94 protein-coding genes, 3 tRNA genes and 1 rRNA gene (1 of these 98 running past the window's edge) are annotated in these 115,343 nt (G+C 42.7%); 48 read left to right on the top strand and 50 right to left on the bottom strand.

Translation table 11 applies throughout. The annotated features are described in order from the left end of the window. The 5 genes from I595_RS09720 to I595_RS09700 all read left to right on the top strand — a co-directional run. Positions 1–761, top strand: partial view of a TonB-dependent receptor gene (locus I595_RS09720; RefSeq protein WP_054559234.1) — the 3' end only. The gene continues 1,663 nt to the left of window position 1, outside the view; 761 of the gene's 2,424 nt are visible here — the last part of the coding sequence; its start codon lies off the left edge, out of view; its stop codon occupies positions 759–761. Further along, positions 761–2,041 (top strand): PepSY-associated TM helix domain-containing protein, encoded by a 1,281-nt coding sequence (locus tag I595_RS09715; RefSeq protein WP_054559233.1) that lies wholly within the window; start codon positions 761–763, stop codon positions 2,039–2,041. The genes I595_RS09720 and I595_RS09715 overlap by 1 nt, the downstream gene beginning before the upstream one ends. A gap of 150 nt (positions 2,042–2,191) precedes the next feature. Beyond that, positions 2,192–3,664, top strand: a complete 1,473-nt coding sequence (guaB, locus tag I595_RS09710; RefSeq protein WP_054559232.1) for an IMP dehydrogenase — start codon at positions 2,192–2,194, stop codon at positions 3,662–3,664. A 365-nt stretch (positions 3,665–4,029) separates the two neighbouring features. Further along, positions 4,030–4,917 (top strand): ABC transporter ATP-binding protein, encoded by an 888-nt coding sequence (locus tag I595_RS09705; protein ID WP_054559442.1) that lies wholly within the window; start codon positions 4,030–4,032, stop codon positions 4,915–4,917. Positions 4,918–4,942: 25 nt separating this feature from the next. Continuing rightward, positions 4,943–8,581, top strand: a complete 3,639-nt coding sequence (locus I595_RS09700; RefSeq protein ID WP_054559231.1) for an ABC transporter permease/M1 family aminopeptidase — start codon at positions 4,943–4,945, stop codon at positions 8,579–8,581. 76 nt (positions 8,582–8,657) lie between these two features. On the opposite strand, the gene I595_RS09695 is transcribed toward I595_RS09700, so the two are convergent. After that, positions 8,658–9,167 carry a thioredoxin family protein gene (locus tag I595_RS09695; protein WP_054559230.1) on the bottom strand — a complete coding sequence of 170 codons (510 nt, stop codon included), beginning with the start codon at positions 9,165–9,167 and terminating at the stop codon, positions 8,658–8,660. A gap of 59 nt (positions 9,168–9,226) precedes the next feature. Beyond that, positions 9,227–10,468, bottom strand: coding sequence for a diaminopimelate decarboxylase (lysA, locus tag I595_RS09690; RefSeq protein WP_054559229.1), 1,242 nt, complete (start codon positions 10,466–10,468; stop codon positions 9,227–9,229). 155 nt (positions 10,469–10,623) lie between these two features. Between lysA and I595_RS09685 the strand changes: the two genes are divergently transcribed. The 5 genes from I595_RS09685 (at position 10,624) to I595_RS09665 (ending at position 14,259) form a co-directional block, all read left to right on the top strand. Continuing rightward, positions 10,624–11,265, top strand: a complete 642-nt coding sequence (locus tag I595_RS09685; RefSeq protein WP_054559228.1) for an LON peptidase substrate-binding domain-containing protein — start codon at positions 10,624–10,626, stop codon at positions 11,263–11,265. Between the two features lie 103 nt (positions 11,266–11,368). Next, positions 11,369–12,562: an ADP-forming succinate--CoA ligase subunit beta gene (gene sucC, locus I595_RS09680; protein ID WP_054559227.1), complete on the top strand. Its 1,194-nt coding sequence runs from the start codon at positions 11,369–11,371 to the stop codon at positions 12,560–12,562. A gap of 257 nt (positions 12,563–12,819) precedes the next feature. Then, on the top strand, positions 12,820–13,155 hold the full coding sequence (locus I595_RS09675) for a hypothetical protein (protein ID WP_054559226.1): 336 nt from the start codon (positions 12,820–12,822) through the stop codon (positions 13,153–13,155). A gap of 162 nt (positions 13,156–13,317) precedes the next feature. Then, on the top strand, positions 13,318–13,719 hold the full coding sequence (locus I595_RS09670) for a hypothetical protein (RefSeq protein ID WP_054559441.1): 402 nt from the start codon (positions 13,318–13,320) through the stop codon (positions 13,717–13,719). 111 nt (positions 13,720–13,830) lie between these two features. After that, the gene (locus tag I595_RS09665) at positions 13,831–14,259 is read left to right on the top strand and encodes an Hsp20/alpha crystallin family protein (protein WP_054559225.1); all 429 of its coding nucleotides are present in this window, start codon (positions 13,831–13,833) and stop codon (positions 14,257–14,259) included. A 122-nt stretch (positions 14,260–14,381) separates the two neighbouring features. On the opposite strand, the gene uvrB is transcribed toward I595_RS09665, so the two are convergent. The 6 genes from uvrB to I595_RS09635 all read right to left on the bottom strand — a co-directional run bounded on the left by uvrB (position 14,382) and on the right by I595_RS09635 (position 36,154). Then, positions 14,382–16,370 (bottom strand): excinuclease ABC subunit UvrB, encoded by a 1,989-nt coding sequence (uvrB, locus tag I595_RS09660; RefSeq protein ID WP_054559224.1) that lies wholly within the window; start codon positions 16,368–16,370, stop codon positions 14,382–14,384. A gap of 43 nt (positions 16,371–16,413) precedes the next feature. Beyond that, positions 16,414–18,147 (bottom strand): T9SS type B sorting domain-containing protein, encoded by a 1,734-nt coding sequence (locus tag I595_RS09655; RefSeq protein ID WP_054559223.1) that lies wholly within the window; start codon positions 18,145–18,147, stop codon positions 16,414–16,416. Positions 18,148–18,176: 29 nt separating this feature from the next. After that, positions 18,177–19,010, bottom strand: a complete 834-nt coding sequence (locus I595_RS09650; protein ID WP_054559222.1) for an ABC transporter permease — start codon at positions 19,008–19,010, stop codon at positions 18,177–18,179. A 6-nt stretch (positions 19,011–19,016) separates the two neighbouring features. Further along, positions 19,017–19,913, bottom strand: a complete 897-nt coding sequence (locus tag I595_RS09645; RefSeq protein WP_054559221.1) for an ABC transporter ATP-binding protein — start codon at positions 19,911–19,913, stop codon at positions 19,017–19,019. A gap of 258 nt (positions 19,914–20,171) precedes the next feature. Further along, positions 20,172–23,381, bottom strand: coding sequence for a DUF11 domain-containing protein (locus tag I595_RS17145; RefSeq protein WP_083467563.1), 3,210 nt, complete (start codon positions 23,379–23,381; stop codon positions 20,172–20,174). Between the two features lie 215 nt (positions 23,382–23,596). Next, positions 23,597–36,154 (bottom strand): T9SS type B sorting domain-containing protein, encoded by a 12,558-nt coding sequence (locus tag I595_RS09635; protein WP_054559220.1) that lies wholly within the window; start codon positions 36,152–36,154, stop codon positions 23,597–23,599. A 255-nt stretch (positions 36,155–36,409) separates the two neighbouring features. Between I595_RS09635 and I595_RS09630 the strand changes: the two genes are divergently transcribed. Beyond that, positions 36,410–37,492 carry a hypothetical protein gene (locus tag I595_RS09630; protein ID WP_054559219.1) on the top strand — a complete coding sequence of 361 codons (1,083 nt, stop codon included), beginning with the start codon at positions 36,410–36,412 and terminating at the stop codon, positions 37,490–37,492. Positions 37,493–37,551: 59 nt separating this feature from the next. On the opposite strand, the gene I595_RS09625 is transcribed toward I595_RS09630, so the two are convergent. From I595_RS09625 to I595_RS09575, 11 genes are all read right to left on the bottom strand, one after another. Beyond that, the gene (locus tag I595_RS09625) at positions 37,552–38,610 is read right to left on the bottom strand and encodes a nucleoid-associated protein (protein WP_054559218.1); all 1,059 of its coding nucleotides are present in this window, start codon (positions 38,608–38,610) and stop codon (positions 37,552–37,554) included. 68 nt (positions 38,611–38,678) lie between these two features. Continuing rightward, on the bottom strand, positions 38,679–39,173 hold the full coding sequence (locus tag I595_RS09620; RefSeq protein ID WP_054559217.1) for an IS1096 element passenger TnpR family protein: 495 nt from the start codon (positions 39,171–39,173) through the stop codon (positions 38,679–38,681). 25 nt (positions 39,174–39,198) lie between these two features. Beyond that, complete coding sequence (locus I595_RS09615) at positions 39,199–40,233, bottom strand: COX15/CtaA family protein (protein ID WP_054559216.1); 1,035 nt, start codon at positions 40,231–40,233, stop codon at positions 39,199–39,201. Then, on the bottom strand, positions 40,230–41,651 hold the full coding sequence (locus I595_RS09610) for a CCA tRNA nucleotidyltransferase (RefSeq protein WP_054559215.1): 1,422 nt from the start codon (positions 41,649–41,651) through the stop codon (positions 40,230–40,232). The genes I595_RS09615 and I595_RS09610 overlap by 4 nt, the downstream gene beginning before the upstream one ends. Before the next feature lie 15 nt (positions 41,652–41,666). Continuing rightward, a complete protein-coding gene (locus I595_RS09605; protein ID WP_054559214.1) occupies positions 41,667–42,230 on the bottom strand; it encodes an L-threonylcarbamoyladenylate synthase in 564 nt (187 codons plus the stop codon). Continuing rightward, complete coding sequence (locus I595_RS09600) at positions 42,230–43,006, bottom strand: glycosyltransferase family 2 protein (RefSeq protein ID WP_054559213.1); 777 nt, start codon at positions 43,004–43,006, stop codon at positions 42,230–42,232. Before I595_RS09600 ends, I595_RS09605 begins: the two co-directional genes overlap by 1 nt. Next, positions 42,999–44,069 (bottom strand): glycosyltransferase, encoded by a 1,071-nt coding sequence (locus tag I595_RS09595; protein WP_054559212.1) that lies wholly within the window; start codon positions 44,067–44,069, stop codon positions 42,999–43,001. The genes I595_RS09600 and I595_RS09595 overlap by 8 nt, the downstream gene beginning before the upstream one ends. Continuing rightward, complete coding sequence (locus I595_RS09590) at positions 44,069–45,181, bottom strand: glycosyltransferase family 4 protein (protein ID WP_054559440.1); 1,113 nt, start codon at positions 45,179–45,181, stop codon at positions 44,069–44,071. The genes I595_RS09595 and I595_RS09590 overlap by 1 nt, the downstream gene beginning before the upstream one ends. A gap of 168 nt (positions 45,182–45,349) precedes the next feature. Then, a complete protein-coding gene (locus I595_RS09585; RefSeq protein ID WP_054559211.1) occupies positions 45,350–46,399 on the bottom strand; it encodes a hypothetical protein in 1,050 nt (349 codons plus the stop codon). 294 nt (positions 46,400–46,693) lie between these two features. Further along, on the bottom strand, positions 46,694–47,527 hold the full coding sequence (locus I595_RS09580) for a glycosyltransferase family 2 protein (RefSeq protein ID WP_083467562.1): 834 nt from the start codon (positions 47,525–47,527) through the stop codon (positions 46,694–46,696). Between the two features lie 72 nt (positions 47,528–47,599). Beyond that, on the bottom strand, positions 47,600–48,415 hold the full coding sequence (locus tag I595_RS09575; protein ID WP_054559210.1) for a 2,3,4,5-tetrahydropyridine-2,6-dicarboxylate N-succinyltransferase: 816 nt from the start codon (positions 48,413–48,415) through the stop codon (positions 47,600–47,602). A gap of 100 nt (positions 48,416–48,515) precedes the next feature. Between I595_RS09575 and ruvX the strand changes: the two genes are divergently transcribed. From ruvX to I595_RS09550, 5 genes are all read left to right on the top strand, one after another. Beyond that, positions 48,516–48,926: a Holliday junction resolvase RuvX gene (gene ruvX, locus I595_RS09570; RefSeq protein ID WP_054559209.1), complete on the top strand. Its 411-nt coding sequence runs from the start codon at positions 48,516–48,518 to the stop codon at positions 48,924–48,926. A gap of 1 nt (position 48,927) precedes the next feature. Continuing rightward, positions 48,928–49,614 carry a DUF1919 domain-containing protein gene (locus I595_RS09565; RefSeq protein ID WP_054559208.1) on the top strand — a complete coding sequence of 229 codons (687 nt, stop codon included), beginning with the start codon at positions 48,928–48,930 and terminating at the stop codon, positions 49,612–49,614. 6 nt (positions 49,615–49,620) lie between these two features. Continuing rightward, positions 49,621–50,211, top strand: a complete 591-nt coding sequence (gene def / locus I595_RS09560) for a peptide deformylase (protein WP_054559207.1) — start codon at positions 49,621–49,623, stop codon at positions 50,209–50,211. Between the two features lie 53 nt (positions 50,212–50,264). Further along, a complete protein-coding gene (locus I595_RS09555) occupies positions 50,265–50,720 on the top strand; it encodes a DUF5606 family protein (protein ID WP_054559206.1) in 456 nt (151 codons plus the stop codon). Between the two features lie 97 nt (positions 50,721–50,817). Further along, positions 50,818–54,210: an amidohydrolase family protein gene (locus tag I595_RS09550; RefSeq protein WP_054559205.1), complete on the top strand. Its 3,393-nt coding sequence runs from the start codon at positions 50,818–50,820 to the stop codon at positions 54,208–54,210. Positions 54,211–54,582: 372 nt separating this feature from the next. Here the strand turns inward: I595_RS09550 and I595_RS09545 are convergent, their stop codons facing one another. From I595_RS09545 to I595_RS09530, 4 genes are all read right to left on the bottom strand, one after another. Further along, positions 54,583–56,190: a family 20 glycosylhydrolase gene (locus tag I595_RS09545; protein WP_245628262.1), complete on the bottom strand. Its 1,608-nt coding sequence runs from the start codon at positions 56,188–56,190 to the stop codon at positions 54,583–54,585. A gap of 85 nt (positions 56,191–56,275) precedes the next feature. Next, on the bottom strand, positions 56,276–56,917 hold the full coding sequence (locus I595_RS09540) for a GDSL-type esterase/lipase family protein (protein ID WP_054559204.1): 642 nt from the start codon (positions 56,915–56,917) through the stop codon (positions 56,276–56,278). Further along, positions 56,914–57,795 (bottom strand): alpha/beta hydrolase, encoded by an 882-nt coding sequence (locus tag I595_RS09535; protein WP_054559438.1) that lies wholly within the window; start codon positions 57,793–57,795, stop codon positions 56,914–56,916. The genes I595_RS09540 and I595_RS09535 overlap by 4 nt, the downstream gene beginning before the upstream one ends. Before the next feature lies 1 nt (position 57,796). Next, the gene (locus I595_RS09530) at positions 57,797–59,281 is read right to left on the bottom strand and encodes a sodium:solute symporter (RefSeq protein ID WP_054559203.1); all 1,485 of its coding nucleotides are present in this window, start codon (positions 59,279–59,281) and stop codon (positions 57,797–57,799) included. 79 nt (positions 59,282–59,360) lie between these two features. Here I595_RS09530 and recR point away from each other — a divergent pair, with 79 nt between their 5' ends. The 13 genes from recR (at position 59,361) to I595_RS09470 (ending at position 70,015) form a co-directional block, all read left to right on the top strand. Continuing rightward, positions 59,361–59,981, top strand: coding sequence for a recombination mediator RecR (gene recR / locus I595_RS09525; protein ID WP_054559202.1), 621 nt, complete (start codon positions 59,361–59,363; stop codon positions 59,979–59,981). An 82-nt stretch (positions 59,982–60,063) separates the two neighbouring features. Next, a complete protein-coding gene (locus I595_RS09520; protein WP_054559201.1) occupies positions 60,064–61,452 on the top strand; it encodes a dihydrolipoamide acetyltransferase family protein in 1,389 nt (462 codons plus the stop codon). A gap of 174 nt (positions 61,453–61,626) precedes the next feature. After that, positions 61,627–62,403, top strand: a complete 777-nt coding sequence (locus I595_RS09515; RefSeq protein WP_054559200.1) for a 3'-5' exonuclease — start codon at positions 61,627–61,629, stop codon at positions 62,401–62,403. Continuing rightward, the gene (locus I595_RS09510; RefSeq protein ID WP_054559199.1) at positions 62,400–63,311 is read left to right on the top strand and encodes a carboxypeptidase-like regulatory domain-containing protein; all 912 of its coding nucleotides are present in this window, start codon (positions 62,400–62,402) and stop codon (positions 63,309–63,311) included. Before I595_RS09515 ends, I595_RS09510 begins: the two co-directional genes overlap by 4 nt. Positions 63,312–63,332: 21 nt before the next feature. Continuing rightward, a complete protein-coding gene (locus I595_RS09505) occupies positions 63,333–63,944 on the top strand; it encodes a fumarylacetoacetate hydrolase family protein (RefSeq protein ID WP_054559198.1) in 612 nt (203 codons plus the stop codon). Continuing rightward, a complete protein-coding gene (locus I595_RS09500) occupies positions 63,944–64,282 on the top strand; it encodes an Hpt domain-containing protein (RefSeq protein WP_054559197.1) in 339 nt (112 codons plus the stop codon). The genes I595_RS09505 and I595_RS09500 overlap by 1 nt, the downstream gene beginning before the upstream one ends. A gap of 63 nt (positions 64,283–64,345) precedes the next feature. Beyond that, complete coding sequence (locus I595_RS09495) at positions 64,346–65,593, top strand: competence/damage-inducible protein A (RefSeq protein ID WP_054559196.1); 1,248 nt, start codon at positions 64,346–64,348, stop codon at positions 65,591–65,593. Positions 65,594–65,665: 72 nt separating this feature from the next. Continuing rightward, positions 65,666–65,902 (top strand): 50S ribosomal protein L28, encoded by a 237-nt coding sequence (gene rpmB, locus I595_RS09490; RefSeq protein ID WP_054559195.1) that lies wholly within the window; start codon positions 65,666–65,668, stop codon positions 65,900–65,902. Positions 65,903–65,917: 15 nt separating this feature from the next. Next, complete coding sequence (gene rpmG / locus I595_RS09485) at positions 65,918–66,100, top strand: 50S ribosomal protein L33 (RefSeq protein ID WP_054559194.1); 183 nt, start codon at positions 65,918–65,920, stop codon at positions 66,098–66,100. A 32-nt stretch (positions 66,101–66,132) separates the two neighbouring features. Then, a complete protein-coding gene (locus I595_RS17140; RefSeq protein WP_083467561.1) occupies positions 66,133–66,285 on the top strand; it encodes a DUF4295 domain-containing protein in 153 nt (50 codons plus the stop codon). Positions 66,286–66,388: 103 nt separating this feature from the next. Next, complete coding sequence (gene ftsY / locus I595_RS09480) at positions 66,389–67,345, top strand: signal recognition particle-docking protein FtsY (RefSeq protein WP_054559193.1); 957 nt, start codon at positions 66,389–66,391, stop codon at positions 67,343–67,345. A 5-nt stretch (positions 67,346–67,350) separates the two neighbouring features. After that, positions 67,351–68,217, top strand: coding sequence for a DUF2911 domain-containing protein (locus I595_RS09475; RefSeq protein WP_054559192.1), 867 nt, complete (start codon positions 67,351–67,353; stop codon positions 68,215–68,217). 73 nt (positions 68,218–68,290) lie between these two features. After that, positions 68,291–70,015 carry an amidase family protein gene (locus I595_RS09470; protein ID WP_083467560.1) on the top strand — a complete coding sequence of 575 codons (1,725 nt, stop codon included), beginning with the start codon at positions 68,291–68,293 and terminating at the stop codon, positions 70,013–70,015. Here the strand turns inward: I595_RS09470 and I595_RS09465 are convergent. Continuing rightward, positions 70,008–71,099 (bottom strand): serine hydrolase domain-containing protein, encoded by a 1,092-nt coding sequence (locus I595_RS09465; protein WP_054559191.1) that lies wholly within the window; start codon positions 71,097–71,099, stop codon positions 70,008–70,010. The two genes, I595_RS09470 and I595_RS09465, sit on opposite strands and share 8 nt — an antisense overlap. A gap of 9 nt (positions 71,100–71,108) precedes the next feature. After that, positions 71,109–72,239 carry a serine hydrolase domain-containing protein gene (locus tag I595_RS09460; RefSeq protein WP_083467559.1) on the bottom strand — a complete coding sequence of 377 codons (1,131 nt, stop codon included), beginning with the start codon at positions 72,237–72,239 and terminating at the stop codon, positions 71,109–71,111. Positions 72,240–72,361: 122 nt separating this feature from the next. Between I595_RS09460 and rimO the strand changes: the two genes are divergently transcribed. Next, complete coding sequence (gene rimO, locus I595_RS09455; protein WP_054559436.1) at positions 72,362–73,669, top strand: 30S ribosomal protein S12 methylthiotransferase RimO; 1,308 nt, start codon at positions 72,362–72,364, stop codon at positions 73,667–73,669. Between the two features lie 75 nt (positions 73,670–73,744). Here the strand turns inward: rimO and aqpZ are convergent, their stop codons facing one another. Further along, a complete protein-coding gene (gene aqpZ / locus I595_RS09450) occupies positions 73,745–74,443 on the bottom strand; it encodes an aquaporin Z (protein WP_054559189.1) in 699 nt (232 codons plus the stop codon). Positions 74,444–74,605: 162 nt separating this feature from the next. On the opposite strand from aqpZ, the gene I595_RS09445 reads away from it, so the two are divergent. Both I595_RS09445 and I595_RS09440 read left to right on the top strand, forming a co-directional pair. After that, positions 74,606–75,088 carry a DoxX family protein gene (locus I595_RS09445; RefSeq protein WP_054559188.1) on the top strand — a complete coding sequence of 161 codons (483 nt, stop codon included), beginning with the start codon at positions 74,606–74,608 and terminating at the stop codon, positions 75,086–75,088. Beyond that, entirely contained in the window at positions 75,085–76,701 is a 1,617-nt protein-coding gene (locus tag I595_RS09440) for a Gfo/Idh/MocA family protein (RefSeq protein ID WP_054559187.1), read from the top strand. Before I595_RS09445 ends, I595_RS09440 begins: the two co-directional genes overlap by 4 nt. Positions 76,702–76,759: 58 nt before the next feature. Here I595_RS09440 and I595_RS09435 read toward each other — a convergent pair whose 3' ends face one another. After that, the gene (locus I595_RS09435; protein ID WP_245628261.1) at positions 76,760–77,830 is read right to left on the bottom strand and encodes a serine hydrolase; all 1,071 of its coding nucleotides are present in this window, start codon (positions 77,828–77,830) and stop codon (positions 76,760–76,762) included. A 132-nt stretch (positions 77,831–77,962) separates the two neighbouring features. After that, the gene (locus tag I595_RS09430; protein WP_054559435.1) at positions 77,963–78,205 is read right to left on the bottom strand and encodes a hypothetical protein; all 243 of its coding nucleotides are present in this window, start codon (positions 78,203–78,205) and stop codon (positions 77,963–77,965) included. Positions 78,206–78,352: 147 nt separating this feature from the next. Between I595_RS09430 and I595_RS09425 the strand changes: the two genes are divergently transcribed. The 6 genes from I595_RS09425 (at position 78,353) to I595_RS09400 (ending at position 85,512) form a co-directional block, all read left to right on the top strand. Further along, positions 78,353–79,231, top strand: a complete 879-nt coding sequence (locus tag I595_RS09425; protein WP_054559185.1) for a hypothetical protein — start codon at positions 78,353–78,355, stop codon at positions 79,229–79,231. Next, entirely contained in the window at positions 79,218–80,645 is a 1,428-nt protein-coding gene (locus I595_RS09420; RefSeq protein ID WP_054559184.1) for a peptidylprolyl isomerase, read from the top strand. Before I595_RS09425 ends, I595_RS09420 begins: the two co-directional genes overlap by 14 nt. 1 nt (position 80,646) lies before the next feature. Further along, positions 80,647–81,600, top strand: a complete 954-nt coding sequence (locus tag I595_RS09415) for an AAA family ATPase (protein WP_054559183.1) — start codon at positions 80,647–80,649, stop codon at positions 81,598–81,600. A gap of 235 nt (positions 81,601–81,835) precedes the next feature. Next, positions 81,836–84,106 (top strand): aconitate hydratase, encoded by a 2,271-nt coding sequence (locus I595_RS09410; RefSeq protein ID WP_054559182.1) that lies wholly within the window; start codon positions 81,836–81,838, stop codon positions 84,104–84,106. Positions 84,107–84,246: 140 nt separating this feature from the next. Next, on the top strand, positions 84,247–84,810 hold the full coding sequence (locus I595_RS09405; RefSeq protein ID WP_054559181.1) for a TlpA family protein disulfide reductase: 564 nt from the start codon (positions 84,247–84,249) through the stop codon (positions 84,808–84,810). A gap of 3 nt (positions 84,811–84,813) precedes the next feature. Beyond that, the gene (locus I595_RS09400) at positions 84,814–85,512 is read left to right on the top strand and encodes a hypothetical protein (protein WP_054559180.1); all 699 of its coding nucleotides are present in this window, start codon (positions 84,814–84,816) and stop codon (positions 85,510–85,512) included. On the opposite strand, the gene I595_RS09395 is transcribed toward I595_RS09400, so the two are convergent. The 12 genes from I595_RS09395 to I595_RS09340 all read right to left on the bottom strand — a co-directional run bounded on the left by I595_RS09395 (position 85,509) and on the right by I595_RS09340 (position 95,652). After that, a complete protein-coding gene (locus I595_RS09395; protein ID WP_054559179.1) occupies positions 85,509–86,144 on the bottom strand; it encodes a carotenoid biosynthesis protein in 636 nt (211 codons plus the stop codon). The two genes, I595_RS09400 and I595_RS09395, sit on opposite strands and share 4 nt — an antisense overlap. Before the next feature lie 5 nt (positions 86,145–86,149). Beyond that, the gene (gene crtD, locus I595_RS09390; RefSeq protein ID WP_054559178.1) at positions 86,150–87,619 is read right to left on the bottom strand and encodes a 1-hydroxycarotenoid 3,4-desaturase CrtD; all 1,470 of its coding nucleotides are present in this window, start codon (positions 87,617–87,619) and stop codon (positions 86,150–86,152) included. After that, positions 87,619–88,068 carry a sterol desaturase family protein gene (locus tag I595_RS09385; RefSeq protein WP_054559177.1) on the bottom strand — a complete coding sequence of 150 codons (450 nt, stop codon included), beginning with the start codon at positions 88,066–88,068 and terminating at the stop codon, positions 87,619–87,621. The genes crtD and I595_RS09385 overlap by 1 nt, the downstream gene beginning before the upstream one ends. Before the next feature lie 4 nt (positions 88,069–88,072). Then, on the bottom strand, positions 88,073–88,912 hold the full coding sequence (locus tag I595_RS09380) for a phytoene/squalene synthase family protein (protein WP_054559176.1): 840 nt from the start codon (positions 88,910–88,912) through the stop codon (positions 88,073–88,075). A gap of 1 nt (position 88,913) precedes the next feature. Continuing rightward, entirely contained in the window at positions 88,914–90,371 is a 1,458-nt protein-coding gene (locus I595_RS09375; protein WP_054559175.1) for a phytoene desaturase family protein, read from the bottom strand. A gap of 14 nt (positions 90,372–90,385) precedes the next feature. Further along, positions 90,386–91,288, bottom strand: a complete 903-nt coding sequence (locus I595_RS09370; protein WP_054559174.1) for a MerR family transcriptional regulator — start codon at positions 91,286–91,288, stop codon at positions 90,386–90,388. A 136-nt stretch (positions 91,289–91,424) separates the two neighbouring features. Then, a tRNA-Leu gene (locus tag I595_RS09365) sits at positions 91,425–91,511 on the bottom strand. Between the two features lie 144 nt (positions 91,512–91,655). After that, on the bottom strand, positions 91,656–92,276 hold the full coding sequence (locus tag I595_RS09360) for an SIMPL domain-containing protein (protein ID WP_054559173.1): 621 nt from the start codon (positions 92,274–92,276) through the stop codon (positions 91,656–91,658). A gap of 21 nt (positions 92,277–92,297) precedes the next feature. After that, positions 92,298–92,723, bottom strand: coding sequence for a hypothetical protein (locus I595_RS09355; RefSeq protein WP_054559172.1), 426 nt, complete (start codon positions 92,721–92,723; stop codon positions 92,298–92,300). A gap of 130 nt (positions 92,724–92,853) precedes the next feature. Beyond that, positions 92,854–93,504, bottom strand: coding sequence for a response regulator transcription factor (locus I595_RS09350; RefSeq protein WP_054559171.1), 651 nt, complete (start codon positions 93,502–93,504; stop codon positions 92,854–92,856). Next, a complete protein-coding gene (locus tag I595_RS09345) occupies positions 93,501–95,381 on the bottom strand; it encodes a tetratricopeptide repeat-containing sensor histidine kinase (protein WP_172675932.1) in 1,881 nt (626 codons plus the stop codon). Before I595_RS09345 ends, I595_RS09350 begins: the two co-directional genes overlap by 4 nt. 198 nt (positions 95,382–95,579) lie before the next feature. Beyond that, positions 95,580–95,652: transfer RNA gene (locus tag I595_RS09340), tRNA-Lys, on the bottom strand. A gap of 107 nt (positions 95,653–95,759) precedes the next feature. On the opposite strand from I595_RS09340, the gene I595_RS09335 reads away from it, so the two are divergent. Then, positions 95,760–96,287, top strand: a complete 528-nt coding sequence (locus I595_RS09335) for a shikimate kinase (protein WP_245628260.1) — start codon at positions 95,760–95,762, stop codon at positions 96,285–96,287. On the opposite strand, the gene I595_RS09330 is transcribed toward I595_RS09335, so the two are convergent. Next, complete coding sequence (locus I595_RS09330) at positions 96,279–96,776, bottom strand: phosphoribosyltransferase family protein (RefSeq protein WP_054559169.1); 498 nt, start codon at positions 96,774–96,776, stop codon at positions 96,279–96,281. The genes I595_RS09335 and I595_RS09330 overlap by 9 nt on opposite strands. Before the next feature lie 223 nt (positions 96,777–96,999). Then, positions 97,000–97,380, bottom strand: coding sequence for an RNA-binding S4 domain-containing protein (locus I595_RS09325; protein ID WP_054559168.1), 381 nt, complete (start codon positions 97,378–97,380; stop codon positions 97,000–97,002). 81 nt (positions 97,381–97,461) lie between these two features. On the opposite strand from I595_RS09325, the gene I595_RS09320 reads away from it, so the two are divergent. Further along, the gene (locus I595_RS09320) at positions 97,462–98,406 is read left to right on the top strand and encodes an FKBP-type peptidyl-prolyl cis-trans isomerase (protein ID WP_054559167.1); all 945 of its coding nucleotides are present in this window, start codon (positions 97,462–97,464) and stop codon (positions 98,404–98,406) included. 29 nt (positions 98,407–98,435) lie between these two features. Here the strand turns inward: I595_RS09320 and I595_RS09315 are convergent, their stop codons facing one another. The 3 genes from I595_RS09315 to I595_RS09305 all read right to left on the bottom strand — a co-directional run bounded on the left by I595_RS09315 (position 98,436) and on the right by I595_RS09305 (position 100,960). Beyond that, on the bottom strand, positions 98,436–99,020 hold the full coding sequence (locus tag I595_RS09315; RefSeq protein WP_054559166.1) for an outer membrane beta-barrel protein: 585 nt from the start codon (positions 99,018–99,020) through the stop codon (positions 98,436–98,438). Between the two features lie 57 nt (positions 99,021–99,077). Then, positions 99,078–100,031, bottom strand: a complete 954-nt coding sequence (locus I595_RS09310; RefSeq protein WP_054559165.1) for a transketolase family protein — start codon at positions 100,029–100,031, stop codon at positions 99,078–99,080. 83 nt (positions 100,032–100,114) lie between these two features. After that, the gene (locus I595_RS09305; RefSeq protein ID WP_054559164.1) at positions 100,115–100,960 is read right to left on the bottom strand and encodes a transketolase; all 846 of its coding nucleotides are present in this window, start codon (positions 100,958–100,960) and stop codon (positions 100,115–100,117) included. A gap of 487 nt (positions 100,961–101,447) precedes the next feature. Between I595_RS09305 and tgt the strand changes: the two genes are divergently transcribed. The 5 genes from tgt to I595_RS09280 all read left to right on the top strand — a co-directional run bounded on the left by tgt (position 101,448) and on the right by I595_RS09280 (position 108,108). Next, positions 101,448–102,578 carry a tRNA guanosine(34) transglycosylase Tgt gene (tgt, locus tag I595_RS09300; protein WP_054559163.1) on the top strand — a complete coding sequence of 377 codons (1,131 nt, stop codon included), beginning with the start codon at positions 101,448–101,450 and terminating at the stop codon, positions 102,576–102,578. Further along, positions 102,578–103,660 carry an LptF/LptG family permease gene (locus tag I595_RS09295; protein WP_054559162.1) on the top strand — a complete coding sequence of 361 codons (1,083 nt, stop codon included), beginning with the start codon at positions 102,578–102,580 and terminating at the stop codon, positions 103,658–103,660. The genes tgt and I595_RS09295 overlap by 1 nt, the downstream gene beginning before the upstream one ends. A 517-nt stretch (positions 103,661–104,177) precedes the next feature. Then, complete coding sequence (locus I595_RS09290) at positions 104,178–105,131, top strand: acetyl-CoA carboxylase carboxyltransferase subunit alpha (RefSeq protein ID WP_054559161.1); 954 nt, start codon at positions 104,178–104,180, stop codon at positions 105,129–105,131. A 168-nt stretch (positions 105,132–105,299) separates the two neighbouring features. Next, positions 105,300–106,841, top strand: coding sequence for a replicative DNA helicase (gene dnaB, locus I595_RS09285; protein ID WP_054559160.1), 1,542 nt, complete (start codon positions 105,300–105,302; stop codon positions 106,839–106,841). Further along, complete coding sequence (locus I595_RS09280) at positions 106,828–108,108, top strand: asparagine synthetase B (protein ID WP_083467557.1); 1,281 nt, start codon at positions 106,828–106,830, stop codon at positions 108,106–108,108. Before dnaB ends, I595_RS09280 begins: the two co-directional genes overlap by 14 nt. Positions 108,109–108,130: 22 nt before the next feature. On the opposite strand, the gene I595_RS09275 is transcribed toward I595_RS09280, so the two are convergent. Beyond that, positions 108,131–108,928 carry an HAD family hydrolase gene (locus I595_RS09275; protein ID WP_054559158.1) on the bottom strand — a complete coding sequence of 266 codons (798 nt, stop codon included), beginning with the start codon at positions 108,926–108,928 and terminating at the stop codon, positions 108,131–108,133. Between the two features lie 89 nt (positions 108,929–109,017). On the opposite strand from I595_RS09275, the gene I595_RS09270 reads away from it, so the two are divergent. Beyond that, on the top strand, positions 109,018–109,440 hold the full coding sequence (locus I595_RS09270) for a secondary thiamine-phosphate synthase enzyme YjbQ (RefSeq protein ID WP_054559157.1): 423 nt from the start codon (positions 109,018–109,020) through the stop codon (positions 109,438–109,440). Between the two features lie 120 nt (positions 109,441–109,560). Here I595_RS09270 and rplT read toward each other — a convergent pair whose 3' ends face one another. The 4 genes from rplT to thrS form a co-directional block, all read right to left on the bottom strand. Further along, positions 109,561–109,905: a 50S ribosomal protein L20 gene (gene rplT, locus I595_RS09265; protein ID WP_054559156.1), complete on the bottom strand. Its 345-nt coding sequence runs from the start codon at positions 109,903–109,905 to the stop codon at positions 109,561–109,563. 124 nt (positions 109,906–110,029) lie between these two features. Further along, on the bottom strand, positions 110,030–110,227 hold the full coding sequence (gene rpmI / locus I595_RS17135) for a 50S ribosomal protein L35 (RefSeq protein ID WP_083467556.1): 198 nt from the start codon (positions 110,225–110,227) through the stop codon (positions 110,030–110,032). A gap of 43 nt (positions 110,228–110,270) precedes the next feature. After that, complete coding sequence (infC, locus tag I595_RS09260; RefSeq protein WP_083467555.1) at positions 110,271–110,828, bottom strand: translation initiation factor IF-3; 558 nt, start codon at positions 110,826–110,828, stop codon at positions 110,271–110,273. 30 nt (positions 110,829–110,858) lie between these two features. Continuing rightward, positions 110,859–112,799: a threonine--tRNA ligase gene (thrS, locus tag I595_RS09255; RefSeq protein ID WP_054559154.1), complete on the bottom strand. Its 1,941-nt coding sequence runs from the start codon at positions 112,797–112,799 to the stop codon at positions 110,859–110,861. A 453-nt stretch (positions 112,800–113,252) separates the two neighbouring features. Between thrS and I595_RS09250 the strand changes: the two genes are divergently transcribed. Continuing rightward, positions 113,253–114,776 (top strand): 16S ribosomal RNA (locus tag I595_RS09250). 191 nt (positions 114,777–114,967) lie between these two features. Further along, positions 114,968–115,041: transfer RNA gene (locus I595_RS09245), tRNA-Ile, on the top strand. Positions 115,042–115,343 lie beyond the last annotated feature (302 nt).

Below are 115,343 nucleotides of genomic sequence, written 5' to 3'. Positions count from 1 at the left end.
AGCTAAATTTTGAACAGGCCGATGAGCAAGAGGTAAGACAATCTGCATTCCTGCCAAGATTTGGTTTCGTATACAGTTTAAACCAGAGTACCAATGTATACGCAACTTATACTGAAAGTTTTCAACCTCAAAATCCGGTGGATATAACGGGCAATATCAATAATACATTTGACCCTCAATTGGGCACCATGTTTGAAGTAGGTGCAAAAAGTACCTTTTTCAATGATAGATTGGCGGTAAACCTAGCAGCCTATGAGATAAAAAATCAAAATATATTGTATGAAGATCAAACAACCGGGCTTTTGGTGCAACGCGGGGCAGAAGAAGCTAAGGGTATTGAGGTAGACGTAAATGGCAAGATTGGGAGAAATTTTAATATTTCAGCCAATTATGCGTATAACGTGGCAACTATAACCAACAGTGATGATATTACAGAAATTGGTCGTAGAAAGGAGAATGCACCTTTAAATTCTGGTGGTTTTTTTGCTAATTATAAATTTGATCAAGGTTTCTTTAGGGATTTAAACATAAATCTTGGCTCCAACTTTGTTTCTTCCAGAAATACTTTTGAAAAGGATTTAGTCTTGCCAGAATATATGGTTTGGGATGCAGGTCTCGCTTACAAAATAAATAAAGTGAAAATTGCGCTGACTTTTAATAATATCTTTAATAAAACCCATTGGGTTGGCGGATATAGTTATGTAAGGTTGTTTCCGGGCGCTCCAAGGAATTATTTGTTAAGTGTGGGATATACGTTTTAATGAAAGTCAAAAAGAGAATATTCTTTGATATTCACAGTTGGATAGGTGTGAAGTTGAGCATACTATTTTTTATAGTATGCTTTTCTGGTACACTGGCTACCTTGAGCCATGAGATGGATTGGTTGTTCAACCCTGATATCAGGGCAACATCTCAAGAACAATTTGCATCCAGAAATTTGATTATGCAAAATTTTCAATCTGCTTTTCCCAATGGCAGAATGACTTTCTGGATGAGAACTGAAGAACCCTATTTATGTGACATCTTGTATAAGGAGGAGAATGGAAAAAGGAGTTACGTATTTGCAAACCCCTATACCGGAGAAATACAAGGGGAAGCCTTTTTAACTTTTCAGCGCTTTTTTAGAGACCTACACTACTTTTTGTTCATACCATTTCAAATTGGACATTTCACCGTTCTTTTATTTGCGTTTTTACTGTTTACTTCACTTATTACCGCCTTGGTATTTTATAAAAAATGGTGGAAGAAATTATTTCAATTACAAGTAGGCAAGGGTAGCTTATTCTTTTTTAGAAGTTTACACCGTTTGGTAGGTTTATGGTCTATTCCCTTCACTCTTTTATTTTCCATAACAGGTATTTGGTACTTTTTAGAACGTGCCAATATTGCTGAGGTTGCAACCCGATCCAATCCGCCAGTTCCAAAAATTCAATTAAATGGTGCTTTAGTAGCAACATACAATACCAACACTATCGATTATGATCGTGTAGCGGCACTTGCCGAGGAAGCTATTCCAAGCTTAAAAGCAGGTGATATAGTCCCGAGTAGGGGTGAAAGTGGCCCAATCTACATCACGGGCCATAGTAATGTTCCTTTGGTAAGGCAAAGGGCCAACAGGGTATATATACATCCGGAAAGTTATGAGGTAATTGATGTACAAAAAGCATCTGATATCCCCGCCGTAATGTATTTAAATGACATTGCCGATCCACTACATTTTGGTAATTGGGGCGGTTTGCCCACAAAAATTCTATGGTTTTTATTTGGCCTTGCTATTTCCTCATTGGTTTTATCGGGTATCTGGATAACAGCGAAAAAAAAAGCCTTGAAAAGAAAGAAAAATAAAAAGAAGTTAATGGGCTCTTGGTATTGGATGAACTGGTTAATTTATTCAGTAATGATTCTATTTATGTACTACATTATTATAGAAAATTATCATGCTAGCCATACAGCTATAATTGCTGTAACCGCAGGGTGGACATCATTTATTGCTATGGCCTATTATCTTTTTGTATATAAATTAAAAAAGGCCATAAGTTAAATAGGCTGTTATGGACTATATTATTTGTAGCGCCTTATATATTGTGGTCTGGGTGTAGGTTATTGGCGTCCTGATTTTGATGAAAAAACCCATCATGCATTGACCACCGTAAAAAACACTACCTTTGCACGCAATTAATCCGTAATTGCTATGCAGGCTCACCTAAATAAAATAGTTGGCGAAGGTCTTACTTATGACGATGTACTTTTAGTCCCGGCTTTTTCAGAAGTATTGCCCAGGGAGGTCAATATCCAATCTAAATTTACCAGAAATATCACTATTAACGTTCCTATCATATCCGCTGCCATGGATACGGTAACGGAATCCAGAATGGCCATTGCCATGGCCCAGGAAGGGGGTATCGGGGTGCTGCACAAAAATATGACGATTGAAGATCAGGCCATGAAGGTGAGGCGTGTGAAGCGGGCAGAAAGCGGAATGATTTTAGACCCTGTGACCTTACCGCTAGACAGTTTGGTGAAAGACGCCAAGGCCAGTATGAAAGAACATAGCATAGGCGGTATCCCTATAGTGGACAAGGCCGGAAAGCTAATAGGTATCGTCACCAATAGGGATTTGCGTTTCGAAAAAAATAACGAAAGACCCATTGCGGAGGTCATGACCTCCGAAAATTTGGTCACTGCAAAAGCGGGAACAACCCTTGGGGAGGCAGAAGATATTTTACAAGAGCACAAAATAGAAAAACTCCCTGTGGTAGATGACCACCAAAAGTTGGTAGGATTGATCACATTCCGGGATATTACCAAACTGACCCAAAAACCAATCGCTAACAAAGACCAATACGGTAGGCTTCGCGTTGCGGCTGCGTTGGGGGTTACCGCAGATGCCGTAGACAGGGCAGCAGCCTTGGTTAAGGCAGGTGTGGATGCAGTGGTCATTGATACCGCCCATGGGCACACCAAAGGGGTGGTCATGGTATTAAAAGAGGTTAAGAAACATTTTCCGGACCTTGAGGTCATTGTAGGAAACATCGCTACTGGCGAAGCTGCAAAATATCTGGTAAATGCCGGTGCAGATGCCGTTAAGGTGGGTATCGGCCCAGGTTCTATATGCACAACCCGTGTGGTGGCAGGAGTAGGTTTTCCCCAATTCTCGGCGGTTTTAGAAGTGGCCGCGGCCATTAAAGGTTCCGGGGTTCCCGTCATAGCAGATGGGGGAATCAGATATACGGGGGATATCCCTAAGGCCATAGCCGCCGGTGCGGATACCGTGATGTTGGGCTCACTATTGGCAGGCACCAAAGAAAGTCCGGGCGAAACCATTATTTATGAAGGCCGAAAGTTTAAAAGTTACCGCGGGATGGGTTCGGTAGAGGCCATGAAGCAAGGCTCCAAAGACCGGTATTTCCAAGATGTGGAAGATGATATCAAAAAATTGGTTCCGGAAGGTATCGTGGGGCGTGTTCCCTATAAAGGGGACCTTTTTGAGAGCATCCATCAATTTGTTGGTGGGCTCAGGGCCGGTATGGGCTACTGCGGAGCCAAGGACATCGAAACCCTAAAACAAACCGGTCGCTTTGTAAAGATTACCGCTAGTGGTATCAATGAAAGCCATCCTCATGACGTGACCATTACCAAAGAGAGCCCTAATTACAGTAGGTAAGGCGGAGGTGCCTTAAGGTGGTTTAATACGACTGATAAACAACCAAGTCCGTTTTAAAAAAGCCAGATTAGGATAAAGTACGCATACATCGGACTAAACTAGCGTTCTATTTGGTGGTTTTATCATCAACGGTGTACAAAATACCCTAGCGCTATTGCCCTTTCCCTAGGTCATGTTTCCTGTATCAATCTAACCATTTGAAAATAAAGTATTTCCATACCAAATTGCTGTTTGATATCTCAAATTTTTTGAATACATTCAGGCGATTTTGAATGGCTTAAAGCAATCCTGCCCATTTTATTGGTGGTATCGTGTCGTTCTTGCCTGTTCAAACTCCAAAAATCACAACAACTAAACCACATCAAATGCAACTACACATTCAGGATTTAAGTAAAACCTACTCCAACGGGGTACAGGCTTTAAAGGGAGTGAATTTAACCATACCTAGCGGCATGTTTGGCCTTTTGGGGCCAAACGGTGCCGGTAAATCTTCTTTAATGAGAACCTTGGCCACTTTGCAAGAGGCGGATGAAGGCACTGTGACCTTAGGGGAAATAGACGTGCTCAAGGACAAGGAAAAAGTTAGGCAAATTCTTGGCTACTTGCCGCAAGAGTTTGGGGTATACCCTAAGGTGAGCTCCTACACCATGTTGGATCATATTGCTTCTTTAAAAGGAATTTCCAGCAAGGGCGAGCGCAAGGATTTGGTAGAATCCCTTTTGACCAAAACCAATCTGTGGCACGTTAGGAACAAAAGCCTTGGGACCTATTCTGGAGGTATGAAACAACGTTTTGGTATTGCCCAAGCATTGATTGGGGAACCCCAATTGATTATAGTTGATGAGCCCACTGCTGGCTTGGACCCGGCCGAAAGGGTGCGCTTTCATAATTTGTTAAGTGAAATAGGTGAGAATACCATCGTCATCCTTTCCACCCATATTGTAGAGGATATTTCAAACCTCTGTAATAACATGGCCATCATTTGTTTGGGCGAAGTGGTGGCCAAGGGTAATCCCGCTGAATTGACACAGGCCGTAAAAGGCCGTATTTGGAAGAAGTCTGTACAAAAACAAGAGCTTCCATCCTATCAGGCAGACCTACAGGTAATATCTACCCATTTAAAGGCAGGTAAAACCGTGATACATGTGTTAAGTGATGAACGACCTGACGCCACTTTTGAGGCTAGCGTTGCCAATTTAGAAGACGTTTATTTTGCTGAGATTACTTCGCGAATGGAAACCATTTCTGCATAGTTCAACCCATAAAAATCCAGCAATTATGTTTAAGGAAATTTTTCTTTTCGAAATCAAATACCGTTTAAAAAGACCCGCCACCTGGGCCTACTTTGGAATCTTATTTTTGTTTGGGCTGTTCGTAGCCATTGGTGATAATGGGCCCGCATCGGAAAAGGTATTTGTAAATGCGCCTGTTGCCATTGCAACGACCCTTGGTACCATCAGTATTTTCGCTATTATGATTGCAAGTGCCATCATGGGCGTACCTGTATATCGTGATATTGAGCATAAAACGGACAACTACTTTTTTTCCTTTCCCATCTCGGAAAAGGGATACTTGTTAGGACGTTTTTTTGGGAGTATGACCACCCTCTTTTTAGTAAGTTCAGGCCTGCACCTTGGACTTATCATCGGGGCGTTCATAGGTCCCTATGCGGGTTATGTGGAGGCAGATCGGTATACTTCCCTGAACTTATGGCATTACTTACAGCCTACACTCATTATCTATTGGACCAATCTGTTTTTTGCCGGCACCATCTTTTTTGCCTTGGTAAGCCTTACCAAACGAGTAATGTTGGCGTATGCTGGTGGGGCACTTTTGTTCATTACGTATTTGGTCACTCTTACCCTTACCCAGGATATAGACAATAAAACCATTACCAGCCTGTTGGACCCCTTTGGTTTTACCAGTTTAAATAATTTAATAGAGTACTGGACCCCAGAGGAACAGAATACCCAATTGATACCTTTTGAAGGGCTTTTGTTCTGGAACAGAATCATGTGGATTGGTATCAGCATAGCCCTGTTTATTTTCACCTTGTTTAGATTCAATTTTCAGTCCTTTCTTAGTAAAAATCTAAAATCAGGAAAGAAACTAATTAAAGATACGGTGAGGGGTGGCGCGGCTCTTACCAAAATACCTAAGGTGCAAAAGGTGTTTGGTAGCGCCCAAAATTTAAAATTGTTGTTCAAGCTTACTTGGATGGAATTCAAGAATATAATCGGTGATAATTTCTTTAAGGCCATACTGATTGCGGCGGTAGCGTTCTTATTTTTTGACGGGTATTTTGGAGCCCCAATTTACGGCACACCTTCCTTGCCCTTAACGTATTACATGTTAGAGGTTAAAGACTTTACCTATATTATTTTGGTCTTTGTGCTCATTGTATTTATGACCGGTGAGGTAATGCACAGGGAAAGGGGCGTGAAATACGACCAGATTTTTGGCTCTTTGCCCATACCCAATCGTATCGTTTACGGCTCAAAATTTTTGGCCTTGGTACTCATCAGTTTTATTTTGGTGAACATGATTTTGGTTAGCGGGGTACTTAATCAAGTGCTCCAAGGGTATTTCAATTTTGAGTTTGGTATGTACTTCAAAGAACTATACCTGTTTGAATTTCCCAAGTACATCAGTTTTGTAATGCTGGCATTCTTTGTGCATGCCGTGGTCACCAAAAAGTTTTTGGGCCATGTAATTGCCATTGCTATTTGGGTGCTTTTGTTTGGTATCAATTCGTTGGCAGAGATTGATAATAACATGTATTTCTATAGTTATGCACCGGGCTATACCATTTCGGATATGAACGGTTTTGGCCACTTTACCAAGGCGCTGCTATGGTTTAAAACCTATTGGCTGGCCTGCGGTGGGCTGCTTACAGTATTAGGCTATTTGTTTTGGAAACGAGGCACGGATTCTGGTGTCAAAGCTAGGCTTCAGGTCGCCAAAAGCAGATTAAACTGGCAAACTATGGGTCTCATGGGTACTTGTCTTATAGCCTTTATCGCTATTGGGGTATTTATTTGGACTAATATCAAGACCATTAATAAGTACGTAACGGATGACGAGGCTACCCTAGCGCGGGCCAACTATGAAAAAGAGTTGATAGCATATGATAAAATAGCGCAGCCCAAAGTAGTAGCTATTGATTTAAAGGCTGATTTGGCTCCCGAAGAACGAAAGGCGCGAATCAAATCGGTTTTTACCATGACCAATAAGACCGATGAGGTTATTGAAAGCTTACATTTAAACTGGGGAGCGGAAGGGCTGTTAAAAAAAGAGGTGAACCAATTTACCGTTCAGGGAAGCGAACCAGTACTCAAAAAGGAATACGGGGATTATGGATATAAGATCTATAATTTTAGCACACCTATGCAGCCAGGTGATACCCTGACCATGGTATTGGATGTTTCTGCCTATTACAACGGTTTTCCCAATGAAGGTTCCGGTTCTTCACTGGTATATAACGGAACTTTTCTAAATGATGGTTTTTTTCCATCCTTTGGTTATAATGCTAGCGGCGAACTCTCTAGCGATCAAGACCGTAAGAAATATGAGCTTCCGGTCAAAGACTACCAATTACCGGAACAGACAGACGATTGGGGTACCAGTAACCTCTTGTTTAATGATGATGCCGATTACATTACCTTTAAAGGTACCGTAAGCACCGCTGGGGACCAGATAGCGGTGTTACCAGGTTACTTAACCAAAGAATGGAAGGAGAATGGAAGAAGTTATTTCACTTACGAGATGGAAGGTGAGATGGATTTCTTTTATAATATTTCCTCAGCTAGGTACCAGGTGCACCGGGAAACTTGGAAGGGTAAAAACGGCAATGCGGTGGCCATAGAGATTTTTCATCATCCAAGCCATACCTATAATATAGATAGGTTTGTGAACGGGGTCAAGAAATCCATGGATTACTTTACGGAGAATTACGGGCCTTATCAGTACCGTCAGATTCGTATCCTGGAATTTCCACGATATTCCACATTTGCCCAGTCGTTTCCGAATACGGTGCCTTTTGCAGAAAGTTTTGGTTGGGTTGGGGATTTTAGTGACCCCAATGACCTGGACTATCTGTTCACGGTGACCGCCCATGAGGTGGCCCACCAGTGGTGGGGGCACCAGATAACACCCTCGGCAACGCGGGGGGCCAACCAGATATCGGAGACCATGGCAGAGTACTCTTCTTTAATGGTGATGAAAAAAGAATATGGCGTAGATGCGATGCAACGATTTTTAAAGGAGGAACTGGATAGGTATTTGAGCAGTCGCGCTTTTGAGAGCAAATTCGAAAAGACCCTATTGGATAATGATACACAGTCCTATGTTTGGTATCGTAAGGGAGGCCTCGTGTTATATGCGCTGCAAGATTTGGTGGGCGAAGATTCCTTAAACCAGCAATTTAAAGCCTATGTAAAAGAAGCCGCTTTTAGACCCAAAGCACCTTTTACTACCACCCATGAGTGGTATGAATATTTAAAACGGGCGACTCCCGATAGCTTACAGTATTATTTAAAGGACAGTTTTGAAAAAATTACCTTGTACTCCAATAAAGCTAAGGACGCCACCTTTAAGGAAAATGCCGATGGTACCTTTGAAGTAAGTTTTGATGTGGAAAGTGCTAAAAATTATTATGACGGTCTTGGCAAAACCTTGGATAGTCCGGAGCGTCCAAACCTCTTGGAAATAGGGATATTCCAGACCGATACAGTCAACAACAAAGGGCTCACCGTTAAACGTCCCCTGCTATTGAAAAAGCTGTGGGTACAACCGGGGGAGACCAGGTATTCCTTTCAGGTAGATAAGCGTCCTGCCAAAGTAGGTATCGATCCCTATAACAAAATGATCGATAGAATTCCAGATGATAATATGGTGGAGGTAGAGCAGGAGGACTAGTGCCGACAAATGGAAAATAAAAATGGAGGTTAACGTCTTTCCCGCTAAGGGGAGGGCGTCTCTTTTTTAAGGTCTTTTATTTTCCTGCGCTGGAATAGGTTTTCCAATCTTTATCCTTATAAATGTTTTCGCCAAAATATTTAGCAATTTCCAAGAACGGTCCCACTTTTTGATATCCAGGCACCGGAGAGAGCATTTTAAGGTCTTCATCCAGAAATATGACCGTAGGATAACTCATTTTGCCTTGCAACAGGGCAGCGGCCAATTCATGGTATCCCCTGCGTCCTTGCGCAACGTACTTAAAGGTTCTGCCGTCATATTCAATGGGCTCTTTTGCTTCGGCATCCATTTTTACCATGTAATAGTTTTGGGCCATGTAAGCGGCCACTTCAGGGTTTTGAAAGGTGTCCTTGTCCATTTTTTTACACCAACCGCACCAATCGGTATAGACATCTACAAAAACCTTCTTAGGGTTGGCTTCGGTCTTGGTTAGGGCAACGGCCTCACTCCAAGAAATCCATTTTACTTCTTGTGCGGTCAATGAGGCAGAGGTGAGAACCCATAAACAAAGGATAAAAATACGCATACGTTAAATTTTAGTGACAGTCGATGTCTTATGGTAAACCTAACGAAAATTATGCCAGATTATTTCGTACCTACGGTGGACTTATCATCCTCAAAAACATGGGCTATGTCCACCTGGTTATGCAGGATATCGTCAAAGGTTTCCCTCTTGCGTATCAAATGTGCCTTGCCCTTATGGTAAAGGACCTCTGCCGGCCTATACCTGGAGTTGTAATTACTTGCCATGGTAAAGCAATAGGCACCGGCGTTCTTAAAGGCCAATACATCACCCTCTGTAATCTCGTTGATACGTCTGTTGCTAGCAAAGGTGTCCGTTTCACAGATATAGCCCACAACGGAATAGTAACGTTCACGGCCCTGTGGATTGGAAATGTTGATAATCTCGTGTGTTGAGCCGTAAAGCATTGGGCGAATCAGATGGTTAAACCCGGAGTCAACGCTTGCAAATACCGTGGATGTAGTTTGTTTTACCACATTAACCTTGGCTAAAAAAAAGCCGGCTTCACTCACTAAAAATTTGCCCGGTTCAAAAGCAAGGGTCAGCGGTTTGCCATAGTCGGCACAGAACTCATTGAATCGTTTGGTGAGTTTTTTGCCCAATTCCTCTACATTGGTTTCAATATCTCCTTTTTTATAGGGTACCTTAAAGCCACTGCCAAAATCGATAAAATCCAATTGCTTAAAATTCTTGGCCGTTTCAAAAAGGATTTCAGAGGCGTATAGAAAAACATCGATATCCAAAATATCACTACCCGTGTGCATATGAATGCCGTTGATGTTCATTTTGGTAAGGTCCACAATGCGCAATAAATGCGGTATTTGGTGAATACTGATTCCAAATTTAGAATCAATATGCCCTACGGAAATGTTGGAGTTTCCGCCCGCCATCACGTGTGGATTGATGCGGATACAAACTGGAATGTCCGGGTGCTTACTGCCAAACTGTTCCAAGACAGAAAGGTTATCAATATTAATTTGCACTCCTAGTGCCGCAGCTTCTTCAATTTCCTCTAAGGAAACGCCATTTGGGGTGTAAATAATGGCCTCTGGTTTAAAACCCGCCAATAAGCCCAATTTCACCTCTTGGATGGATACGGTGTCCAAACCACTGCCCAAACTGTTGAGCAAACGTAGGACGGATAAATTGGACAAGGCTTTGCAAGCATAGTTTAAGCGTAATTGTGGTACATCTTTAAACGCTTGGGTGAGTCTTTGGTACTGTGAGCTTATTTTCTCAGCGTCATAAACGTATAAGGGAGCACCAAATTCCTTGCTGATTTTTAATAGGGTGGACGTGTCCATGGTCTTGTAATTTAGGCCTAAACTAAAAGGAGCTTATTAAGGAAACAAAAATAAGAACAGAAAATTGATTAATACAACAAAATGTTACAAAAATAACAATCTAAAAATAGCTTTCATTTCCAAAATGGTCTTTAATTTAGCCAAAAAAATGCCCTATGAAGTTACCGATGTTTCCATTGCAGTCCATTTTTTTTCCGGGTGAAACCGTTCCCTTGCATATTTTTGAACCTAGGTATCGGCAATTGATAAATGATTGCCGTGAGGAGGCCCTTACTTTTGGGATTCCGGTATTCAAGGATAAAACCATTGAATATGGTACGGAGGTGCAGTTGGTAGAGGTGGTAAATACTTATGAAGGCGGTGAAATGGATGTCATCTGTATTGCCAGACAAGTGTTTAGGGTCTTGGATTTTGAAAACAGGATGCCCGGTAAGCTATACGCCGGGGCAGTGGTATCTTTTTTAGAGGCGGATAACGATGCGGACGAAGGACTGCGGAAGCAGGTGCTCAAAAGAATCAAGGTTTTGTATGATTTAATGGCGGTAGAAATGCCCCAAGTTCCTTTTGATAAATTCAATAGCTATGCTTTTGCCCATAAAATGGGACTTTCCTTTGAGCAGGAATATGAGTTGTTGCAACTAACCAATGAAACGGAAAGGCTACATTATATTGATGATCATCTACAAAGTACCATTGCCGTTTTGGAGCAGATAAATACGACCAAGGCCGTGATAGAAATGAATGGGCATTTTAAAAACTTTGACCCTTTGGATTTTGAAGACTTCACCCTTAACTAAGGCTTTTACTTTCGTTGATTTGGTCAAACGGAAATCACAGCCAAATAATTATAAAATCTAAGGGTGGTTTCCTATTTTTGCACCTTAACAAAACGATAGCTCTATGAACCTCCACGAATATCAAGGTAAAGAAATTTTAGCCAGCTTTGGCGTCCGCATCCAGCGCGGTATAGTTGCCCATAATGCCAAGGAAGCCGTAGATGCGGCAAAACAGCTCACCCAAGAAACAGGAACGGGATGGCATGTCATTAAGGCCCAAGTGCATGCGGGTGGCCGTGGTAAGGGTGGTGGCGTAAAATTGGCCAAAAACCTTAAAGAGGTAGAGGAAATAGCAGGCAGCATTATCGGGATGAATCTAATTACCCCGCAAACTTCTGCCGAAGGTAAAAAGGTCCACCAGGTTTTAATCGCCGAAGACGTCTACTATCCTGGTGATAGCGAAACCAATGAGTTTTATATGTCCGTGCTATTGAACCGTGGTACGGGTAGAAATATGATCATGTATTCCACAGAGGGGGGAATGGATATAGAAGAGGTAGCAGAGAAGACCCCACATTTGATTTTTACTGAGGAGATAGACCCGGCAGTGGGCCTTATGCCTTTCCAAGCAAGAAAAATAGCCTTTAACCTAGGGCTTTCTGGAACAGCATTTAAGGAGATGACCAAATTTGTCTCCGCTTTGTACACCGCATATGTGGAGAGTGACAGCAGTATGTTTGAAATTAATCCTGTCCTCAAAACATCGGATGATAAAATCATGGCAGTGGACGCCAAGGTTTCCATAGATGACAATGCCCTTTACAGAAGAAAGCAATACGCGGAAATGCGAGATTTAAGGGAAGAAAATCCTATTGAGGTGGAAGCTAGGGCGGTTGGCCTCAATTATGTAGACCTAGATGGAAATGTGGGTTGTATGGTCAATGGGGCAGGACTTGCCATGGCCACAATGGATTTAATCAAGATGGCAGGTGGGGAACCGGCAAACTTTTTGGATGTAGGTGGTACCGCAGATGCCAAAAGGGTAGAGGAGGCCTTCCGTATCATATTAAAAGACCCTAATGTTAAAGCCATTTTAATCAATATTTTTGGTGGCATTGTACGTTGTGACCGTGTGGCACAGGGCGTAGTTGACGCGTATAAAAATATGGGGGATGCCATTAAAGTCCCTATCATCGTTAGATTACAGGGAACCAATGCAGAACTGGCCAAAGAGATTATTGACAATTCCGGACTTGCCGTGCATTCCGCAGTGCAGTTCCAAGAGGCGGCAGATAAGGTCAAGGAGGTTTTGGTGTAATACTGCGACTAGGTAAAGATTTGGGAGCGATGCCGTGGCATCGCTCTTTTTTTTATGCATTATTTGGGATATCGATAGAGAGCTATTGAGCTAATAAGCTAGGGCGTTGAGCAGCGGCAATAGCTATGGCAACAGGACATAATTAGGTTTGTTTTTGGACTATAATTGTTAAAATTGGACAATTCATGTAACATTTTTAATTATGAGCCGTCTTTTCTACATAATCATCAATTAATAATCATTTAAAAAACGAAATCATGAGAAAAATTAGTTTAACTGTTATGGCCATTGCCTTATTGTCCGTTTCTACACTATCCGCTAACCCCGTTACTGAGGTTAAGAACCCCGCTTCAGAATTATCAACACAAATTCAAAGTTTGTTAAAGGAGAACACGTTTAGGGTGAACACCGATATGATAGCAAATGTGAGGTTTACGATCAACAACAAAGGCGAGATTGTAGTGCTTTCCGTGGAAACCGAGAACCTAGCACTTGAAGGTTTTGTGAAAAATAGGTTGAATTACAAGAAAGCCGATGTCGCCAATGTAAAACCGGGTAAGGTATATACGGTGCCGGTAAGAATAAAGGCTTAGGAATGGTTGGTTAGCCGTTTACCGCATGACCAAAAGGTAAAATACCCTTCGGCTTGCCCTAAGCTAAATTATTTGGAGTAGTAAAGAATCCTGAATCACATTCAGGATTTTTTATATACGAAATTGATGTTCTGGGAGTTATTATTAGGTAAGTTGTTCCAAATGTATACCTACGAAGACAAACTGGGCATTTTAAGTGAATTGATAGAGTTCGCTCAAGTTGATCTGACCATTAAGGATTCAGAATACGATTTCTTGTTGAGCATTGCCCATCTTTTGGAGGTTAAAAAAGCATCCCTTGACAAGTTGTTAAAGGGCAGAAGACCAATTAAAAAGACCTTTTCACAATTAGATAAGATTGTGCAATTTCATAGGCTTTTGCTATTGATGAACGTGGATAACGAGCAACAGGCCGCAGAAGTGGCCAGGCTCCACAATATTGGCCTCCGAATGGGCTTGCCGCCCAACGCCATTTCCCAGGTCTTGGAAGTCATGCACCAATACCCCAATAAAATTATCCCTCCTGATGTGTTGCTGGGGATATTTAAGGCCTATCAGAACTGATAAATGACATTATGACATTTATTAACCTATAAAACATGTCATAAAGGCAGTTTTTTCCTTTGGTATATTCTTTGTCCTTTAGCTCGTGAGTTTAATTAAAAATAAAATATCATGAGTTTAGTAAAAGCAAATCATACCATTTTCCCAAGTTTAATGAACAATCTTTTGTACCCAGACTGGTTTGGTGGCCTTGAAAATACGCAAGCGTCCGTGCCTGCTGTCAATATCGTGGAAAACGAGAACGACTTTAGGTTAGCGTTTGCCGTTCCCGGTTTCACCAAGGAAGATTTTAACATTGAATTAGACAACGAAACCCTTACGGTGTCCTCTATTAAAAAAGAGGAGAAAGAGAAGGAAGAAAACGTCCATTTTACGCGAAGGGAGTTTAGTTACCAAAGTTTTAAAAGGGCATTTACCCTACCGGAATCCGTGGATGGAGGTAAGATAAATGCAACTTACGAAAATGGCATCCTCCGTTTGGTACTGCCCAAAAAAGAGGAAGCACTTCCAAAGCCAAAACGTTTCATTGAAATTGCATAAAGATTTGTGGCCTTGGTTGGCCACAATGTTGGTTGTTTAGTTGGTTAGTTGAGTAGAGCGTTATCCCATGTATTTGGGGTAGCGCTCTTTTTGTTTATGGATGTTGGCGTTCTTTGAAAATTTTAATCCTGCTCTTGCAACATTTTAATCTCATCCCGTAGTTTGGCCGCTTCCATAAAATTTAACTCCTTTGCAGCTTTTTCCATGGCTTTACGTTTTTCCTGGACAATTTTGGCTTTTTGTTCGGGGGTAAGGTAGTCCATGTCGGGTTCTGCAGCCCGTAGTTCCTCTTTTTGATAGTGGTAGGTAGATACGGAGTTTTTGGCCAAAGCACTATCCAAACTTTTGTTCAGTGCCTTTGGTACCAGTTTATGCTTGGTATTATAGGCTATTTGTTTTTCACGACGGTAATTGGTCTCATCAATGGTCTTTTGCATGCTTTCAGTAATCTTATCCGCATACATAATGGCCCTTCCGTTTAAATGTCTGGCTGCCCGGCCTACAGTTTGCGTTAGGGAACGGTTACTTCTTAAAAAACCTTCCTTATCCGCATCAATGATGGCTACAAGGGAAACCTCGGGTAAGTCAAGCCCTTCCCTTAGCAGATTTACCCCAATGAGCACATCAAAAATGCCTTTCCGCAAATCTTGCATGATTTCCACCCGTTCCAAGGTGTCCACATCACTATGGATGTAGCGGCAGCGTACATCAATTCTGGACAGGTATTTGGTCAGCTCTTCTGCCATTCTTTTGGTGAGGGTGGTCACCAGTGTACGCTCGTCCAGTTCTACCCTTTTTTGAATTTCCTCTATAAGGTCATCAATTTGGTTAAGGCTGGGCCGGACCTCTATAATTGGGTCCAGCAGTCCCGTTGGGCGTATCACCTGTTCCACATAGACTCCTTCGCACAGTTGTAACTCATAATCTGCAGGGGTTGCACTTACGTAGATGACTTGGTTTTGTAGGGCCTCAAATTCTTCAAACTTTAACGGCCGGTTGTCCATGGCCGCTGGCAAACGAAATCCGTAGTCCACCAAGTTTTCTTTCCTAGAACGGTCGCCGCCGTACATGGCGTGCACCTGTGGAATGGTTACATGGCTTTCGTCTATAATAGTGAGGTAATCATTAGGAAAATAATCCAATAGGCAAAAGGGCCTTGTGCCCGGTTCCCTCCCGTCCAAATATCTGGAGTAGTTTTCAATACCGGAACAATAGCCCAGTTCACGAATCATCTCCAAATCAAAATTAGTGCGTTCCTCCAACCGTTTGGCTTCCAATGGGCGTCCTATTTCCTTAAAGTATTCTATTTGTTTGACAAGGTCGTCCTGTATATTGTGGATGGCATTCTGCAAGACATCTGGCGAGGTCACGAACATATTTGCTGGATAGATGTTTAAACTGTCGTATACCTCTATGACCTTGTTGTTAAAGGGGTCAAGGGCTTCAATTTCTTCAATTTCATCGCCAAAGAAATGAATACGAAAAGCGTGGTCCGCATAACCGGGGAATACATCCACCACATCACCTTTGACCCTGAAGTTCCCATTTCTAAAGTCTGCCGTGGTCCTAGAATATAGGCTCTGAACCAATTGTTTTAGGAATTTGGTCCTGGAAATTACTTGGTCCCGTTGAATGGAAATGACGTTTTTTTGAAATTCGATGGGATTACCGATGCCGTATAAGCAGGATACCGAGGCAACCACGAGCACATCCCTTCTCCCAGAAAGAAGTGAAGAGGTAGTGCTGAGCCTGAGCTTTTCTATATCCTCATTAATGGATAGATCTTTTTCGATATACGTTCCACTTGTGGGGATATAGGCTTCTGGTTGGTAATAATCATAATAGGAGACAAAATATTCCACTGCATTGTTGGGGAAAAATTGTTTAAACTCGGAATATAATTGTGCTGCCAGTGTTTTATTATGTGCCAAAACCAAGGTGGGGCGCTGTACTTCTGCCACTACATTGGCTACGGTAAAGGTTTTTCCCGAACCCGTTACCCCGAGTAGGGTTTGGTGGGGTTCCTTGGCTTCTATGCCGTTAGAAAGTTTTGCTATGGCCTGGGGTTGGTCGCCCGTAGGCTTAAAATCTGATACAACCTGAAACTTCATAAGGTAAAAATACGAAAGCCATTACTCACCTGGGTAATTAAAACTAGCGTTTCAAGGTAAAAAAACCCTGCACCACCCGGTTAAGGTCATCCACGGCCCGGAACCAATAGCCACCAGCGGGCATGGGCCTGCCATTAAAAGTACCGTCCCAACCAGGTGAGTCTGGTGAAAACTGCGCCAGTAGTTTGCCGTAGCGATCAAAAACCTGTATGCTTTGCAATACAATGGGGTCTCCTTCCTGTGGCTGTATAAACTGCCAAGTATCGTTGATGGTGTCCCCGGTTGGCGTAAAAAATTTAGGAAATCCTTCTACCGTCAGATCTTGTACAAAGCTTTCCTCTGCAATGCCACAACCGTTTTTGTCCCGTACATAAATGGTTCTGCTTCCTGGTGCTATATCATTAAAGACAGGGCTATCTTGGTAGGGGCCGTCGATAGCATCAATGGCATACTCATAGTCGCCGCCACCAGATGCCTCAACCTCAATCCTTAGTCCAAGCGCACTCTCGGTAATATTTAGCCGGTCAATGGTGGCAATTTCTGAGGAAACTACCTCAAAAGGGAGCAGGGTAGGACATTCAATAACCCCACCGGGTTGTGATACCAAGGTATAGGCTTCTAGGTAATAGGCTCCCGTGGCATCAATGGTTATTTCGTTGCTTTCGGAGATCAAGCGTTCATTGTCAAAAGGGTCTACAGAAAACCAGCGGTACCCATCTGCCCCGCTTGGAGCACTAAGTGTCAGGGGATCGTCATTTTCGCAGAAGGAAAACACAGTTGGCAACTCCAATTCTGGGCTAAGCGTGACAAACTCCCCAGTATCACGGTCCAGAAAAGGCCCGCAGCCCAGTAATGTGGAAAAAGTTTCCTGTCCGCAGCCAATGGCGTCCCCGGAAGCATTAAAGGGAATTATGGTGATAAAAAAGGTCCTGTTGGGTTCAAAATCGATAACGAAGGTGCTGTTCATGGTAAATACGGCATTATCCAAAACATCACTTGCGGAGGGTGATGAGCCTATGGTAACCCGGTATCCAGTTGCACCTGCCACAGGATTCCATTCCAGTAAGGGGGTAAGGGGTACATTTAGTGCACCATCTGCCGGACTGATCATATTGGTGCAGCTGGGCAATGGCGCCAATACCCCGGTGGTAAAACTAAATTCGTCGCAATTTATGGCAATACCATTTTCATTTTTTGCAACGACACGGACATAAAAGGTAGTATTGGGGTCCAGTTCCCCGGGAGGGTTATAGGTGAGATTGGGCACATCTAACGCAACGGCCACGTCAGAGGCCCCAGGGGTAGTTCCTATGAACACATCGTATAAGGTGGCCGTGGGCACATAATCCCAGATAATATTGGTGAAGACGCTTACCCCTGTGGAGCCATTTTCCGGAATGCGAACCTCCGCACATTCTGGTACGGTGGTGACATCCTCCGTGGTGAAAGACTGGCTTGGGCAAACAATATCCGTACCCCCTTGAAACAGGAAGTCCAAGGTAATGGTCACATAAATCTGGGTGTTTTCCGGCAGTCCCAACGGAGGGGTATAAGAGGTTGCACTGCCTACTGATGTCTGGGCAATATCATTGGAGCCAGGTGTAGTTCCCAAACTAATGATATAACCGGGTATACCATCAACGGCCTCCCAGGTAATGGTGGCATCAACCGCAACGTTTGTGGCACCGTTTACGGGACTGAGTAAATCTGGACATTCCTGCCCCCATATAAAGACACATGGCAACCACAGGTAACACAGTAGTAAGGTCTTTTTCATAGGGCGTTCTAGTGCAATACCCCAAGATACTACAAATCACGCTTTTTTAATAATGCGTAGGATGAATAGATGAAAATAGCCGTCCATGCCATTACAATCAAGACTTCATACCAATGCACCTGGTAGTTCAAGGCTATTTGTTCCCCTACTTGGTCAGCCACCGTCTGTACGGCCTCCAATCTGGTAAAAGGCTCTTTAATGAGGTTGAACATGGACTGCAGTGGAAAAAATCCCATGATAATTTCAGTGGTATCCTTGTCAAATAGTTTCCAGCGAATCAGCCCCCTGATGATGCCCTCCAGTACCTGCCAAATAAACAAAAACCCTAGGGCAAAGGCAGACCGTTTTACCAAAATCCCCAAAAAAAGACAGAAGGAGAAAAAGCCTACCAATTTCATAAAAAATGCAAGTACAAATTCCAGGTCGGACAATATGATGGACCATTCGTTATAGTCGGAATAAAAAAGTCCTAAAGTCAGGGAAACGATAAAGAGAAAAACCGTGGATACCAAAGCAAAGGATATGACGGTCAAAAACTTGGACAGGATGAATTCTTTTTTGGAAAGTCCGTCAATCAGGTTTTGCTTTATGGTCTTGTTGCTGTACTCATTGGCCATCATGGAGACAATGACTATCGCCAAAAACAATTTAAAAAATGCGGTGATAAAGGTGTTAAAGTGCCAGATGTAGGGGAAATTAAAAATACCTATTTCCGCAAGGTGAAATTTCACAGGGCCAATATCAAACTTAATGGCTGCTACAAGTGCAATGGAGGTCAGCAACAAAAAGTAGGAAGTAATCAAGACTTTGCTAGCCCTGTTGTTCCAGAGTTTGATAAATTCTATTTGTAATAATCGTAACATGCCTTGCTATTGGTTTTTGGTTAGTTGCAAAAATTGTTCCTCCAAACTTTCCCGTCTTTTAACGAGATGCGACAGAAAGATACCTTCCTTGAACAACGCTTTATTGAGCTCCTCTGCGGCCAGTTCTTGATTTACGAATGCGGTGATCATGTTGTCCGTTTCCTGGATTTTGGTAAAACTGTGGTGAGCACGTAGAAAGGCAAGGAGTGCTTCCTTTTGTTGGCTCCTTAACTCAAAAAAACCATGACTGGCCAACATGCTATCCACGGGGCCCGAGTAGAGTTTCACCCCTTTTCTAAGAATGACCACATGGCTACACACCTTTTCTACCTCGTCCAGTAGATGTGATGCCAATAAAATAGTGGTTCCCTGTGAAGCAATTTTTTTGATGATTTCCCTAATTTGATGAATACCTTGTGGGTCTAAGCCGTTTGTGGGCTCATCTAGAATTAGGATTTCTGGATCATTGAGGAGGGCAGAAGCTATGGCCAAACGCTGCTTCATCCCTAGCGAATACGTGCGAAACTTACTGTGTTTTCTGTCCAGCAAACCAACTAGTTCCAGCTTTTCTTCAATTTTGGTTTCTGAAACCTCTTTTATTTTACAGACCAATTTAAGATTTTGGATGGCGGTCATGTATGGATAAAAATTGGGACGTTCAATAATGGCCCCTACTTTTTTTAAGGCTTGATGCGTTGAGCTGCTACCATCAAACCAATGAAATTCCCCTGTAGTCTTATTGACTACATTGAGTATAATGCCCAGAGTGGTGGATTTTCCGCTGCCGTTTGGCCCTAGGATACCGTAAACGTTCCCTTTTTCAATGGTAAAGGATAAATCATTGACGGCGATTAAACTGCCAAACTTTTTGGTGAGGTTGGTCACCGTGAGTATCGTTTCCAAGTTAGGATGTTTTTGGTTGTTATATTCACAGGACGACCGAGACAGGGTTTTGTTACACCCCTAGCCATAATTCTTGTTAGCTGTGCGTTCTATTTGCCATGTACTGGCAATGGCAAGGATTGTAGGTAGTGCGATTTACATAAGCTCACCCTGTAGCATTATAGTATGTTTTGGTTGACTATTTTTCAATAGGTAGGGTAGAAACTACCTGTTCCATGTTCATTGAGCAAGGATATTGGGATTGCTAAAGGCCATTAATTAGTTGGGGTTTACCCTAAAGGTAATCCTACGGTTGGTGATAATAGACCTAGGGCCAACGTTGAGCACAGCTGTGTTGGAGAAGGTCTCCCCACATATAAAGCTGTCATTGGTTAACCTAACCCGATAGATATAGCCGTTTTTATTGAGATTGGGATTAAGAACGGTCAAAACATCGGTTTGTGTGCCCGTATATTCTGCCCCATCACTAATATCATTGAAAACCAGACCACCATCTATGCTTACCTGCCACTGGAAGTTATCCGTATTGGATTCCGTAATGCCAAAGGAGCCATTATTGGGCAGAAACACTTTTTCATCCAATGGTTGCACGCTAATGTTAGGGGCAGCCCCACTTTCTTGAAAATCAAAGGTGCCATTGGTGTCCATATCGGCTGGTGCCGGATAGGTGGCAGCAGTAACGGTGCCGTCAGGGTTTGTAGCTGGTGGTGTTCCGGTTCCGTAGGCTTCGCCATCACCACCGTCCGCATTCCTATCGTTATAGGCTTCATTGGCATCAGAGCAACCATCGTTATCAGAGTCAAGATCATAACTGTCTAAAACGGTGTCACCATCACTGTTTATTCCTTCACAAGATGAGATGGTAAAATTAACATCGTCGAAAAGGGAATAGCTAAAACCGTCATTATTTTGTCCATAAACATAAATCCTTAGCGTGTATGTGGTATTTGGGTTAAGCGGAAGTATAGGTTCATCCAACAAATCAAATACTTGGTAGGTAGCTCCGTCATTGACAACGGCCAAATCTGTAACCGTAGGTATGCTGGATGTGAAACCATCTGCAGAAAGCCTCGCGCTTAAACTATAAGAATTACCTCCAGATGGTTGATACCATCCAAAATTAATGTTTTGGAGAACCGGGTTGGCCAAATCACCTGCAGTGGTAAATGAAACTTCAATATACTCGTCATTGGCAAAAGCTTCTTCATAACTACTTGAGGGTATATTGTTGATTTGTAAGGCACTACTTGGAGTACTCGCCGAAATACCGCTAAAAGTAATGTTAGAGGCCTGGGTTAGAAACCAAGAGTTGATGCCTGGGTCATAAACGTTGTCCATGGCAACGGTACCGGATGGTGAATTGAAATACCATCCAAAGACCCCATTATTTATACTTCTGTTTGATTCTACACAGTCTTGGATTCCGTCATTATCGTCGTCCAAGTCGTTCACATCCATTACTCCGTCTGCATCAAAATCGTTATTAATGATTACGGCTACCGACGCAAGGTCTGGGGTAATGTTACTATCTACTTGATCTTGGTTATTCGTAGCTATGTTGGCGACCCATTGGCTTTGGGTTGCTGTGTTGTTACTGTCAGCTATCGCTGTAATATTAATGGTTTCCAAAGTGCCGCTAGTCAAAGTACCTATGGTCCAATTTGGTGAGCTCCAAGAGCCTGTGCTTGGAGTGGCGGAGACCAAGGTTAACCCTGCCGGCAACACATCGGTTACCACTAAATTCGTCGCAGGGTCAACGGCATAGTTTTGAACCGTAATTGTAAAGGTTACCGTTTCTCCTTCATTTATTGTTGTAGCGTCCGCTGTTTTTATTAATTCAATATCTGGGTCGCAATAATAAGCTGCTAGTGTATTGGAATCATAGGTACATGGACCTTTAGTTACTCTTACAAAATAATCACCTGCTACTGTTGGATTGTAAGTAGTGTTTGTAGCTCCGACAATGAGTTCCCCATCACCATACCATTGATAGGCATCAAACACTTCTCCTATAATTTCTAAGCTTGCGCCGGGCAAACATTGGGTCCCAGTTATTTGTAAATCTACATTTGGGGCTACATCAAAACCTGAAAAATATCCAGCAATACCTCTATTACTATTAACCCCAAAAAATCCGACAGCAATAGGTCCAGTAGATTGCACATCAACATTTCCGCTAAGATTAGGTATATAAAATGTCTTCCAATCTGAATTGCCAGCAACAGAATTTGAAGCGGGCATGGTAACTATACCTGTGCCATCTGTAACAACAATGTTAGAATCTGGGGTTGTTGTTGATGCAATAATGGTAATGCCGCCTGTTAAAGTTGTATTGGCAGCATCAGTTATATCTGGAATATTATTTACTGTATCTGGAATTAAACAGTTGAGAGGTGCTACAAAATTTAGTCCAGCGGTTTGAATACCTGTACTACCAGCAATATTCTGGTAGGCATAGGCATCTTTTGAAACACGCACATACATATTAGCCCCAGGAGTACTGGAAGAATAATTACTGCCAGGTACCATAAAAAATTCGCCGCTATTAATCGTTGCCATTGGGGTTAAGGCACCATTGACAAAAATTTGAGTATTATTTTGGGTAGCAATAATTATTGGAAATTCATTTGCATCAGTTCCTCCGGCTCTAACAAAAACATATTCTTTACCCAATCTATCCTCTGGAACAGGTTGATCCATACCTGCATCTCTATTTGTGGCGTTGGCTTGTCTCCCATAGTTCAGCATTCCATTACTTATCACAATATCTTTATCAGAATTTACAGAAGCCCCAATCCATCCTTCACTTTGAGCCAAACTAAATGTATTTCCTAAATATGCTTCAAAAACGAAAGATTCATTTTCATCTAGTATTATTTGATAGCTATTATCTGTAATTCCATCACTATCACTACCTAATCTAAAAGTACAGTCTGGATTATAACCTGAAAGCGTTATAGTAGTATTATCTTCAGTTGCCATAATACCTAAAGTGTTCGATTTTGAAGAATGTGTTCCTAGATTGGGTACGCCACCCCATTTGAAGTTTTGCCCCATAGCAGCCCTACCTTTGGCCGTTAATGAAGCAGCTTGCGAACCCGAAACTCCTCTGTAATTAACATAAAAGCTATTTCCACTGGGAGCTTCGAAACGAAGACCGGCATTATTAAGAACTACTCCGGTATTAGCATTTGTTACTAAGGTTATATTATTATCCCCATTGCCTAAAACATATTCTTGCGGGGATGCGTTGGAAATGGTGAAATTAGCAATTGCTGTTGTACTAGTTCCTCTATATATAAAAACCGTAAATGGAGTTATCTCTGGGGTAGATAAATAAACTGACTGTTGTTGGATTGCTTGATTATTCCCCCCTTGCTTTAATGGTGGTAAATAATGCAAATCACTCAGTTGAGCATAACCAAACGAAGTGAACAGTAATAGTATCAGAAAAAGAAGTTGCTTCATTTTTATGAAATAGTATTGGTTTGAAGGGTTCTTTGAATTGTACTTTAGGCAAGATACTTGGGTATGGGGTTGAATCACAATTGTTTGTTGTGAAAAACCTAATAGCTGTTGTATTTTATCGATAAATGTAGTCTAGCACTCGATTTAGAGCCAAAATAAAAGTCTCTTGAATTAGATATTCAAGAGACTCTTTATATGACTTATTATTGATTTAATTATCGGTAGAGCGTGAAATGGCCAATAAATTCCCTTTGGTCACTTTCTCCGTTTAACTTGATAATGTACCAATAGTCTCCTGATGGTAAATTGGTATCGTTGTACAATCCGTTCCATCCCTCTGGATTATCTTCCAATTGATACACTTTTCTACCGTAACGGTCAAAAATATGGATGAAAAGGTTAGGGTACTGTTCAATATTTCTGGGCAACCAGGTATCGTTCAATCCGTCACCGTCTGGCGTAAAGAAGGTAGGGATTTCAATATCTATGAACTCCATAAAGATCTCTGAAATAGCCTCGCAACCGTTCTCATCCACCACTCGTACGGTAAACGTATCCGTTCTGTTGATAAAGAAGGTATTTTCCGTACCATAGTTTTCCCCATCGAAATAATAGGTATATCCTTCACGGCCACCAGATGCAAAGGCAGTTATCTCGTTGAGATTGCTTTGCTCCGATGTCAACAACAAAGGCATAAAATTCTCAATCTCAAAGGTCACCGTATTAATACACCCGTTGGCATGCGCAATGGTTATAAAGTGTTCCCCAGGCGCCAAATTCTCAAAGTTGGGCTCCAAGACCATTTGTCCGGGGTCTACCGTATCTAGGCCAAATAATACATCGTCCATTACGGATGGGTCTTCAAAGGTGAGGCTTACCCTATTATTGGGGATGTCCCCAGCGCATTCGTAGCTCACCTCGGTGGTCGCATTTAGGTTTGCACCTGCATCAATTTCAATGATTTCATTGATGGTACATCCATTGGCGTCCCTAACAAAAACTACATAGGTGCCACTGGCAAGGTCATCATAAACCAACCTACCATCTTCAAAGTCACCATCCGCATTGCTATTTAAGCTCGTGCTGTACGGAGCGGTACCTCCGGAAGGTGTTATGGTAATGGAACCATTTTCCTCTCCTACACAAATTTCTGGTGTGGTGGAAACTTCCATTTCCACTACAGTAGGTTCTGTGATGGTAAATTCAATGAACTCAAAGCAACCATTGGCATCTTGCACGATGATGCTGTAATCTCCTGCGGTTAGCTCATCAAAGGTATTTACATCATCAAACTGATTTAAATTAGGTGAAATGGCGTATTGGTAATCTCCGGTTCCACCAATGGCATCAATTACAACGCTGCCGTCATCTGCCCCACTACAGCTAATATCAGTAATGGTTGGTGTTATTTGTAAGGCCTCTGGTTCCGTTATCGTTACCGCCTCTGAAGTGACTTGGCAGTCCTCACTCAGCACACTCACATAATAGGTGCCTTGTGGCAAGTCTGCAAAAACACCGGATATTTGGTAGGGTCTTATTTCATTGCCAAGGGCCGCATCAGAGAACAATCCATATTGGTAGTTTCCGAGTCCTCCGTCCGCTTCAGCCTCGATAAGGGCTGTACTATCACCATTACAATTGATATTTGCGGCTGTGGTGTCTAATGTGACCGTTAGTACATCAATGGACTCTACGGTTACGCTATTGGAAACTACAGAGATACAGTTAAAACTGTCCTGTATGAAATATTGATAGGTACCCGGACCAACATTCTGGAAGGTGTGCGTATTTGCACCGTTGATTTCATTCATGGCCGCAAAAGTGACTCCATCCGCACTCCAGCTATAAGGCGCTGTTCCGCCCAAACCTTGGAGCTGCAGTTCCGCACCTACCAAACAACTTAAGGATGCCAGGGTGGTGAGTTGTCCCCTGGTAACTACTGGGTCTATGATTTCCAAAATGTTGGTCTCAAACTCACAGTCCATATCATCCAAAACACGGACGCTATAAAAACCAGCCCCAAGATTTGTAAAGCTTGGAAGGCTCTGTGAAGCCGAGCTTTGTTCAAGGGTTGTCCCGGAACTATCTGAATAGCGATTCAAAATATATCTATAGTTGGCACTTAGGTTCCTAGGATTTACACTTACGGAAACGGAAGCATCAGTATCTCCTTGACATTCCAAAGTGGTAGCTGCAATATTGGCAACAATGGGGTCCGGTAACAACAGTGTAAATGCATTGGTAAACGTTTCCGTACATCCAAGGGCATCCGTTACCGCTACGGTATAATCTCCGGCAGATAGATTTTGGAAGTTGTGTTCATTCACCTGTACAATGTTGAGGATGCTACCGGTGGTCGTATTGGTTAATATGATATCATACGGTGCTTCACCACCAAGCGGATTGATTGATGCGCTACCTTGGTCATTACCACAACCTACTTGCCCCAATGCTAGCGTGTCCAAGGAGATAGGTGCACTTGGTGTTGTGATGTTGAACGAACGTATTTGTGCACAATTGGGGAATCCGTCTTGGGTGACCTCAACAATGTAATTTCCTGCAGGAACCAAAATTGAGGTGGAAGGTCCAAATCCGGTTACGGTGCCAGAACGGATCGCCGCACCGTCATCCGAACGATCATTGGGCGTTCCATTGGTATCAAAGACATTCCAATTGAAATTACCGCTGTAAGTGGCATCACTCATGGTTAAGCGTATACTGCCATCACCTCCAAAACAGACCACATCGGCCAATTTTTCCACCTGTACGTCAAAGGTGTTGGGAGCTTCAACGGTATGGGTGACCGTGGTGCTGCAGCCCGTAGCCAAGTTGCTTACCTCAAAAGTATAGGTGTTGGGTTGGAGGTCCGTGAAAATGTTAGATGTTTGCGTCGTACCTGTGGGCAACATTCTAAATTCATAGTTTGCTGGGTTTGCCGTACTGTTGGTCAAGTTACCAACAACATCAATACGGATATCCTCACCTAAATTGATACAACTAATGGCATCATCTACCTGTACAGAGATGTTGTCCATGCTGTCAAAAGCCGGTATTGTTGCCGTCGTGCTGCCCACACATCCGTTGTCATCATAAACGTTGATGGTGTAGACACCGCCAGCGGGGTCTGTTTCAATAAAGGTTGTGTTGGTACCCGTCTGTACAGTTACCGCAGGTTCTATGGCCACGGTATTTGGGTCATCTTCTTCTATAAACTCGTAACGCACATAAGTACCGCTGCCCCCTTGGACAAAAGGTGAAACATCATTTACAGTGATGGATGCATTGTTTACGGTATTACCGGAGGTACATCCAAAAGCGACCACCGTTGGTGTTGGTATGGTTATGGCAGCGGGCTCATTGATGCTAATGGCCACACTGTTTACACTACAGTTATTGGTGGCGGGGTTACCGGTAACGGTAACCACATAACCAGCTGCCGTAGTGGTAGGTGCCAAAGCTGTAAATTCTGCAGAATTACCGGATGTGCTTGTGGGTAAGATGCTGGTAGGCACCCCATCCATTTCCGTAATTTCAAAGGTATACGGTGCAGCTGCTCCATTTGTTGTCCTTATGGTGATACTACCATCATTGGCTCCAATACAGCTCACATCATTGGCGACTATTGCCGGATCGATAATGGGTTCCACCCTTGCTGGAACTTCTATGGTAAAGATTCTATCACAAACACCACTATTCGGGGTATTGGTATCAAAAATGGTAATGGTATATTCCCCGGGCAATGTGGTCAAATAGTCAAAAGTAGTACCTGGAACAGCGATTTGGCTCACGTTGGGAGCCCCTGCGGTGTTCGTAATGCTATATTCATAACTGCCTGAACCATTGGTAATATCAATAGTAATAACACCCTCTGGTGACGGTGTGCAATCCAAAAGTTTTGTTAATGACGCAGTTGCCGAAAGTACCTCGTGTACTACAAAAGCAGTACTTACCGCGGTACAACCGTTGCCATCAATAACATATACATCGTAAGTTCCTGGGGACACATTATTGAAAATCCCCCCGTTGTTGGCAAATGTGCTAGGTGCGGCGCTACCAGTGGCCACCATGGCATATCTCATATTACCGGCGGCAGAAGTACCCACCGCGGTTACGGTGATGGGCGCTTCACAGTTGTCCTTGGTTACCGTTATTGTTGGGTTGGGGGCAAGGTCTAAATTGACCGGATTTAAAGTTACGGAACAGCCATATTGGTCATGCAAGGTCACCGTGTAACTGCCCGCAGGGGAGTTTACGGGTATTTCCACAGGATTGTCCGTGGTGCCGCTAAGAGCCGTAAATCCTGCAGGACCAGTAACGTCATAGGCATAAGGCTGGCCACCGCCGCCCGAAATTCCAGTAATGGAAATAAGTCCGGGCAGATTACAGGAAATATCCCTTGTTGCCGTTGCCACCGCAGTTAATGGGGCCAACTCTGGCACATAGGCATTTTCGCCACCGCCACGGCAGGCGTCCACATTAGAGGCATCAACCTGGATAACATCAATATAGTATTCGCCCTCCGCAAGCGGTACCGTTGTTGAAATACTGGCACTGTAGGGAACGTTTGCTGCCGTTGCACCGCCACCACTCACTTCTATGGGCAATGGGTTGCCCAATTGGAAGACTTCCCATCGCATGCTTGGATGTGTAACCGTTGGGTTTAGGTTAAAGGTAATGGCACCATTTGCCGATGCATCACAACTTGGTGTGATATCTGTGGTCACGTCAATAGGTAGCCCAATTCCCGGGATATCATTAACATTGACGTTACTCTGTCTGATACATCCTGCACCATCCCTTACATAAAATACATAGGTCCTACCTGGTACCAGAAGCGGTACTTCCGGGTATTGTGGGGTAGTAGGGTCAATATTGGCAAACGTATGCGCCGTACCGGCGGGCACGTTCTCTACCCAGACATTGGGATCTGTAATAAAAGTGCTAAAATTGGCGGGATCGTCCGTGTAGGTATAGTCATATCCGCTGGTTCCATCACCTTCACTACCTTCAACAGTTACTTGTAAATCATTACAACCTATGACAATTGCGGACAAGGTAATGTCCAAATCATCCAAAGGAAAGGGAATAATATACCTATCAAAATCTTTCTGACAGTATACACCAGTAGCGACTTCAACCCTAATGGAAGGGAATACCTCGGTTCCAGAGAAGGTGGGATTGCCCACGGAACCCCTTAATTCTGGGGAGCTTTGCCAAGTGGTTCCGCCGTCATTACTGTATTCTACGGTTCCTGCTGGCGCAATAACATTATCAAATTCAAAACCAAAATCACTTTCCACTGTACTTGCACATGCTGCCGGTAGAATGGGAAGGACATCCGCAGTTATTTCAACGGCGTTGTTGATGGTGGATAGGGTGGAGGTAACGGCACATCCATTGGTATCTATAATGGTGACTTCATAATCTCCTACGCCGATTCCGTTATAGTCTAAATTGTTTACGGAAAGGTTAGCACTGTTTCTTCCGTAATCGATACCGTCTGCCGGAGATAAATCCGTTAGTGTATAGCTATACGGTGCCGTACCACCGGTAACCGAAATGGCTATGTTACCCAAACCATCAAAACATAATGGATCTGTTGGTGTTACCGTTACCGCCAAGGGCGCTACCGGGGTTAACATAATATCTTCTTCCAAGAACGTACAAAGGGCAGGAGCTCCGTTGTTGTCTTGAACGTGCACATCATATCCCCCTGGGTTGGATGTGGCCATGGCCTCCGTAATGGTAAGGCTGTTAGAGGTTACGAATAAACCTGTGGGGTCAGAATTTGCAGGAACGATGGCGTACAGTAAGGTTCCATTGCCACCTATGGCGTTCACGGTAATTTCTCCGTCATTACACGAGCTAAGGTCGGTAACTACCACGTCTACTACCAATTGTGGACTGATGACCACGCTTTGTGTATTGGCTGTCGTAGGACAACCAAGTTGGTCACGTACCTCAATATCGTAAGTACCCTCTGAAAGGCCGCTGAAGGTATAGCTGGTGTCCGTTGCCGTTGGAGGGGTTATCCATGGTCCCGAATTGATGCGGAACTCATAATTTCCATTACCAGCGGTAACGTTGACCAGAATAGAACCGTTATTGCTTCCTGCATAACATGCTGTTTCCGTCGTATCAAAAACTACGGCTGTTGGAGCAGCTACGGTAACGGCATTCGTCAAGGGCAAGAGTACATCACATCCATTGGTGTCCGATACCCTTACCAAATAGGTGCCATCAGGAATATTGTTAAAGGCCGTATTGGTTTGGAAAGGAACAATAATACCACCACTGGTATCTTCCAATTGATATTGGTATCCGGAACTACCACCAGTTGCAGCGGCCTCTAGAGTTGCACCGGAATTAAAACAGGTGAAATCTGCCGTTTGTGCCAGAGTTGGTACAATGGCCGGTGGTGCGGTCAGGGTTGCTGGGAACGTTGTGGTACAAGAGGTGTCATTTAACCTTCTTACAGAAACCGTATAACTCCCTGCTGCCAAGTTGGCTGCCGTAGTGATTGGTGAGGCCATAGCGGTTGTCCAAGTGGTTCCGTCCGTGGAATACTCAAACCCGGTAGCAGCATCAAAGTTGTTCACCTCAAAGCGAATGGAACCATCCGCTGCACCATCACAAGATGGTTCAATGGTATTCAAAAGGTTGGCTTCAAATGCTTGATTGTCTTCCACAACGACCGTAAGGTTGGCTGTTGCATCACAGGTTTCCGCAAGTTGCGTTGCCTGAATATCGTCTAAAATGAGTTCATTGCCATCATCGCTGGGTTGGTTACTTCGTAGGACAATATTGACTACGGAATTGGCTCCTGGATTAAAGGTTACCGTACGCTCATGCCAATCGTTTGCATTGTTGTTCTTGGGAATCTCAGCGGTAATGGTGCTGTTGATAATAGAACCGCCGTTGTCCAATAATTCAACCGCAATTTCTGGATTGTTGCCCGCAGACCCAGTTTGTCTGAGGTTGTAGGCGTAAAAGGTAATGGTAATATCTTGGTTGGGCAGCACCTCAAGGTTTTCCCTAGACCACAATATACTGTTGCTCCCCACCAGGTTGTTGCTTGGGTGGATGGCAAAGAAACGACCATTGGTCAATCCGGTATGGTCATTGGGATTTCTATAAACCGCAATGGGGTTGGTCACAAAGTTGGTCACCACGTATTCACCGTCCACCAAAATACCAGCTGGACCCAAATTACAGGCGGTAGCCATGCCACTTTGAGGTTCATAGCAATACCCCGGGCCAACTTCCCCTATTTGGGTGTTGGGGCCGGCACCAAAGGTTTCTAGGAACAAGGTACTTTGGTCTGGTGTAAGGTTACTGGAATAGTCAATGGCCACATTGTAAGTGCCGCTGCTTTGGCCAATAAAGATATTATTATTGGTAGGTGCATTTGGGGTTCCGTTTAGACTATAGGCATACGTAAAGTCTGTGGTGTTTGATGGGGTAATCTCAATGGTTCCCATACCTGCGCAATCATAGGTAACCGCACTGCTAAAACTAGGTTGGGTTATTGGGGTTGGTACCGTAAGTTCCGTATTAAACGTGCAGCCAAGGGCATCCCGTACCATAAATTGATAGTTACCTGCGGGCAACCGCTGTTGATCGATTGTAGAGAAGGAGGCCCCGCCATCAAAACTAAATTCATAAGGTGCCTGCCCTCCATTTGGGTTTAGTATCTTAACCAAGGCGCCATTGGGATCACAGGAAGCATCTTCAATAATAGTAGCGGATGCTGTTAAGCGGAATGGCTGTACAATTTCATAGTCAAAGGTTGCCACGCATTTATCGGCATCGTCCGCGCTGCTGGAGTCCCTAACCGTAATTTCATATAACCCAGCTGCTAGGTTGACAAAAGTATCACCGTTTTGGTAGGTGGTTCCCCCATCCAAACTGTACTCATATGGTGCGGTGCCTCCGCTAACGTTAACCGTTAGGCTGGCCGTACTGGAATCTGCACAAACAATATCGGTATTGGTTGCGGAAATGGATAAGGCCCCTAGGTCCTCTACCCTTACGCTGTTAGATTGGGCAAAACATCCATTACCATCCCTAACGATAAAAATGTAATCTCCTTCTTCATTGGGGAAATAGGTAGGGGTTGGTACCCCTCTAAAGCCAAACAAGAAGTTCCCATTGGTTTGAAAAGCACTATCTGGAATGGCGTTTTCATCAGTATATAGATTGGTGCCGTCTTTGCTCCAAATGGCCATTTCGTAACTAGGGGAGGGAAGGCCACCCGATGGTGATAAATTTACTACCCCAGCATTACAAGTTATGTTGTTAATGGCAATGGCAGTTAAGGTTAACTCATCAATTTCATCAACCGTAATCGATTGCATATCGGAACAACCATCTTGTGTTGTGCTTATCACATTATATTCCCCTGGATTTAGGTTCTGGAAAACATGGGTGTTATCATTTGATGTGGGCTGGTTTGCCACCAAAGAACCTAGTCCACCGTTGCTACCATCATTTAGTCGTATTTCATAACTGTAATTGGGCAGGGCATTCAAAGCTTGTATGGATATAGTGCCCAGGGAATTGCAGTCCGCAGCCGTAGCTGAAACGGAAACACTAAAGTTTCTTTCTAGAATTCCAATATCTGGTGTTTCAAAAATACAGCTATTAGCTATTGGAGCATTGGTGCTCGGATTCAACTGTACCACCTGTACCCGATAGGTGCCACTGGTGGTGATATCGAAATTGGGACCGTTGTTGGCGGAAAAAGGAATAACCGTTGTATTGTTTGCAACATCTATCAAACTATAGCCATATCCTGCGCCGACATTGGTAATTCTAATGTTGCCAGGAGTTGCACACAAAATGTCGTCATTGGTATAGTTTAGGTCAAGTTCATTTCTGAAAACATTAAAGTAAAAACGGGAAAAACAGCCATTTTGATAGTTGATGACTACCCTGTATTCACCGCTATCCGTCGCTGTAAAAGTATCTCCATTGGCAACGGAGTTCCAGGAACATGTACCGTTTTTGTTGGCACAATCATCTCCTGTTGCACCACAACTGGTTTCGTCCAATACCTCCCAAGCAATACTTTGCGCATCTGTTATTCCAAGTTGAATCGTTGTTTGATCACCTGCTCCACAAAGGAAAATTTTAGGCAAAAGATCACCGTCAATGGAACAGGTCACAATTTCACCCTGTATGTCATTATCAGGATTATTATCACTATTTACTTGGTTGAAATAGGATACAATGGGATTGCTCTGGGTACTTCCAAAGCGCTCTACCGTAATACGTTCTACCAAGTCTGGACAGCTACCGTTAGACGATTTTTCAACGATGTAATTGCCGATATCGGTCACTGTTAGGGTGTTCTGCGGACCATTGGCAAGTACGGTATCCCCTGCATCCACTTGGTTATTGCCATTGGTATCCAATACCCAGTTATAGGTTGTAAATCCAGTTCCTGCCTGTAACAGGACATCATCACCACATAATTGTACTGTTCTGGCTTCATTACAATTGGAGAGATCGTTTAGTATGGAATTACTTGCGATCTGTGCAGTTCTGGGACAACCTGAAATAGACGCTGATCCGTTATCATCGGTAAAAGTAGATGGGTTAAGTACGCCCTGATATGTTGAAAAGGCGTTGTTCTCCAAATTAGAGGAACAGGCATTCACAAAATCCGAACAATTCAGAGCAATGGTAACTTCTATCCTTATGCTATAACCTGGGTCTCCAATTTCGACAAGATTATTTGGAACATCAAAAACCAAGGTGTTGGTAGCAAGGTCAAAAGAATGTGTTGTTCCAGGCGCATCTGTAACATCCACCGCATTAAAGGTCACATTGGGTGGTAGTACATTTCTAATGGAGTAATTGACAGCATCATCATCCCCTGTGTTTTGGAAACGAAGCACATATTCATACGTTTGGCCCAAGCTAACGTCTTGTCCATTAATATCAATACCTGCCAAATCTTCAGAGGTATTACCCAATAAAATTTCAGGAGCCAACACCCTGTTATAAGAAGCTCCGATCACCGTACCATTACTGCTGTCTACCACAGGTGCTCCAGTTCCAAAGACTTGATCGTCAGAACCATCCGCATTTTCATCTTTATAGAATTCATTTGCGTCAGAGCAGCCATCCCCGTCACTATCCAAATCAATTCTTCCCAAAAGCCCATCACCATCTACATCTCCACAAACAAATGCGTTGTCTATATTGGTGAAATTGTCCATTATGGCCACAAAGGTATAGGTACCGGGAGGGAGTGTTGCCGTTGCTTCCAAATAGGACCAAGAGTTGTTGTTTTGCAGTAATACGGAACCCGTAGATCCCAATACGGCACCCCCAACACCTGTTCCGGAAACAATTTGAAGTTCAATTGGACCAGAAGCGTTGTCCCTTGAGGTAGCATAACTACCAAAAACTACGTTCGTAGTTTCTGTAACGGTAAACGATTGATAAACGGAGCCATCACCATTTATGTCAAAATAATGGCCAGCATCTCCATTGGCATCAAACTCGGGACCACCTCTTCCATATTCGTAGTTTCCATTGAGGCCATCTACCAAAACAATGTTTGGAACACCGGAGGTAACCTGCCACCCAAGTGGCATAACAAAGTTGTTGCCGTTATTAAGGCCTGCATTTGATTCAAAGTTACCGTTCAGCAAGAAATCTGAGCACTCTTCCTCATCATAAATTCCATCATTATCATCATCTAAATCCACATAGTCCCTAACACCATCATTATCAAAATCATTGTGTACTATAATATGTGCAATTGGGGTATCCTCCGTAATGTTTGCGTCGGTTTCATTTTGACTATTTGAAGCAATATTCGTGAGGTTTAAAAATGGTACGGTTGCTATTTCATCACCTCTGACCGTTAACTCCAATACGGCCGTACCGCCGCCGTTTAATGTCCCAATGTTCCAAGTATTTCCACTCCAGCTACCATTAAGGGTGTATGCATTTTCCAAGCTTAATCCGGCTGGTATGTTATCCGTTATCTGGAGGTTGGTCACGGGGCCAACGCCCAAGTTTCTTACCTGTATGGTGAATACCGCAGTTTCCCCTTCCATAATTTCAGGGCGGTCAACGGTTTTATTGAGTATAATGTCTGGGTCACAGTATAACGCCTGTATGGGTTGGCTGTCATAGGTACATGGGCCCTTGGTACCCCGCACAAAATAGTCTCCGGCCGTGGTTGGTGCATAGTTGACACTATTGGCACCAGGTATGAGCATACCATCACCATACCATTGGTAGGCATCAAAATTGGCGGTAGCCTCAAAAATTTCCGATCCCACAAAACAACCCGTACCACCACGGATTTCTAGGTTTACTTCTGGAACGGTATCAAAGCCTGAAAAATATCCGGCAACGCCACGAGCACCATTAAACCCAAAAAACCCGACCGCCATGGGACCGGTGGATTGTACGCTTACGTTCCCGGAAAGATTGGGTACATAAAATGTTTTCCAGTCTGTAGACCCTGTAACCGGGACAGAAGCTGGCAGGGTCACTGGGCCGTTGCCATCGGTTACTTGGATATTTGCATCTGGCGTGTTTACCGCGGCAATAATGGTCATCCCACCTGTAACTTGGGTACCTGCCATATTGCGGATATCCGGGATATTGTCCATGACATCCGGTAATAAACAGTTTACGGGTGCCACAAAATTGAGTCCTTGGGTGTACACCTCACTAGCACCTGCCAAACATTGATAGGCATAGGCATCTTTGGAGGTCTGTACCAGCATATTGGCACCTACCGTATTGGAGGAGTAGAGATTACTTGGAATTTCAAAAAAATCTCCATTGTTTATGGTGGCAACAGGTGTAGGATTACCGTTTACAAAAATTTGGGTGTTATCTGCCGTAGCAATGATAACGGGGAATTCCGTACGTCCTGCAGTCTCGCCATTTCCGCGTACAAAAACATATTCCTTACCAAGTCTGTTTTCTGGTACGGGTTGATCGATACCGGCATCCCGGTTACCTTGACCAACTTGCCGTCCAAAGTTAATGGAGCCGTTACTAATGACAATGTCCCTGTCAGATTCTATGGTAGCACCTAACCATCCTTGTTGCTGGGCTAAGGAGGGAGGGTTTACATTGCCCACATAGTTCTCAAAAACAAAGGATTCATTGGCGTTAAGGGTTATCGTGTACGTATCTGCTGTAATGCCGTTGGCATCGGTTCCCATACGAAAAGTACAATCAGGGTCGTACCCGGATAGTGTGATGGTGGTATTATCCTCTGTGGCCATAATGCCCAGCGTGTTGGATTTAGACGGGTGCCTACCACCTAAATTAGGCACGCCGCCCCATTTAAACCGTTGTCCCATGGCAACTCTACCCTTAGAGGTCAATGACGCGGCCTGAGCCGATGAATTCCCCCTGTAGTTGACATAAAATCGATCTCCAGTGGTCGATTCAAATCGTAGACCGCTGTTGGTTAGCACAACACCGGTATTGTCATTGTTTACCAAGGTAATGTTATTGTCACCATCAGTAAGTCCTTGGGTTTCATCTATGACCGCTGGGTTGGTATTATTAATGTTGTAAGATCTCCAGGGTGTTGTACTGGTGCCTCTATATACGTTGACCGTAAACATTGTAGGTTCCGGTGTGGATAGGTAGATCGCTTGGTCCCTGATACCTGCGTTATTTTGGCCCTGCTTTAAAGGTGGTAAATAATGAAGGTCGCTTAATTGGGAAAATGCCGAAAAACTTAGCATTATGGTCAACAGAAAAAACAGTACTCTTTGGTTCATTTACGATAATTTTTGTGCCTTCGCACTTTATACCTAACTTCAAAAAAACTACAGCCACCGGCGTTGGGCAACATTATGTTGTAAAACTGGCTTAGGTTGTTGGTAACTGTCCAAAACAGGTAAGAAAGCTTAAAAAACCCAATGGATATAAGGAATTGCAGCTATTGATTTTCACTATTTTATGTAGGAAAATGCTGTACGGGACGGAGAAGGAATTTGGGAGGGATAAAGGAGTTTTAATGTAAATTGTATCGCATGTCAGAAGAGCGATTAATGTCTAAAAAGAAACCGGCTTTTGCGGTAAGCGAAGGATTGGATAAATACTTATACGATTATAATCGTAAAATTGAGATTCCCATTTTTTATGAGGATTTATTACGCTTTTCCGGGTCTGTTAATGTGTATGATTCCAATGATGTGGATACCCTTTGGATACGGGTGTATTATTCAGAATTTGATAGGAAGGAAATAGACCATAGTCTAAAAAAAGTCTATTCCATATTGCATTCCGATGGTAGTGACAACATCCACCAATACCTAAATGTGGATGCTGTTGACTTCTGCACCTTTGGGAACTCCAAGCCTTTTAGGATAAAGATCAGGAACATCTTAAACGATAATTTTACGTATTTCTATGTTAAGAAAACCGATGCCAGCAGGATTTTTGGATTGGAACTGGAACACATGCTTTCCCCGTATAATCTTAATTTCTTAGTCTATAAGGATACCTTGATCGAGGAACATATTGCAGGTATACCGGGAGATGAATTTATTAAAAACAACCTGCCCAATTGTACCGAGCGGGAAAAGGCACAGCTGGCAAAGGAATTTGTAAAGTTTAACGAGCGCTGTATGATCAGGCTGTTGGGCGATATGCGCAGCTATAATTATGTCATTGTTCCCGTGCATGATTTTGACCATGTGGTTTATCGGATAAGGGCCATAGATTTTGATCAGCAATGTTTTGAGGGTAAGTTAAAAGTATACCGCCCCCAATTTTTTAAGGAAAACTTTCAAATGGTGGAGTTGGTGCGTACCAAGCTTTTGGAAGATTCCGTAAACCAATATAAACTGGAAGAGCGTTCCATAGTGGCAAAACGCATCATCAGTTCTGGTAACCGCATAAAAAAGCTTAGAAGAATAGCCAAGGCATCAACCATTTCCAGACCGGAGAATGTAGCATTGCTCGCTGGCCAGCTCTATGAGTTTACCAAGGACCTGAACTTTAAAAAGTGTACCAACATGGGACAGATATTAGATGTTGCCCTTAAGTTTGTGAAGCGAAATTATGAGGATGTGAGCATGAAGCAAATCATAGAGCATAAAATAAAACTGTAGGTTGGGGCTACCTGTATGCCATTCCTTCTTTGAAGTTCCCTTCCAAGGGGTTGCTACAGCTAGCTCTTTTGTTCCTTATTGAAATAAACCAGGTAATAATACATTTGGCGCTCTTCATCCCAGCCTTTTTCCACAAACTTTTCAGCAGATTCCGGATTAATGAAATCCAGTTTAATCTGGATATTGGTGTCCAGTTCAATCACGTTTTTCATTTTTTTTCTGGCGTCCGATACCGCCTTGTTGGCGATGTCAAAATTGGAGACATCCTCTATGCTGAATTTTGGTCCTTTTTCAACCTTATAATGCTTAAACTCTGGAATCAACTCCGGGTTTTCCATCACCTCGTTTAGGAAGTTGCTTTCTTCAAACGAATCGTTCTTGGCAAAATGGTTTACGGCACGGTTCATAAAAAGAACCTCTTGTTGTTTGTCCTCTGCGGGCAAGACCACATCTTTGGCGAAATTCTGACAGAATTTTAGGTAGTTCTTGGTTTTAAAATTATCATCTGACAAAGGAGTGATGTTTAAAAAATCTTCCAACCAGTATTTGGTGTCGTACTTATTGCTATCTACGGACAGGACCTTGTAACCTGCTTCTTTTTCTACGTTGAACACCAAACAACCTTTATCCAATTTGTTGATATTGATGCCCTGCTCAATTAAAATATCAAGGTTTTGTCCTTTTTCTTGAAATTGAAGAAAATCATGTTTTAATTCACTTTTAAAGATGCCAATGGCATCGGTTTTTTGGTTATCCAAGGCAATATCCGTAAAGTGTACTACATACACCTCACCACTTTTAATGTGCGGATGTTTGGACTGGTCGTAAAGTTGGGTGGTAATCTTTTTGGATTCGTGATGAAAGGTAGCATCGTCCTTTAACATGGTAACAATAGCGTTATACACCTCATTAAACTCTAAGTCCGCTTCATGGTCAAACTTAAAATAGTTCTCTTCTTTTTCCCTGAACGGTTTAAAAAAATACTCTTTAAGGAGCCCGGACATTTCATCGTTTAGGCCAAAGGGCTCTTGGGATAAAAAAATGGGTTCATTCTTATGCTTGTTCCCTACGCGGTGAAGGGAAATACGTTCTATCTGGGCACTATAAAAGTTGAGCATGGCTATATCAAAGGATTTATGGGTATTCTGTTTGTTTCAAAATAGGAACTAGCACCTGTTAACCGAAATCAATTCCAGTTCTCATCAAAATCCAAATCGTCATAATTTCCAAAATTGTCATCAAATTCTATGGAAGGTTTGGACTCAAATCTTTTTTCCGGTGGTGCATCTGGGAGTTCCCCAAAACTGAACAATACGTTTGGGTACGTTCTTCCGTCTTCCTTATCCACAATATCCGCAAGTTCCACAAAGAAGGTCCACATGCTTAAAAAGTCGTAGACATAAATTAGTTTAGGACTATTTTCCGTTAATATGTCTTCCAGTAAGGTTTCGTTCATCAGCCTGATATCAGAGCCGTTCTCGCTCATATCAAATAAGGCTATTTCCTCATCTTGGTTCCAATCTTGGTCACAGGTGTAGAAAGAAGCCATTTCATTGCCCATGAACCCAAATGCCTGTGTAATGGCATTGTGGAAATCTTCCAAGGTGTTGTGTTGTTCCACTTCCAAATCCCTGAAAATATCTTCTTCGGCGTCAAGAATTATCCTAATTTTATAGACCATCCTTACATTTTAGGTGAAGGCAAAGTTACAAAGATTTGTTAGGCTTGCCCCAAATTATGGCTTCCAAAAGTAGATAAAACTGCACCCCAAACAACAAACTGGCAAGCACCAAGTGCAAGGGTTGGCTGCCAAAAGGAAAATCAAGGTAATACATGGCAATTCCCGTTAGTATTTCCAGTACCAAAACCAACATTACCCAATTGATTTTTACAAGGGGCAGCTGCAACCTCTTAATGGAATAAAACAAATATCCATTTATTGCAAGCACCAAAATGGATAGGGAACGGTGCACATAAAAGTTTAGGGCAGGAACCTTGAGCCAAAGTTGTTTGGCACCTTCTCCTACCAAATCTATCTGTTCATCCACAAATTGCCGTACTTGTGTGCCCAGCGCTACCTGTATTAAGGTCAAAATTAAGGCTCCACCTAGTAGCCATTGTAGTTTTTTGGGAAGTAGGAGCCTTTTTTTGGTGTCTGCCAATAAAAAAATAAGGTAGATGAGCATGGCCACAATAACCAATGCCATTAACATATGTAATGTAATGCGCACGGGTGCCAAGACGGAATATACCACGGTGGCCCCAAGCCAAGCTTGGAAGCCCATGCCCAGGACAACTAGAAAGGAGAGCAGGGTAACCCGTTTTTTTTCTTTCCAGTACGATAGGGAAAAAAGCGCAAGGATGAGGGTGGCCAAGCCTGCCAAAGCCCCCAGCAACCTGTTAATGTATTCTATCCAGGTGTGCCATACGTTAAATTTGGCATAATCGTGCTTTGTATAGGTTTCCCAGTTCTCCGTATTGATGGTGGCCCCCGTTGTAAGGTTTGTTTTTGCCACTAATAAAGACTCCTTTACAATGATTACCTGGCCTTTTTCAAATGTTTTATTGGGCTCCCACAGCAAGGTAGATTCTTCTGTTGGGGGAATGTAATACCCAAAGCACTTTGGCCAATCTGGACATCCCATTCCGCTACCGGTCATCCGTACCACGGCCCCGGCAATGATAACCAAGTAGACCAATACCAATGCTATTTTGGCAACTTTGCGCGTATTTTTCTTCATTGACTTACGGGTGTTAGTCCTATTTTTATTCCTTGTCTAAGCATAAAGTCCTTGGCCGCAGCGTACTCATTGGGTATTTCACCAGCCAAGATAGCTTCCTTTATCGCCTCCTTAATAATTCCTATTTCCCTTGAAGGTTTTAAATCAAAGGTTTTCATGATTTCCTCTCCAGAAACCGGTGGTTGAAAGTTGCGTATTCGATCCCTTTCTTCGACTTCCACTATTTTACGTCTTACCTCTTTGAAATTTTTAAGGTACCGTCGTTGTTTTTTAGGGTTTTTAGTAGTGATATCTGCCTCGCAAAGGGTCATTAGGTCTTCTACAAAATCACCGGCATCAAAAACCAAACGCCTCACTGCGGAATCCGTTACGTGGTCTTCTGATAAAATCACTGGCCTGGAACTCATCAAAACCATTTTTTGGACAAACTTCATTTTGTCGTTAAGGGGCATCTTTAGGCGTTTAAACAGTTTGTATACCATTTTGGAACCCACAAATTCATGGGCATGGAAGGTCCATCCATTTTTTTTGTCAAACCGTTTGGTTGGTGCTTTGCCAATATCATGTAGTAATGCCGCCCATCTTAGCCATAGGTTATCGGTGGTTTGGGCAATATTATCTACCACTTCCAGTGTGTGCCAGAAATTATCTTTGTGGGTCTGACCATCAATTTCATCAATGCCACGCAATGCATCCAGTTCCGGGAAAATCATGGGCAATAAGCCCGTTTTGTAAAGAAGGGCAAAACCTTTAGATGGTTTCTTTGAGGCCAGGATTTTATGGACCTCATCCACAATGCGTTCTTTTGAGATAATTTTAATACGGTGGTTGTGGTCCGTTATGGCCTGTAGGGAATCCTTTTCAATGGTAAAGTCCAGTTGGGTGGCAAACCGTATGGCACGCATCATCCGCAAGGGATCGTCAGAATAGGTAATCCCTGGGGCCAAAGGGGTGCGAATGGTTTTCTGCTCCAAATCGTGCATGCCGTTAAATGGATCTATGAGCTTGCCAAAGGAATCTGGATTAAGGGAAAATGCCATGGCATTAATGGTAAAGTCCCTTCGGTTTTGATCGTCCTCCAAACTACCGTCCTCCACAATTGGTTTTCTGCTGTTCCTGTCGTAGCTTTCTTTTCTTGCACCAACAAATTCCAGTTCTATCCCCTGGTGGTGCAACATGGCGGTACCAAAATTCTTAAAGAATTTAACTTCCTGCTTACCGGGCAGCCTGGCTGCCACCTCTTTGGCCAATGCAATGCCACTGCCCACACAAACAATGTCTATATCCTTTGCATTTCCTCGTTGCAATAAAAAATCCCGGACATAACCTCCAATGACAAACGCCTGAACATCAAGTTTTTTGGCACTTTGTTGAATGGTCTTAAAAATAGGGTGTTCTAAAGCTGTTTGATGTTCCATTATTTTCCTTACCGCTCACTCCCGAATCACCTGAACAAGACCATTACTGGTCAGTTTTATAATGGATGATGGGGTACATAGCTCTTTTTCTTGCTGCAAATTTACCACATAGTCCACGCTCTTTAAAATTTTTGGGTCAATAGCTGAAAAACTGTTTTTTATGGAGGTGGCGGTAGTTGTCAATGGATAAAAAATGATGGGTTTCTTTAATTTCTGTATGAGATATCGGCAAAATTTACTGGAGGCGATAAGCACACCTACCTCACCGTAAAGCGATAGTTTGGGTGGGAGGTGTTTGGATTGGTCAAAAATAAGGGTCGTTGGTTTCGTGGCAAGATCAAATATATCATAGGCCACTTCTGGAACATGCTTTACAAACCTTTCCATCATGGCTTGGTTGGCCACTAAAATGGAAAGCGTTACAGCGACTGGGGTTTCCATTGTCTTACGCAGACGGTGAATACTTGTATTGTTAGTGGCGTCACAGCCTAAGGCCCATCCGGCCACGGTTGGATAAACAAGTAAACCGCCCTCCAAAAGGCATGACACACTGTTATCCACTTGGTTTTGAAAAGACATTATTCGGGTTTTTTCGTGGTTTGTAAGCGTTTCATCTCCCTATACCTTGCCAACACGCCCAACGCATTTAGATAACTGATGATGGCACCACGTTTGCCATCCAGAAACCCAAGCCTTATGACAAAATGATTGATGAATTTATACATGGGCCTAAAAATAAAATGGAAGAATCTGGCTTTTTTACCTTTGGCGTGTTCCTCTTGCGCCTTCATTTTTCCATATTTCAGCATCTTTCCCTTATATTCTTCATAATCCGTGTAAGAGTAATGCAGTAATCTATTTTTAAGGGTGGCAGAGGTCCCATTAACCTGGAGCGTTTCATGGACAATCCTATGTTGTACAAACTGAACCTTGCTTTTTCTGAATAAGCGGTAGTTTTTGTCGCTTTGCCAACCGCTAAAACGGAGTACTTTATTTTTGAACATAAAGGTTCTTAAAAAGAAATAAGCTACCGGTCCGGCATCGGATGCAACTACCTCAAGCACTTCCTTTTTTAGCTGTGGGGTAAGACGCTCATCAGCATCCAAAAAGAGAACCCAATCATGTGTGGCCTGTGCCAAAGCGTAACTTTTTTGATCGGTATAGTTTAGAAAAGGACGTTGTATCAACGTTACTTTGGGGCGCGTTTTAATACGTTCTATGGTGCCATCGGTACTAAAGGAATCTACCACAATAATCTCATCGGCAAAACCCAGGTTTTCCAGTACCGCATCAATGTTGTGCCTTTCATTGAAGGTAATGAGCAGGGCCGATATTTTAGTGGGGTTTTTAGGCATGGACCAGGTAGTCTTGGATTTTTTGCAATTGTTGGTTTTGGTCTAGGTGTTCCGTCACAAATTGGTGTCCGTTACGGCCAAACGCTTCCCTTAATTCTGGTTGCTGATCTAGTTTAATGATGGCATCTGCGAAGGCATTTACATCATCCTTTGGTAGCAGGTATCCAGATGTTCCATGGGAAATGAGTTCAGGGTTGCTGCTAACATCAAAGGCTACAATGGGTTTTTTGCAAAGTGCGGCTTCTGCCAAAACATATCCAAAACCTTCCCAACGGGAAGGGAGCACAAAAATATCTGCTTGATTGATGTAGGTCAAAGGCGATTCTATGAACCCATCAAACCTTATATAATCCCCAACTCCTAGGGTTATCGCCATTTTAGTTAATTGCTCTTTAAGCCTACCATCACCCCCTATGCGAATTAGGAATTGCAGTCCACGTTTTTTAAGTGCTACCGCTAAGTGCAACAAAAATTTATGGTTTTTTTGATATTCCAACCTTCCAAGAGTAAGTATGGTTAAAATGTTGTTTTTTTTGGCTTGGGGAACGGTCTTCCCCGTGTCAATACCATTATGAATGACGTTGATGTTGTTTTCATCAAAAAGATTGGCATTGTTGGCCAAAATGGTCTTTTTCGTAGCTTGGGAATTAGCAAGTATTTCCGTTATTATGTTTTTGAACAAATACCTATTGAACCAGGTATTTTTAATGGGTATTGCGCTGCCCCTTCTATAAATAATTCTTGGAATGCCCGCTTTTTTTGCCATTCTCCCAGCAATTTTAACATCCCTGGAGAGGTTCATTACAATGGTCTTGATTTTCCTGGATGCAAGACTTTGATATACCTGTCTTACGGAAAAGGGGTTGATAAAACTAAGATTGGAAATAGCAATCCCCTTGCAAGGAATTTGGGCCCCTATGAGTTTCTCCAGTAACGCACTTTTTTCATGGGCAACCACAAAAACGTCAAAACCATTTTGGTGCAAATGACGGCTTACTTCAAAATGCCATTTTTCACCGCCTCCCCAGGCTTTTGCTGTATTAAAAAAGCAGATGGTCTCCATTAGGTCAAGTTTTTGTAAAGATTCACCAGATTCTGCGCTACGTTGGCATCGGAGAACCGTTGAACATAAACAAACCCTTTTTTGGCCATTTCTGCCCGTTTTACCGGATGGCTAAAAAGGTCTTCCAATGCAGTTTTGATCTCCTTGGTATCCATAGGATCCACAAAGATGGAATCCGGGCCGGCGGCCTCTGGGAAACAGCCATTTTTTGTGGTGATCACCGGTAGTTTGCTATAGAGGGCCTCAATGATGGGTATCCCAAATCCTTCGCATATAGAAGGGTAGCAAAATACCGTGGCACATTGGTATACTGTCGCTAGTTCTTCGGAGCTGATATTCTTTATAAAACTCACCTGATGCTCCATGTGATTATCCCTTATATACTTTTTGATTTTTTTTGCATAGGCTTTTTCCTGCCCAACCAAAACAAGATGGTACTTGGTGTCTTTAATGGCCCGTACTACGGACAGCGCATTTTTTCTTTCTTGTAGGGTACCAACATTTAAAATAAATTTTTCCGGCAGGTTAAATTTTTTGCGCACTTCTTGTTTTTCTTGTGTGGTATATTCTTTTTGATACACCTCATTACATCCTTGATAAATGACGGTGATTTTGTCGGCATCGGTGCGCAGGTATTTAATAATATCTTTCTTCGTTTGTTCGCTAATGGCGATAACCCGGTCTGCATGGTTCACCGCATGCTGGAATTTAAGGCGATAGATGATACGGTCAAAAAAATTGTAATAGTGTGGATGACTTAGAAAAATAAGATCGTGGATGGTTACCACACTGGCAACCTTTTTATGGGGCAGGCCCATGGGCAATTCTCCCGATAATCCATGAAAAATGTCCACGCCTTTGCCGCTAAGCTGCTTGCTTTCCCCAAATAACCGCCATAGGGTTGTGAAGTTTTTCCAGAACCAGCCCGCTGGATATACAATGGTAGCCTTGCCAAGTTCAACTTTTTTGGATAGACTAGAAGCTTTTGGGTTAAATAAAAATAAATGCGATATGGCAGGATGGCCAGTTAAGATGCGAACAATGTCCCTTCCATAATTTCCTAGACCGGTGGTATTATGAAAAATACGTTTTGCATCGTATCCTATTTTCATGGGCATCTTTTGAATGTGGCAAAACTACTGATATTTCTGTGATTACCTAAACTGGGAGTGTTGGCATGTAAATGTTGTTCATACTTAAATATCGCAAAAAATAGCCTAAGGTGCTTAAGCCCTGACAACAACCAAATAGCTACTGGTAAAAGGTTGAAATATTTGATTTTAGACCTTTAATAAGGACAGATACTGTTCTTTTTGACGGTTAAATTCCCATTTTGGATTCTGGTACCCATTTGGAACGTCTAGGCTACCCTCCCCGATGCCCTCTAAAACCTGTGCTAGATTGTCTGCGGTATAAAAGATGGCATTTTCATTTAAATCCCCAATAGTTGCAAAAAATTGCTTGCACAATAAGGGTTTTTGGTACGCATAGGCCAAATTAAAACTGCCTGAAATTTTATAGCGTAAGTAATTTTCTTCTTCTTTTAAAAGTGGCATGACCAGATTACTGGATTTTAGGTAGGCGTGATATTCCTTGTTTGGGATAAAGTGGTCAAAACAAATAAAAAAGTCTTGTAGGCCTAGCTTTTCTATCTGTTCCATGAGGTTGTTGTCAGTAATTCTTTCACGGTCCAGTTTTCCAAGCAACAGGAATTTTAGCTTGCTTTTTCGTTGGGTTTTCGCCAAGGTTTTTAATAAGGTGTCGTAATCCCTTCTGGTAGCATCTATCCGGCCAGGTATGGAAATCCAGATTTCGTTGGGCGGTTTTTCCATATACTGATGGTTGTCAGGAAAAAAGATAGGGTAGAAACTGGTGATGTAGGTATCCTGTTTTGGCGTGAGCTGTTTTTTAATATGGTCACTTAAAACATAATACCTTTTTATTTTTAAGGATATCACCTTTTGGGTAAAACTTCCCATGAGCTTATTTCCATGGTGCAGTACACCTAGGCACAACACTTGTTTATGAAGTAAAAGTAGGCAAAGGTTGCGCACAAATTTACTGGAACTGGCCGTATTGAAAATGACAACGTCCTGTTTTTCCAATATCTTGGCTGTTTTGCGTTGCTGTTGCCATTTGGGTAGCAGACCTTGGGCAACCGGACGTATTAAACTAAGTTGTTCACATAAATGCCAGTAGGTTGCTACCTGTGGTTCCAATGCTTCATGCAGCAGTAAGGACACCTTATGGCCTGCACTTGTTAAAAAGAGTACCTGGCTGTAGATGCATTCTTCGTGACTTCTGCTTACTTCAACAATGGTAATATTCATGCCACCCTAACATTTTCTTGTCACTCTAAAACTAAACATTTAAGGCAACATTAAACATATGTGAGGATAGTTTTAGAAAATAGGTGTGCATTGTCCCATGGTCTTGCCCAAATTTAATAATGTTTAAGATAGGTACGGCGTAAGAACATATTACTGGTGGTTGAAGCCATCTGCAAGGTTCTGGAATTTTAAAGGCCTTGCTTATGTGTTGTAACTATGTTTAATTCAGACTTTAGTAAATAAAACATCCAGGAATGTCATCCGTGCGCATTGCTATAGTGAACATGGAACATGCTAGCTGATTACACTTTCCTTGCCAATGGCATAGTTTCTTTCCTTGCCAAAACTACCGTATGGCTTAACGTTTAAATTTTGCCTTAAACGATGTAATTGGGCATATCTGTGGTAAACACTCAATGCGTTAAGATAACAAACCTTTAGACCCTTGGTGCCATCAAGAAATCCAAACCTACAGACAAAGTTGTACGTAAATCGCCAAATGGGTTTGATAAGTAATTTTAGGACACTGGAAGTTTCCCCTTTTTGCAGCCTTTCTTGTGCCTGTAATTGGCCATAGCACAACATTTTTCTTTTGTAGTCGTCAAAATTTTTAAAACAATAATGCTCAAGTTTGGTTTTTAGACTTTTTGAGGTGCCGTTGACATCAAGGGATTCATGAACCAATTTGTTATCCACGAACTTCACCTTACTTTTTCTGAACAACCTGTGGTTTTTGTCGGTTTGCCAACCGCTAAAGTGGAGCGGTGCACCTTGGTACATAAACTGCCTGTAGAAATAGTAGGCCTCTGCGGCATTCTTATTGGCTATAGTTTGCAGGATTTCTTCTCTTAGTTGGGCATTGACCACTTCGTCGGCATCAACAAAAAGAATCCAATCATTATTGGCCTGTTGTAGCGCAAAAGCCTTCTGGTCCGTGTAGTTTTTAAAAGGGCGTTGAACTACCTTTACCTTTTTATGCGACAAAAGGTATTCATAGGTGCCATCTGTACTGAATGAATCCACCACAATAATTTCATCGGCAAAGCCAATGGATTCAATACACCTTTCAATATATCCAATTTCATTGTAGGTGATGATCAATGCGGTTATGTTGTTCTTAGGCGTCAATGGCAGCTATTTTAATGATGTACGCCTGTAGCTAACGGAAAAAAGAAGGTTTTGGTATATTTTCCTACAATTTTATACCGCTACATCATATTCGCGGAGCGCATCGTTCAAAGATGTTTTTTTATTGGTGCTTTCCTTCCGTTTGCCAATGATCAAAGCGCAAGGCACTTGGTATTCCCCAGCGGCAAAGCGTTTGGTATAACTACCAGGAATAACAACGGAACCTGCGGGTACCGCTCCTTTGGTTTCCACTGGCTCTTTTGCGGTAACATCAATAATTTTGGTAGAAGCGGTCAATACCACGTTGGCTCCCAATACGGCTTCTTTCCCTACTTTAACGCCCTCTACGACAATGCAGCGTGAGCCTATGAATGCGTTGTCCTCAATAATGACCGGTGCCGCTTGCAAAGGTTCCAAAACCCCGCCAATACCAACGCCACCACTTAAATGAACGTTTTTGCCAATCTGTGCGCAACTGCCCACGGTGGCCCAAGTGTCCACCATTGTGCCCTCATCCACGTAAGCCCCTATATTCACATAACTGGGCATAAGTATGGTGCCCTGGGAAATATACGCACCATGCCTTGCAACGGCATGGGGTACAACGCGTATCCCCTTTGCCTCATAGCCTCGTTTCAAAGGAATTTTGTCATGGTATTCAAAAATGCCCGCTTCCAAGGTTTCCATTTTCTGAATAGGAAAATATAGTACTACCCCCTTTTTGACCCATTCATTGATTTGCCATCCGTTGGCAGTGGGTTCGGCACAACGCAGTTTACCATCGTCCAATAAGGCAATCACCTCCCTTATGGCTTCTTGTGTTGTTGCCTCCTTTAACAATTCCCGTTGTTCCCAAGCTTTTTCTATGATATCCCTTAGCGCATCCATGATTGTAAAAATTTTTGCGAAGATAGGGTGCATTCCACGATATCCCAGTTCAATTTACAGGCATAACAATTTATAGGTTATTTTTGCCAAAAATTCAGATTTGGCAAGGATTCTAGCGTTGGATTATGGTAAGGTAAGAACGGGCATTGCCGTAACCGATGAACTACAGATCATAGCTTCTGGACTAACCACGGTGGCCACTAGCGAGTTGCCCCAATTTTTAAGAAAATATTTGGCCACCGAGGATGTGGAACGTATTGTAATAGGGGAACCCAAGCAAATGGATGGCACCCCGTCAACATCCGAGGCCTTAATGCAACCCTTTATTGCCAAATTGGAAAAATGGTATCCCAACATACTGGTAACCAGGCAAGACGAGCGTTTTACCTCAAAACTGGCGTTTGACTCCATGCTGGCATCGGGTTTGGGCAAAAAAAAACGAAGTAATAAGGCCTTGGTGGATGAAATTAGTGCCACCATCATTTTGCAAGATTATCTAAACAGAAAGTAGGGTGGTGGGTATCGTGGACCTTGAGGTATTTCTCAAACGGAAAATAAGGCAGTATTTTAAAGTGTATTTTGACAGTCGTGAGCAACGCTCCCTATTCAATAAGGATTTTGTGATTGTGAGTCGTAACTGCTGGGGTAGCCAAATTTACCAACAGCTCAATATACCCTATAACACCCCTTTTATTGGTTTGTTTTTCTACGGACCCTGTTACATGAAACTGTTAAAGGATTTTGACCGTTACATGGGCGTGGACCTTAATTTTATTCCTGTTTCTAAGTACAAAGATGCAAAAAACGACTACCCGATTGGTGTATTGGACGATATCGAAATCCATTTTCAGCATTATAGCAACGAGGATGAGGCCCGCAGCAAATGGAACAGAAGAAAAAAACGTATGCTTTTGCAGCAGAACAAGAATCACTATTTCTTTATGATTTGTGACCGTAGGGGAGTGACTTCAGAAGACTTGACGGATTTTCATGGCCTGCCGTTCAAGAACAAAGTTTCCTTCTCCATTAACCCCATGCTTGGCGAAAAAACGGAAGAACATATTATCTTGCGCCAGCAAAGTAACGATAAAAGGACTTTTGCCGTAAATGGAAAGAAGCTGTATAAGTTAACCTTTCTTTATTTTGATGTGATACAATGGTTAAATACCGGCAAGATTCAACGAACCCGATTTAAGTAAGTACCTATGATTTTACCAATTGTTGCCTATGGCGATACTGTTTTGAGAAGAAAGGCGAAGGCAATTACTGAAGACTACCCCAATATCAACGATTTAATCCATAATATGTGGGAGACCATGTACAATGCCAGCGGCGTTGGCCTAGCGGCACCACAAGTTGGTTTGCCCATTAGGCTGTTTGTGATAGATGCTACGCCCTTTGCCGATGATGAAGAGCTTACCAAAGAAGAACAGGATGCGCTACATGGATTTAAAAAGGTGTTCATCAACGCCCAGATAGAAGAGGAAGCGGGTGAGGAGTGGGCCTTTAATGAAGGTTGTTTGAGTATCCCGGATATCCGGGAAGATGTGCATAGAAAGGATACTATCACGATTTCCTATCAAGATGAAAATTTTAAGAACCACACAGAAACCTACACAGGACTTGTAGCGCGCGTCATCCAGCATGAGTACGATCATATAGAGGGTATCCTGTTTACGGACAAACTGTCTTCACTCAAAAAACGACTTCTTAAAAACAGGCTGCAAAAAATTTCCAAAGGAAAAATAAGCGTGGATTATAAAATGCGCTTTCCCGATGCCAAAAAAGTAAGGTAACGGGCAACGGTAGCTAAAAGATTCCTATAACTTTGCAACGTTAAAACACAGATATGGCTTTGGATAAAATATTATCTATTGGAGGTAAACCGGGATTGTACAAATTGTTGACCCAAACTAGGGCTGGTTTTGTTGGTGAGTCCTTGTTGGACGGAAAACGGGTAACCGTAGGGTTGCGCAACAATGTGAGTGTGCTATCAGAGATTGCCATTTATACCTTGGAAGAGGAGGTGCCATTGAAAGAGGTATTTCAAAAAATCAAGGAAAAGGAAAATGGGGGCAAAACGTCCATTGGCCATAAGGAGGAAAAAATAAAGTTAGAAGAATACTTTTTTCAAGTTCTGCCCAACTATGATGAAGACCGGGTCTATGCCAGTGACATCAAAAAAATCATCCAATGGTATAATATCCTTCACGACCATGGAATTGTAGATTTTGTGGAAAATGATAAGGAAGAAGTGGTTGCCGATACCAAAGTTGAAACCACTGCCGACAGCGAAGAAGAATAGACCACCTGGCCATTTACCGCTTATCTTTAAATTTTACCGTCCAATTTTCGGGTAGTTTTGGTTACCTTACAGGCAAAACCAAAATCAAACACTCCCTATGAAAGTTGCTATCCAAGTTTTACGTGCGCTGTGCTGTTTACTAGTATGTGTGTGCACTGCCCATGCGCAAAAGGCTACCCAAGATACCATCAAAAAAGCCACCAAGGAACTGCCATTAGAGCCAGAAAGAAACCTACAGTATACTACTGAGGAAGGTACTTGGATCTCATTGGATGTGAGTCCTGATGGCCAGACCATTGTTTTTGATTTGATGGGCGATTTGTACACCTTGCCCTTAACCGGCGGAAAGGCGACAGCCTTAACCTCAGGGATGGCCTATGAGGTGCATCCCAGGTTTAGTCCGGATGGGAAATCATTGGTTTACATTTCTGACAAGAGCGGGTCTGATAATATTTGGACGATGAATTTGGGCACCATGGAGGAAAAGCAGATTACCGAAGACAAAAAACACAATTTCTTTTCCGCGGCCTGGACACCAGATGGCAATTATATCGTTGGGGTAAAAGGAAGGCGCAGCATCAAACCCCACATCTATCACAAGGACGGTGGCTCTGGCAGTCAGCTGGTTATTGAACCCAAGAATATTAAGTTAATAGACCCTGCTTTCTCCGCGGACGGAAAGCTGCTTTACTTCTCACAGCGAAACGGTGCTTGGAACTATAATGCCCAGTTGCCCCAATACCAAATTGCCACCTACGATATGGAGGATGCGGACTTGGCCACTATTACCTCAAAATATGGGTCTGCATTTACCCCAACCTTATCGCCGGACGGTAAGTGGCTGGTGTACGGCACCCGTTATGAGGCCGAAACGGGCTTAGTGCTAAGAAACCTAATTACGGGAGATGAAGCTTGGTTGGCGTACCCCGTGCAGCGGGACGAACAAGAGTCCATTGCGCCTTTGGGGGTATTGCCCGCCATGGCCTTTACCCCGGACAGCAAAGAGCTCATTGTATCCTACGGGGGTAAAATACACCGCATATCCGTTGCGGAGAAGGTAGCCACGGAAATTCCATTTTCTGTAGATGTAAATCTTGATTTGGGGCCTCGTTTGGCCTTTAAATACCCTATTACCGATGCACCGGAAGCCTTTGCCACCCAGATAAGAAATGCCAAACCATCTCCTGATGGTTCCAAATTGGCTTTTACCGCATTAAACCGTCTTTACGTAATGGATTACCCCAACGGCACGCCCAAAAGACTCACCAAAAACAATTTTATAGAAGCGCACCCCTCATGGTCACCAGATGGAAAGCAGATTGTATTTACGACTTGGGAGACCGATGGTGGCCATGTATACAAAGTGAATGTTACCGGAGCGCAGCGCATCACAAAATTAACGGAGTCCAAGGGAATTTATACCTATCCGGAATGGTCTTACCAAAAAGACCGTATTGCCTTTCTTCGCGGTAGTGCCCAGGTATTCCAAGATTTAGTGGGACCGTTATCTGGCCGTACGGCCGAGGATTTGGTATGGGTAAATGCCAATGGCGGACCCGTACAGTTCATTGATAAGGCCAAGGGGAGGACACGACCCCATTTTACAAAAGTAGATGACAGAATCTACCTTTTTGAAGCTGATAGGGGCTTGCTTTCCATCCGTTGGGACGGCTCTGACCAAAAAGAGCACCTAAAGCTAAAGGGCATTGTTACCTTTGGCTCCCAAGATATTTTTCATGATGCCTTTGGGGGTCATGACATCCTATCAAGCCCAAAAGGCAATGAAGAGCCCAACGATTCCTCCTCAGAACCCGAAGAGATACGCATAGCCCCGGACGGAACATCGGCCTTGGCCAAAATCAATAATGACATTTATCAAGTAATCATTCCCAAGTATGGACAAACCCCTACCATCTCACTGGCAAAGGCGGAAAAAGCGGCTTTTCCAGCGGTTAAACTAACAATCATGGGTGGGGAGTTTCCGGTTTGGTCTTCAAATGGCAAGCAGATTCACTGGTCATTGGGGGCAAGCTATTTCAGTTACGATTTGGAAGCGGGTCAAAAATTCAGGGATAGTCTGGCCGCTGCAAAAAGTAAGGAAAAGGCAGTGGAAAAAGAAAAGGAACAACCAGATTCCACAAAAACAAAAAAAGAGAAAGATATAAAGGATAACGAAAATGCCTTTAGGGCCACAGAACTAGCCATAAAAGTACCTTACCTAAAGGATATTCCCAAAGGGGATGTATTGCTCAAAGGGGCACGGTTGATTACCATGGCAGGTAAGGAAATTATTGAAAAAGGGGATATTTGGATACACAATAACCGCATTAAACAATTGGGCATTTCTGGCAGCATACTGGTATCAAAGGAAACAAAGGTAATTGATGTCAGCGGTAAGACCATTATTCCAGGCTTTGTGGATACCCATGCCCATATGCGGCCCGCTTGGGGCATCCATAAAAATCAAGTGTGGTCTTATACGGCAAACTTGGCCTACGGAGTTACCACCACCAGAGATCCACAGACGGGAACCACGGACGTGCTCACCTATTCGGATATGGTGGAATCTGGGCAGTTAAAAGGCCCTAGAATCTATAGCACCGGTCCTGGGTTGGGCTTTTGGTTCTACCAACTTACCAGTCTTGAGCAGACCAAAGAGGTGCTTAAACAGTACAGTAATTATTTTGATACCAAAACCATAAAAATGTACTTAGTGGGCAATCGCCAACAGCGGCAATGGGTCATTGAAGCATGCAAGGAGCTAAAATTGATGCCGACCACAGAAGGTGGCCTTGACTTTAAATTAAACATGACCCAATTGCTGGACGGCTATCCCGGGCATGAACATTCTTTTCCCATTTACCCTATTTATAAGGATGTGCTACACGCCGTGGCCACATCACAAATGGCGGTAACCCCCACATTATTGGTATCCTACGGAGGGCCTTGGGCAGAAAATTACTATTATTCACGGGAAGATGTTTGGGGAGATGAAAAATTGCAGCACTTTACCCCCTATAGTGATTTGGCTAGAAAGTCAAGAAGAAGGCCGGGCTGGTTTATGGAGGAAGAGCATGTTTTTAAAAAACACGCTGCCTTTATGAAAGCGTTGGTAGAGGCCAATGGTATCGCAGGCATTGGTAGCCATGGGCAATTGCAAGGCCTTGGTTTTCATTGGGAGCTTTGGAGCGTGGCAAGTGCTGGAATGGAGCCCCATGATGCCCTGCGCATTGCCACCATCATTGGGGCAGAGGCCATTGGACTGGATGGTGACTTAGGGAGCTTGGAAGCCGGCAAAGTGGCAGATATCCTAGTTTTGGACAAAAATCCCTTAGAAGATCTCAGAAACACCAATACCCTTAGCCATGTGATCAAGAACGGAAAGATTTACGAGGCCGATACCCTAAACGAGATTTGGCCAGAGCAGAAAGAGGCCGGTGAATTTAGATGGCAGACCAAAAAACCAGAGGGTTTGCCAGGGATAAAGTAGTGAGGTTGTCCAATTATGGTGTGCGGTTTATATGAGCTAAGTGGACGATTTGTTTAATTTGTTTGTTTCAAGCCTAGCTTGCAAATCATAAGGAATAAACTGCAAAGGTATATTTGAAATAAACGTATAACAATAAAGTCGCTTATCGCAATAGAAGATTGGGAGCAGACAGTCATATGGATAAAGGGGGCAATACCTTTAGGTCCTATCCTTTCATTATTATAATGGATTAGAAAAAGGCCAAACAGCGGAAGCAAAACGGTGTGGAAAGGAGGACAACCTAAATTTGGACTAAGCATCCCTTGAATCCAATTCTGTAATCCAAAGACATGAAAATTCTACCGGGCTTTCAATTTAAAAAAACCAATTAGACTAGTCTTTTTCAATGATAGTAGTTGTATCCCATGGAATTAACGCTGATGGGTAGTAGTTGACCTTCATCCGTTCCAGAAAAGGAGCTTGTTTGGCAAGCCTGGCCTTATACCCGTCCCAATTCCTAACTTCCTGGGCAGACCAGCCCAACTCCGAGTACCCAATGGCCCTGGGAAAGGCCAAATATTCCAGTTCTGCGGAATTGCTTATGGTTTCTGACCACAAAGGGGCCTCAATACCTAAAATGGAAGACGGGTCAATTCCTTCATAATACTCTGGCGACCAACGGTAGGCAGTGTCCACGGGAATGTAAGCGGCCCAAGTAAGCCCATGCTTGGATAGTGAATCGTATTTCATATCCAAATAGGCCTTTTTTGCAGGTGACATGATTATTTGCATCCCTTTTATCGTGGCGGTTTTTGCATTTTTGGTGCTTGACCAGAACTGGGCAATGGATGTGGAGTCAACCCTTGCATTGGCCACCTCATCCCAACCTATCATTCGCTTGCCATGTTTTTGAACAATTTTTTCAACCCGCTCCACAAAGTAATTGTAGTCCTTTTTCTTGGTAACAAGGCTTTCGTCACCACCAATATGGAAATACGGGCCGGGAGTAAGCGCTGAGATTTCACGGACCACATCATCAATAAAGCTATAAACGGTATCTTTTCCGGTGTCAAAGGTGCTAAAGCCTACCCTGGTGCCAGTATAGGGTTTAAGGGGCTTTCCGTTTCCATTTAAAATAGGATAAGATAGGGAAGCGGTATTGGTATGTCCGGGCATATCAACCTCTGGTACTATGGTCATATGGTGCTTCGCGGCATATTGCACCAGAGTGGTATAATCTGCTTGTGTGTAAAAACCGCTAGCTCCACCACCTACCTCTGTTTTACCGCCAACCTCGGTAAGTTTTGGCCAGGATTTAATTTCAATGCGCCATCCTTGGTCGTCCGTTAGATGAAGGTGAAGTGTGTTAATTTTGTAATACGCTAAAACATCAATAAATTTTTTCACCTCCTCTACACTAAAGAAATGCCGCGCCACGTCCAACATAATGCCACGGTATTTAAAATTAGGTTCATCCAAAATCTTTCCTGTGGGTACGGGCCAAATAGGTTGTGCGTTCAGGGTATCATTACTTTTTTCAGGAATAACCTGGCGTAAGGTTTGTACGCCCCTAAAAGCACCCTCGTTGGTCTTGGCGTTTAGGATTATGGTATCCTTTGAAATATAAAGTTGGTAGCCTTCTGGTGAGTCTACCGCCAGTTCATCACTTTGGTTGATGAAAATCATACGTTCCAAGGTTTCTTCTTGGGTATCATTCACTGCCAAGCGAAGTCCTGTTTTTTCAGAAATCTTTTCTGACAAATAGTTGGCCACGCCCTCTATACCACTTTCAGTGGATGAGGTGTAAATACCAGTGTATTGGTCTAGTGCAAACGCGGAGTGGGTGGGTGTTATCTTTTTGGGAATGGGGATTATTGGCGCTTTGGCCAAATCTGTTTTGGGTAATTGGAGCTCAGGCTTGGGGTGCTGACAAGCAGTAAGAAAAAACAAAATTAGGGTTGTGGCCATGCTGCCTTTGGTCCAGGTTAATCCTCGTGTCATGGGTTGGTAATTTTGGATATTCTAAAAATTAAACGTTCTAAACTTTACTAATGAATCTTATGATTCCAAAAAATGGCTCTCCAGTCTAAGGGATAAATGGTTTTATCTGTTGGTACCATAGTTGGTAGCCCTTACTATTCATGTGTAGGCCATCCTCAATAAAAATATCCCTACGCACCCGTCTCCCTTCTAGCATGACGTTCCAAACATCTGCAAACTGTAGCTTTGGGTTTTTGGACGCTAGTTTCTGAAATTTACGATTCAATCTTTTGTAGCGCCTTTTCCATTTCCATCTGGCAATACTGGGTTTGGCAGAAATCCATACAATTTGCGTATCTGGTAACAGGGTATGGATATTGGTGATGACCTTTTGCCCTGTGGCAATGATTTCTTTGGGTCTTTTCATGGCGGCTATGTCATTATCCCCTTCATAAATAAAAACTTTTTTAGGCCGATATTTTAAGACCAGCGGTTCTAGGTGATATAGTAAGTCATGGGTTTGGGAGCCACCAAAACCGGAATTCAGGATTTGGTGCTGGGGAAAGCGTTGCTGGAGATCTTTCCAAAAACGGATGCTACTACTTCCGGTAAACAAAATGGTTTCCCTGTTTGCATCCCATAACGAATCGTTTTTTGCGACTAGGGCCTCCACTTCTTCCTGAAAAGGACTTTGGGCTGTACCACAAGTTATAAATCCGAATAAAAAAAGGAAGAGGTAATTTTTCATTTTAGAGACGTTTTAATCAATGATTCGGCCACGGCCCACTCATAAAAGCGTTCTATCCAGCTATCGGCGGGCAGGTTTTGCTTTCGCATTCCAAAACCATGTCCACCTTTGGCATACATATGTAACCCCACGGTTTTCTCCATCTTAAGATAGGAATTGTAAATAGCGATACTGCCCTTGGCAAGCCCCAAGGGGTCATCCGTGGCGCAGATAATTAAAGCAGGAGGGGCGTTGGATTTAATGGGTTGTACTGGAAGGGCGCTAGTCCAGGTATAAATAGGGACTATAAAATCCGGTCTGTTAGTGGCGTTATAACGGTAAGACACCCCCATGGTAACCGCGCCGCCGGCCGAGAATCCCATAAATCCTATTTTATCTGGTTGTATATCATATAAGTCGGCATTTTCTCGAACATGAGCCACGGCATTTAGCCCGTCCTGCACAGAAAAAGGAAGTATTTTGGCTACCTGGGCTTCCATCTTTTCTGGATGTTCTGCCCAAATCTTGGAAATTTCCGCTACACCGTCCTTGCCCGTCGGAACCAAACGATACTTTAAAACAAATGCCGTAATGCCTTTTTTTACCAACCATTCTGCCACCCAATTTCCTTCACTATTGATACTGTGGGCATAAAGTGCGCCACCAGGGGCAATAATCACTGCCGTACCCGTGCGGATGGAGGCTTCTGGTTGGAAAACCTGCATGCTTGGATTAGAGACATTGGTGACCACATCGGTTTGCCAAATGTCTGAGTAGTAGCTTTTTTCCTTATGTATCCAAGTTACGCCCTCTATGGGTTCATGGGGCAGTTCTATCACTTGTTGCGACGCTAGGACAGCAGAGCACACGCATAGAATTAAGGTGAAAAATAGCTTCATCTTAGGTAGTTTCGGTTTCCACATTCGGTGCTCTTCTTTTAATTAACCATAGTCCAAAAAAGGTCAGAAGCCCATTTAAAGGCAGTAGTTCATACCCCAGTACATAACCGCCCAAATACGCTTTGTCTACACCCGCAATAAGGGCAATGGTGATGACGGACAATACGCTCACCAACCAAACCCACTTATCATGGATTTGATGCTTGGTAAAGATGCCAAAGGCAAAAAGACCCAATAACGGACCGTAAGTGTAGCCCGCCACGGTCAATAAACTGTCTATTACATTACTGTTAAGGATATATTTAAAGGCAATGATTACAAGTACCAAGGCAATGCTCATCCAAATATGGGTCTGTTTTCTAATGCGTTTTTGAGCTTTGGCCTCTCTTTTTTCCAGATTGAGGAAATCTACACAAAAGGATGTGGTAAGGGAGGTTAAGGCACTATCCGCACTGCTGTACGCAGCTGCAATAAGCCCCAACATAAAGGTAACGGAAAGCCCAAGTCCCAAACCGCTGTTAAGGGCAATTTCTGGGAACAGAAGGTCGGTTTTGGTCTGGCCATCCATCAATGGAATGTTGATATCGTTCTTTTTGGCGTACATAAAGAGTAGGGCTCCAAGCAGCATAAACAATAAGGTGACGACGACCAGCACAAAACTGAAGGAAACCATATTTTTTTGAGCGTCCCTTAGGTTTTTGCAAGTCAGGTTTTTTTGCATCATATCTTGGTCAAGGCCCGTCATACAAATGGTAACAAACATGCCGCCCACAAAGGATTTTATAAAATGGTTTCTGGCAAGGAAATCATCGGTATAAAAAACGGTACTGTATTCTTTTAGTGCGTCCGAAGCTAAAAACTCCGAGAAGCTCCAATCCAATTCTTGGTTGATAAGAATGATGGATAAGATTACCGCCGCAATCATAAAAGCAGTTTGTAGGGTGTCTGTCCAAACAATGGTTTTGATTCCCCCGCGGTTGGTATATACCCAGATTAGGGCAATGGAAATGATTACCGTAATTTCAAAAGGGATACCAAAAGCATCAAACACAAATTGTTGCAATACAATGGCCACTAAATACAAACGGAAGGCAGCGCCCAACACCCGGGAGACAAAAAAGAAAAAGGCCCCAGTTTTATGGCTTACTGTTCCAAACCTAGACCGCAAATACTCGTAAATAGAGGTAAGGTTGAGTTTGTAGTAAATGGGCAACAATACAAAAGCCACTACAAAATACCCTACCAAATAGCCAAGCACCACCTGAAAGTAGGCAAATTTGGAATCCTCTACCCAACCGGGCACTGATATAAAGGTAACCCCGGAAAGGGAGGCCCCAACCATGCCAAAGGCAACGAGGTACCATGGAGACTGCTTTCCAGCTTTAAAAAAATCCACATTGGAGTCGTTTTTGCCCGTTAAATAGGAAATCAGCAGCAATACTAAAAAATAGCCTACAATCAATAGTAAAATCTGCGTGGCGGTCATGTTCCAATTTTAAACGGAAAGATACAAAGAAGATGATTGATGAAATGAAAATTGTAATTTTACGGGGTTAAATGGTACTATGGAATATGCTTCAAAACTTTTGGCGAACGCAGTTTATGAAATATCACAACTTCCAGGTATTGGAAAGCGCACGGCGCTGCGCTTGGCACTACACCTGTTAAAACAACCAGAGCAGCAAACCGTGGCACTTGCAGACGCGCTGATAAAGTTAAGGACAGAGATTGCCTATTGTAAAAGCTGTTTTAATATTTCGGACAGTACCGTCTGCGAAATCTGTGCCAACCCAAAACGTGATGAAGGTCTGATTTGTGTGGTGGAGGACATCCGGGATGTAATGGCCATAGAAAACACCTCACAATATCAAGGCTTGTACCATGTGCTCGGAGGTAAAATTTCGCCAATGGATGGGGTAGGGCCACAAGATTTGAATATTGGCGCCTTGGTGCAAAAAGTAAAGGACGGAAAGGTGCGGGAGCTAATTTTTGCGCTTAGCTCCACGATGGAGGGCGATACCACCAATTTCTACATCTACAAACAATTAGATGGTTTGGATATCGTTACCTCTACCATAGCAAGGGGGATATCCGTTGGTGACGAATTGGAATATGCGGATGAAATTACTTTAGGTCGCAGTATTTTAAACAGGGTTCCATTTGAGAACTCCATGAAGGCAAACTAAAGTTGCGTTAAATTTAACGATACGCTCATTTTTATAGTATTTTTGCAAAATATTACCTACAAAAGACACGTTAATTAAGAATATGTCAAAGTTTGAATTAAAATTACCGCAAATGGGAGAAAGCGTTGCAGAAGCGACGCTGACAACTTGGTTAAAGGAGGTTGGAGATACCATAGATTTGGACGAGGCCGTATTTGAAATTGCCACCGATAAGGTAGATTCAGAGGTTCCGAGTGAGGTAGAAGGTACGTTGGTTGAAAGACGATTTCAAGTTGATGACGTTATTAAGGTAGGGGAGGTAGTCGCAGTGATTGAGATAGAAGGGGAAACCACTGATACTTCCCAATCAGATAGCGCAGATAATGCTGTAGAAAACATTACGGAAGCCGAGGCGGCACCGGCAGTGGCCGTTTTGGAAAAGGAAGTAGCCGCTGTAAGAGAGCGCACTACTGGCCTAAAACAAGAGTTTTCAGAAGCAAAACGCTTTTATTCCCCTTTGGTGAAGAATATTGCACAAAAAGAAGGAATAAGCTTGGAAGAGTTGGACACCATACCTGGTACTGGAAATGAAGGTAGGGTAACCAAAAATGATATTTTAGGCTACGTTGCCAGCAAAATGGATACCCAACAGGAGAAAGCTAAAGTTCCCGAGGTCCCAAAACAAGTTGCAGGTACCGCCTCGGATACAAGTGTGCTAACGGAAAAACCGATGGAACCCAAGAAGGAACCACAGCAGAATCCTGTCAACCTTTCGGTAGCCCAAGGAGATGAGGTAATTCCATTGTCAAGAATGGGCAAACTTATTGCCCATCATATGATAGAAAGTGTCTCTACCTCTGCACACGTGCAAAGCTTTATTGAGGTAGATGTTACCAATTTGGTCAATTGGCGCAATAAGATAAAGCAATCTTTTGAGTCCCGTGAAGGGGAAAAACTGACCTTTACCCCTATTTTTTTGGAAGCCGTTGCGGTGGCATTAAAAAAGCATCCGATGATTAATATTTCCCTGCAGGGGGATAAGGTCATCAAAAAGAAGAATATCAACATTGGTATGGCCGCTGCATTGCCTGACGGGAATTTAATAGTTCCCGTAATTAAAAATGCCGACCAATTGAATATGGTGGGCATGGCCAAAGCGGTTAACGATTTGGCCACTAGGGCAAGAAACAATGCCTTAAAACCAGATGAAATTAAGGATGGTACATATACCGTGACCAATGTGGGCACCTTTGGAAGTGTATTTGGGACCCCAATCATTAACCAACCACAAGTTGGTATCTTGGCTTTGGGGGCTATCCGGAAAATGCCCGCGGTCATAGAAACTCCGGAAGGTGATTTTATTGGGGTTCGCAGTAAAATGTTTCTTTCCCACAGTTATGACCATAGGGTGGTCAATGGTGCGTTAGGGGGAATGTTCATTAAAACCATAGCACAGTATTTAGAAGAATGGGACATGAATAGAGAAATCTAACGGTTTAAGGAACTTTTACGCTTTACTTTTCTACTTTTACCCCATAGTTAAAGAACTATACTATTGTTTGGGAAAGCTTACTTGATGAGATTGCCTCTGGTGTATGCCGATAGCAAACAGTAAGTTTTGTTTTGTTATACCCTAATATTGTCATAAATACCTAATTGCTGTTTCATGAATTTACAACTCACCAAGCCCATTTGTTTTTTTGATTTGGAAACAACCGGTACCAATGTGGCCAAAGACAGGATTGTGGAAATTTCTATTTTAAAGATATTCCCCAATGGAAATAAAGAGAGCAAAACTTGGTTGGTAAATCCAGAAATGCCCATTCCCAAAGAAGTGGTGGCCGTTCATGGAATTTCTGATGAACGCGTGGCCAATGAACCAACGTTTAAAGAGCTGTCCAAGGAGATTTATGGAATGATTAAGGATAGTGATTTAGCAGGCTTTAATTCTGACCGATTTGATATTCCCTTGTTAGCCGAGGAAATGTTGCGAGCCGATGTGGATTTTGACATGAAGCATATGGTCTCCGTAGACGTCCAGACTATTTTTCATAAGATGGAGAAGCGCACCCTTGGGGCCGCCTACAAGTTTTATTGTGATAAAAACTTGGAAGATGCCCATAGTGCAGAAGCAGATACCATGGCCACTTATGAGGTGCTGTTGTCACAATTGGATAGGTATCCAGAGCTGGAGAACAACGTTAAAAAACTCGCTGAGTTTACCACAAGAAAACAATCATTGGATTTTGCTGGCTTTATTGGGGTCAACAAGGAAGGGGAGCCTATCTTTGCCTTTGGGAAACATAAGGGTAAAACGGTAGATGAGGTCATGGAAAAAGAACCTGGTTATTTTGGATGGATTTTAAATGCAGATTTTCCCTTATACACCAAAAAAGTGTTGACACAGCTTAAATTGAGCAAACTTAACAACAAGTTATCTTGAAACTAGTTCCGTTACTGTTTTTCCTATTGGCGTCTGCCGGATCTGCACAGAATGTTGATTTTGAGGGTACAGTGCTGGATGCAAAAACCAAAGTCCCATTACCCTATGTAAACCTGAGTTTTTTAGGTACGCTTAAAGGTACTTCCACCGGTGAAACAGGGGAGTTTTCCATTGAAATTTCCAAATCTTTACTAGAGGGTGAAATTCACATATCTTCCCTTGGTTACAAGGACACCATAGTTAACGCAGCCCAGCTTTACAAGGTAAGGCGTCTGCTTATGACAGAAGATGTTTTTGAATTAAACGAGGTGGTCATTAGCAAAGATTATGGTGCCTCAAAAGTTTTGAACCCAATTTTGAGCAGAGGGATCAGCAGTGGTTTTAATTCCTCCTCTACACCATGGATAGTTGCCCTTTACTTCCCCAACATAGGAGCGAGTAAAAAAAAGGTGGAAAAAGTCAATATTTTTTTTAGGGATAATCCCTATTTCAAAAGGGATAGGGCAAAGTTTAGGCTGCGTTTTTTTGGAGTGGATGCAACAACAAAAAAACCTTCTAAAGATTTAATACAAAAAAGTTTGGTCTTGGAAGCTGTAAAGGGGCAATCGTATACCACGATAGATTTGACAGGGCTTCAACTTCAAATACCTAGACAAGGAATGTTTGTGGGTTTGGAATGGTTGTTTGTGCCTTACAATTGGTATCCCAAAAGTGAAAAGGACCAAGTGACCCAGAAAAGCAAATTAGAGGATCGGTTTGCACCAACCTTTGGAGGGGTGTATTCCAAAAACTCCAATTTAAAGGTGATGGTATACGGAATGGGCCAATGGCAAGATTTTGAGGTTAGGTCTAAAATTCAGGGTCAACACCTTATCCCAGCCGTTTCCGTGAAAATCACAGAACATTGATGATAAAAAAACAGAAAGTAAATGAAATTGATTTGTATTGGCAGAAACTATGCCGACCATATTAGTGAGTTGGATAACGAAAGGCCCACAGAACCTGTGGTTTTTATAAAGCCAGATTCTGCCGTTTTACCTAAGGAGCAAGATTTTTATATTCCGGAGTTTACGGATGATGTGCACTATGAGGTTGAGGTACTCGTAAAAATTAAAAAAGTAGGGAAACACATAGCGAAGGAATTTGCGCATAAATATTATGATGAAATTGGTTTGGGGATAGACTTTACGGCAAGGGATTTGCAATCCAAACTAAAAGCGAAGGGACTACCGTGGGAAAAAGCAAAAGGTTTTGATGGCGCTGCCGTTATCGGTAGGTGGGAATCCAAGGAAAGGTATACAGATTTGAATGATTTGGGGTTTTCCTTGTTAAAGAATGGGGAAATTGTCCAGAATGCACGTACTAGCCTCATGCTGTGGAAGATAGACGAGCTAATTTCTTACGTTTCAACCTTCTTTACTCTTAAAAAGGGGGATATTTTGTTTACGGGTACGCCTGCAGGAGTTGGAAGAGTAATTACAAATGACTACCTTGAGGGTAAATTAGAAGGCGAACAAAACTTTTCCGTGCACATAAAATAATGATCTACAATCTTGATAAAATAAAGGAAATGGCTGAGGGAGACGAAGATTTTATCGTCTCCGTGGTATCCGTTTTTTTAGAGGAAGTGCCAGAAGACCTCAAGTCTTTGGAAGAAGCTATTGCTGCGAAGGATTATGACCAGGCCTATAAAATGGCTCACAAAATCAAACCCAATGTAGATCTTTTGGGAATGGAGCAAACTAGGGCCAATGCCCTGGAAATTGAGACATTGGGAAAATCTAAAGGCAATTTTAAAGAAATAGAGGTGCGTTTTCCCCTGTTGAAAACAGATATCCAACAAGTGATTTCTGAATTACGTAAAGACTTTTCGCTTTAAGCTCCTTCAAATTCCATTACTCACTTTTTTAGCCCAACGATGGCCCAACCGTAAACGCCTTAAATGCAAGCAGAGATAATAACCATTGGAGATGAAATTCTTATTGGCCAGATAGTAGATACCAATTCTGCCTTTATTTCCAAAATATTGAACAAAAACGGCGTATCCGTGTATCAGATCACCTCGGTACAAGATGAGGCCACCCATATTTTACAGGCATTGGAAGATGCAAATCGAAGATCGCAAGTGGTAATTATTACTGGCGGACTTGGACCTACCAAAGATGATGTTACCAAGCATACCTTATGTACCTATTTTGGGGATACCCTTCAACAAGACCCTATGGTTTTGGCGCATATTGAAATGCTCTTTAAAAAGTACATTTCCACCCCTATCTCAGATATGAATCGCCAACAGGCCTTGGTTCCCACTAAGGCAACCATACTAAAGAACGATTTTGGAACTGCCCCAGGCATGTGGATGGAAAAAGCGGGAACGGTCTTTATTTCCCTTCCCGGGGTCCCGTTTGAGATGAAGGCGTTAATGCAGCACCACGTCATTCCTAAAATTATTGAAAAATTTGAACGCCCCTACATTATCCATAAGACCATAATGACATACGGGTTGGGTGAAAGTGCCATAGCGGAGCGTATAGAGGTTTGGGAAAACGCCTTGCCACAGGATATTAAACTGGCCTATTTGCCCAGTTTAGGAAGGGTACGATTGAGGCTTTCTGCGAAGGGAAGGGATAAAAATGATCTTCAAAGAAGAATCAATAATGAGGTAAAAAAGTTGTATCCGTTAATAGGGGAAATAATTTATGGGGAAGAAGGAGACGAAAGCATTGAAGCCCAAATCGCCAAGTTGTTGATTGATAAAAAACAAACTTTGGCCACGGCCGAAAGTTTTACGGGAGGTAAGATCGCACAACAGATAACCGCATTACCCGGTGCTTCCAAATATTTTAAAGGTTCCATGGTTGCCTATGCTACGGAAACCAAAATTAAAGTGTTGGGCATTCCTGTAGCTTTAATTGAGAAACATAGCGTGGTGAGTGAAGCTGTGGCCATTGCGATGGCAGAACGGGTAAGAATTTTATTGGACACTGATTTTGCTATCGCAACTACGGGAAACGCCGGTCCAAGCAAGGGAGATGCAGATACCCCCGTTGGCACGGTGTATATAGGCGTATGCACGCCATCAGGTAGCTTTGCGCAACAATTTGTGATGGGAAATCACCGGGAGCGCATTGTACAAAAGTCGGTCAACAAGGCATTTGAACTGCTACAAAAAGAAATTCTAAAATTTTGATGGTTATTTTTGTGCGTCTAATAGAAATAACTAAATTTGCAGCCTCAATAAAATCACTCAAAAGGTAGAGAGATGTCCAAAGTATGTGAAATTACAGGAAAAAAGGTAATGTTTGGAAACAACGTGTCCTTCTCCATCAACAAAACGAAGCGCAGATTCGATGTAAACATTTCCAAAAAGAAATTTTACATTCCTGAGGAAGACAAGTGGGTTACCCTTAATGTATCGTCCAAAGGGATTAAGGTAATCAACAAAAAAGGAATCTCTGAGGCGTTGAAAGATGCCAAAGCCAAAGGTTTTGTGAAATAATAGAATTTGTAGAAAATGGCAAAGAAAGGCAATAGGGTTCAGGTAATATTAGAGTGTACAGAGCATAAGACCTCTGGTATGCCAGGAACTTCAAGGTATATTACCACAAAAAACAAAAAGAATACGCCGGACAGGTTGGAAATCAAGAAATTCAATCCCATCCTTAAGCGTATGACCGTTCATAAAGAAATCAAATAATTTTCGCCCAGACGAAAGCAAAAAAATAAGCCATGGCAAAAAAGACCGTAGCAACCCTCCAAGGAAGTTCTAAAAGATTGACCAAAGCCATTAAGATGGTAAAATCCCCAAAGACTGGGGCATATACCTTTGTAGAGCAGGTAATGTCGCCAGAATTGGTAAACGATTGGTTATCCAAAAAGTAATTACATCTATTTATCAGATATAGGAAAGCCGCTGGAAAGCGGCTTTTTTTATGGAAGTAACTAAACTGACTTTCCTATCTTTGGATACTAACACGTAAATCACATGAGTGTTTTTAAAAGAATATTCTCAAAAGATAAAAAAGAGACCTTGGATAAAGGTCTGGAAAAATCCAAATCTACATTTTTTGGTAAATTAAGTAAGGCCGTTGCCGGGAAATCCAAGGTGGATGATGAGGTTTTAGATAACCTAGAAGAAGTCTTGGTCAGCTGTGATGTGGGCGTGGATACAACGCTAAAAATCATTGATCGTATTGAAGCCCGGGTTGCCAAGGACAAATATTTGGGAACAGATGAACTCAATCAAATCCTTCGGGAGGAGATTGCGGGGCTACTTTCAGAAACCCATTTGGGAGAAGATCGGGAAATATCCATCCCTACGGGAAAAAAACCCTATGTTATTATGGTTGTAGGGGTAAACGGTGTGGGAAAAACGACTACCATAGGTAAGCTTGCCAAACAATTTAAAAGCAAGGGGCTTAAAGTGGTGCTAGGGGCAGGTGACACCTTTAGGGCCGCTGCCATAGATCAGTTACAGGTTTGGGCAGAAAGGGTAGATGTACCTATTATAAAACAAAAAATGGGAAGTGACCCGGCATCCGTGGCTTTTGATACCTTAAACTTTGCCGTTGCAGATGATGCGGATGTGGTGCTTATTGATACGGCTGGCAGGTTACATAATAAGGTGAACTTAATGAACGAGCTTGCCAAAGTAAAGCGGGTAATGCAGAAGGTGGTTGCAGATGCCCCTCATGACGTCTTATTGGTGTTGGACGGCAGTACTGGCCAGAACGCTTTTGAACAGGCCAAACAATTTACCAAGGCTACGGATGTAACCTCCCTAGCGGTCACAAAATTGGATGGCACGGCCAAAGGCGGGGTGGTCATCGGAATTTCGGACCAGTTTCGGATACCTGTCAAATATATCGGCGTAGGTGAGGGAATTGATGACCTGCAGGTATTTAATAAATATGAATTTGTGGATTCCTTTTTTAAGCTTTAAATCAAATGAATGTCAACAAAGGGGTTGTCTGGAGTATTTTTTGGTTTCTCACAACTCCTTCCATTGCCCAAATCGTACATCCAAAAGCGAGCCCATCCTCACAAGTAGTCCAGGAAATAGGGCTTTCCAAAATTAAAATAGACTATTCTAGACCGTCTGCCAAAGGTAGAAAGGTAATGGGCGCATTGGTGCCGTACGGGCGTATATGGCGCGTTGGGGCTAATGAAAGTACTAAAATTACGATGGCTACGGATATTATGGTATTGGGTCATGTCCTCCCCAAGGGCACCTACGCACTCTATGCCTTCCCGCAAGAGAAAGAATGGGAAATAGCCTTCCATACCAATACGGGTCATTGGGGTGATGGTAGGACAGAATATTCCCCTGCGGAGGACGCCTTTCGCGTGAGCATAGAAGCGGAAAAGCTGCCTTACCACCAGGAAACTTTTTTAATTGCCTTCGACTCCATTACCCATAACAGCGCCAATTTAAATTTAGTGTGGGAGCGCACAAAAATCACTATTCCCATTACAGTGGATACCCGTGCAGCAATGGAAATGGAGATAGCAAAACAGCTTGCAGCCCACCCAACGGCACAGACCTATTATGAAGCCGGACGCTACCTCCAAGAACAGGGAATGGATTTAAGGCAGGCCTTGACTTATTTGCGGAAAGCTTTGGAACTGGGTGGAGATACCTACTATTTTCATCGGGTAAAAAGCTTGCTAGAGGCAGATTTGGGCAACTATGCGGATGCTATCCAATCTGCCCAAAAATCCCTGGAACTTGCCAATAGCTTAAAAAAAGACGAATTTGTACGAATGAACCAACAAAATATCTCTAGATGGCAGGGGTTGTTACCTAAAAAGTAGGTACGGTAAAGTGACCTTGGTAAGCCATGACAGGCAGAAAATAGTATTTTTAATGCGTACTAAAAGAAAGCTTATGAAAAACGTTTTTAGTTTCTTGGCATATAGTCTCCTTGCGGTGTTGATTTCCTTGAGCTCCTCCTGTAAAATGGACGGGCCAACCAAAGATTCCAACGTCAACTCGGAATCGCAGCTGCCAAATGCTGAATCCAAACAAATAAAACCGTTATGGGTGCCATATAACGATTCCCTGGAAGTGGCAGCCAACGCTGCACATGAAAAGCCAAGAATGCGTTATACATTCATACAGTCCAAGGTTCTAGATAAGAACAATGTTTTTAGACCATTATACAGCGAAGTTGCCCAATTCCCAGAGGAGGCTTACCATAGAATGAAACCTTTGGTATTGGAACAGGACATTCCTACCATTCAAGAGCATATTACGGCTGGAGCCTTTACCTATGAACAACTGGTGTTGTTTTACTTGTATCGTATCTACAGTTTTGAGCTGCCTAATGAAACCACCTTGAACACCATTATAGCACTGAACCCAAACATCTTGGAAGAGGCTCGTGGGTTGGATGCCAATGCAACGGAAAAACATCCCATTTATGGAATGCCCATTTTATTGAAGGACAACATTGGTGCCGCACCCATGAATACTACTGCCGGAGCGGTGGCGCTATTGGAAAATGAAACTGATGATGCCTTCATCGTAGAACGGTTAAGGGAAAAGGGAGCTTTAATCCTAGGGAAGGTAAACCTGAGTGAGTGGGCGAATTTTTTATGCGACTGTCCCAATGGACAAAGTGCTGTTGGTGGCCAAACCTTGAATCCTTATGGCAGGCGCTTGTTTGATACTGGTGGCTCCAGTGCGGGCAGCGGAACTTCCGTTGCCGCCAATTATGCAGTTGCCGCTGTTGGTACAGAGACATCAGGTTCTATTTTATCCCCATCCAGCCAGAATTCCATAGTGGGTATGAAGCCTACCATAGGGCTATTGAGCCGGACGGGTATTGTGCCAATTTCCAGCACCTTGGATACTCCCGGGCCCATGACCAAAAACGTAATTGATAATGGTATTTTATTGGATGCCATGCGTGGTTTTGACGAAAAGGATACAAAATCCGTTCAGGCCAATTGGGAAGGGCAATGGTACCTTTCCGATGCGGCATCGCTAAAAGGGAAGCGCTTTGGGGCTTTTAAAAATTATATGGAAAATGATAGCCTTTATAAGGCAACTATCGAACAGATTAGGGACGCTGGAGGTATCATTATCACTTTTGAACCACCAGAAGTGGATTTTAATGGCTTTTTATCTATTTTAAATATCGACATGAAAAACGATCTTCCACAATATTTGGAGGAACATGTAAAGAATAAAGATGGGGTGCAAGTAACCGATATAGAGGATTTAGTTGCTTTTAATCTGGCGGATAGTTTAGTTCGTATCCCGTATGGACAGGTTAGGTTTCAAGGTATTTTGAATGACTCCACAACGGCAACCGAGTTGGTATCGATTAAAAATAGGCTACAAAAAAATGGAAGATCTTACTTTAACAGCGCTTTTAACCAATACCAGTTGGATGCTGTTTTGTCCATTAACAATTATGATGCGGGAGCCGCCGCTGTAGCTGAATATCCCGCACTTACCATACCTATGGGTTACCGGCCCAGCGGAGAGCCTGTAGGTCTTACTTTTATTGCCAAGCAGTACCAGGAGGGCAAACTCTATGAAATGGGTGCGGCCTTTGAGGCCCTGACACAAGCTAGAAGGCTGCCAGAGGCTTATCTTAATTAATGTAAGCGTTTATATATTCCCATAATTGATTATCAAAACTGGAGGCTGCAGCCAATCCTTCACCGGAATCGTTGCCCATACGTACGATGACAATACCGTCACCTGGGCATACGTATAATTTTTGGTCGTTTTTGCCCAAGCCAGAATACATGTCGTTTGGGGCATTGGGAATCATGGAGCCGTTAAAAGGGATTTGGGTCTGTGGTAAACGGTAACCATCTTTTCCGTTTAACCACCATAAATAGCCGTAAGAAGGGTTAAGCTCCTGCGAGGTAGTCTTCATATCCCTAAAGTAATCTGTATCCGCCAAGATGGTATTACCGTTCCAAATACCTCCGTTTAGGTTAAGTAGACCAAATCTGGCCATACTACGGGCCGTTGAGAAAAAGACGTTATTTAAATCGTTTGTAGAGAACCAAAAACCGTCCATTCCAATCCTGTCCCGTAGATTGGTGTTAAAAAAGGCAGACCATTCTTGGGAGGCTGCGTTGGCAACCACATCCTGTAACAACGTATATGGAGCATTATGGTAAGACCATCTGGTTCCGGCATCGGCAACATAGGTAAGACATTCCGGGTCTTTACAATCGCCCTGCGTGTCATCCATGCCCGTTGTCATGTTCAGTTGGTGCTTTATGGTAATTAAATCTTCTTTTTCCGGGCTTAGGGAGGTCCAACCCGCGTCTAAATAGCTCGATGTGCTGTCATCAATATCCAAGAGATTTTCCTCTTGCGCCAAACCCACGGTAAAGGCCGTCAAGGTTTTACCGGCAGAGGCCCAATACCAACTTGTGTTTTGGGTGTGGTCATCAAAGTACCACTCCACGGCGATTTTTCCATCTTTTAAGATGATAAAAGCCTTGGTGTCATTTTGGTCTAAAAACTCCCTAAGATTTTCTTCTTGGGAACCGTCCCATCCCAAGGAAGCGGGACTGCTATTTTCCCATTCAGCAGATTCGTTTGGTGGAAAATAAAGGTTAGTTTCAGTTTGTTCTTCCTCTGGGTTTTGGTTATCATCTGTTTCTGATGAACAACCTAGACAAAAAAATAGAAAGCAAAACAGTATGGCATCGTAGGTTTTCATAATTAGGGTTTATTGAATTAATAAGTTTATTCTTTGCCAGAGTTCATCATCAAAACTTGATGGACCTAGATTAGTATCACTTGCATCGTTTCCCATTCTAACAATTACCATGTTCAAACTTGGAACGATATAAAGTTTTTGATCATTGCCTCCCAACCCAGCATACATATCATTGGGGGCACTTGGAATTAATTTACCGGGATACAATGCTTCAGAGTCCGGAATTCTGTAGGTGTCCTTACCATTTAACCAATACAGGTAACCGTATGATGGATTTAGTGGTTGCGAACTAGTGGTCATTTCATCAAAGTAATTGGTATCTGACAATATCGGAACGCCGTCCCAAATGCCCTTTGACAAATGTAAAAGGCCATATTTAGCCATACTTCTTGCGTTGCTGAAGTAAAAATTGCTAAATCCCAATTTTACAAATGAACCCTGCATGCCAATCTTTTCTTTTATTTTTTCGTTGAAATAGGTTTCAAAATCCGTTCCCACGGCATTGGTAATTATGTTTTCTAGCAGCGTAAACGCCCCTTGATGGTAAAACCAAAAGTCTCCAGGGCTGTTTAGATAATCAAAACATTCCCTATCGGTACAGAAATTGTTTTCCACGGTATAGTCCAACCCTGTGGTCATCGTTAGGTGGTTACGTATGCTAATAGCGTTTTCCTGTGCTGGCGATAGGGTAGACCAGCCATTCCCCAGGTAAGTGGAACTGGGTTCAGTGATCGATAGAAAAAGCTCTGCTTGAGCAATTCCTATAGTCATGGAAATGAGGGTTTTTCCTGCTGAATTCCAGGTTTGATTGCTATTGGCCGTAGTGGTGCCAAAGTAGTTTTCCATTGCGATTTTCCCATCTTTTAGGATAATAAAGGCCTTGGTGTCCTTTTCTTCTAGAAATTCCAGAAGTGGCTCCATGTTTTCCAAATTCCAACCCAAGGTTTCGGGGGCAATGGTTTCCCAGTCTTCAGTTCCTGTAGGTGGAAAATAAAGTTCGTTTTGCATTTCCTCCTCAGCAATTTCCTCAGTATCGTCAAAATCGGGATTTGACTCCGGAGTTGTACCTGAATCTTGGGTACTGCATGAAAACAATATAAAACCAACAGTACATAGCCATGGTAGCAAAATTCGGTTCATAAAACTGGCTTTAACGTTAGACTTGTTTGACTATGAATGGTTTAACGCAGAAATTAAAGAATTATGCAGTAAAATCGACCAATTGCAAACGGTGTTGTATTTTTGCCTTCCAGAAAAAAAATATGCGGACAAAATCACTTAAAAAAAACAAAATCAACGTAGTAACCTTGGGTTGCAGTAAGAATGTATACGATTCTGAGGTGTTGATGGGGCAATTAAGGGCCAATGACAAAGAGGTGGTTCATGAGGAGGAAGGTAACGTGGTAGTGATCAATACGTGTGGGTTTATTGCCAACGCCAAGGAAGAAAGCGTCAATACCATTTTAGAATATGTGCAAAAAAAGGAAGAAGGTAGTGTGGATAAGGTTTTTGTTACCGGATGTCTAAGTGAGCGATATAAACCAGATTTGCAGGCGGAAATCCCTGATGTGGACGCTTATTTTGGAACGAGTGACCTACCCAATTTATTAAAGGCCCTAGGGGCAGATTACAAACATGAATTAATTGGTGAGCGGCTAACGACCACTCCTAAAAACTACGCCTATCTTAAAATTGCAGAGGGCTGCGATAGGCCTTGTTCCTTTTGTGCCATACCCCTTATGCGTGGCAAGCACAGGAGCAAGCCTATGGAGGAATTGGTAGAAGAGGCAGAAAAATTGGCCGCCAAGGGAGTTAAGGAATTAATTTTAATAGCCCAAGACCTTACCTATTATGGCTTAGATCTCTACAAAAAGAGAAACTTAGCGGAATTGCTTACTAAGTTGGTAGCTGTTGATGGAATAGCTTGGATCAGGTTGCACTATGCCTTCCCTACCGGTTTTCCCATGGACGTTTTAGAGGTAATGAAGAAAGAGCCCAAGGTGTGCAATTATATTGATATCCCCTTACAACATATAGCCGACCCTATTTTAAAAAGTATGCGCAGGGGTACTACCAAGGCCAAAACCACCAAATTATTACAAGACTTTAGGACGGCTGTACCTCAAATGGCCATCAGAACCACCCTTATTGTGGGGTATCCAGGAGAAACTGAAGAAGATTTCCAGACGCTTAAAAATTGGGTAACGGAGATGCGATTTGAGCGTTTGGGATGTTTTACCTACAGCCATGAGGAAAATACCCATGCGTATCAGCTGGTGGATGATGTTCCGGAAGAAGTGAAGCAGCAGCGTGCCAATGAAATTATGGAAGTGCAGTCCCAGATATCATGGGAACTAAACCAAAAGCATATAGGACGTACCTACAGATGCATCATTGACAGAAAAGAAGGGAACTATTTTGTTGGCAGGACCGAATTTGACTCTCCGGACGTGGATAATGAGGTGCTGGTAGATGCTACCGAACACTATGTAAAAATTGGTGATTTTACGAATTTAAAGATTGTAGAGGCGGCAGATTTTGATTTATATGGCGTTCCTGTTTCGGTTTAAAAAATAGGCGCAAAGACCGATTGGTCCCTACGCCTAGTACCTCGTATTTTCATTAGGGCCAGTGCTAAGCTTAGGCTATGCGCCTTGTTCTTTCTCTGGTGACAACAGGGAGTAAACAACACCAGCCAAAATAGCACCTAATATTGGGGCTACCCAGAATAACCACAATTGGGGAATGGCCCAGGAGCCATCGGCAAAAAGGGCTTGACTGGTACTTCTAGCAGGATTAACGGAGGTATTGGTGACGGGTATGCTGATCAGGTGGATAAGTGCCAACGCGAGGCCAATGCTAAGCCCTGCCATATTTGCTGGAGCCTTGGAATGGGTGGCTCCAAGTATGACAAAAAGAAAAACAAAGGTGAGTACCAGTTCTATCACAAAAGCAGATACCATATTATAACCACCGGGGGAGTGCTCGCCAAAGCCATTGGCCGCAAAGCCACCCAGTTCAAAACCAGCTTTGCCACTAGCAACAATATAAATTAAGGCGGCACCTGCAATAGCGCCCATGAGTTGTGAAATGATGTAAGGGAATAGTTCCTTTTTATCAAACCTACCGGCCACTGCCAAGCCAATAGATACCGCAGGATTTAGGTGACATCCAGAAATATGCCCGATGGCATAGGCCATGGTAACTACCGTAAGGCCAAATGCCAAAGAAACCCCTACGAACCCAATGCCAAGTTCAGGAAATGCCGCTGCTAGTATGGCACTGCCGCAACCGCCAAAGACAAGCCATAATGTGCCAATAAATTCCGCAATAAATTTTTTCATGATGTTAAAGATTAGATGTTTATGAAGAATAAGACACATGTAATTTAATGGGGTCACTCTAAAAAAGCTGATGAAAGTCATTTTTCTGCATACTACACTTACCTAACTTTAGATTTAAGTAAGGGATGGCTATAGGATGGCCCTAACAATTAATTAATGGTTATGAAAGACAAGAAAAGTAGCAAGACATACACGGTGATAGTGTTGCGGGTATTGATTGGTTGGCATTTTTTGTACGAAGGCATCGTAAAACTGTATAACCCGGAATGGACGGCCTACGGTTATCTTGCCTCAGCACAGGGACCTTTTAAACCTGTTTTTAATTTAATGCTGGCAGATTCTGTAGTAAGTATGGTGGATGCCATGAACATGGCCGCATTAATTTTTGTTGGTGTTACCTTGTTATTGGGGGTTTTTGAACGTGCGGGAGCTCTTGTCGGTATTGGCTTATTGGCCCTATATTATCTAGCACATCCGCCTTTTCCAGGATTGGCCCAGATCAACGTGGAGGGAAATTATTGGTTTGTTAATAAGAACCTCATTGAAATGGTAGCATGTATGGTATTGCTGCAATTTCCTACGGGACATGTTTTTGGAATACAGGCCTTAACAAAATATCCACAGATTAAAAAGAAATTATCATGAATTGGACACGTAGGGATTTATTAAAAGGGTTGGGGGGATTACCAATCTTGGGAGCTGTCTGGTGGGCCGGTGCCGCCAAAACCGTAGGGCAAAGGAAGGAACGTTCTGAAATTTTAGAGACATTGGATATACAACCGTCATTACCCAACACTTTTCAGGGCATCGGTGGAACACCTATCCGTGTGGGCATCATCGGGTTTGGCATACGGGGGGAGCAGCTTTGCCGTGCCCTGGGTTTTGCCACCAAAGATTGGATTAAATCCATGGAATTGGAAGTTCAGGAAAATCCAAGCAATAAAGTGCTGGAAGATTTTTACAACCAAGAAAGATTAAATGTACACATGGCGGGGGTCTGCGATATTTTTGACTTTAGGGCAAACAAGGCCCTAGAATCTTTTGCCTCTGTAGATAATACAATTAGGCGGTACGCAGATTATAGCGAAATGATCCAAAGCGGTGAAATTGATGCTGTGGTCATTGCAACCCCTGATCATTGGCACGCCCCTATGGCCATTGAGGCCCTAAACCATGGGGTGCACGTCTACGTAGAAAAGCCTATGACACATAATGTGCAGGAGACCTATGATCTTAGGGATGCTGCCCTGAATTCGGATGCGGTTTTTGCCGTTGGGCACCAACACCGGCAAACCTTGAGCTTTAAAACTGCCGAGGATATCATCAAGAAAGGCACTTTGGGCCATATATCCTTGATACAGACAAGTACTAATAGAAATGATGATAATGGGGCCTGGAACTATGAGATTTTGAATCATGCCAATGAGAACAATATCAACTGGGAGCAGTTTTTGGGGAATGCTCCCAAGGTGCCGTTCAATGCCAACCATTTTTTTAGATGGCGTAAATGGTGGGCCTACGGCTCCGGTTTGTCCGGTGATCTACTGACCCATGATTACGACCGCTTAAATTGTGTGCTCAACATGGGCATACCGGCCTCGGTGATGGCTTCAGGTGGGGTTTACACCCATAATGATGGGCGTAATGTGCCAGACGTACTGCAGGTAAACATGGAATTCCCTGACTTTTATTTGGGAAGTTCACAACGAGACAAAAAAGAAAGGGGAATGACGTTTTGCTATAGCGCCACATTAGGTAATAGCTTTAATCGTCCAACCCTACTTATGGGTCATGATGCCAGCATGGAACTGGGCAACCGTCTGACCATTTGGCCAGATCAGGCCTCCTCCAAATACAAAACGCTTTTGGATACTGGTAAAATGAATCCACGTATACCGATCTACCAGTATGATCCGGCCATTAATCATCCAGATGCGGTATCATCGGCTACCTCCCAATATTTTGCGGACAAGGGCTTAATGTGGACCTATGTTAACGGTAAAAGGGTAGATTCTACCTTTTTACATATGCGGGAGTGGTTAGACACTATCAAGAATGGTGGCAAGGTGAGCTGTGGTATCAAGGAGGGATTTGAGGAGGCCATTTCGGCCCACATGGCAGGTATTTCATACAAATTGGGAAAAAAGATAGAATGGGACGCCAACAAACAAGCCCTTGAACCTATTGAAGGCGTCGATTTTGATGAGGTACTGCTATCCAATGAACCTCCCAGAAATGCATTTATTGAGGTGGCTTAGCGGGGCATTGGTGTGTCAAATACGCTTAAAACTTGCTTTTAAAGGTGACGGTGTAACCTTATTTCCGGCCTAGCTCCAGTTGATATAATTCGCGTCCTAGCTGGGCCAAAAATGGAATGCCGATGTCATCGTACTCATACTTGTCGTCATTAAAGACACCATCTTTGTTTACAAGAATCGTGGCGGTGAGCATAAACTCAACACCATATTTTTCATCTTTAATGTAGGCACAGTCTGTTAGCGTTCCATAGGCATAACCTACCTTGTTGTAAATTTTAATATGTTCTGGAATGTTATTTTTGGTGTCACCATACATAAAGAATTTACCATAGCCATCATAGTATTCCTGTCCGTCATAACCTGTGTTTCTTGGTAAGGTATGCATAGCATCCAAAAGGAAGTCTTTCTGGTGCTCACTTAGGTTAAATTGTTCGCTTTCTGGGAATTTCCCCGGGAAAATAACCCGTTTTAATAACTCATGCTGTGCACTAATGGGAAAGTAATTTTTTAGGCTAAAGTCAAAGGGTTCCTCATAAAGGGAGTCACCGGCATAAAATCCTATCCCTTTTCTTACCTTTTGCAATGATAGGGGAGTGGTTTCTTGGTTGATAATGGCCTTAGAGGTAGTTGTGGTGCTGTCGTTCACATAGATAACCAGCGGTTTTGTGGTAGGGTTGTCAGCGTTATCCGTGGAAAGCCTATGGCTAACCCGTATGGGGGCAACCCTCCTATTTTTCATTCTGCGGTTAAGGTCGTCCTGGCCTAAAAATTCTACCAATCTGTTGTTGGCAGCGTTGTCGCTCACCGCAAAAATTTCTTGAATTGCCCTCCCAAAGCTTGTTTTAACAGAATCGCCAGCAATGAAAAACTCTGTATGTATCGTAAGTGAATCCACTTCGTTCAGTTTTTCCAAGGCGGCAACGGCAGCGGGAAATTTTACAGTGCTGGCCGGGTAAAAATAGGTGCTGTCGTTTACCTGAAAATCATAGGTGGTAAACGCTACGCTATCATGTTGCCTGTGAATTTGGGTATAGCGAATTTGCACCTCATAATCCGCAACACTGTCCATTACCCTCCTTATATTCTCGTGGCTAGAGGCCAAGGCTTGGTCCAAAAGGTTTTTTTCCATGGATTTGCCACATCCAAATAAAACTAAACAACAAAGTAGGTAGCGGATAGGTTGTGATTGCATAGGGTTGGATTTATGGGATAAAATACGTTCTATTTTAATTGTTTTGCTGCTAATGTGGGGATTGGTACTTTACTCATCCTCATAAACTTCGCCCCTATGGGGTTTAAGGTCGTCACGTGCCTGAATCATCTCAAATTCCGCCACCACCATATAGGTGATACTGTGCATATCACTTATGTCAAGGTGTCCGGTAATATCATACTTCAATTCTTCATTGGCAATGTATTCCTGTAAATGAATATCATAGTGGGCCGCAGTTTTTGCCGCTGCTGGTCCCTTAAAGTCCCAAATCAATTTTATCTTTCTTTCCAATACCTTGTTCATAGGATAGACTTTTGTTACTGTTCCTAGGTGACTAAATTAACAAACAAGAGGGATTATCCATCAACAACCATCATCAAAGTGTTAATCAATTGTTGTAGCGGTTGTCCAAGAAAACGTAATTGTTATTTTTGTGCGATGCAATTGAGAAGCGTAACGCGGGTAATTCCCTTGCTATTGGGCCTAGTGCTTTTTATTTGGAGCTGTGACTCTTTTATAAAGGATGTTAAAGAGGTTGCGCCATTGGCAAGGGTAGGCGAGGCTTACCTATACCCGGATGAGCTAAAACCCTATTTGGCCGACGGATTGTCCCCTCAGGACAGTGCCGCCTTTACCGTTAACTTTATCAACAATTGGGCTTCAAAACAACTACTTCTGTCCAAATCAAAAATCAACTTACCGGAAGATAAGTTGAGAAAGTTTGATCAATTGGTAGAAGATTACCGCACAGAATTGTATACAAGGGCATATTTGGAAGCTTTGGTCCTTGCTGCTAATGATACAGCAATGACAACCACCGAGCTGCGCAGGTTTTATGACGACAATAAAGATAATTTTAAACTTAACGAGAAACTGGTGCAACTTCGCTTTGTGGTGCTGCCAAATCAGTTTTTGAATAAAAATGAAATTGTACAAAGACTGCGCAACCTTAAGGAGGAGGATAGAAGTTATTTGGATTCCATAGCAGTACAGTTTAAGAAAATCCATTTAAAGGATTCCGCATGGGTAAGTGCCAAAGAATTGATGTTGGAGGCACCAGCTATAACGCAAAGCAACCAAGACCGTTATCTTAAGAAATCACAATTTTTTGAATTGCAGGACTCTTTAGGGGTATATTTGGGCAAAGTACATAACGTTCTTGAGGTAAATGACATTGCTCCATTTGACTATAGCCTGCCAGAAATCAAACGCATCATAATTAACAGCCGAAGACTTTCCTACATTAAAAAGTTGGAAACGGAAATTATTGACGAAGCCATAAAATCTAACGAATTTGAAATTTATGAAGAGAGGTAAAAGAGGGATGTTACTTTTTGCGAGTTTCATGACAATAAGTATTGCGGCCCAAGAAGCGCAGTCCAATATACAGAATGAAGAAACAGCGCAGGTAGCGGTGATGGATACCACCGCTAAAAAAGAAAGGGTTAAAATTGATGGCATTGCCGCAGTTATCGGGGATTATGTAATCCTAGATTCTGATATCGATAAAACGCTTATCGATATCAAATCACAAGGCGGCGCCACCGAGGATATCACAAACTGCCAAATTTTAGGAAAACTTATGGAAGATAGGCTTTACGCCCACCAAGCGGTACAAGACAGTTTGTTGGTGTCTGATGATCAGGTGAATGCCACTAGTGACGGTCAGATCCAACAATTGGCGGGCCGGATAGGCAGTATTGAAAAAATGTTGAAATATTACAAAAAGCCAGATTTGGAAAGTTTTAAAGCAGAACTTTTTGAAATTAACAAGTTACAAATGCTCTCCCAAAAAATGCAAGCTAAAATCGTGGAGGAAATACAGGTGACACCAGAAGAGGTGCGCCAGTTTTTTTATAATATCCCAGAGGAAGAACGCCCCGTGTTTGGCGCCGAGCTAGAGATTTCACAAATAGTTAAATCGCCACAGCCCACGGAAGAGGAGAAGCAAAAAGTAATAGACCGTTTAAATGGTATAAAACAAGATGTAGAAGAAGATGGTGCAAGTTTTAACGTTAAGGCCATATTGTACTCACAGGATCCAGGTTCAAAACCACGTGGGGGCCTGTATACGGGGGTTACCAAAAACAGTGGATATGTAAAAGAGTTTAAGGACGTTGCCTTTAGTCTCCGTGAAGGGGAAGTGTCAGAACCATTTGAGACTATGTTTGGCTACCACCTCATGAAAGTGGAAAAAATTAGGGGGCAGGAAGTGGATTTGCGACATATCCTGATGATTCCAGAAGTTTCTGAGGAAGCGATGTTAAAAGCATCCCAGGAATTGGATACCATTAGAAAACATATTATGGAAGGTAAGTATACCTTTGCGGATGCTGCCCTAAATTTCTCTGATGAAAAAGAAACAAAGTTTGATGGCGGACTTTTACGTAATCCGGTAAATTTTGACTCCAAGTTTGAGCTGACCAATATGGACCCAACCTTATATAACCAAGTTAGGGAACTCAAGGACGGTGAAATCTCCAGACCAGTAAAAGAGGAAGACCCAAGGGGCGGACCACCAAAATTTAAAATCATGCAGATTACCAATCGCTATGACGAACATAAGGCAGATTTTGCACGTGATTATATTAAAATCCAAGAGTTGGCCTTACGTGACAAGCAATTCAAGGCCATCCAAAAATGGATGAAGGAAAAGATAGCGGATGTTTACATCCAAGTAAGCAATGAAAATAAGGATTGCAATTTTGCAAATAATTGGGTAAAGAATTAAAATGTCAGACGTTGCCGCAGTACAAAATCTTGTTGAAAAACACCAAGCCCTCAAAGCAGAAATTGCCAAAGTAATTGTTGGCCAGCAAGAGGTGGTTGAACAGATATTGATTTCTATTTACACGGGTGGCCATTCCCTCTTGATAGGGGTGCCTGGCTTGGCAAAAACGTTAATGGTCAATACCATTGCGCAAACCTTGGGGTTGGATTTTAAGCGCATCCAATTTACCCCGGACTTAATGCCTAGCGATATCTTGGGCAGTGAGGTTTTGGACCAAAACCGGAATTTTAAGTTCATCAAAGGTCCTATTTTTGCAAACATTGTATTGGCAGATGAGATTAACCGTACGCCACCAAAGACCCAGGCCGCCTTACTGGAGGCGATGCAGGAACGTGCGGTAACCATAGCGGGCCAGCAACACAAACTGGAAAAACCCTATTTTGTGCTGGCCACTCAAAACCCTATCGAACAGGAAGGTACTTATCCGCTGCCAGAGGCGCAGTTGGATCGCTTTATGTTTGCCATTAAACTAATGTATCCCACAGTGGAAGAAGAAATTTCCATTGTAAAGGCAACCACCTCCAATGCAACCATTAATCTAAACACCCTTTTTAGCGCAGATGGCATCAACGATGTCCAGGAACTTATCAGGAAAATACCGGTGCCGGACAATGTGGTAGACTATACGGTAAGATTGGTCAATAAGACCAGACCAAATTTAGATGGGGCGTCAGAATATGTAAAAACCTATATTGACTGGGGTGCGGGTCCAAGAGCTTCACAAAACTTGGTGTTGGCGGCAAAGGCACATGCTGCAATCCACGGTAAGTTTTCTCCAGATATCGAAAACGTGAAAGCAGTTGCCAAGGGAATTCTAAGACATCGAATCTTAAAGAATTATAAGGCCGAAGCTGAAGGGATTACAGAAGATCAACTGATACAAGAGTTGCTTTAATCCGCAATTCTTCACCTAAACGCCGTATAAAGCTGAACACTAGCTCAAGCAATCTGTGCTATTGCTCCTCTAAGATTTTAAGTGATGGTCTTAGATGTATTCCCTTATTTCATGGCCATAAGGATCCATGGGCCCTTTCCATCGAAAAAGTAGGGATATTGCGGATACTTCTATTTTTTAGCCCATTTCATTTTTGTATTTTTAGCATTTTATAACCGTAAATAAAACTTGTAGAATGGCATTTGATATTGACATGATTAAACAGGTCTATGCTACCATGGGAGAACGGGTAGGCAAGGCTAGGGAGTTGGTTGGCAATCCACTTACGTTATCGGAGAAGATTTTATATTCACATCTATGGGATGGCAATCCGGATAAAGTGTTTGTCCGTGGCAAGGATTATGTTGATTTTGCCCCTGATCGGGTTGCGTGCCAAGATGCAACCGCACAAATGGCACTTCTGCAGTTTATGCATGCTGGTAAGCCAAAGGTGGCCGTACCAACAACGGTACATTGTGATCATCTTATACAAGCTAAGGTAGGAGCGTCCGCAGATTTAAAAAGAGCGAATGAAACCAGCAATGAGGTTTTTGACTTTCTAGAGTCCGTTTCCAATAAATACGGGATTGGTTTTTGGAAACCCGGCGCGGGAATTATTCACCAAGTGGTTCTGGAAAATTATGCATTTCCGGGAGGAATGATGATTGGTACGGATTCCCACACCGTTAATGCAGGTGGTTTGGGAATGGTTGCCATAGGTGTAGGTGGGGCAGATGCGGTTGATGTTATGGCGGGTATGCCATGGGAACTTAAGTTTCCCAAGCTAATAGGTGTTAAACTTACCGGAAAATTATCTGGCTGGACTGCGCCCAAGGATGTCATTCTTAAAGTTGCTGATATTTTGACCGTTAAAGGTGGAACCGGTGCCATAGTGGAGTATTTTGGAGAAGGTGCCATCTCTATGTCCTGCACAGGGAAAGGAACCATCTGTAATATGGGTGCTGAGGTAGGTGCCACCACCTCTACTTTTGGTTATGATGAATCCATGGACAGGTACTTGCGTGCAACAGATCGTGAGGATGTGGCCGATGCCGCCCTAAGTGCCAAGGAACATTTAACTGCAGACCCTGAGGTGTATGAAAACCCAGAAAAATATTTTGACCAAGTCATTGAGATAGATTTGGATACCTTGGAGCCCCATCTAAACGGACCGTTTACCCCAGATTTGGCCACTCCAATTTCAAAAATGAGTGAAGCTGCAAAGGAGAATGATTGGCCGCTAAATGTGCAGGTAGGATTAATTGGTTCCTGTACCAATTCTTCTTATGAAGATATTTCTAGGGCAGCCTCCTTGGCAAAACAGGTCTCGGAGAAAAACCTGAAGATGAAATCACAATTTACCATTACCCCTGGCTCGGAGCAGGTACGGTACACCATTGAACGTGATGGTTTTATTGATACGTTTAACAACGTGGGTGCCACCGTGTTTGCCAATGCCTGTGGGCCATGTATAGGTATGTGGGACCGTTACGGCGACAATGCGGCCAATGGACCCAGAAATACCATTGTACATTCTTTTAATCGGAATTTTGCCAAACGCGCGGATGGTAACCCCAATACCCTTGCTTTTGTAGGTTCTCCAGAATTGGTGACGGCAATTGCTATTTCTGGCCGGTTGGATTTTAATCCCTTAACGGATAAGTTGATCAATGAAGACGGGGAGGAAGTAGTTTTGGATGAGCCAAGAGGTTATGAGTTGCCACCAGAAGGTTTTGCCGTGGAAGATGCCGGATATGTTGCACCTATGGAAGATGGAAGTGGCGTTCAAGTGGTAGTCTCGGGTACCTCGGAACGGCTACAGTTGTTAGATCCGTTTGTTCCTATACAACCGGAAGAACTACAGGGCGTAAAACTGTTGATAAAAGCGTTTGGCAAGTGCACCACAGATCATATCTCTATGGCGGGGCCCTGGTTAAGGTACCGTGGGCATTTGGATAATATTGCCAACAATACCCTTATTGGTGCGGTAAACGCATTCAACAAGAAAACAAATTTTGTAAAAAATCAGTTGACCGGGGAATATGGTGGTGTTCCAGATACCCAAAGGGCCTACAAAGCCAAAGGGATACGGTCTATAGTTGTGGGTGACCATAATTATGGGGAAGGTTCCTCCCGTGAACATGCAGCTATGCAACCTAGACATTTAGGTGTTGCCGCGGTTCTAGTGAAATCTTTTGCACGTATACATGAGACCAATCTAAAAAAGCAGGGAATGCTTGGGTTAACGTTTGCCAATGAGGCAGATTATGATTTAATACAGGAGGATGACACCTTTAACTTTGTGGATATTGCTTCGTTCTCACCAGGAAAGCCCTTAACGCTTGAGGTGGTGCATGCAGATGGTTCCAAGGATACCATCATTGCCAACCATACCTACAATGCCTCACAAATTAACTGGTTTAAAGAGGGTTCGGCTTTGAATGTAATCAAAAAGGAAAACGCCTAAATGCGTTAGAATAACTATAGGAGAGTGTTTTAAAAGGAATCTATACGGCCCGGTTAAGTATTAGCATAAAACTGGCTAGGCATATTTTAGATAGGTAACTTACTTTTAAGGCACTCTCTTTTCATTATAACACCATATAAATGGCCGTAAAGAAGAATACCGTAGTTACTATTGCCGTCATTCTTTTTATTTTATCTTTTTTTGTTACGCCCGTAGGACACTACGGTAAGTTATTGCTCAATAGAATTTTCTCTTATGCCCCATACGTGGTGGAGGAAGACGAGCGTAGGCAGGTAACAGATTACAATTGGCGTTTAAAAGATAAGGACTGGAGTTTTTTCAATTTTGAAAAATCCAAAGGTAGGGTGGTGTTCATTAATTTTTGGGCTTCTTGGAGACTGCCCAGTGAAGCGGAGTTGGCAAGCATCCAAGATTTATACAATCGTTATAAAGGGAAGATGGATTTCTACATTATAACCAATGAAAATAGGCCACCGGTAGAGGAGTTCATGGAAAAGCATGAATTTACCTTCCCCGTGACTTATTTAATCATTGGGGACAAATCTGCTGTGGAAGTTCCTGAAAAGCCACCGTATTCTTATGTGCTGGATAAAGACGGAACCATAGTCATTGAGCAAAATGGTATAGCGGATTGGACCCATAGCAAAGTCATTGAGGTTCTAGATTCCCTTATAGAAGAATAGGTCATGTCACAGGTATCCACGCTTACCTTTTTTAGATTTGGCAATCTTGCCAGTAAGTTCTGGGCATTTGGAATGATGCAATTTGCCCATAAGCATTTTGCCAAAGTTGAAGGACAAGAAATGTATAAGCTCCTAGGGACCGGCAAGGAAGGGTTTGATCCTAGGCCAGATTTTTCTACATATGCCATTTTACAAATTTGGGAAAATCAAGCCAAAGCCGATGCTTTTTTTGAGGAAGCGAAAATTTTTAATACCTATAGAAAAAAGGCAACGGAGCATTATTGTGTTTATTTAAGAAACATTATGGCAAGGGGCAAATGGGGTGGTGCCAACCCATTTAAAAAGAGTGATGCTTTAACTGATATTCCCTATTACGCCGTTATTACCAGAGCCACCATTAAGCCTAAGTTCTTATGGAAATTTTGGCGTTTTGTGCCTAAGTCTAGACAGCATTTAAAGGAAAATGATGGGCTATTGTTTACCAAGGGGGTAGGTGAGGTGCCATTAAAAAATATGGCGACCTTTAGTTTATGGAGCAATTTAGATGCCCTTAACGCCTTTGCCTACCAGACAAAAGGTCATGCAAAGGCCATTGGGATGACTAGGGAACTAGGTTGGTATTCAGAAGAACTTTTTTCACGATTTCAACCCTATAAAACCATTGGAAGTTGGGATCGTAAAAATCCTTTAAAGTTTACTTAGATAATCGCCGTCACGTAAAAAAAGAGGAAAAAGACAAGCTGTGCCAAGTAAAGATGGGAAGACATAAGTCTGTTCCCACCTGCCTTGGCATAATGTAAAATAATCTGTAAGAACAGACCAATTAGAAACCAGGCAATATAATTGTCAATGGGAACTGGGCCTTCAAACTCCCAAAAATCAAATACCGGGGCATTCTTTTCCATTAAAAAATCAAGACCTACCATGAGTAGGGCAGCTGTAAAGATTTTTGGCCAGTTTTTTAAACCAAGTAGAGATGCAACTTCGGCCGTTATAAAAGTGAGTATGCCCCAAAAGGCCCCAATAATTAGGGGCACACCATCAATTTTAGGGCCTAAATTACTGCCATAGGTATAATCTCCAAAGAGCAATCCGTAGTTAACCCCTAGCCACTCAGAGAACATCCCCACAAAAAAGAAAACGGCAAAAAGCAACCATTTTTTTAGGGAATTAACAGGAAACATCAATAGAAAAATCAAAAGGCTCACAGTAAGGTTCAATGCAGATTTGCCAATGAACCATTCGCTATCCCCAAAGCTAATCCCGATCATGCCTGAGATATGAAAAAGCCAAATCACAAAAATGGCTAGGTATTGGCTTTGGATTTTTGGCATAAAGGTTACATTTCCGGTACAAGATCATGTACTATTTTGGCAGACAACAGACATAATGGTATGCCACCACCCGGATGTACAGATCCTCCACAAAAATACAGGTTCTTGATATGATTGCTAAAGTTTGGATGTCTTAAAAACGCCGCAAATTTGGAGTTACTGGCTGCCCCGTATAAAGCACCTCTATAAGAACTGGTTGCAGATTCTATTCCTTTTGGGTCTAAGACAAATTCCGTAGCGATTAGGGAAGCTATATCTGTGTTAAGAACGCGGTTTATTTTGGAAATAATATGCTGTCTTGCCACTGTGACCAAAGTATCCCAATCCTGGCCATAATTGCCTGGAGCATTGATCATAACAAACCAGTTTTCCGAGCCTTTTGGCGCATCTTGTTCTTGTTCCTTGCTGGTAATATTGATATAGACCGTAGCATCGTGATAAAGGGTCTTTTTATCAAAAATGTACTTAAATTCCGTTGGGTAATCATTACTGAACAAAATATTGTGGAGATCCAGTTGGGGGAACGATTTGTTTATCCCCCAATAAAAAATTAGCGCGGAGCTGGAACGTTCTTGCTTCAAAGTTTTTTCGGGTTGTCTGTGGTTGGCCAGTAACTTTCGGTAGGTTGGATACACATCCATATTGCTTACCACCAAGTCCCCAGTAAAATCACCGCCATCAGTGGTAATCCCTACGGCTTTTTTGCCCTTGACCAATATCTGCTTTACGGGCTGTTTAAAATGAAAGACTACCCCTATATCTTGTGCCAATTGAAAGAGGGCTTTAGTTATTTCATGCATGCCACCTTTTGGGAAATAGGTACCAAGCTCCATTTCTAAATGGGGTATCATGGACATTATTCCCGGGGTTTTGTATGGAGATGAGCCATTGTAGGTGGCGTAGCGGTTAAAAAGTTGTACTAATTTAGGATTTGAAAAATACCGCTCGTTACTTTTGTTTAGGGTGTTATTGATACCCATGCCCCCAATTCTGAACAAGGCTTTTAAGGTGTCTTTAGAAAGATAGGTGCTTGTTCTGTGCAGGGATTTTTCTAAAAAAATGGAATGGGTTAAATCATATTTTTTTCGATTATCCGATAAAAACCTTTTGATCGTTTCCTCCTTCTCATTAAAAGAAATTGATGCTTCCTTGGCAAATTGGTTGATGTCTGCCTTGGCGGAAAAGGTTTTACCGTCTTCCCAGAAATAGTTGCAAATGACATCTTTCTTATAGTAGTTAAAGTAGTCCGTTGGGTTTTTACCGTGTATTTCAAAAAGTTCTGTAATTAACCACGGCATGGTAAATAAAGAAGGGCCAAGGTCAAATCTATAGCCTTCCACGGTTTTGGAATGTAATTTGCCACCGGGGTAGTCATTGGCCTCAAAAACGTTTACCTGGTAGCCTTTGGCAGAAAGTCTTATGGCAGTTGCAAGCCCTGCTATGCCCGCACCAACAATAATGGCGGTTTTGGGCATTACTTTTTAAAATACTTAAAAGGAACAAAGAGCATCCCAAAACATTCCCCATCTTCTTTTCCCAAATGTTTATGGTGCATTTTATGCGCCCTACGCACTCCTTTGGCATACCAGTTATTGGCATTGCGGAGTAGTTTAAATCTTTGGTGTATAAAAATGTCATGCACCACAAAATAGGCAATACCGTACGCCAGAATACCAAAGCCCATGGGTTGGCCATACCAAAAATTGGTATTGCCCGCAATCATGATCAGTGACATGCTCACTACGGCGTAAAAAATAAAAAACAGGTCGTTACGCTCAAACCAAGAGTCATGGTCTTTACGGTGGTGGTCTTTGTGCAGGCTCCATAAAAACCCGTGCATCACATATTTATGGGTGAACCATGCCATAAATTCCATTATTGAAAAAGTACCTAAAAAGATAATTATCCAAAGAAAAACTTTCATAAGGTTATACCAATTGTAATTTGTAATTCACATATGATTTTGCCAAAAGTCCGAATTTTTGATAATTCGGAACACGAATACGCGTATTTTTTATTTCCAAAGGAGGTGTTTTTTGGAGTTTTTCTAGCAGTTTATAGTAGTATTTATAAGCAGTGTATACTCCAAATTTGGCCTCTGGGGGAAGATGTTCAATACCCGAGAGCCCCATGGCAAAATCCGCTTTTATTTCATCAACGATACGTTTTTTGGAAGCCTCGTCCAACTCCAATAAGTTGGTGTTGGGAAAATAAGTGCGCTCCAAGTCTTCAAAGTCTGCTTTAAGGTCCCTTAGGAAATTCACTTTTTGAAAAGCAGAACCTAAAGCCATTGCAGATTCTTTTAGGGAGTCGTACTTCTTTTTATCTCCCTGGACAAAAACGCAAAGGCACATGAGACCCACAACATCTGCGGAACCATAGATGTATTCCTTGTATTCTGCTGTGGTAGTATACTTTTTTTTGACCAAATCCATTCGCATACTTTTCATAAAGGCCGCTACCAGCTCAAATGGAATGTCGTATTTGTGGTAGGTGTGTTGAAAGGAGTTTAAAATAGGATTCAAACTAATTTTATGGGCAATTGCGTAATGTAGGTCTTTTTCAAAATCATTGAACAAGACTTCCTTGTCATATTCATGAAAAGTGTCCACAATCTCGTCAGCAAAACGTACAAACCCATAAATATTGTAAATGTCTGGCCTAATGCTGGACCCTAGCATTTTGGTGGCTAATGAAAATGAGGTGCTGTAAGATTCCGTAACGGTTTTACTGCAGCTGTAGGATACCGTGTCAAAAATTGTTTTCATTTTAAGCGTGTTTTTTAATAATCAGTTCAGAGACCAACTTCCCCGAAATTAGGGAAGGCGGTACACCGGGACCTGGCACGGTCAACTGGCCGGTGAAATACAAATCTTGAACTTTCTTACTTTTTAGACTTGGCCTTAAAAAGGCGGTTTGTGATAGGGTATTGGCCATCCCGTAGGCATTTCCCTTGTAAGAGTTGTACGCCTCAACAAAATCATTCACACAGAAACTCTCGTTAAACAAAATACTATCCTTTACCTTTTGCCCCGTTCTTAACTCCAATCGGTCTATAATCAAATCAAAATATTGTTTCCTTAGGACTTTGGTATCTTCCAAATCTGGTGCTATCGGAATTAAAAAGAAACCGGTCTCACAGCCTTTTGGTGCCATGCTCGCATCTGTCACCGATGGAAAATTGGCATAGAATAAAGGGTCCGTTGGCCAAATGGGATTGTCATATATTTCCTCAGCATGTTTTTCAAAATCGGTATCAAAGAAAAGGTTATGGTGCTCCACGTTGTCCAATCTCTTGTTAAACCCTACGTAAAACAGTAAGGAAGAGGGTGCGTAGGTCTTTTTGGCCCAGTAGCTTTCTGAGTATTGACGATATTGTTGGTCCAACAAGGTTTCGGAGTGGTGGTAGTCCGCTCCGCTGATGATAACGTCCGCTGGCACGAATTTACCGGCCACTTGGATTCCTTTGGCCTTACCGTTGCCCACCTCTATTTTTTCAACTGGGGAATTTACATGGATGGAGACCCCTTCCATTTCGGCAACCTTTTTCATCGCCTTAATAATTTCATACATCCCGCCCTTAGGATGCCAAGTGCCCAATCCAAAATCAGCAAAGTTCATAAAACTGTAAAAAGAGGGGGTCTTGCTTGGTTTGGCGCCAAGAAAAAGCACGGGGAACTCCAAAGTTGAAATTAATTTGGGATTGTCAAAACGTTTCCTTACCTCTTGGCTAATGGATTTAAAAAATTGGTCTACCCGCAAGACGGTCTCCTTGGTTACCAGTTCCAGGGGGGAAAGTCCTGGGCGTAAAACTATTTTATTAATGGCAATATCATAATTTTCTTGGGCCTTCCCTATAAAATTCCTTAGGTGTTTTCCGCTGCCCAACTCTATACGCTCAAATTCTGTACAAATCTTTTCCATGCTGTCCCCAATGGTGATGACATCATCCGCAAAAAATATTTTGTAGGCTGGGTCTAGTTTATCCAGTTGGTAGAAATCTGAAGTTTTTTTCCCAAAGTCATTAAAGAATTTTTCAAAAATATCCGGCATCCAGTACCAACTTGGCCCTATATCAAAAGTAAAACCGTCTTTTTGGAACTGCCTGCAGCGGCCGCCTATGGTAGAATTTTTTTCATAGATGGATACGTTATGGCCCGCTTTTGCCAAATAGCAAGCAGCGGACAATGACGAGAAACCGGAACCAATGATGACAATATTTTTCATAAAGTATTAGGCGCTTAACCAATATGGCTGGTCAATTTTTCTATGGAATTAAACGTACTTACCGTATCTGGCAATGAATCTTGCGAAATATGCTGTACCTGGTGCCCTAAAATCCAGAGTTTGGATTTTCCTGTTTCGTTCAGGCTTTTGGTGAAGCGTTGAATATACTTGTCTATTTCATCTTTGTTAGGGGATACCGTAAAGTAGGATACAAAGTGCAGATTGTCGTAATACTTTAACAAATCTACCATATCATCTATTGGCATTGTTTGGCCAAGGTAGATGGATTTATATCCCTTTAAAATAATTTCATAATTGAGGTAAAGAAGACCCAATTCGTGTATTTCATTTTCTGGAAGGAACAACACAAAGACTTTATCCTTTCTAGAAGGTTCCAAAATCTGTAGTTTTTCCGTGTTGATGTAAATTTTCTGTTTGATTAGGTTGGTGATGAAATGCTCGTGGGAAGGACTAATGGTGTCTGTTTGCCAAAGCAGCCCCAGTTCATTTAAAAGCGGAATGAAGACCTCATTAAAAATATCCCGAAAAGAACGCTCTGCCAAGAGACTATTATAGGTATTAAAGAACAAATTTTGATCAAAGTTGATCATGGACAGTTTAAAGGCATTGATAGCATGGCTCTTTTCACTGTTCTTAGCCACGATTTCCCTTACCAAAACAGGGATTTCACTCTCCGGCAACTTTGCAATTTTAGAAATTTTATAACCGTTGTGGTAAAGTAAAGTGATATTGAGCAGCTTTTGGAGGCTCTTTAAGCTGTAGGTTCTTATGTTGGTGGACGTGCGTTCTGGCGTGAAGAGATTATACCTTTTTTCCCAGATTCTTATGGTATGGGCCTTTATTCCGGATAGGTTCTCCATATCCCGAATACTGAATAATTTCTTAACGTTGTTCATTATTTTAAATAAATCGTTAAACAAATTTACAATTTAATACGTATCAACGTGATAAGCAACCGTTAAAATTTAAAGAATGGGAAATAAGTTAAAAAAAGGCAAAAAAAAAACCTTCTATCTGATGATAGAAGGTTTCTGGTGCCCACGACTGGAGTCGAACCAGCACGTCCTTACGAACACTACCCCCTCAAGGTAGCGTGTCTACCAATTCCACCACGTGGGCTTTTAGCGGCAGCAAAAATAATCAAATTCCTTTACATCACACTTGGCACCGCCTTTTTTTGATGACCCACACCAACAAAAGCCAACCTGAAAATCCATGGGATTCCAGATTGGCAACCAACTAACCAACTCTAAAATGGTTTTATTATTTGATTAAAAAGCCCAATTGTACCGATGCATATTCTTCATGACCCATGTCATAGGTGGACCAAATATACTTTTGGACCTTAAATTCAGATATGGAAATGATGTCCCCAATCTCAATCGACGCTATCTTTGCCAACTTTTCCGCGTTTTTAACTGCATCTTTAAATGCCTCTTTACGGTATTGATCTTGTTGTTGGTCCGTAATTTCATACTTAAAAAAATAGGTGGTGGTCACTCCGTTCATGCGCACCTTGGAAAGCAAGGCCAATTCCTCTTTGTCCGCAGTTTCGTAGGTAAAACTTGTTCCGCCTTTTAGGTAACCGTAATAGGAAGCCTCCATTTCATTTTCCACCAGTCCACTTATATCAAACCCTTGGGCCTTTAGTTTCTCAAAATAAATCGCTTTGAGGTCGGCAATGTTCTGGCACTCCGGATTGGAATAGTATGCCTGGTCTAAATTAAGCGTGATTTTTGCCCTGTACTGGGTAATGCTGCGCTTAACCAAGGTATTGCCCGTAACCTTAAGGCTTTTGAAAGTTTCTTGTTGACCAAAGCTGCTCATGCTAAGGAGAAGCGTGAAAATACCCAATAAAAGGATGGAATGATGTTTAGTTTGCATAAGGCTGCTGTTTATAAGTTTTTAGGCTACGGTAAAAAGAAAGGAGGCAACAATGACCCAAACGCCCAAGAATAGTCCAAAAAGGCCCAATTTTCCTTGTTTTGGGGCAATCTTTTCCCTGAGTTCCGCTGCTTTTTCCTGCGCTTGCACGTTAGAGCCAATAACCAGCTTGTTAATGGTGCCAAAGCCCAACATAAAGCCAAGTCCGGCCTGGACAATGCTTCCAGCCAATAACGTGGCCCACCAAATGGGGGCAGAGGTTAACCAGCCTAGGTTTAAAATACTGGAAATAATTCCCCAAACACCCCATATACAGAAAATAAGTCCTATCCAGCCTTGGTAGGGTTCAATTTTTTCCAGAAGTTCTTTGGCATTTGGTTTTTTGGATAGCAACAAGGATGGTACTGCAAGAATACTTAAAAGCACTAAGGTAATTCCGTAAATCATAATTCTATTTTTTAGGTTAATATTACCCTACAAACTTCGTATAAGGATGGCCCATAACAAGCCCTGTATACCGTAAAAAAAACCTCCCTGTATTCAGGGAGGTTTTTTGTGGCTGTGAGGGTACATGGGGTCAATCCTCCACCAATCCCATTTTTATGGCATATTTGGTAAGCCCGGCGAGGTTTCTGACCTCTAATTTTGAAATTAGGTTTTTCCTGTAGCTTTCTATGGTATGTTTGCTCAAGAAAAGTTCGTCGGCAATTTCCTGCGTGGTCAATTCTTGCGCAATGAGTTTTAGAACCTCCCGTTCCCGCTTAGAAAGTGAGTTCATCAAGTTCTGCTCATTACTGAACATCCCTTTGAGGTACACGTCCTTTATGGATTGTGAAAAATATTTGTCTCCGTTTAAAATGCTTTCAATCGCTTTTAACAGTTCTTCTTTTTCAGCATTTTTTGGCACATACCCATCTACCTGGTCTTGGGTCAAGGTTTGTATGGTTTGTGCATCATGTAACATACTAACCACCAAGGTCTTTACTTTTTTATGGTAGGTTTTAATGTGCTTGTTGAGTTCAATCCCGTTCATATCGGGCATATTAACATCGGTAATCACCAAATCAACTGGTTCGTCGGCGTTATTGATGTCCAAATACTTAGCTATGTTTTTTCCGGTGTTGGCCGTTAAGATTATGGTGTATTCCGGTTTGCCTTTTAAGATGCTCAAAAGTCCGTCCAAGAACATTTTGTGATCGTCCGCAATAATGATTTTGTATGATTTCATAGGGTTGTATCTAATGGGATTTCTAAACTGATCACGGTTCCCCTGCCCAATGAACTATCAATGTGGAGTTCTCCGTGGTTTGCCTTTGTCCTCTCTCTTAAATTTTTTAGTCCAATGCCTGCTTTCGCGCTTTTGGTGTCAAAACCAATACCATCATCCTCAAAAATAAGTTGTAAACTACCATGGATTTTGTTAAGATGTATGGCAACATTTTTGGCCTGGGCATGTTTTAGGCAATTGGTCATTAATTCTTGTATGATTTGATAGAGTTCTATTTTGATGCCTTGTTCCAAATGGTTGATGTCAGACTCTGGATGTGCAGAGAAGGTAATAGCGCAATCTGAATTTATCCTAATGTTGTCCAAATAGTGTTGAATCAAAACCGTATAATTATTGGTGTTGAATTTCTTGGGTGTTAAGTTATGTGAAATATCACGCACCAGTTCATAGGTTTCGTCTACTTGGTGTAAAAGATCTTTGGCTGCCTTGCCATTTTCCACACTATGGCTTAATTGTAGCTTTATCCCTGCCAGATTGCCCCCAATACTATCATGCAGCTGTTTTGCAATGCGTGAACGCTCTTCTTGCTGGGCATTTAAGGACGTTTTGGCCAAGGCTAGTTCCTGTTCGTTTAACATGGTGGATATTTCTTGGGCATTTAACTGTTGTTGTTTTTGGTTGAGTTGGCTTTGTGCCTGTAGTTTTTGATAGTAGACCACCAAAAGTGCGATAATGGGTATTAACAACGCCAAGAAGCCATATAGGAATGCTTTTTTAATGGTTTTTTGCCGATCTATTTCATTCTGTTTTTCTATCTGGGATTCTTTGAGCGCTAATATTTGATTTTCCTTTTGTAAGGTTTGGTATTTTACCTCCAATTCCTTAACGGCATCGCTATTTTGCTGTTCCAGTATTTGGTTGGTTATGGACACGTGCTGGGTCATCAAATTATAGGCGTTTTCATAATCGCCATTTTCCGCATAGGTTCGGCGTAGGCTGTTAATGATGTCTCTTTGGAGTTCCATTCTGTTCCATTGCAATGAATTGGCGTAGGCTATGGACAAGGTCATTTGGGCGGCATCATACTGTTTAAGATCTCTGTACATTTGCCCATATCCCAGTACACTTTCCGTATAAATATCGTAAAAGTGGTAGGTTAAACTAGTATTGATCAGGTACTCATAGATATTAAAAGCGGTTTCGGTCTCGCCATCACCTTGGGCAATCTGGGCCAATTTTAGCTGTACTTGCATTTTAAACTTAGGTAAGTCCTCCTCCGCAACCAGCAGGCTTGCTCTTTCCAAGTAAGATTTGGCTTTGTTGGTGTCCTTGTCCTTGGAAGCGAGATAGGCTTTGTAATAAAGTGCTTTGGATGCAATAGTATCATTGGGGTTGGTAGATAGGCGGTCCAGAACGGGAACTGCTTTAGTATATTCCCCAAGTGATAAATAGGTGCGTGACAAACCCAACTGAAGCCAGTTTTTAAGCCTTTTTTCCTCTTTGGTCTGGGTCGATAATGCAGCAAGTCCATCTAAAAACGCTTTTTGGCTATCATTGACCAAGCCTTTTTCCAATTTTGCCTTACCAAGTAGTAGCTGATAGTTTATTTTTTTTAAGACGGATGTGCCTACATGGTCGCTGCTGAGTTTTGCGTAATGCAAGGCGGAATCTACATCTCCCTGGGCCAGGTGCGTTTGCCCAATAATTTGGGCTAATCTAAATTTATCTTCTTCCTTGTTCGCCTCTTTATAGGCTATGTAAAGCGAATCCTTTATGGTCTTGGGTGCCTGTCCAAAAGCGCGGAATGTGAGTTGATCCTGGGCATGGCTGCGACCAGAAAATATCATAAGCAGTAAAACACATGGTATGTAGCGCATCAACGGCATACGTTGGATTAAATAACTTCCTATCGTTTATTTGATGCTGTAAAAGTAAACTATAATCCTGTGGTGGTATACCCCGTTTTCCGTGAGGCATAAGCTCTGATGTTTTACAACGCTAATCCAAGAGGGAATTATTGTTTTGGCCAGTAACTAAAAAACCTCCAAAATCATTACAATTTTGAAGGTTTAAAGTGACCTGACTGGGGCTCGAACCCAGGACCCTCTCCTTAAAAGGGAGATGCTCTACCAACTGAGCTATCAGGTCCAAACAAAACGAGCAATTAATATCTCGCTAAGCGGGTGCAAATATAAAAGCATTTATTTATTTATCAAGAGGATTTAATAATAAATTTGCCTTTTTAAAAATAGGCTATGGCTAAAGACTTGAAAGTAGTGCTTTTAGGATATATGGGTAGTGGAAAATCTACAGTTGGAGATGCATTGGCCCAAAAACTGAATATCCCTTTTAAGGATTTGGACGGTGTTATCCAAGAAAAGGAGGGAAAGACCATATCGCAACTATTCCATGAAAAGGGCGAACTGTATTTTAGAAAAAAAGAAGCTTATTATTTAAATCAAGTCTTGGATTTAGAAGCATCTTTTGTACTTGCCCTTGGGGGTGGTACTCCCTGTTATGCCAACAATATGGCAGATGTATTACAAAAGGCCGGGACTTCTATTTATTTAAAAATGACCCTTACGGAACTCGTATTGCGTTTAGAGGGGCAAAGGGATACCAGACCCTTGATAAAAGGCATAAAAGAGGGAGATTTGCCAGAATTTATAGGGAAACACTTATTTGAACGCGCTCCCTTTTATCAACGAGCATTACATACCGTTAATGTTGCGGACAAGTCTGTTGAAGCGTTGGTAGAAGAGATAGCATCTTTCTTAGTCTAAAAAAACACCATTGTTTTTGGATTCAAAACTAACACGTACATGTTCGTGTAATGAGGTGGACAAAGAAATCCCTTTATAGTCTGCCTTAACAGGATATTTTTTATGGTTCCTATTGACCAACACTGCGGTTTTTAATTGTTTTAAGGGCGATTTTAAAAAATGGTTGACCCCATAAATAAGTGTGGTGCCAGAATTGAGGACATCATCTACCAACACAACGGATTTATTTTCATAAGCAGCGGCATCCAGTGAGGTGGTCACTCCACTTTCCAAAGGGTTCTTTTTATCCATGTATACCTTGCAGAGCACAATATGGATATCGCTGATGGCCCTGAGAACCGTGTTGATTTTTTTTGCAAATTGTAGTCCTCCTCCTTCAATTCCGGCAATGACCAGCTCCTGTTCATCAATGTTGGCCTCAAGGATTTGATAGGCAATACGCCTGGTCTTAAATTGTATGTTATCGTGGTCAAGGATTTTGTTGTCCATGAATCATCTTTTTTACAAAGTTAGTTAATCTCCATAGCCAAAGCTCGCAAAAGTTTTGGGAACTAGGATAAAGGAATACGCTGGGATTTGGATATGGCAATGGAAACGTCTGGCTAAATGCAATACCCTGCTCACTTGGATACTTAAAAGGCAATAGGTATTGGTTGGTAGCTGGCACCTAGTCTACAATGTTTTAGGTAACAATAGCGGACAAGGTTGGATTTTAGCTCTCTTGTTCAGATTCGTCCACATAACCCTCAATATCCCGTCTATCCTTTTTGGTGGGCCTCCCAGTGCCCTTTTTGCGATAATAGTCTTTGCTGTATTTTAATAGTTCTTGGTTCTCAAAGGCCTCTTTGGGAGTAGTGTCCTTTCTATAGATATCCACCAGTTTTGCACCAACCCTACTATCCGGAATATCCAAAACGGTAAGCTGATGGTTAATTTGGTTTTTTCTAAGTTGGATCACATCCATGGGATATACCTCCCGTGAAGGTTTTACCGCCTGGCCGTTGACTTTTATATGCCCTTTTTTGCAGGCATTGGTGGCCATGTTTCTGGTTTTGTAATAGCGCGTACACCATAAATACTTATCAATACGCATAGCAACTGCAAATCTTTGTTAAGGTATGGTCAAAAATAGGCGAAAATTGTATCTTGCAGCCTTGTATATCAAACAAATTACATGAAGAATGTTGCGCTTTTTTGGTGTTTGGCACTACTACTAATTTCTTGTGGCGATGATGATGAATCGCTCATTCCTGGAGAGGTGGTGCCGCCTAGATTGCTTAGTGAAGTTACTGTAGAGGATGATGCCGCAATACGGGAGTATCTTGAAACGCATTTCTATAATTATGAGGAGTTTTTAAACCCAAGCCCAGATTTTGATTTTAGAGTAAGAATAGCGCCGATAGCCGGAGAAAATGCTGATAAGATTCCATTGATACAACAGGTGCGGGATACCCTTATCAATGTTTCCTCATCTACCTTTGGTTTGGATGTTGAAGAAAATGATATTCCCCATAAGTTGTACTATTTGGTAGCTGAGCAGGGAGAAGGGGTAAGACCATCCGTGGCAGACTCGGTATATGTCAGTTATGAAGCCTCACGCTTAACAGGTGAGATTTTTGAGAGTAATCTGGGTACGGCCGTATGGCTAAATTTACAAGCAACCCCAGGACAACAGGGAGAGGTTAGAGGCTTGCAAGAAGGTATCACAAGGTTTAGAGCAGGAGCAGGATTTCAGGAGAACGATAATGGTACCTTTACGGTACAAGGTTTTGGCTCCGGAGTTATCTTTATGCCATCTGGTTTGGGTTACTTTATTAGTTCTGTTCCTGGTGACGCTTATGCGCCTTTGATTTTTAATATCAATCTATTTGCGCAAACCGTGGTAGATCATGATAGGGATGGAATCCCCAGTATTGAAGAAGACAGGAATAATGACCGCAATTTGCTAAACGATGATACTGATGGCGATAACGCCGCAGATTATATTGACGTAGATGATGACAATGACGGTATTTTTACACGGGATGAAATCACGGATGAAACCGGTACTATTATTATTCCTTATCCAGACACGGACGGGGACGGGGTGCCAGATTATTTAGACCCAGATAATGGTTAAAAAAAAGCCCCAAGCGGGGCTTTAATTTTTTATAGCTGTAAGGACAGACTTAGGATTAGCTGATCTGGTCTAGTGTCCACACGGTCGTTCACGTTTACGATATTGGAATTGATAAAATTCAGCTCATTTTCCGTAAAGCCACGTTCATACCTAAGGTCAATACCAAATTTTCCCAGGTTGACACCAATACCTAGATTGGCACCTACGGAGAAATCATTCTCAATATCACCAATACTTACGCCATCAAATTCTGTATCCAAAATGTACTGAAAAGCTGGCCCGGCAAAAACATGCAAAGGCCCAACAACCTTGATGCCCACTAAAACGGGTACGTCAAGTTTTTGGATTTTAAGGTCGCCCTGTTCGTAACCGGAGGAGGTATTGGTGTAAACCAGTTCTGGGCGCAAGTATATTTTGTTGCCCAATTTACCGTAAATCCCAAAATGGAATCCAGCGTTTCTGTCCGGGTTCTCAAAGGCATCTGCTACGGAATTAAAATAATCGCCATTGCCACTGTAGTTCAATCCCCCCTTAAAACCAAATCCTGAACCTGCCTGTGAAAAAGCTGTAGTACTTACCAGTGCCACAACTAGAATTAGAAGTGTTTTTCTCATAATATGTCTCGTTTAAGCGTTATGATGAGCAGAGGTGCCAAAAACGATACCAAAAAGTTACTTTCGCTGCATCACTTTTAAAACGGCAGCCTCTATGGCTTTATTGTTTAAGCCGTACTTGTCCATCAACTGTTCTGGGGTGCCACTTTCACCAAAGGTATCTTGGGTGGCCACAAATTCTTGTGGAGTTGGTAAATGTTGGGCAAGGGTTCTGGCGACGCTTTCCCCTAAACCTCCTAAAAAGTTGTGTTCTTCCGCAGTTACAACACAGCCTGTTTTCTTTACAGAGTCCAAAACAGCTTTCTCATCCAAAGGCTTAATGGTATGGATGTTGATCACTTCACAACGTATCCCTTGGTTTTCCAAGGTTTCTGCCGCTAGGAGCGCTTGCCATACCAAATGGCCCGTAGCAATGATAGTAACGTCCGTGCCTTCACTGAGCATTAGGGCTTTCCCAATTTCAAATTTTTGGTCGGCAGGGGTAAAATTGGCGACTTTGGGACGTCCAAAACGTAAATAAACCGGGCCGTGGCGTTCTGCAATGGCAAGGGTTGCCGCCTTGGTCTGGTTGTAATCGCAGGGATTAATGACAGTCATCCCTGGTAACATTTTCATGAGGCCAATATCTTCCAGGATTTGATGTGTAGCGCCGTCTTCCCCCAAGGTAATCCCAGCATGCGAGGCGCAAATTTTTACGTTTTTATCGGAGTAGGCTATGGATTGGCGTATTTGATCATACACACGTCCCGTAGAAAAGTTGGCAAATGTTCCCGTAAAAGGGATTTTACCACCAATGGTTAAGCCCGCTGCAATCCCCATCATATTCGCCTCTGCAATACCTACTTGAAAAAAGCGGTCAGGGTTTTCATCGATAAAAGTTTGTATTTTCAATGAACCGACCAAATCTGCACAGAGTGCCACCACATTGGGATTGGTTCTACCTAGTTCCGTCATTCCGGCGCCATAGCCGCTTCGGGTATCATTTTTTCCTTGATCTATATACGTTGTCATAAGCCTTTGGTATTCCTTGTAAAAAAGGGTGTTACTTTAGTTTTTGTTTCTTGTCTCTTGGCGGTGTTCCCTTTAACGGGATTTTAATAGTCCCCTAAGGTTTCTGGATTTTGTCCTAGTGCATTTGCCAGTTGTTCATCATTGGGTGCCTTTCCGTGCCATGCATGGGTATGCATCATAAAGTCCACCCCATTGCCCATGACGGTGGTCATTACCACACAGACGGGTTTTCCCTTACCTGTTCTGCTTTTGGCCTCTTTCATCCCGGATATAACTTGTTCTAAGTCGTTTCCATTGCTAATTTCCAAAACGTCCCAGCCAAACACCTTAAACTTCTCTGCGATATCCCCTAGTGGCAATACCTCTTCCGTGGCGCCATCTATCTGCTGGCCATTTCTGTCAATGGTGGCAATCAGGTTATCTACCTTATTCCCGGCAGCGTACATAATAGCCTCCCAGTTTTGGCCTTCCTGTAGTTCGCCATCACCATGTAGGCTATAGATGAGGTGGCTGTCACCGTTTAATTTTTTCGCCAGTGCAGCACCAATGGCAACGGATAATCCCTGACCCAAAGAGCCGGAAGCGATACGGACCCCTGGTAAGCCTTCATGCGTGGTAGGATGTCCTTGCAATCTGCTATTAATTAATCTAAAGGTGTTCAATTCTTCGATGGGGAAATATCCCCGGCGTGCCAGTACGCTATAAAACACTGGTGAAATATGGCCGTTAGAGAGGAAAAAGAGGTCTTCATCATTACCATCCATATCAAAACCTTCCTTGAGTTCCATCACTTCGTTGTAAAGTGCAACAAAAAACTCCGTACACCCTAGGGAGCCCCCGGGGTGACCAGAATTTACCTTATGTACCATTCTAAGGATGTCACGCCTAACTTGGGTGACCAAATCTTGTAATTCTTGGGTATTTGCCATGTTCGTTTTGTTTTTCCCGTAAAAGGGAACTATAGGTTTGTTGATGCTATCATCGTTTTAAAAGAAAATATGCCAACAGCAGATTCCCTTTTTCTACGACATTTGTACGGAGCCAAAAATAACCGCATTGGGCAGCTAAAGCAAACTTAATGGTAATTTTCAACAAAAAATTGCCTGTTGTGTACCCGCGTTTTGGTTTTAGACGTATTTTAAAGTAAGGAATAAAGCCAAGTTACCCATGATTCCAATAGCGCAATTGGGCAATTTAGTGGGAGTAACTGAATTTACTTAGCCTACATGTAAGCCAGAGGGTTGTTGTTTTCTTTCCTTTTTCTAGTAATTTCTTTATGTCTTGCAACATTTACGCCGCCATGGGCTAAGTAGTTTCCGCGGTGGACCCATGGATGTTTTTCTGTTCCCAACTTTATTTTTTTCTTAAGGTAGCGGTGAAAGGGAGTTGACTATCTTTGCCCATTAAAGTATAGCATTGAAGTATTCCCTTTTACAAAAAGACCCCAATAGTAGCGCCCGGGCCGGGGAGATAACTACAGACCACGGCAAGATTGAGACTCCAATTTTTATGCCCGTTGGGACCGTGGCCACCGTAAAGGGTGTGCATCAGCGGGAATTGCGTGAAGATATCAACCCGGATATTATTTTAGGAAACACCTACCATTTGTACTTGCGTCCCGGCATGGATATTTTGGAACGTGCCGGTGGTTTGCACAAATTCATGGGCTGGGACAGGAATATCCTTACGGATAGTGGCGGATATCAAGTATATTCCCTTTCAGGTACCAGAAAAATAAAGGAGGAGGGGGTGAATTTTAAGTCCCACATAGATGGTTCCAGTCACTTTTTTTCACCAGAAAGTGTGATGGAGGTACAACGTACCATTGGTGCGGATATCATTATGGCCTTTGATGAGTGTACCCCGTACCCCTGTGATTACGGGTACGCGAAAAACTCCATGCACATGACACACCGTTGGTTAGACCGCTGTATTTCACATTTGGAAAAAGTTCCGGTAAAATATGGGTATGGTCAGGCCTTTTTTCCCATTGTGCAGGGATCTACCTATAAAGATTTGCGCAAACAATCGGCGGAATATATTGCCGAGGCAGGCGCCGTGGGCAATGCCATTGGCGGCTTATCCGTTGGCGAGCCAGCGGAGGAGCTCTATGCCATGAGTGAGATTGTCTGTGATATTTTACCAGAGGACAAACCTCGGTATTTAATGGGAGTGGGGACGCCCATCAATATTTTGGAAAATATTGCCTTAGGGGTAGATATGTTCGATTGTGTGATGCCTACCAGAAACGCTAGGAATGGTATGCTTTTTACCGCAGAAGGAACCATCAACATTAAAAACAAAAAATGGGAGGATGATTTCTCCCCTTTGGATGATATGGGCATCACTTGGGTAGATAAAGAATATTCCAAAGCTTATCTGCGCCATCTTTTTGCCGCCAATGAATATCTAGGCAAACAAATTGCCACCATTCACAACCTAGGTTTTTATCTTTGGCTTACTCGGCAGGCAAGGGAACATATTTTGGCCGGTGATTTTAGAAGTTGGAAGGATAACATGGTCAAACAAATGGATAAACGGTTGTAATGCTCACCATCCTGGATAAATACATTTTAAAACGCTACCTCATTACCTTTTTGGGGATGTTGCTGTTATTTGTCCCTATAGGTATCATGGCCAATCTTGCGGAGAAAATTGGAAAAATCATTGACAATGAAGCTCCTTTGGCAGAAGTCATAGCCTATTATGGTAATTTTACCTTGGTCATTGGCAATCTATTGCTGCCTATCTTTTTGTTTTTATCCATCATTTTTTTTACCTCAAAATTGGCGAGCAACACGGAAATTGTAGCCATTTTAAGTTCCGGAGTTTCTTACAATCGCTTCCTTAGGCCTTATTTTATTGGTGCGGGGCTGGTGGCCATTTTTATATTCGTCATGGGCATGTTTATTGTGCCCAACGCTAGCATAGGCTTTAATAAGTTTGAGTATACCTATTTTAAAAAAGGTAGGGACTTGCAGCAGACCAGTAACATCTTTAACCAATTAAATGATACGGATTTTATTTATGTAAAAAATTTTGACCCCAATAGGCAAATAGGGTATGACTTTACCTATGAAAGATTTACAGAAAATGACCAACTCGATTTTAAGATTTCTGCCCAAAATATTCGTTGGATAGAAAAAGATAGTACCTATAGACTAACCTCGTACACCAAAAGATATATAAGGGAAGGAAATGAGTATATCCAACGCAAACGTAATTTGGATACCCTTTTTACCTTTCAGATAGATGATCTTACACCAGTTTCTTACATAGCGGACACCAAAAACCTCTTTGAGTTGGATGCGTTTATAGCGGACCAAAAGAAAAAAGGAGCTGCCAACATCAATACCTATGTATTGGTAAAGTATAAGCGTTGGGCTTTGCCCATTGCCGCATTTGTACTTACAATCATAGCCGTGGCCGTTTCCTCTGTGAAGCGTAGGGGGGGGATGGGCGTAAACCTTGCTTTTGGTATTGGGGTGGCTTTTATCTATATCTTCTTTGATAAGGTTTTTGGAACCTTGGCAGAACAGTCTGGGTTTTCCCCGTTATTGGCCGTGCTATTGCCCAATCTCATATTTGGTGTGGTGGGTATATTCTTATTGCAAAAAGCTAAAAGGTAGAACCATCACTGGTATTGCTTCCTGCACGCACCTTTTATGCTATTCCAGGATACCCTTTTGAGTCAAAATCTGGTCTGCATATTTTAAGACATTCCAATTTCCTTAAAGTTTAGGGCAAGACAACGTGGTGTTCCGTTGCCAAATTTGGGGAAAAAGCTCATTGGGCAATCCTAAGAAGTAGTCCACAAACTTTACTGGCCTTCAATAAATAACTTGTCATTAAGCATGACCAGCGTAAACAACAAAATGTTGGCTACAGTGATTTTGAGGAATTAAAAATAGTATCGTGAACGTTTTCCATGCTCAAATTTTTGATACTAGGCCTGCCTGTCCGCAGGCAGGTACCTAATATTTCTCCTTAACATAAGATAATTCACCCAAACGGACAGAATTTTTCAAAATTCACCGGGGGCAAAAGTTAACCGTTTTTGTCAAAAACTAATACGGTCAAAGTTCTATATTTGCGTAGAAATAAAACCACGTTAAGCAGCCAACGCTTACCACTACAAAGACAATTATGGAATATTTGGAATTTGAACTTCCCATTAAAGAGCTTGAAGAGCAGCTACAAAAATGCCAGATAATAGGTAAGGAAAGTGAAGTTGACGTTACCGAAACTTGCCAGCAGATTGAAAAGAAATTAGCGGAAACCAAGAAAGACATTTATAAGAACCTTACTGCTTGGCAGCGGGTTCAATTGTCCAGACATCCTAATAGACCCTACACCATGGACTACATCAATGCCATTTGTGGAGATACGTTTTTGGAGCTGCACGGCGATCGCACTGTGGGGGATGATAAGGCCATGATTGGCGGATTGGGTAAAATAGGCGATCAGAGTTATATGTTTATTGGCCAGCAAAAAGGTTACAACACCAAAACAAGACAGTACCGTAATTTTGGAATGGCCAATCCAGAAGGGTACCGGAAAGCACTTCGCTTAATGAAATCTGCGGAAAAATTTGGTATTCCAGTGGTTTGTCTCATAGATACGCCAGGAGCTTACCCAGGTATAGAAGCAGAAGAACGTGGACAGGGAGAGGCCATTGCAAGAAATATTTTGGAGATGACCCGCTTAAAAGTGCCCATAATCGTGGTCATTATTGGCGAAGGAGCTTCCGGTGGTGCTTTGGGCATTGGCGTGGGCGATAAGGTGCTGATGTTGGAAAACACTTGGTATTCCGTAATATCACCAGAGTCATGTTCCTCTATTTTATGGCGTAGTTGGGAGTATAAGGAACAGGCCGCCGAAGCATTGAAACTTACCGCCCCCGATATGAAAAAACTTAAACTCATTGATGAAATCGTCCGCGAACCTTTGGGAGGGGCACATACCAATAGGAAAAAAACGTTTGAAACGGTCAAAAATAAAATTGCCTCACATTATGAGGTACTGCAAAAGTTATCACCAAAAGAGTTGGTGAACCAGCGGATGGATAAGTATGCTGCCATGGGCGTTTTTAATGGCTAACCCACTTGTATTCGTTTCATTGCTCCGGCCAACAAAATTTCTTATTCCCAATTATTAGGTTGTTAACAGATTTTTGAAGTTATCAACAGTAATTTTGTTGAAGTCCTGTGAACATCAGCCAACGTAAAAAAAAGGTTAATTATAGGTTAATTGCATACTTTCGCAACCATGGAAAATCCTAACCCAATCATTGGACGTAAAATTGATAAATCTACCATTATCAATTTGGAACGTGGTAAAATACCACCTCAAGCTGTTGATTTAGAGGAGGTTGTGTTGGGTGCGATGATGATAGACAAGAAAGGTGTGGATGAAGTAATAGATATCTTACATCCAGACGCATTCTATAAAGAGGCGCATCGATTTATTTATGAGGCCATTTTCAAATTATTTGAAACTTCAGAACCGGTAGACTTATTAACCGTTTCATCCCAATTAAAGAAAGATGGCAAGTTAGATGCTGTGGGAGGGGACTTTTACCTCATTAAACTCACGCAAAAGGTAGCATCTTCCGCGCATATTGAATTCCATGCCAGAATCATTCTACAGAAGTACATTCAGCGTAGCCTAATCAAAATTTCCAATGAAATTATTGAAGATGCCTACAATGAGGGAACCGATGTATTTGATTTATTGGATAACGCAGAAGCCAAATTGTACGAGGTGACCCAGGGCAATTTAAAACGCTCTGCCGAAACTGCGCAGAATTTGGTGATACAAGCTAAAAAACGTATCGAGGAAATTGCCAACAAAGAAGGGTTGAGCGGTATCCCTTCTGGTTTTGATAAGCTAGATAAATTAACCTCTGGCTGGCAACCCAGTGATTTGGTCATTGTTGCTGCCAGGCCCGGTATGGGTAAAACGGCCTTAACGCTTTCCATGGCGAGGAATATCGCCGTAAATTCAGAAATTCCCGTCGCCTTTTTTTCCCTGGAAATGTCCTCTGTACAGCTCATTACGCGTTTAATTTCTTCAGAGACCGGCCTCTCTTCGGAGAAGCTGCGCACGGGCCGTTTGGAGAAACACGAATGGGAACAGCTGAACGTAAAAGTAAAAACACTGGAAAAGGCCCCATTGTTCATAGATGATACTCCTTCACTTTCCATTTTTGATCTAAGGGCAAAGGCGAGACGTCTGGCATCCCAGCATGGCATTAAGATGATCATCATAGATTATTTACAGTTGATGACGGCCGGGGGGAGCCAAAAAGGCGGGAATAGGGAACAGGAAATTTCTACCATTTCCAGAAATTTAAAAGCCCTTGCCAAGGAGTTGAACGTACCTGTTATAGCTTTGTCCCAACTTTCCCGGGCGGTTGAGACCCGTGGGGGCAGCAAACGGCCTATATTATCGGATTTAAGGGAGTCCGGGGCCATAGAACAAGATGCGGACATTGTATCTTTTATTTACAGGCCGGAGTATTATAAAATTGACGAATGGGATGATGAGGAACGCACGCCTACCCAAGGTCAGGCAGAGTTTATCGTGGCCAAACACCGTAATGGTGGGCTTGAGAATATTAGGTTAAAGTTCATCGGTAATCTAGGTAAGTTTGATAACTTAGATGACTTTGATTCTCCTTTTGAATTTCAGTCTAAGATGAACGATAATGATGAAAATCCATTCGCGACCCCAAACCTGCCCAATACGGATGAAGCCTTTGGTAGTTCCTTCAATACCGAAGAAACGGACGATGATGTGCCGTTCTAGAAGACTAAAGCCGCTACTCGCACTTTTGGTCGTTTTTCTTTGTTCCTCTTTATCCGCAAGGGCATCGGTGATTCTGATACCCATGGATGCGGAATCACAAAAAAACCACCTAAAGGCCTACGGCATTACCTATTGGATGCTAAGCAAACAGCAAAAGGTTCAATGGTTGTTAAATTATAGGGGTGGTTCCTTTTTATTGCCAGATGGCGAGGCGGTGCGCAAAGAGTGCCAAATTAGAGGTGTTTCCTTTGAGGTGTTGTCAGATGCCCAAGCCAATGCAGTTTTGGACGGCATCAGTAGCCCTGCAATGAACCAAGAGTCCGTTATTTTGGAAAAAGCGCCCAAGATTGCCGTTTACTCCCCAAAGGATAATCAACCCTGGGATGATGCCGTAACCATGGTGTTGACCTATGCTGAAATTCCGTACGTTACCATTTATGATGAAGAGGTCTTGGATGATAAGCTTGCTTTGTATGACTGGCTGCATCTGCACCACGAGGACTTTACCGGGCAGTATGGAAAATTCTACGGCGCCTACAGGGCGGCACCATGGTATATAGAAGGGAAAAGATTGGCAGAAGAACGTGCCACCAAACTAGGTTACGATAAGGTGTCCGAGCAAAAAGGTGCCGTTGCAGAGAAAATACGTAGGTATGTGATTGGGGGCGGTTTTATGTTTGCCATGTGTTCCGCAACGGATAGTTTTGATATTGCCTTGGCCGCAAAAGGGGTGGATATTTGCGAGCCCATGTTTGATGGTGATGCTTCGCAAGCCAACTATCAATCACAATTAGACTTTTCCAGAACCTTTGCATTTCAAGATTTTATTTTGGAACGTAATCCGCTACGATACGAGTTTTCCTCCATTGATATGACGGCCAAAAGAAAGGTGCCCAAAGAATCGGATTATTTTTCCTTGATGGAGTTTTCTGCAAAATGGGATCCAGTGCCTACCATGCTCACCCAAAACCACACCGCATTGGTAAAAGGTTTTATGGGACAGACTACCTCCTTTACAAGGGATGAGGTAAAACCTACTGTGATGGTCTTGGGGGAGTGTAAAATTAACGGAGAGGCAAGATATATACATGGGATAAAAGGAAAGGGGTTCTTTACGTTTTATGGCGGCCATGATCCGGAAGATTACCAGCATAGGGTAGGTGATCCAAAGACCGAGTTGGAACTCCACCCCACCTCTCCCGGATATCGGCTAATTTTGAATAATGTGCTATTTCCCGCCGCTAAAAAGAAAAAGCAGAAGACGTAAAAATGCGCCAAGTAGGCATGGCCTACGACCGTAAAAGTTTTTCTAAGACGCGCTCAACGCCAAGGTCATCATTTGAGGTGGTGTGGTACTTCGCTGTTTTTTTTACATTTTGATGTGCGTTTTCCATCGCTACACTAAATTGTGCAAGTTCTAACATCTCCAAATCATTGTTGTAGTCACCAAAAACGAGCAATTCATGCGAACCAACACCATATGTTTGCATCAACTTAGCCAAGGCGTGTCCTTTGTGTGCGTCCGGGTGTGAAATATCTATCCAATGGGCACCAGATACTTTTACCTTTAGCTTATCCTCTAAGTGGGCTACTTGCGGATAAATGTTCCGCTCAGAACTTTCATCGTGGTACACCGCAATCTTCATGATTTCACCATGTACCGCATATTGGTCGGTAACCGGTGAAAACGCCGTGTAGTATTCCTTTAGCAGTTCAATAAAAGCCAAGGAGGCACCATTAACATAGGCAGTATTGGCTCCGCATAAAACAGGATGGGCATTTGGTATCGGTGAGATTAAATCCAAAACCTGTTTGATGTATTGGTGTTCCAAAGGAGTTGAACATAAGGTATGGTTCTTTTTTTTAACTAGCGCACCATTTTCGGCCACAAAAATAATATCATCTTTAATCGCCTCCAGCTTGGCAACCATACTGTCATACTGCCTTCCACTTGCTGCAACAAAAAGGATGTTCTTTTCTTTTAAGGCTTGGAACAGTTCAAAAAATCTATTGCTTACCTCATGTTGGCTGTTCAGTAAGGTGCCATCCATATCGGTGACCACCATTTTAATTTTGGATAAGTCCATAGCTATCAATAAACAACAAAGGTAGAATAAAGCGGGTAGGCCAACATTAAGAAATTAGTAATATTGTAAAAGGTAAATCAATAAAAGATATGGAGTTTCATCAGCGCGAAATACGGTTGCCGGCATTTTCTCGGGGATTTCATTTAATCACACCGCTTGTTCTTAAAGAGATGGCAGAAATTGCGGAGATAAGAATGGGGTTTTTGCAGTTGTTTCTCAAACATACATCGGCCAGTCTTACCATCAATGAGAATGCAGACCCTACTGTCCGTATGGATTTTGAATCCCATATCAACCAAATGGTGCCGGAAAATATGCCTTATTACAAACATGATTATGAAGGGGCAGATGACATGCCAGCCCATATTAAGGCTTCATTGATGGGCGCTTCCGTTCAGATTCCCATTACCAACGGAAAGCTAAATTTAGGGATATGGCAGGGCATTTATCTAGGGGAGCACCGGAACAATGCCCATGGGCGGAAACTGGTGATTACCGTTTTTGGTACGTAGTGTTGGTAAAGCTCAAGTTCATCACCTTTAACATCCGGTCAAAAAGCACGGTGACTTGAGAATTGGAAACAAAAAACCCGCTATTTAGCGGGTTTTAACAGTGGGATTTATTTTAAACGTTTACTTTACTTTTTCAACGATTGCCTTAAACGCATCTGGGTGGTTCATGGCTAAGTCTGCCAGTACCTTTCGGTTTAATTCAATATCATTTGCTTTTACTTTGCCCATAAATTGGGAATAAGACATGCCGTGCATTCTTGCTCCTGCATTAATACGTGTTATCCATAGGGCTCTAAACGTTCTTTTTTTGTTTCTTCTATCGCGGTATGCGTATAACATCGCTTTTTCTACCGCATTTTTGGCTACCGTCCATACGTTTTTACGTCTTCCAAAGTAGCCTTTTGCTTGCTTCATCACTTTTTTTCTCCTAGCTCTAGAAGCAACTGCATTTACTGATCTTGGCATAATTTTAAAATTTTTGTAGCAGGCGGTCTGTATGAAGACTCTTTATGAAATTTAAACTAGTATACCTTATACCGCTTAAATGTTCGCCCAACTCCAGGGTTACTATTTAATTACCTATGAACGCTTACTTTAACCGTAATTGTTCTTTAATACTGTTAACATCTGCCTCGTGCACAAGGGTTGAGTGTGTTAACTTTAGTTTACGCTTTTTTGACTTTTTTGTCAAGATGTGACTCTTAAAAGCGTGCTTTCTCTTAATTTTACCACTACCTGTGAGCTTAAACCGCTTTTTGGCACTGGATTTCGTTTTCATTTTAGGCATATTTCCTATTTATATTTATTTCCGGTATTTCCCGGTATCCCACTTACTTTTTACTAGCCTTTGGAGCAATAAACATGGTCATACGTTTACCTTCCAATTTTGGCATTTGCTCTACTTTACCTATATCTTCCAATTCCGAGGCCAACTTTAACAACAAAATCTCTCCTTGGTCTTTGTACACTATGGAACGTCCTTTAAAGAACACGTAAGCCTTTAACTTGGCCCCTTCTTTTAAAAACTTTTCGGCATGCCTCTTTTTAAAATCGTAATCATGGTCATCTGTCTGCGGTCCAAACCTTATTTCCTTGACAACTACTTTCGAGGCTTTTGCCTTCATCGCTTTTTCCCGTTTCTTTTGCTCGTAAAGAAACTTTTTATAATCGATAATTTTACATACCGGCGGTTTGGCTTTTGGCGAAATCTCCACCAAGTCCAAACCAATTTCCTCAGCCTTGTCCAAGGCCTTTCTTATGGGGTATACCCCAACTTCAACATTGTCTCCAACCAATCTTACCTCAGGGGCAAGAATGCGTTCATTGATATTATGGGGATTTTTGTTTTCCCTTCGCGGTTGGGGTCTAAATCTTCTACGTATTGCTATGACTAATATATTTTAATTAAACTTCTATTTTTAGAACGACTTTAAGGTACTACTTATTTCTTTTGAAATCAAGTCAGAAAAAGCGTTAACTGTAATACTTCCAAAGTCTTCGCCTCCATGCCTTCTAACTGCTATGGTGTTGGCTTCTTCTTCTTGCTCGCCAACCACTAGCATAAATGGAATTTTATTTAATTCCGCCTCCCTGATTTTCTTCCCTACGGTTTCGTTCCTATTATCAATGAGCGCGCGAATTTCGTGATTTTCCAATGATTTCAAAACTTTTTCAGCATATTTTTCATGTTTCTCGCTGACAGGCAATACAATAGCCTGCTGGGGTATTAACCATAAAGGAAAGTTGCCACCAGTATGCTCCAATAATAATGCCACAAAACGTTCCATGCTACCAAAGGGTGCTCGATGAATCATTACCGGCCTGTGAAGCTCGTTGTCACTACCTTTATAGGTAAGGTCAAATCGTTCTGGCAGGTTGTAGTCTACCTGGATGGTGCCTAGCTGCCAATTGCGTCCGAGGGCATCTTTGACCATGAAATCTAACTTAGGGCCATAGAAAGCGGCCTCACCGGGTTCAACAACAAAGTTTAACCCTTTTTGCTCAGCGGCGTTGATAATTGCCTGTTCTGCTTTTTCCCAATTCTCCACGGAACCAATATATTTTTCCGGCTTGTTTAAGTCCCTGACCGATACTTGTGCGGTAAAGTTTTCAAAACCCAGCGAACCCAACACATAAAGGGATAGGTCGATAACGTTTTTAAATTCATCGTTCAGCTGATCGGGGGTGCAAAAAATGTGGGCATCGTCCTGTGTAAAACCTCTAACCCTTGTGAGTCCATGAAGTTCCCCACTTTGTTCATATCTGTAAACTGTGCCAAACTCAGCATATCGTTTAGGTAAATCTTTGTAGCTGAAAGGGCTGGTGTTATAAATCTCACAATGATGGGGGCAGTTCATTGGCTTTAACAAAAATTCCTCGTCTTCTTTAGGGGTTTTTATAGGCTGAAAGCTATCTTCACCATATTTGGCATAGTGACCAGAAGTCACGTAAAGCTCCTTTTGGCCAATATGGGGCGTCACCACCATTTCATAGCCTGCCTTTTTCTGCGCCTTTTTCAAAAAATCTTCTAACCTTTCCCTGAGGGCAGCCCCTTTTGGTAGCCATAATGGCAGGCCTTGGCCTACTTTCTGGGAAAAGGTAAATAGTTCAAGTTCCCGTCCCAATTTACGATGATCACGTTTTTTGGCCTCCTCTAACAGTTCAAGGTAAGCGGTAAGCTCTTTTTGTTTGGGAAAGGAAATACCATAGACTCGGGTTAACTGTTTGTTGTTTTCGTCGCCTCGCCAGTATGCACCGGCAACACTTAATATTTTAATGGCTTTAATGATACCTGTATTGGGAATGTGGCCACCGCGGCAGAGATCGGTGAAAGTGCTATGGTCGCAAAAGGTGATTTCCCCATCCTTTAGATTTTCTATAAGTTCCACCTTATAGGGATTGTTTTGTTTTTTATATAAAGAAAGCGCATCGGATTTAGAGACCTCTCGCATGGTAAAATCATGTTTGCCACGGGCTATTTCCAAGGCTTTTTTTTCTATGGCGGGAAAATCTTTTTCCGATATGGAGTGGTTACCAAAGTCAACGTCGTAGTAAAAGCCATTTTCAATGGCAGGGCCAATGGTTAATTTGATGCCTGGGTAAAGTTCCTCCAAAGCCTGGGCAACCACGTGTGAGGTAGAGTGCCAGAATGCTTTTTTTCCCTCGTCATTGTTCCATGTATATAAGGTAAGGCTGCCGTCTGTATTTAATGTGGTGGAGGTCTCTACGGTTGTATCGTTAAATTTCGCAGAAATAATGTTCCTTGCCAGACCCTCGCTAATGGTTTTGGCTACGGCCAATACGGAAGTCCCAGAAGGTACCTGTTTAACTGCGCCGTCCGGTAATGTAATGTTTATCATGCCTTTTTCCTTATCTATGAAATAAATGAGGGGCAAAGATAAGAGGTTGCGTGAATGTTACAAGGTGGGTTTTGTCATTTTAGTAAGGTTATGCTGAAATACAATTTTCATCGTTGATTTGGTAGGTTATAAAAAAAGAAGTAACTTGTTTATCCTGATTTTTTGGAATGTTCAACTGTAAAAAGTTGATTGTGAGGTAACTGCTAATTTTTTGATTTTTTTTTCAAAAAGGTTTGCAGGAATTAAAAAAGAGTATCTATATTTGCACCCGCTTTGCAGATGAGCAGGGCGATGGACGGACGGGAAATCGTAGGGATTTTGGGTCAGTCCGGGAAGAATAAAGAAGTTCATATACATATTGTAATAGACAGCGTAAAAGAGAGAAAAGAACCATTTTGACGTCAAGGGGCTTTAAAAGGGTTGGTCGTGGTATCGCGAGATATTTAAAGATCAACAATGAAGAGTTTGATCCTGGCTCAGGATGAACGCTAGCGGCAGGCCTAACACATGCAAGTCGAGGGGCATCGGGAGTAGCTTGCTACTTGCCGGCGACCGGCGCACGGGTGCGGAACGCGTATGGAACCTACCTTTGTCATGGGAATAGCCCAGAGAAATTTGGATTAATGCCCTATGGTAATACGGGATCGCATGATTTTGTATTTAAAGATTCATCGGACAAAGATGGCCATGCGTACCATTAGTTAGTTGGTGGGGTAACGGCCCACCAAGGCAGCGATGGTTAGGGGCCCTGAGAGGGGGATCCCCCACACTGGTACTGAGACACGGACCAGACTCCTACGGGAGGCAGCAGTGAGGAATATTGGACAATGGAGGCAACTCTGATCCAGCCATGCCGCGTGCAGGATGACGGCCCTATGGGTTGTAAACTGCTTTTATACGGGAAGAAACGCACCTACGTGTAGGTGTTTGACGGTACCGTAAGAATAAGGACCGGCTAACTCCGTGCCAGCAGCCGCGGTAATACGGAGGGTCCGAGCGTTATCCGGAATCATTGGGTTTAAAGGGTCCGTAGGCGGGCGTATAAGTCAGGGGTGAAAGTTTGTGGCTCAACCATAAAATTGCCTTTGATACTGTACGTCTTGAGTTATAGTGGAGTTGCCGGAACATGTGGTGTAGCGGTGAAATGCATAGATATCACATAGAACACCGATCGCGAAGGCAGGTGACTAACTATATACTGACGCTGATGGACGAAAGCGTGGGGAGCGAACGGGATTAGATACCCCGGTAGTCCACGCCGTAAACGATGGATACTAGCTGTCGGGACCTCGGTCTCGGCGGCCAAGCGAAAGTGATAAGTATCCCACCTGGGGAGTACGTTCGCAAGAATGAAACTCAAAGGAATTGACGGGGGCCCGCACAAGCGGTGGAGCATGTGGTTTAATTCGATGATACGCGAGGAACCTTACCAGGGCTTAAATGTAAGTTGCATGGGGCAGAGATGTCCCTTTCTTCGGACCACTTACAAGGTGCTGCATGGTTGTCGTCAGCTCGTGCCGTGAGGTGTCAGGTTAAGTCCTATAACGAGCGCAACCCCTACCGTTAGTTGCCAGCATGTAAAGATGGGGACTCTAACGGGACTGCCGGTGCAAACCGTGAGGAAGGTGGGGATGACGTCAAATCATCACGGCCCTTACGTCCTGGGCCACACACGTGCTACAATGGCCGGTACAGAGGGAAGCCACCACGCAAGTGGGCGCGGATCTATAAAACCGGTCACAGTTCGGATCGGGGTCTGCAACTCGACCCCGTGAAGCTGGAATCGCTAGTAATCGGATATCAGCCATGATCCGGTGAATACGTTCCCGGGCCTTGTACACACCGCCCGTCAAGCCATGGAAGCTGGGGGTGCCTGAAGTCCGTCACCGAGAGGAGCGGCCTAGGGCAAAATCGGTAACTAGGGCTAAGTCGTAACAAGGTAGCCGTACCGGAAGGTGCGGCTGGAACACCTCCTTTCTAGAGACGATGTGCCAGATTGGCCCTGTTCTTTGGGGGAAAGGTGGTTCGAGCTCTTTTATGTTGTCTATCGATATGTTGTTAAAGATATTGTACTGTTGTAAACAGGCCAAGACAGTCTCATACCTGCCTACCGGCAGGCAGGGCCCAGCCAGCTGGGCGCTGTGCACGGGAGGTTGATTGGGATTTACAGTCTCATAGCTCAGCTGGTTAGAGCGCTACACTGATAATGTAGAGGTCGGCAGTTCGAGTCTGCCTGAGACTACAGGTCGAAAGGCATGGCGAGAAGCCTGTCCTGAGCGTAGCCGAAGGGAGTCTGCCTGAGACTACAGGTCGAAAGGCATGGCGAGAAGCCTGTCCTGATCGTAGCCGAAGGGAGTCTGCCCGGGACTACAGGTCGAAAGGCATGGCGGGAAGCCTGTCCTGGGGGTAGCCGAAGGGGGTCTGCCCGGGACTACGACGTTCATTGATTGGAATATTGAAGGAAATTCTGGAAGTTGGGACAAACTAGTTGTTGGTTCTTGGTTGATGGTTGATGGTGGAGCTGTCAACGTACGACAGACAACG

The sequence above is a fragment of the Croceitalea dokdonensis DOKDO 023 genome, from assembly GCF_001306415.1.
Lineage (GTDB): Bacteria > Bacteroidota > Bacteroidia > Flavobacteriales > Flavobacteriaceae > Croceitalea > Croceitalea dokdonensis.
The sequence above is the reverse complement of the archived record's forward strand: the minus strand, read 5'-3'. Positions and strand labels throughout refer to the sequence as shown.

Excerpts from the sequence above, each read along its gene's own strand:
- I595_RS09715 (WP_054559233.1), top strand. The coding sequence starts at position 761 with ATGAAAGTCAAAAAGAGAATATTCTTTGATATTCACAGTTGGATAGGT.
- guaB (WP_054559232.1), top strand. The coding sequence starts at position 2,192 with ATGCAGGCTCACCTAAATAAAATAGTTGGCGAAGGTCTTACTTATGAC.
- I595_RS09705 (WP_054559442.1), top strand. The coding sequence starts at position 4,030 with ATGCAACTACACATTCAGGATTTAAGTAAAACCTACTCCAACGGGGTA.
- I595_RS09700 (WP_054559231.1), top strand. The coding sequence starts at position 4,943 with ATGTTTAAGGAAATTTTTCTTTTCGAAATCAAATACCGTTTAAAAAGA.
- I595_RS09695 (WP_054559230.1), bottom strand. The coding sequence starts at position 9,167 with ATGCGTATTTTTATCCTTTGTTTATGGGTTCTCACCTCTGCCTCATTG.
- lysA (WP_054559229.1), bottom strand. The coding sequence starts at position 10,468 with ATGGACACGTCCACCCTATTAAAAATCAGCAAGGAATTTGGTGCTCCC.
- I595_RS09685 (WP_054559228.1), top strand. The coding sequence starts at position 10,624 with ATGAAGTTACCGATGTTTCCATTGCAGTCCATTTTTTTTCCGGGTGAA.
- sucC (WP_054559227.1), top strand. The coding sequence starts at position 11,369 with ATGAACCTCCACGAATATCAAGGTAAAGAAATTTTAGCCAGCTTTGGC.
- I595_RS09675 (WP_054559226.1), top strand. The coding sequence starts at position 12,820 with ATGAGAAAAATTAGTTTAACTGTTATGGCCATTGCCTTATTGTCCGTT.
- I595_RS09670 (WP_054559441.1), top strand. The coding sequence starts at position 13,318 with ATGTATACCTACGAAGACAAACTGGGCATTTTAAGTGAATTGATAGAG.
- I595_RS09665 (WP_054559225.1), top strand. The coding sequence starts at position 13,831 with ATGAGTTTAGTAAAAGCAAATCATACCATTTTCCCAAGTTTAATGAAC.
- uvrB (WP_054559224.1), bottom strand. The coding sequence starts at position 16,370 with ATGAAGTTTCAGGTTGTATCAGATTTTAAGCCTACGGGCGACCAACCC.
- I595_RS09655 (WP_054559223.1), bottom strand. The coding sequence starts at position 18,147 with ATGAAAAAGACCTTACTACTGTGTTACCTGTGGTTGCCATGTGTCTTT.
- I595_RS09650 (WP_054559222.1), bottom strand. The coding sequence starts at position 19,010 with ATGTTACGATTATTACAAATAGAATTTATCAAACTCTGGAACAACAGG.
- I595_RS17145 (WP_083467563.1), bottom strand. The coding sequence starts at position 23,381 with ATGAAGCAACTTCTTTTTCTGATACTATTACTGTTCACTTCGTTTGGT.
- I595_RS09635 (WP_054559220.1), bottom strand. The coding sequence starts at position 36,154 with ATGAACCAAAGAGTACTGTTTTTTCTGTTGACCATAATGCTAAGTTTT.
- I595_RS09630 (WP_054559219.1), top strand. The coding sequence starts at position 36,410 with ATGTCAGAAGAGCGATTAATGTCTAAAAAGAAACCGGCTTTTGCGGTA.
- I595_RS09625 (WP_054559218.1), bottom strand. The coding sequence starts at position 38,610 with ATGCTCAACTTTTATAGTGCCCAGATAGAACGTATTTCCCTTCACCGC.
- I595_RS09620 (WP_054559217.1), bottom strand. The coding sequence starts at position 39,173 with ATGGTCTATAAAATTAGGATAATTCTTGACGCCGAAGAAGATATTTTC.
- I595_RS09615 (WP_054559216.1), bottom strand. The coding sequence starts at position 40,233 with ATGAAGAAAAATACGCGCAAAGTTGCCAAAATAGCATTGGTATTGGTC.
- I595_RS09610 (WP_054559215.1), bottom strand. The coding sequence starts at position 41,651 with ATGGAACATCAAACAGCTTTAGAACACCCTATTTTTAAGACCATTCAA.
- I595_RS09605 (WP_054559214.1), bottom strand. The coding sequence starts at position 42,230 with ATGTCTTTTCAAAACCAAGTGGATAACAGTGTGTCATGCCTTTTGGAG.
- I595_RS09600 (WP_054559213.1), bottom strand. The coding sequence starts at position 43,006 with ATGCCTAAAAACCCCACTAAAATATCGGCCCTGCTCATTACCTTCAAT.
- I595_RS09595 (WP_054559212.1), bottom strand. The coding sequence starts at position 44,069 with ATGGAGACCATCTGCTTTTTTAATACAGCAAAAGCCTGGGGAGGCGGT.
- I595_RS09590 (WP_054559440.1), bottom strand. The coding sequence starts at position 45,181 with ATGAAAATAGGATACGATGCAAAACGTATTTTTCATAATACCACCGGT.
- I595_RS09585 (WP_054559211.1), bottom strand. The coding sequence starts at position 46,399 with ATGAATATTACCATTGTTGAAGTAAGCAGAAGTCACGAAGAATGCATC.
- I595_RS09575 (WP_054559210.1), bottom strand. The coding sequence starts at position 48,415 with ATGGATGCGCTAAGGGATATCATAGAAAAAGCTTGGGAACAACGGGAA.
- def (WP_054559207.1), top strand. The coding sequence starts at position 49,621 with ATGATTTTACCAATTGTTGCCTATGGCGATACTGTTTTGAGAAGAAAG.
- I595_RS09555 (WP_054559206.1), top strand. The coding sequence starts at position 50,265 with ATGGCTTTGGATAAAATATTATCTATTGGAGGTAAACCGGGATTGTAC.
- I595_RS09550 (WP_054559205.1), top strand. The coding sequence starts at position 50,818 with ATGAAAGTTGCTATCCAAGTTTTACGTGCGCTGTGCTGTTTACTAGTA.
- I595_RS09545 (WP_245628262.1), bottom strand. The coding sequence starts at position 56,190 with ATGACACGAGGATTAACCTGGACCAAAGGCAGCATGGCCACAACCCTA.
- I595_RS09540 (WP_054559204.1), bottom strand. The coding sequence starts at position 56,917 with ATGAAAAATTACCTCTTCCTTTTTTTATTCGGATTTATAACTTGTGGT.
- I595_RS09535 (WP_054559438.1), bottom strand. The coding sequence starts at position 57,795 with ATGAAGCTATTTTTCACCTTAATTCTATGCGTGTGCTCTGCTGTCCTA.
- I595_RS09530 (WP_054559203.1), bottom strand. The coding sequence starts at position 59,281 with ATGACCGCCACGCAGATTTTACTATTGATTGTAGGCTATTTTTTAGTA.
- recR (WP_054559202.1), top strand. The coding sequence starts at position 59,361 with ATGGAATATGCTTCAAAACTTTTGGCGAACGCAGTTTATGAAATATCA.
- I595_RS09520 (WP_054559201.1), top strand. The coding sequence starts at position 60,064 with ATGTCAAAGTTTGAATTAAAATTACCGCAAATGGGAGAAAGCGTTGCA.
- I595_RS09515 (WP_054559200.1), top strand. The coding sequence starts at position 61,627 with ATGAATTTACAACTCACCAAGCCCATTTGTTTTTTTGATTTGGAAACA.
- I595_RS09505 (WP_054559198.1), top strand. The coding sequence starts at position 63,333 with ATGAAATTGATTTGTATTGGCAGAAACTATGCCGACCATATTAGTGAG.
- I595_RS09500 (WP_054559197.1), top strand. The coding sequence starts at position 63,944 with ATGATCTACAATCTTGATAAAATAAAGGAAATGGCTGAGGGAGACGAA.
- I595_RS09495 (WP_054559196.1), top strand. The coding sequence starts at position 64,346 with ATGCAAGCAGAGATAATAACCATTGGAGATGAAATTCTTATTGGCCAG.
- rpmB (WP_054559195.1), top strand. The coding sequence starts at position 65,666 with ATGTCCAAAGTATGTGAAATTACAGGAAAAAAGGTAATGTTTGGAAAC.
- rpmG (WP_054559194.1), top strand. The coding sequence starts at position 65,918 with ATGGCAAAGAAAGGCAATAGGGTTCAGGTAATATTAGAGTGTACAGAG.
- I595_RS17140 (WP_083467561.1), top strand. The coding sequence starts at position 66,133 with ATGGCAAAAAAGACCGTAGCAACCCTCCAAGGAAGTTCTAAAAGATTG.
- ftsY (WP_054559193.1), top strand. The coding sequence starts at position 66,389 with ATGAGTGTTTTTAAAAGAATATTCTCAAAAGATAAAAAAGAGACCTTG.
- I595_RS09475 (WP_054559192.1), top strand. The coding sequence starts at position 67,351 with ATGAATGTCAACAAAGGGGTTGTCTGGAGTATTTTTTGGTTTCTCACA.
- I595_RS09470 (WP_083467560.1), top strand. The coding sequence starts at position 68,291 with ATGAAAAACGTTTTTAGTTTCTTGGCATATAGTCTCCTTGCGGTGTTG.
- I595_RS09465 (WP_054559191.1), bottom strand. The coding sequence starts at position 71,099 with ATGAAAACCTACGATGCCATACTGTTTTGCTTTCTATTTTTTTGTCTA.
- I595_RS09460 (WP_083467559.1), bottom strand. The coding sequence starts at position 72,239 with ATGAACCGAATTTTGCTACCATGGCTATGTACTGTTGGTTTTATATTG.
- rimO (WP_054559436.1), top strand. The coding sequence starts at position 72,362 with ATGCGGACAAAATCACTTAAAAAAAACAAAATCAACGTAGTAACCTTG.
- aqpZ (WP_054559189.1), bottom strand. The coding sequence starts at position 74,443 with ATGAAAAAATTTATTGCGGAATTTATTGGCACATTATGGCTTGTCTTT.
- I595_RS09445 (WP_054559188.1), top strand. The coding sequence starts at position 74,606 with ATGAAAGACAAGAAAAGTAGCAAGACATACACGGTGATAGTGTTGCGG.
- I595_RS09440 (WP_054559187.1), top strand. The coding sequence starts at position 75,085 with ATGAATTGGACACGTAGGGATTTATTAAAAGGGTTGGGGGGATTACCA.
- I595_RS09435 (WP_245628261.1), bottom strand. The coding sequence starts at position 77,830 with ATGGAAAAAAACCTTTTGGACCAAGCCTTGGCCTCTAGCCACGAGAAT.
- I595_RS09425 (WP_054559185.1), top strand. The coding sequence starts at position 78,353 with ATGCAATTGAGAAGCGTAACGCGGGTAATTCCCTTGCTATTGGGCCTA.
- I595_RS09420 (WP_054559184.1), top strand. The coding sequence starts at position 79,218 with ATGAAGAGAGGTAAAAGAGGGATGTTACTTTTTGCGAGTTTCATGACA.
- I595_RS09415 (WP_054559183.1), top strand. The coding sequence starts at position 80,647 with ATGTCAGACGTTGCCGCAGTACAAAATCTTGTTGAAAAACACCAAGCC.
- I595_RS09410 (WP_054559182.1), top strand. The coding sequence starts at position 81,836 with ATGGCATTTGATATTGACATGATTAAACAGGTCTATGCTACCATGGGA.
- I595_RS09405 (WP_054559181.1), top strand. The coding sequence starts at position 84,247 with ATGGCCGTAAAGAAGAATACCGTAGTTACTATTGCCGTCATTCTTTTT.
- I595_RS09400 (WP_054559180.1), top strand. The coding sequence starts at position 84,814 with ATGTCACAGGTATCCACGCTTACCTTTTTTAGATTTGGCAATCTTGCC.
- I595_RS09395 (WP_054559179.1), bottom strand. The coding sequence starts at position 86,144 with ATGCCAAAAATCCAAAGCCAATACCTAGCCATTTTTGTGATTTGGCTT.
- crtD (WP_054559178.1), bottom strand. The coding sequence starts at position 87,619 with ATGCCCAAAACCGCCATTATTGTTGGTGCGGGCATAGCAGGGCTTGCA.
- I595_RS09385 (WP_054559177.1), bottom strand. The coding sequence starts at position 88,068 with ATGAAAGTTTTTCTTTGGATAATTATCTTTTTAGGTACTTTTTCAATA.
- I595_RS09380 (WP_054559176.1), bottom strand. The coding sequence starts at position 88,912 with ATGAAAACAATTTTTGACACGGTATCCTACAGCTGCAGTAAAACCGTT.
- I595_RS09375 (WP_054559175.1), bottom strand. The coding sequence starts at position 90,371 with ATGAAAAATATTGTCATCATTGGTTCCGGTTTCTCGTCATTGTCCGCT.
- I595_RS09370 (WP_054559174.1), bottom strand. The coding sequence starts at position 91,288 with ATGAACAACGTTAAGAAATTATTCAGTATTCGGGATATGGAGAACCTA.
- I595_RS09360 (WP_054559173.1), bottom strand. The coding sequence starts at position 92,276 with ATGCAAACTAAACATCATTCCATCCTTTTATTGGGTATTTTCACGCTT.
- I595_RS09355 (WP_054559172.1), bottom strand. The coding sequence starts at position 92,723 with ATGATTTACGGAATTACCTTAGTGCTTTTAAGTATTCTTGCAGTACCA.
- I595_RS09350 (WP_054559171.1), bottom strand. The coding sequence starts at position 93,504 with ATGAAATCATACAAAATCATTATTGCGGACGATCACAAAATGTTCTTG.
- I595_RS09345 (WP_172675932.1), bottom strand. The coding sequence starts at position 95,381 with ATGCGCTACATACCATGTGTTTTACTGCTTATGATATTTTCTGGTCGC.
- I595_RS09335 (WP_245628260.1), top strand. The coding sequence starts at position 95,760 with ATGGCTAAAGACTTGAAAGTAGTGCTTTTAGGATATATGGGTAGTGGA.
- I595_RS09330 (WP_054559169.1), bottom strand. The coding sequence starts at position 96,776 with ATGGACAACAAAATCCTTGACCACGATAACATACAATTTAAGACCAGG.
- I595_RS09325 (WP_054559168.1), bottom strand. The coding sequence starts at position 97,380 with ATGCGTATTGATAAGTATTTATGGTGTACGCGCTATTACAAAACCAGA.
- I595_RS09320 (WP_054559167.1), top strand. The coding sequence starts at position 97,462 with ATGAAGAATGTTGCGCTTTTTTGGTGTTTGGCACTACTACTAATTTCT.
- I595_RS09315 (WP_054559166.1), bottom strand. The coding sequence starts at position 99,020 with ATGAGAAAAACACTTCTAATTCTAGTTGTGGCACTGGTAAGTACTACA.
- I595_RS09310 (WP_054559165.1), bottom strand. The coding sequence starts at position 100,031 with ATGACAACGTATATAGATCAAGGAAAAAATGATACCCGAAGCGGCTAT.
- I595_RS09305 (WP_054559164.1), bottom strand. The coding sequence starts at position 100,960 with ATGGCAAATACCCAAGAATTACAAGATTTGGTCACCCAAGTTAGGCGT.
- I595_RS09295 (WP_054559162.1), top strand. The coding sequence starts at position 102,578 with ATGCTCACCATCCTGGATAAATACATTTTAAAACGCTACCTCATTACC.
- I595_RS09290 (WP_054559161.1), top strand. The coding sequence starts at position 104,178 with ATGGAATATTTGGAATTTGAACTTCCCATTAAAGAGCTTGAAGAGCAG.
- dnaB (WP_054559160.1), top strand. The coding sequence starts at position 105,300 with ATGGAAAATCCTAACCCAATCATTGGACGTAAAATTGATAAATCTACC.
- I595_RS09280 (WP_083467557.1), top strand. The coding sequence starts at position 106,828 with ATGTGCCGTTCTAGAAGACTAAAGCCGCTACTCGCACTTTTGGTCGTT.
- I595_RS09275 (WP_054559158.1), bottom strand. The coding sequence starts at position 108,928 with ATGGACTTATCCAAAATTAAAATGGTGGTCACCGATATGGATGGCACC.
- I595_RS09270 (WP_054559157.1), top strand. The coding sequence starts at position 109,018 with ATGGAGTTTCATCAGCGCGAAATACGGTTGCCGGCATTTTCTCGGGGA.
- rplT (WP_054559156.1), bottom strand. The coding sequence starts at position 109,905 with ATGCCAAGATCAGTAAATGCAGTTGCTTCTAGAGCTAGGAGAAAAAAA.
- rpmI (WP_083467556.1), bottom strand. The coding sequence starts at position 110,227 with ATGCCTAAAATGAAAACGAAATCCAGTGCCAAAAAGCGGTTTAAGCTC.
- thrS (WP_054559154.1), bottom strand. The coding sequence starts at position 112,799 with ATGATAAACATTACATTACCGGACGGCGCAGTTAAACAGGTACCTTCT.